81 protein-coding genes are annotated in these 83,900 nt (G+C 72.6%); 29 read left to right on the forward strand and 52 right to left on the reverse strand.

Going from position 1 to position 83,900, the window contains the following annotated elements:
- Nucleotides 1-407 precede the first annotated feature (407 nt).
- Nucleotides 408-1,658: an aspartate aminotransferase type Ic gene (locus IMZ35_RS27655; RefSeq protein ID WP_199444140.1), complete on the reverse strand. Its 1,251-nt coding sequence runs from the start codon at nucleotides 1,656-1,658 to the stop codon at nucleotides 408-410.
- Between the two features lie 94 nt (nucleotides 1,659-1,752).
- On the opposite strand from IMZ35_RS27655, the gene IMZ35_RS27660 reads away from it, so the two are divergent.
- From IMZ35_RS27660 to IMZ35_RS27675, 4 genes are all read left to right on the forward strand, one after another.
- The gene (locus IMZ35_RS27660) at nucleotides 1,753-2,868 is read left to right on the forward strand and encodes a lycopene cyclase family protein (protein WP_199444141.1); all 1,116 of its coding nucleotides are present in this window, start codon (nucleotides 1,753-1,755) and stop codon (nucleotides 2,866-2,868) included.
- A gap of 100 nt (nucleotides 2,869-2,968) precedes the next feature.
- The gene (locus IMZ35_RS27665) at nucleotides 2,969-4,111 is read left to right on the forward strand and encodes a carboxylate-amine ligase (RefSeq protein ID WP_307868903.1); all 1,143 of its coding nucleotides are present in this window, start codon (nucleotides 2,969-2,971) and stop codon (nucleotides 4,109-4,111) included.
- A 182-nt stretch (nucleotides 4,112-4,293) separates the two neighbouring features.
- Nucleotides 4,294-4,920 carry a hypothetical protein gene (locus IMZ35_RS27670; protein ID WP_199444142.1) on the forward strand — a complete coding sequence of 209 codons (627 nt, stop codon included), beginning with the start codon at nucleotides 4,294-4,296 and terminating at the stop codon, nucleotides 4,918-4,920.
- A 5-nt stretch (nucleotides 4,921-4,925) separates the two neighbouring features.
- Nucleotides 4,926-5,630, forward strand: coding sequence for a Tse2 family ADP-ribosyltransferase toxin (locus IMZ35_RS27675; protein ID WP_438816909.1), 705 nt, complete (start codon nucleotides 4,926-4,928; stop codon nucleotides 5,628-5,630).
- Nucleotides 5,631-5,698: 68 nt separating this feature from the next.
- Here the strand turns inward: IMZ35_RS27675 and IMZ35_RS27680 are convergent, their stop codons facing one another.
- Genes IMZ35_RS27680 through IMZ35_RS27715 form a run of 8 tightly spaced genes read right to left on the reverse strand, consistent with a single transcriptional unit; the run spans nucleotide 5,699 to nucleotide 12,421 of the window.
- On the reverse strand, nucleotides 5,699-6,085 hold the full coding sequence (locus IMZ35_RS27680) for a metal-sulfur cluster assembly factor (protein ID WP_199444144.1): 387 nt from the start codon (nucleotides 6,083-6,085) through the stop codon (nucleotides 5,699-5,701).
- Nucleotides 6,082-6,528 (reverse strand): Fe-S cluster assembly sulfur transfer protein SufU, encoded by a 447-nt coding sequence (gene sufU, locus IMZ35_RS27685; protein ID WP_199444145.1) that lies wholly within the window; start codon nucleotides 6,526-6,528, stop codon nucleotides 6,082-6,084. The genes IMZ35_RS27680 and sufU overlap by 4 nt, the downstream gene beginning before the upstream one ends.
- A gap of 3 nt (nucleotides 6,529-6,531) precedes the next feature.
- Nucleotides 6,532-7,812: a cysteine desulfurase gene (locus IMZ35_RS27690; RefSeq protein WP_199444146.1), complete on the reverse strand. Its 1,281-nt coding sequence runs from the start codon at nucleotides 7,810-7,812 to the stop codon at nucleotides 6,532-6,534.
- Nucleotides 7,813-7,867: 55 nt separating this feature from the next.
- Complete coding sequence (gene sufC / locus IMZ35_RS27695) at nucleotides 7,868-8,641, reverse strand: Fe-S cluster assembly ATPase SufC (RefSeq protein WP_199444147.1); 774 nt, start codon at nucleotides 8,639-8,641, stop codon at nucleotides 7,868-7,870.
- A 31-nt stretch (nucleotides 8,642-8,672) separates the two neighbouring features.
- Nucleotides 8,673-8,993: a non-heme iron oxygenase ferredoxin subunit gene (locus IMZ35_RS27700; RefSeq protein ID WP_229373498.1), complete on the reverse strand. Its 321-nt coding sequence runs from the start codon at nucleotides 8,991-8,993 to the stop codon at nucleotides 8,673-8,675.
- Between the two features lie 2 nt (nucleotides 8,994-8,995).
- A complete protein-coding gene (gene sufD, locus IMZ35_RS27705; RefSeq protein ID WP_199444149.1) occupies nucleotides 8,996-10,180 on the reverse strand; it encodes a Fe-S cluster assembly protein SufD in 1,185 nt (394 codons plus the stop codon).
- 1 nt (nucleotide 10,181) lies between these two features.
- Nucleotides 10,182-11,639 (reverse strand): Fe-S cluster assembly protein SufB, encoded by a 1,458-nt coding sequence (gene sufB / locus IMZ35_RS27710; RefSeq protein ID WP_199444150.1) that lies wholly within the window; start codon nucleotides 11,637-11,639, stop codon nucleotides 10,182-10,184.
- On the reverse strand, nucleotides 11,636-12,421 hold the full coding sequence (locus IMZ35_RS27715; protein ID WP_438816907.1) for a helix-turn-helix transcriptional regulator: 786 nt from the start codon (nucleotides 12,419-12,421) through the stop codon (nucleotides 11,636-11,638). The genes sufB and IMZ35_RS27715 overlap by 4 nt, the downstream gene beginning before the upstream one ends.
- Before the next feature lie 115 nt (nucleotides 12,422-12,536).
- On the opposite strand from IMZ35_RS27715, the gene mptB reads away from it, so the two are divergent.
- The 5 genes from mptB (at nucleotide 12,537) to IMZ35_RS27740 (ending at nucleotide 19,469) form a co-directional block, all read left to right on the forward strand.
- Nucleotides 12,537-14,162: a polyprenol phosphomannose-dependent alpha 1,6 mannosyltransferase MptB gene (gene mptB, locus IMZ35_RS27720; RefSeq protein WP_307868906.1), complete on the forward strand. Its 1,626-nt coding sequence runs from the start codon at nucleotides 12,537-12,539 to the stop codon at nucleotides 14,160-14,162.
- 106 nt (nucleotides 14,163-14,268) lie between these two features.
- On the forward strand, nucleotides 14,269-15,180 hold the full coding sequence (locus tag IMZ35_RS27725) for a DUF5753 domain-containing protein (protein WP_199444152.1): 912 nt from the start codon (nucleotides 14,269-14,271) through the stop codon (nucleotides 15,178-15,180).
- Nucleotides 15,137-15,376, forward strand: coding sequence for a DUF397 domain-containing protein (locus tag IMZ35_RS32005; protein WP_199444153.1), 240 nt, complete (start codon nucleotides 15,137-15,139; stop codon nucleotides 15,374-15,376). The genes IMZ35_RS27725 and IMZ35_RS32005 overlap by 44 nt, the downstream gene beginning before the upstream one ends.
- Nucleotides 15,373-15,609 (forward strand): DUF397 domain-containing protein, encoded by a 237-nt coding sequence (locus IMZ35_RS32010; protein WP_199444154.1) that lies wholly within the window; start codon nucleotides 15,373-15,375, stop codon nucleotides 15,607-15,609. Before IMZ35_RS32005 ends, IMZ35_RS32010 begins: the two co-directional genes overlap by 4 nt.
- Nucleotides 15,610-15,662: 53 nt before the next feature.
- Nucleotides 15,663-19,469 carry a patatin-like protein gene (locus IMZ35_RS27740; protein ID WP_199444155.1) on the forward strand — a complete coding sequence of 1,269 codons (3,807 nt, stop codon included), beginning with the start codon at nucleotides 15,663-15,665 and terminating at the stop codon, nucleotides 19,467-19,469.
- Nucleotides 19,470-19,512: 43 nt separating this feature from the next.
- Here the strand turns inward: IMZ35_RS27740 and IMZ35_RS27745 are convergent, their stop codons facing one another.
- Together IMZ35_RS27745 and IMZ35_RS27750 are read right to left on the reverse strand one after the other, a co-directional pair.
- Entirely contained in the window at nucleotides 19,513-21,603 is a 2,091-nt protein-coding gene (locus IMZ35_RS27745; protein ID WP_199444156.1) for a glycosyltransferase, read from the reverse strand.
- Complete coding sequence (locus tag IMZ35_RS27750; RefSeq protein WP_229373499.1) at nucleotides 21,600-22,502, reverse strand: DUF998 domain-containing protein; 903 nt, start codon at nucleotides 22,500-22,502, stop codon at nucleotides 21,600-21,602. Before IMZ35_RS27750 ends, IMZ35_RS27745 begins: the two co-directional genes overlap by 4 nt.
- 117 nt (nucleotides 22,503-22,619) lie before the next feature.
- Between IMZ35_RS27750 and IMZ35_RS27755 the strand changes: the two genes are divergently transcribed.
- From IMZ35_RS27755 to IMZ35_RS27765, 3 genes are read left to right on the forward strand one after another with little or no spacing between them, the layout of a single operon-like run.
- Entirely contained in the window at nucleotides 22,620-23,555 is a 936-nt protein-coding gene (locus IMZ35_RS27755; protein WP_199444157.1) for an ABC transporter ATP-binding protein, read from the forward strand.
- The gene (locus IMZ35_RS27760; protein ID WP_199444158.1) at nucleotides 23,552-24,355 is read left to right on the forward strand and encodes an ABC transporter permease; all 804 of its coding nucleotides are present in this window, start codon (nucleotides 23,552-23,554) and stop codon (nucleotides 24,353-24,355) included. The genes IMZ35_RS27755 and IMZ35_RS27760 overlap by 4 nt, the downstream gene beginning before the upstream one ends.
- Before the next feature lie 43 nt (nucleotides 24,356-24,398).
- On the forward strand, nucleotides 24,399-25,367 hold the full coding sequence (locus IMZ35_RS27765; RefSeq protein WP_199444159.1) for a COX15/CtaA family protein: 969 nt from the start codon (nucleotides 24,399-24,401) through the stop codon (nucleotides 25,365-25,367).
- Here IMZ35_RS27765 and IMZ35_RS27770 read toward each other — a convergent pair whose 3' ends face one another.
- The 4 genes from IMZ35_RS27770 to IMZ35_RS27785 form a co-directional block, all read right to left on the reverse strand.
- Complete coding sequence (locus IMZ35_RS27770) at nucleotides 25,368-25,826, reverse strand: GbsR/MarR family transcriptional regulator (protein WP_199444160.1); 459 nt, start codon at nucleotides 25,824-25,826, stop codon at nucleotides 25,368-25,370.
- A gap of 498 nt (nucleotides 25,827-26,324) precedes the next feature.
- Nucleotides 26,325-26,885, reverse strand: coding sequence for a DUF742 domain-containing protein (locus IMZ35_RS27775; protein ID WP_199444161.1), 561 nt, complete (start codon nucleotides 26,883-26,885; stop codon nucleotides 26,325-26,327).
- Nucleotides 26,886-26,893: 8 nt separating this feature from the next.
- Complete coding sequence (locus tag IMZ35_RS27780) at nucleotides 26,894-27,337, reverse strand: roadblock/LC7 domain-containing protein (RefSeq protein WP_199444162.1); 444 nt, start codon at nucleotides 27,335-27,337, stop codon at nucleotides 26,894-26,896.
- Nucleotides 27,334-30,153, reverse strand: a complete 2,820-nt coding sequence (locus IMZ35_RS27785; RefSeq protein ID WP_199444163.1) for a sensor histidine kinase — start codon at nucleotides 30,151-30,153, stop codon at nucleotides 27,334-27,336. The genes IMZ35_RS27780 and IMZ35_RS27785 overlap by 4 nt, the downstream gene beginning before the upstream one ends.
- Before the next feature lie 399 nt (nucleotides 30,154-30,552).
- On the opposite strand from IMZ35_RS27785, the gene IMZ35_RS27790 reads away from it, so the two are divergent.
- Together IMZ35_RS27790 and IMZ35_RS27795 are read left to right on the forward strand one after the other, a co-directional pair.
- Nucleotides 30,553-30,882, forward strand: a complete 330-nt coding sequence (locus tag IMZ35_RS27790; RefSeq protein WP_307868909.1) for a DUF485 domain-containing protein — start codon at nucleotides 30,553-30,555, stop codon at nucleotides 30,880-30,882.
- Between the two features lie 2 nt (nucleotides 30,883-30,884).
- On the forward strand, nucleotides 30,885-32,471 hold the full coding sequence (locus IMZ35_RS27795; RefSeq protein ID WP_438816908.1) for a monocarboxylic acid transporter: 1,587 nt from the start codon (nucleotides 30,885-30,887) through the stop codon (nucleotides 32,469-32,471).
- Between the two features lie 43 nt (nucleotides 32,472-32,514).
- Here IMZ35_RS27795 and IMZ35_RS27800 read toward each other — a convergent pair whose 3' ends face one another.
- Complete coding sequence (locus IMZ35_RS27800) at nucleotides 32,515-33,381, reverse strand: ATP-grasp domain-containing protein (protein WP_199444165.1); 867 nt, start codon at nucleotides 33,379-33,381, stop codon at nucleotides 32,515-32,517.
- Nucleotides 33,378-33,689, reverse strand: coding sequence for a hypothetical protein (locus tag IMZ35_RS27805; protein WP_199444166.1), 312 nt, complete (start codon nucleotides 33,687-33,689; stop codon nucleotides 33,378-33,380). The genes IMZ35_RS27800 and IMZ35_RS27805 overlap by 4 nt, the downstream gene beginning before the upstream one ends.
- Before the next feature lie 38 nt (nucleotides 33,690-33,727).
- Here IMZ35_RS27805 and IMZ35_RS27810 point away from each other — a divergent pair, with 38 nt between their 5' ends.
- Nucleotides 33,728-35,341 carry a DUF885 domain-containing protein gene (locus tag IMZ35_RS27810; RefSeq protein ID WP_199444167.1) on the forward strand — a complete coding sequence of 538 codons (1,614 nt, stop codon included), beginning with the start codon at nucleotides 33,728-33,730 and terminating at the stop codon, nucleotides 35,339-35,341.
- Between the two features lie 44 nt (nucleotides 35,342-35,385).
- Nucleotides 35,386-36,357 (forward strand): quinone oxidoreductase family protein, encoded by a 972-nt coding sequence (locus IMZ35_RS27815; RefSeq protein ID WP_199444168.1) that lies wholly within the window; start codon nucleotides 35,386-35,388, stop codon nucleotides 36,355-36,357.
- A 48-nt stretch (nucleotides 36,358-36,405) separates the two neighbouring features.
- Here the strand turns inward: IMZ35_RS27815 and IMZ35_RS27820 are convergent, their stop codons facing one another.
- Nucleotides 36,406-36,945 (reverse strand): FKBP-type peptidyl-prolyl cis-trans isomerase, encoded by a 540-nt coding sequence (locus tag IMZ35_RS27820; RefSeq protein WP_199444169.1) that lies wholly within the window; start codon nucleotides 36,943-36,945, stop codon nucleotides 36,406-36,408.
- 304 nt (nucleotides 36,946-37,249) lie between these two features.
- Here IMZ35_RS27820 and IMZ35_RS27825 point away from each other — a divergent pair, with 304 nt between their 5' ends.
- From IMZ35_RS27825 to IMZ35_RS27835, 3 genes are all read left to right on the forward strand, one after another.
- Nucleotides 37,250-38,134, forward strand: a complete 885-nt coding sequence (locus IMZ35_RS27825) for a hypothetical protein (protein WP_229373500.1) — start codon at nucleotides 37,250-37,252, stop codon at nucleotides 38,132-38,134.
- A gap of 4 nt (nucleotides 38,135-38,138) precedes the next feature.
- Complete coding sequence (locus IMZ35_RS27830) at nucleotides 38,139-38,786, forward strand: hypothetical protein (RefSeq protein ID WP_229373501.1); 648 nt, start codon at nucleotides 38,139-38,141, stop codon at nucleotides 38,784-38,786.
- A gap of 64 nt (nucleotides 38,787-38,850) precedes the next feature.
- The gene (locus IMZ35_RS27835) at nucleotides 38,851-39,504 is read left to right on the forward strand and encodes an HD domain-containing protein (protein ID WP_199444171.1); all 654 of its coding nucleotides are present in this window, start codon (nucleotides 38,851-38,853) and stop codon (nucleotides 39,502-39,504) included.
- A gap of 49 nt (nucleotides 39,505-39,553) precedes the next feature.
- Here the strand turns inward: IMZ35_RS27835 and IMZ35_RS27840 are convergent, their stop codons facing one another.
- On the reverse strand, nucleotides 39,554-40,477 hold the full coding sequence (locus tag IMZ35_RS27840) for a heme o synthase (RefSeq protein ID WP_199444172.1): 924 nt from the start codon (nucleotides 40,475-40,477) through the stop codon (nucleotides 39,554-39,556).
- Nucleotides 40,478-40,831: 354 nt separating this feature from the next.
- Here IMZ35_RS27840 and tkt point away from each other — a divergent pair, with 354 nt between their 5' ends.
- From tkt to IMZ35_RS27875, 7 genes are all read left to right on the forward strand, one after another.
- Nucleotides 40,832-42,928: a transketolase gene (tkt, locus tag IMZ35_RS27845; RefSeq protein ID WP_307868912.1), complete on the forward strand. Its 2,097-nt coding sequence runs from the start codon at nucleotides 40,832-40,834 to the stop codon at nucleotides 42,926-42,928.
- Nucleotides 42,929-42,941: 13 nt separating this feature from the next.
- Complete coding sequence (gene tal / locus IMZ35_RS27850; protein WP_199444174.1) at nucleotides 42,942-44,063, forward strand: transaldolase; 1,122 nt, start codon at nucleotides 42,942-42,944, stop codon at nucleotides 44,061-44,063.
- A gap of 2 nt (nucleotides 44,064-44,065) precedes the next feature.
- Nucleotides 44,066-45,679 (forward strand): phosphoglucose isomerase-related protein, encoded by a 1,614-nt coding sequence (locus IMZ35_RS27855; RefSeq protein WP_199444175.1) that lies wholly within the window; start codon nucleotides 44,066-44,068, stop codon nucleotides 45,677-45,679.
- Entirely contained in the window at nucleotides 45,679-47,241 is a 1,563-nt protein-coding gene (gene zwf / locus IMZ35_RS27860) for a glucose-6-phosphate dehydrogenase (RefSeq protein ID WP_199444176.1), read from the forward strand. The genes IMZ35_RS27855 and zwf overlap by 1 nt, the downstream gene beginning before the upstream one ends.
- Nucleotides 47,238-48,203 (forward strand): glucose-6-phosphate dehydrogenase assembly protein OpcA, encoded by a 966-nt coding sequence (opcA, locus tag IMZ35_RS27865; protein ID WP_199444177.1) that lies wholly within the window; start codon nucleotides 47,238-47,240, stop codon nucleotides 48,201-48,203. The genes zwf and opcA overlap by 4 nt, the downstream gene beginning before the upstream one ends.
- The gene (gene pgl / locus IMZ35_RS27870) at nucleotides 48,200-48,979 is read left to right on the forward strand and encodes a 6-phosphogluconolactonase (RefSeq protein ID WP_199444178.1); all 780 of its coding nucleotides are present in this window, start codon (nucleotides 48,200-48,202) and stop codon (nucleotides 48,977-48,979) included. Before opcA ends, pgl begins: the two co-directional genes overlap by 4 nt.
- A 275-nt stretch (nucleotides 48,980-49,254) precedes the next feature.
- A complete protein-coding gene (locus IMZ35_RS27875) occupies nucleotides 49,255-50,436 on the forward strand; it encodes a sensor histidine kinase (protein ID WP_307868913.1) in 1,182 nt (393 codons plus the stop codon).
- A gap of 76 nt (nucleotides 50,437-50,512) precedes the next feature.
- On the opposite strand, the gene IMZ35_RS27880 is transcribed toward IMZ35_RS27875, so the two are convergent.
- The 5 genes from IMZ35_RS27880 to gap all read right to left on the reverse strand — a co-directional run bounded on the left by IMZ35_RS27880 (nucleotide 50,513) and on the right by gap (nucleotide 54,311).
- Nucleotides 50,513-50,857, reverse strand: a complete 345-nt coding sequence (locus tag IMZ35_RS27880; protein WP_199444180.1) for an RNA polymerase-binding protein RbpA — start codon at nucleotides 50,855-50,857, stop codon at nucleotides 50,513-50,515.
- Between the two features lie 106 nt (nucleotides 50,858-50,963).
- Complete coding sequence (secG, locus tag IMZ35_RS27885; RefSeq protein WP_199444181.1) at nucleotides 50,964-51,197, reverse strand: preprotein translocase subunit SecG; 234 nt, start codon at nucleotides 51,195-51,197, stop codon at nucleotides 50,964-50,966.
- 86 nt (nucleotides 51,198-51,283) lie between these two features.
- Complete coding sequence (tpiA, locus tag IMZ35_RS27890; RefSeq protein WP_199444182.1) at nucleotides 51,284-52,072, reverse strand: triose-phosphate isomerase; 789 nt, start codon at nucleotides 52,070-52,072, stop codon at nucleotides 51,284-51,286.
- A complete protein-coding gene (locus tag IMZ35_RS27895) occupies nucleotides 52,072-53,280 on the reverse strand; it encodes a phosphoglycerate kinase (protein WP_199444183.1) in 1,209 nt (402 codons plus the stop codon). The genes tpiA and IMZ35_RS27895 overlap by 1 nt, the downstream gene beginning before the upstream one ends.
- Nucleotides 53,281-53,306: 26 nt before the next feature.
- Complete coding sequence (gap, locus tag IMZ35_RS27900) at nucleotides 53,307-54,311, reverse strand: type I glyceraldehyde-3-phosphate dehydrogenase (protein WP_199444184.1); 1,005 nt, start codon at nucleotides 54,309-54,311, stop codon at nucleotides 53,307-53,309.
- Nucleotides 54,312-54,615: 304 nt separating this feature from the next.
- Between gap and hisG the strand changes: the two genes are divergently transcribed.
- Nucleotides 54,616-55,515 carry an ATP phosphoribosyltransferase gene (gene hisG, locus IMZ35_RS27905; protein WP_307868915.1) on the forward strand — a complete coding sequence of 300 codons (900 nt, stop codon included), beginning with the start codon at nucleotides 54,616-54,618 and terminating at the stop codon, nucleotides 55,513-55,515.
- A 50-nt stretch (nucleotides 55,516-55,565) separates the two neighbouring features.
- Here hisG and whiA read toward each other — a convergent pair whose 3' ends face one another.
- From whiA to IMZ35_RS27940, 7 genes are all read right to left on the reverse strand, one after another.
- Entirely contained in the window at nucleotides 55,566-56,552 is a 987-nt protein-coding gene (gene whiA / locus IMZ35_RS27910; protein ID WP_199444186.1) for a DNA-binding protein WhiA, read from the reverse strand.
- Nucleotides 56,543-57,556, reverse strand: coding sequence for a gluconeogenesis factor YvcK family protein (locus IMZ35_RS27915; RefSeq protein ID WP_199444216.1), 1,014 nt, complete (start codon nucleotides 57,554-57,556; stop codon nucleotides 56,543-56,545). Before IMZ35_RS27915 ends, whiA begins: the two co-directional genes overlap by 10 nt.
- Nucleotides 57,557-57,564: 8 nt before the next feature.
- On the reverse strand, nucleotides 57,565-58,422 hold the full coding sequence (gene rapZ, locus IMZ35_RS27920; protein ID WP_438816910.1) for an RNase adapter RapZ: 858 nt from the start codon (nucleotides 58,420-58,422) through the stop codon (nucleotides 57,565-57,567).
- Between the two features lie 26 nt (nucleotides 58,423-58,448).
- Complete coding sequence (uvrC, locus tag IMZ35_RS27925) at nucleotides 58,449-60,461, reverse strand: excinuclease ABC subunit UvrC (protein ID WP_199444188.1); 2,013 nt, start codon at nucleotides 60,459-60,461, stop codon at nucleotides 58,449-58,451.
- Nucleotides 60,462-60,530: 69 nt separating this feature from the next.
- A complete protein-coding gene (locus IMZ35_RS27930; protein ID WP_199444189.1) occupies nucleotides 60,531-61,007 on the reverse strand; it encodes a Rieske (2Fe-2S) protein in 477 nt (158 codons plus the stop codon).
- Between the two features lie 71 nt (nucleotides 61,008-61,078).
- Nucleotides 61,079-61,501 carry a Rieske (2Fe-2S) protein gene (locus IMZ35_RS27935; RefSeq protein ID WP_307868918.1) on the reverse strand — a complete coding sequence of 141 codons (423 nt, stop codon included), beginning with the start codon at nucleotides 61,499-61,501 and terminating at the stop codon, nucleotides 61,079-61,081.
- 81 nt (nucleotides 61,502-61,582) lie between these two features.
- Nucleotides 61,583-62,125: a hypothetical protein gene (locus IMZ35_RS27940; protein ID WP_199444190.1), complete on the reverse strand. Its 543-nt coding sequence runs from the start codon at nucleotides 62,123-62,125 to the stop codon at nucleotides 61,583-61,585.
- Nucleotides 62,126-62,544: 419 nt separating this feature from the next.
- Here IMZ35_RS27940 and IMZ35_RS27945 point away from each other — a divergent pair, with 419 nt between their 5' ends.
- Both IMZ35_RS27945 and IMZ35_RS27950 read left to right on the forward strand, forming a co-directional pair.
- Nucleotides 62,545-63,978: a helix-turn-helix domain-containing protein gene (locus IMZ35_RS27945; RefSeq protein ID WP_307868919.1), complete on the forward strand. Its 1,434-nt coding sequence runs from the start codon at nucleotides 62,545-62,547 to the stop codon at nucleotides 63,976-63,978.
- Nucleotides 63,978-64,463, forward strand: coding sequence for a hypothetical protein (locus IMZ35_RS27950; RefSeq protein ID WP_199444192.1), 486 nt, complete (start codon nucleotides 63,978-63,980; stop codon nucleotides 64,461-64,463). Before IMZ35_RS27945 ends, IMZ35_RS27950 begins: the two co-directional genes overlap by 1 nt.
- A 22-nt stretch (nucleotides 64,464-64,485) precedes the next feature.
- Here the strand turns inward: IMZ35_RS27950 and IMZ35_RS27955 are convergent, their stop codons facing one another.
- The 21 genes from IMZ35_RS27955 to IMZ35_RS28055 all read right to left on the reverse strand — a co-directional run.
- On the reverse strand, nucleotides 64,486-64,968 hold the full coding sequence (locus IMZ35_RS27955; protein ID WP_199444193.1) for a PH domain-containing protein: 483 nt from the start codon (nucleotides 64,966-64,968) through the stop codon (nucleotides 64,486-64,488).
- On the reverse strand, nucleotides 64,965-65,459 hold the full coding sequence (ribH, locus tag IMZ35_RS27960; RefSeq protein ID WP_199444194.1) for a 6,7-dimethyl-8-ribityllumazine synthase: 495 nt from the start codon (nucleotides 65,457-65,459) through the stop codon (nucleotides 64,965-64,967). Before ribH ends, IMZ35_RS27955 begins: the two co-directional genes overlap by 4 nt.
- The gene (locus tag IMZ35_RS27965; protein WP_199444195.1) at nucleotides 65,456-66,784 is read right to left on the reverse strand and encodes a bifunctional 3,4-dihydroxy-2-butanone-4-phosphate synthase/GTP cyclohydrolase II; all 1,329 of its coding nucleotides are present in this window, start codon (nucleotides 66,782-66,784) and stop codon (nucleotides 65,456-65,458) included. Before IMZ35_RS27965 ends, ribH begins: the two co-directional genes overlap by 4 nt.
- Nucleotides 66,781-67,410: a riboflavin synthase gene (locus tag IMZ35_RS27970; protein WP_199444196.1), complete on the reverse strand. Its 630-nt coding sequence runs from the start codon at nucleotides 67,408-67,410 to the stop codon at nucleotides 66,781-66,783. Before IMZ35_RS27970 ends, IMZ35_RS27965 begins: the two co-directional genes overlap by 4 nt.
- An 11-nt stretch (nucleotides 67,411-67,421) precedes the next feature.
- Entirely contained in the window at nucleotides 67,422-68,444 is a 1,023-nt protein-coding gene (ribD, locus tag IMZ35_RS27975; RefSeq protein WP_199444197.1) for a bifunctional diaminohydroxyphosphoribosylaminopyrimidine deaminase/5-amino-6-(5-phosphoribosylamino)uracil reductase RibD, read from the reverse strand.
- Nucleotides 68,441-69,103, reverse strand: a complete 663-nt coding sequence (gene rpe, locus IMZ35_RS27980; RefSeq protein ID WP_199444218.1) for a ribulose-phosphate 3-epimerase — start codon at nucleotides 69,101-69,103, stop codon at nucleotides 68,441-68,443. The genes ribD and rpe overlap by 4 nt, the downstream gene beginning before the upstream one ends.
- Nucleotides 69,104-69,201: 98 nt before the next feature.
- A complete protein-coding gene (locus IMZ35_RS27985; RefSeq protein WP_199444198.1) occupies nucleotides 69,202-69,963 on the reverse strand; it encodes an SDR family NAD(P)-dependent oxidoreductase in 762 nt (253 codons plus the stop codon).
- A 66-nt stretch (nucleotides 69,964-70,029) separates the two neighbouring features.
- Entirely contained in the window at nucleotides 70,030-70,608 is a 579-nt protein-coding gene (locus IMZ35_RS27990; protein ID WP_199444199.1) for a TetR/AcrR family transcriptional regulator, read from the reverse strand.
- Between the two features lie 19 nt (nucleotides 70,609-70,627).
- Nucleotides 70,628-71,131 carry a flavoprotein gene (locus IMZ35_RS27995; protein WP_199444200.1) on the reverse strand — a complete coding sequence of 168 codons (504 nt, stop codon included), beginning with the start codon at nucleotides 71,129-71,131 and terminating at the stop codon, nucleotides 70,628-70,630.
- The gene (locus IMZ35_RS28000) at nucleotides 71,128-72,564 is read right to left on the reverse strand and encodes an RsmB/NOP family class I SAM-dependent RNA methyltransferase (protein WP_199444201.1); all 1,437 of its coding nucleotides are present in this window, start codon (nucleotides 72,562-72,564) and stop codon (nucleotides 71,128-71,130) included. The genes IMZ35_RS27995 and IMZ35_RS28000 overlap by 4 nt, the downstream gene beginning before the upstream one ends.
- Nucleotides 72,561-73,490 carry a methionyl-tRNA formyltransferase gene (locus IMZ35_RS28005; protein ID WP_199444202.1) on the reverse strand — a complete coding sequence of 310 codons (930 nt, stop codon included), beginning with the start codon at nucleotides 73,488-73,490 and terminating at the stop codon, nucleotides 72,561-72,563. The genes IMZ35_RS28000 and IMZ35_RS28005 overlap by 4 nt, the downstream gene beginning before the upstream one ends.
- Nucleotide 73,491: 1 nt before the next feature.
- Entirely contained in the window at nucleotides 73,492-74,040 is a 549-nt protein-coding gene (def, locus tag IMZ35_RS28010; RefSeq protein ID WP_199444203.1) for a peptide deformylase, read from the reverse strand.
- 49 nt (nucleotides 74,041-74,089) lie between these two features.
- A complete protein-coding gene (gene ggt / locus IMZ35_RS28015; protein ID WP_199444204.1) occupies nucleotides 74,090-75,865 on the reverse strand; it encodes a gamma-glutamyltransferase in 1,776 nt (591 codons plus the stop codon).
- A 53-nt stretch (nucleotides 75,866-75,918) separates the two neighbouring features.
- Nucleotides 75,919-77,925: a primosomal protein N' gene (locus IMZ35_RS28020; RefSeq protein ID WP_199444205.1), complete on the reverse strand. Its 2,007-nt coding sequence runs from the start codon at nucleotides 77,923-77,925 to the stop codon at nucleotides 75,919-75,921.
- A gap of 91 nt (nucleotides 77,926-78,016) precedes the next feature.
- Nucleotides 78,017-79,219: a methionine adenosyltransferase gene (gene metK, locus IMZ35_RS28025; protein WP_199444206.1), complete on the reverse strand. Its 1,203-nt coding sequence runs from the start codon at nucleotides 79,217-79,219 to the stop codon at nucleotides 78,017-78,019.
- A 78-nt stretch (nucleotides 79,220-79,297) separates the two neighbouring features.
- Nucleotides 79,298-80,533, reverse strand: coding sequence for a bifunctional phosphopantothenoylcysteine decarboxylase/phosphopantothenate--cysteine ligase CoaBC (gene coaBC / locus IMZ35_RS28030; protein WP_199444207.1), 1,236 nt, complete (start codon nucleotides 80,531-80,533; stop codon nucleotides 79,298-79,300).
- The gene (rpoZ, locus tag IMZ35_RS28035; RefSeq protein ID WP_106197044.1) at nucleotides 80,530-80,808 is read right to left on the reverse strand and encodes a DNA-directed RNA polymerase subunit omega; all 279 of its coding nucleotides are present in this window, start codon (nucleotides 80,806-80,808) and stop codon (nucleotides 80,530-80,532) included. Before rpoZ ends, coaBC begins: the two co-directional genes overlap by 4 nt.
- 91 nt (nucleotides 80,809-80,899) lie before the next feature.
- Nucleotides 80,900-81,502: a guanylate kinase gene (gene gmk, locus IMZ35_RS28040; RefSeq protein ID WP_199444208.1), complete on the reverse strand. Its 603-nt coding sequence runs from the start codon at nucleotides 81,500-81,502 to the stop codon at nucleotides 80,900-80,902.
- Entirely contained in the window at nucleotides 81,499-81,816 is a 318-nt protein-coding gene (mihF, locus tag IMZ35_RS28045; RefSeq protein ID WP_199444209.1) for an integration host factor, actinobacterial type, read from the reverse strand. Before mihF ends, gmk begins: the two co-directional genes overlap by 4 nt.
- A 432-nt stretch (nucleotides 81,817-82,248) precedes the next feature.
- Nucleotides 82,249-83,070 carry an orotidine-5'-phosphate decarboxylase gene (gene pyrF / locus IMZ35_RS28050; protein ID WP_199444210.1) on the reverse strand — a complete coding sequence of 274 codons (822 nt, stop codon included), beginning with the start codon at nucleotides 83,068-83,070 and terminating at the stop codon, nucleotides 82,249-82,251.
- Nucleotides 83,067-83,900 (reverse strand): ATP-binding protein (locus IMZ35_RS28055; RefSeq protein WP_498063214.1); only part of this gene is annotated, 834 nt, incomplete at its 5' end. The genes pyrF and IMZ35_RS28055, both read right to left, overlap by 4 nt.

Raw genomic sequence — 83,900 nt, forward strand, 5'->3', positions numbered from 1 at the left:
GAGGTTTCATACAATTTACTGGCTATTCGGCACGCTGTTGAGTTCTCAAAGAACACGCGCACACCATCATCAACCGCAGCGAAACCGCGGGCAAATCCGGGGCTGTGTCGTACGTGAAGCATCTGATCTAACAGGTCATCCACTCTACCATCCGAGATGGGAGCTTGGTTCGTGACCCCCGCCACGCTCGTTCCGTGTCGCCTTCCGGCTCTCCGGCCCGTTCCGCGCTGGCAGAGAGAAAGTTACACGGCGACCAACGGGGAAGCAAATCGGGGGGTGCGTTCACTCGCCTCGCCCCGTTTCCGCTGGTCATCGTCCCGCGAACAGGTCACCGGACCGGCACGGGCGGGCCGTTCGGACGCACGGTGTGACCGGGACCACCCCGAACGAGTGCGGCGACGCAGGCGCTAGCCCTTCGCCGCCTTCTCGGCGGCCGCGAGCAGCACGCACACCGCGAGTCCGCGGGTCGCCCGCTCGACCTCCCCGATGGCCGGGAACGTCGGCGCGAGCCTGATGTTGCGGTCCCTCGGGTCGTCTCCGTGCGGGAACGTGGCGCCGGCGGGCGTCAGCGCGATGCCCGCCAGGGCGGCCAGCTCCACGACGCGGCGGGCACAGCCGTCCGGCACGTCGAGGCTGATGAAGTAGCCGCCGGTGGGCGCGGTCCAGGTGGCCACGTCCTTCCCGCCGAGCGTCTCCTCCAGCACCGAGAGCACGAGGTCGAACTTCGGCCGGATCACGTCGCGGTGGCGGCGCATGTGCGCGCGCACGCTGTCGGCGTCGGGGAGGAAGCGCAGGTGGCGCAGCTGGTTGAGCTTGTCCGGGCCGATGGTCCGCTTCTGCAGGAACGCCTGGAACCAGGCCACGTTCGCCGGGGACGCGCCGAAGAACGACACCCCGCCACCGGCGACGGTGATCTTCGAGGTCGAGCCGTACACGAGGGGGCGGTCCGGGTGGCCCGCCTCCGCGGCGAGGGTGAGCACGTCGGCGACGCGCACCTCGTCGTCGCCGAGGTGGTGGATCGCGTAGGCGTTGTCCCAGAAGAGGCGGAAGTCGGGTGCCGCGGTGGGCATGGAGGCCAGCTCGCGGACCGTCTCGTCGGAGTAGGTGGTGCCGGTGGGGTTGCTGTACGTCGGCACGCACCACATGCCCCTGATCGCCGGGTCGGCGGCGACGAGCGACTTCACCACGTCGAGGTCGGGGCCGTCGTCGGTCAGCGGCACGGGCACCATCTCGATGCCGTAGCGCTCGCAGATGCCGAAGTGCCGGTCGTAGCCGGGCACCGGGCAGAGGAACTTGACGACCGGCTCGTCCACCCAGCGCGGGCCGTCGGTGGTGCCCGTGAGCAGTGCGTTGACGATGCTGTCGTGCATCAGCTCCAGGCTGGAGTTGCCCATCGCGAGCAGTTGCGCGGCCGGGACGCCGAGCAGTTCGCTCCACACCGCGCGCAGCTCGGGCAGACCGACGAGACCGCCGTAGTTGCGGGCGTCGGTGCCGTCGGCGGCACGGAAGTCCTCCGACTGCGCGACGTCCAGCAGCGGCTTGGACAGGTCCAGCTGGGCGGACGAGGGCTTGCCGCGGGTCAGGTCGAGGGACAGCCCCTCGGCGACGAGTGCGGCGTGGTCCTCGCGGAGCTGATCCAGCTGGTTGGTGGCGTTCATCGGCCTGCGCTCTCCCTGTTCGACTGGGCTGTGAGCCTACGACCACGTCCTGCCTCGTCGTGCGGCCCGTCGGCCGTCCCATAGCGTGGCACCGGTGGACGTGATCGTGGTGGGCGGCGGGCCGGCGGGTCGTGCCCTGGTGAGGGCCTGCGCGGACGCGGGGCTGAGCACGACGCTGGTCGACCCGCACCCGGACCGGCGGTGGACCGCGACCTACGGGGCGTGGGCGGACGAGCTGCCCGCCGGTACGCCGGTGCTGGCGACGGCGACGGACGTGCGGGCCGTGGCGCTGCGGGAGCACCGGATCGACCGGCACTACGCGGTGCTGGACAACCTGCGGCTGCACGAGCTGCCGGGGTCGGTGACGGTGGTCGCGGGCAAGGCGGTGCGCACCGCGCACGGTCCGCACGGCAGCACCGTGGCGCTGGCGGACGGCACGCGGCTGGCCGCGTCGGTGGTGGTGAACGCCGGTGGCGCTCCCCCGCGGCGGCGCTGCGCCGAGCAGACGGCGTTCGGCACGGTGGTCAGCGCGGAGGACGCGCGGGCGGTGGTGGGTCCGGGCGAGGCGGTGCTGATGGACTGGCGGCAGCCACCGCACGCCGAGCAGCGGTGGCCGACGTTCCTCTACGCGATCCCGCTGGGCGACGACCGCGTGCTGCTGGAGGAGACCTCGCTGGCCAGGCGTCCCGGACTGCCGCTGCGGGAGTTGCAGCTGCGTCTGCGCTCCAGGCTGGCGGCTCTCGGCGTGCGTCCGACGTCGGCGCACGAGCTGGTGCGCTTCCCGGTGGACGTGCCGCGACCGCGCTCGGTGGCGTTCGGCGCGGCGGCGGCGCTGGTGCACCCGGCCACCGGGTACAGCGTGGCGACGTCGCTGCGGCTCGCGCCCGAGGTGGCGGCGGCGGTCGTCGACGCGCTGCCGCGCGGCGGGGAGGCGGTGCGCGCCGCGATCCGCGACGTGGTCTGGTCGCCGTCGGCGAAGCTGGTGCACCTGTGCCGCAGGCGTGGCCTGGAGGCGCTGCTCGCGTTCCCGCCGGAGCGGGTGCCGGAGTTCTTCGACTCGTTCTTCCGGATGCCGGCGCACCTGCAACGGGCGTACCTGTCGGGACGGGACGACGTGACCGGGGTGTACGCGGCGATGGGGGCGCTGTTCCTCGACTCGTCGTGGGGGATGCGCAGGCGTCTGGTGCTGCCCGTGCCGTCGCCGCGGTGAATGACGCCATCCGCGCGTCCGAATCAACCCTGTTGCCGCCTGTGTCCCGCTGTCATCACTCATAGCATTTGCACAGTCACCGGGTGCAGTGGGAGGCGGAGTGGGTGAGGCCCAGCTCAGCGGAGACCACCTCGCTCGGGTGCGGCGTGCCGGCTCGCGGGAGCTGCTGTCGGTCGGGGTGGAGGAGGAGTTCGTCCTGGTCGACGCGCGCACCGGGAGGGTCGCCACCCGTGCCGCGGAGGTGCTGGCGGACGCGGGTGAGCGCGACAGCGACCTCCAGGCGGAGATCGTGCGCTACCAGGTGGAGTCGGCGACCGGGGTGTGCCGCACGGCGGTGGAGGTGCGGGACCAGCTCGCGCGGGCCCGCACGGACCTGATCGACCTCGCGGCGCGGCACGGCGCGCGGCTCGTCGCGACCGGGACGCCGGTGCTGGGCGACTCGCTGCCGGTGCCGCTGACGCGTCGGCCGCGCTACCACCGGATGTCCGAGGAGTACGGCGCGCTGACGGACGACCTGGCGATCTGCGGCTGTCACGTCCACGTCGGGCTGCCGGACGACGAGGCGAAGGTCCTGGTGAGCAACCACCTGCGGCCGTGGTTGCCGACGCTGCTCGCGCTGAGCGCGAACTCCCCCTACTGGGACGAGCGGGACACCGGGTACGCGAGCTGGCGGTACGTGGTGTGGGGGCGGTGGCCGTCGGCGGGTCCGCCGCCGTGGCTGAGCTCCCCCGCCGAGTACCGCGCGCTGCGGGACGTGATCGTCGCGAGCGGGGCGGCGCTGGACCCGGCGATGCTGTACTGGGACGTGCGGCTGTCCGCGGCGCACCCGACGCTGGAGCTGCGGGTGTGCGACGTGGCGGCGACGGTCGACGAGGCCGCGCTGATCGCCGCCGTGGTGCGTGCCCTCGCCGCGACCGCCCTGACCTCGCCGCTGCCGGCGCCCGCCGTGCCGCAGCACCTGCTGAAGGTGGCGCTGTGGCGCGCGGCGCGCGACGGCCTGGAGGGGCTGGGCGTGGACCCGCTGTCGGGTGCGCTGGTGCCAGCCGCCGACCTGGTGGCGTCGCTGCTGACCGCGGTGCGGCCGGCGCTGGAGGCCGCGGGCGAGCACGAGCTGGTGAGCGACGGAGTGGACCGGCTGCTGCTGGACGGGTCGGGGGCGGCGCGGCAGCGCAGGGCGTTCTCCCGGCGCGGGCGGCTGGAGGACGTCGTGGGGATGCTGGTGGCGCAGACGAACCCGCTCTGATCCGGTACCGCGCCGTCGCGGAGAAGAACGCGCTGGGCGAATCAACCGGATCGACCAAGCCTCTCCGCGACGAGCACACCATTTAGCTAAAGATCGTCGCGGCCCGTGATTTCATCACACGATCGAGGGTTGTCTGCCCTCATGCGGATGCATCTTGTGACGCTGTTTTTCATCCCGCAACCTTGTCCGGTGTCGAGAATCTTCTCGACCTCGGCGAGGTGTTCGACGTGGAGGAAGAAATGGCGCAAGGTGTGAAGACCGTGGTCAAGATCCTGGCTCCGATCGCGCTGGAGGCTCTCGCGAAAGCCGCGGAAGCGCTGCTGGCCGGAGCGGTGTACCGGGAGCGCGCGACGAGGGTCCTGAGCGCGGCGGACGACGATCCCGGCGCGGTGATCAGCACAGACACCTGGACCTACTGCGAGACGAACTTCGCCACGCAGTACGGCTACTACTACGAGGGACTGCGTTCTCAGCCGACGACCGGTGACCTCCCGGTGGCCGCGGCCGAGGACATCATCGTGTGGGACAAGACCAACGGGATCTCCGACATCACGACGTACCTCCAGACGGTGTTCAAGGACTCCCTGGGACCGCAGGATTCCATCGAACTGTCCCAGAACCTCGGCACGCTGTTCGCCGACCGGTTCAAGGAGGAATCGCTGGACTGGACTCCCTTCAGCAAGCGGTACAACTTCCACGACGGATTGATCGTCGACTGCTACATGGTCACCGCGTCGGCGCACGACGTGCACGACGAACCGGCGGGAATCGCCAGCTACTGCTTCGTCGCCTACAACCACAAGGCGTGACGACCATGACCCTCCTCTACCGCGGAATCTTGCCCAACGCCGCCGGAGACGGTCCTCTCACCGGGGACGACAGCGGCGACAAGCTCGGTGTGCGCGACGCCGACGTGACCACCTACGACGAGCAGGGCGCGCCGTGGGTGAGCCCGACGAACGCGGGCAAGCCGCAGGGGATGTCGGTCTCCCCGGACAGCGGCTGCAACCTGCCGCGGTGGCGGAGACCCGCGGGCCAGCCGTGGAACGGGACGAACAAGAAGGTGCTGGTCTGGCAGCTGGACTCGGACGACCTCGTCCCGGCTCAGTTGTCCTACGTCGCCGACCCGGGCAACACCGGGCACGGGTTCATCTCCCCCGGTGTGGCGATGTCCCTGTCGGACTACCGTGATCTGGTGCACGCCACGGCGGCGTTGTGGACCACGGTCGACGCACCGCCGCAACCGTGTCCGTCGACGGGAGGCACCGTGAGCGCGAACGACGAGAGGGCGGCCCGGATCGACGCCGTGGCCGCTGGTGCCGCGGTGGACCGCCTGGTCGAGGAGCTGCTGGCGGCCAACGCCGCCGGTCTGAGCGGGGACGCCGTCGTCGCCGAGCTGGAGGCGGGCGTCGACCGGGCGGAGGACGCCGGTCAGGAGGACGGCGCGGAGGTGCTGCGCACGCTGCTCGACCGCGTCACCGGCTTCTGCGGCCCGCACGCGCGCATCGACCTGGAGTGAGCGGGGCCGGACGCGCGGGAGCCCGCGACACCGGTGGTGTCGCGGGCTCCCGAAGGCTCATCTCGCGGTCAGACGGTGAAGCCCAGCGCTCGGAGCTGCTCCCGGCCGTCGTCGGTGATCTTCTCGGGGCCCCACGGCGGCATCCACACCCAGTTGATGCGGAAGTCGTCCACCAGGCCCCCGCCGGGACCGCCGACGAGCGCGGCGCGCGTCTGGTCCTCGATGACGTCGGTCAGCGGGCACGCCGCCGAGGTCAGGGTCATGTCGATGAGCGCGGTGTTCTTCTCGTCCACGCGGATGTCGTACACGAGCCCCAGGTCGACGACGTTGATGCCCAGCTCGGGGTCGACCACGTCGCGCATGGCCTCCTCGAGGTCGTCGAGCGAGGCCACCTCGGCCTTGGGCGCGGGGGGCTCGGGCAGGCCCTCCACGCCTCGGATCACGTCCTCGGTCATGCCGTCTTCGCTCCCTCGGTCCGTGACACGGCGTCCTTGAACGCCATCCAGCCCAGCAGCGCGCACTTCACGCGCGCCGGGTACTTCGACACGCCCGCGAAGGCGATGCCGTCCTCCAGGACGTCCTCGTCCGGCTCGACGGTGCCGCGGCTCTGCATGAGCGCCACGAACGCGTCGAGCTTCTCCATCGCCTCGCCCACCGGCTTGCCGACGACGAGGTCGGTGAGCACGGACGTGGACGCCTGGCTGATGGAGCAGCCCTGGCCGTCGTAGGAGACGTCGGTGACGGTGTCGCCGTCGACCTTGACCCGCAACGTCACCTCGTCACCGCAGGTCGGGTTGACCTGGAACGACTCGGCGTCGAACGGGTCGCGCAGACCGCGGCCGTGCGGGTTCTTGTAGTGGTCCAGGATGATCTCCTGGTACATCTGCTGAAGCTGCATCGCTCATCCCACCCCGAAGAACCGCTGCGCCTCGCGGACACCGTCCAGCAGCGCGGCGACCTCGTCGAGATCGTTGTAGAGGTAGAAGCTCGCCCGCACGCTGGCGGGGACGCCGAGCCTGCGGTGCAGCGGCCACGCGCAGTGGTGGCCGACGCGGACGGCGATGCCGAGGCTGTCGAGCACCTGACCGGAGTCGTGCGGGTGCACGCCGTCGATGACGAACGACACCGCGCCGCCGCGGTCCACGACCTCGGTGGGGCCGACGATCCGCACGCCGGGGATCTCCGCCAGGCCGCGCAGGGCGGCCTCGGTGAGCACGTGCTCGTGCGCGGCGATGCGCTCGACGCCGATCGCGTTCAGGTAGTCCACGGCCGCGCCCAGGCCGACGGCCTGCGACGTCATCGGGACACCGGCCTCGAAGCGCATCGGCGGCGGTGCGAACGTCGAGGACGCCATGTGCACCATCTCGATCATCGAGCCGCCGGTGAGGAACGGCGGCAGCGCCTCCAGCAGCTCGCGGCGGCCGTAGAGGACGCCGATGCCCGACGGGGCGAGCATCTTGTGGCCGCTGAACACGGCGAAGTCCACGCCGAGGGCGTGCAGGTCGACCGGCGCGTGCGGGACCGACTGGCACGCGTCCAGCAGCGTCAGCGCGCCGACCTTCCTGGCGGCCTCGACGAGCACGCTCACCGGGTTGACCGTGCCGAGCACGTTCGACTGGTGGGTGAACGCCACGACCCGCGTGCGCTCGGTGATCAGCTCGTCGACGTTCGACAGGTCGAGCCTGCCGTCGTCGGTGACGCCGAACCAGCGCAGCGTGGCGCCCGTGCGCAGGCACAGCTGCTGCCACGGGACGAGGTTCGCGTGGTGCTCCATCTCGGTGACGACGATCTCGTCACCGGGGCCGAGCACGAACCGCGCGGCCTCGGGGCCGGCCGTCGCCGAGTTGCCCATCGCGTAGGCGACGAGGTTGACGCCCTCGGTGGCGTTCTTGGTGAACACCAGCTCGTCGGCGGACGCGCCGACGAAGTCGGCGATGCGGGACCGCGCGCCCTCGTAGGCGTCGGTCGCCTCCTCGGCGAGCTGGTGGGCCCCCCGGTGGACGGCCGCGTTCGCGGTCTCCAGGAACAGCCGCTCGGCGTCCAGCACCTGCCTCGGGCGTTGCGAGGTGGCGCCGGAGTCGAGGTAGACCAGCCGCTTGCCGTCGCGCACCGTGCGCCCCAGGATCGGGAAGTCCGCACGGAGCGCGGCGACGTCCAGCGGCGCAGCAGTCGTGGTCGTCACTGCTCGACGCCCCCTCTCAACAGTTCTGCTCAGTTCGGGTCCACCAGGTGCAACGTCAGCCGATGCTGGCGACTTCCTGCTTCCCGGTGTACTTCACGTAACCCTCGTTCTCCAGCACGTCGGCCAGCTCGGGGCCGCCGGACTCGACGACGCGACCGGCCGAGAACACGTGCACGAAGTCGGGCTTGATGTACTTGAGGATGCGCGTGTAGTGCGTGATCAGCATGACGCCGACCTCGCTCGACTCCTTGTAGCGGTTGACGCCCTCGGAGACCACGCGCAGCGCGTCGACGTCCAGACCGGAGTCGGTCTCGTCGAGGATCGCGATCTTCGGCGCCAGCAGCGACAGCTGGAGGATCTCGTGGCGCTTCTTCTCACCGCCGGAGAAGCCCTCGTTGACGCTGCGCTCGGCGAAGGCCGGGTCGATGTCCAGGTCGGACATCGCGCCCTTGACCTCCTTGACCCAGTGGCGCAGGTTCGGGGCCTCGCCGCGGACCGCGGTGGCGGCGGTGCGCAGGAAGTTCGACATGGAGACACCGGGGACCTCGACCGGGTACTGCATGGCGAGGAAGAGACCGGCGCGAGCGCGCTCGTCCACGCTCATCTCCAGGACGTCCTCGCCGTCCAGCGTCACCGAACCGGAGGTCACGTGGTACTTCGGGTGACCGGCGACGGCGTAGGACAGCGTGGACTTGCCGGAGCCGTTGGGGCCCATGATGGCGTGCGTCTCGCCCGACCGGATGGTCAGGTCGACGCCCTTGAGGATTTCCTTGGGACCGTCCTCGGTGGTGACCGAGACGTGCAGGTCCTTGATTTCCAGCGTGGCCATGACTGCTTGGTTCTCCTGTGGTGACGGCAGGTCAGTTGGTGGTGACGGCGACGTCGACGAAGACGTCACCGTCGCGCAGTTCGACGGCGAACACGTCGACCGGCTCGGTGGCCGGTGGCGACGACGGGGCTCCCGTGCGCAGGTCGAAGCAGGAACCGTGCAACCAGCACTCGATCCCCCGCTTCGACACGTCTCCCTCGCTGAGGGAGATCTCGGCGTGCGAGCACACGTCGCGCAACGCGTGCACCTGCTCGCCGTCGCGGACGAGCACGACCGGCGTGTCCTCCTCGCCGAGCTCGACGGCCAGCGGCTTGCGGTCGTCGAGCTCGGTGAGGGAACACGCGCGGGCCATGCTCACGCCCCGACCGCCTGCAGCTCGGCCTCGATCGCGGCCTCCAGACGCTCGCGCACCTCGGGAACCGTGATCTTCAGCAGGATCTCGTGGAAGAAACCGCGCACGACCAGCCGTCGCGCCTGGTCCTGGGGGATGCCCCTGGCCTGGAGGTAGAACAGCTGCTCGTCGTCGAACCGGCCCGTGGCGCTGGCGTGGCCCGCGCCCTCGATCTCGCCGGTCTCGATCTCCAGGTTCGGCACCGAGTCGGCGCGGGCGCCGTCGGTGAGGACCAGGTTGCGGTTCAGCTCGAATGTCTCGGTGCCCTCGGCGGCCGCGCGGATCAGCACGTCGCCGATCCAGACGGTACGGGCGTCCTGGCCCTGCAGCGCGCCCTTGTAGACGACGTTGCTGCGGCAGTTCGCCACCGCGTGGTCGATGAAGGGGCGGTGCTCCAGGTGCTGACCGGCGTCGGCGAAGTACAGGCCGAGCAGCTCGGCGTCGCCGCCGCGACCGGCGTAGGTCACCGTGGGGGTGAGGCGCACGACGTCGCCGCCGAGCGTGATCACGGTGTGCCGCAGGGTCGCGTCGCGGCCCAGCTTCGCGTGGTGCGAGGACACGTGCACGGCGTCGTCGGCCCAGTCCTGGACCGCGATGACCGTGAGGTGCGCGCCGTCGCCGACGACCAGCTCGACGTTGTCGGCGTACGCGCCGGAGCCGCGGTGGTCGAGGACGACGACGCCCTCGGCGAACGGCTTCGCGTGCACCTGGACGTGGCCGTAGGCGACCTTCCCGGCGCCGGCGCCGGTGACGGTGACGACGGTGGGGTCGACCTTCGCGTCGCCGGGCAGCGTCACGAGGGTGGCGTCGGTGAAGGAGCTCCACGCCTGGGCGGCGACGCGGTCACCGGGGGTGCCCGCCACGCCGAGGCGCTCGTCCCCGCGCCGCACGGTCTCGACCACGACGTTCTCCGGCGCGGTGACCTCGACGGTGGCGGTGCCCGTGGCCCCGGCACCGGAGTGCAGGCCCGCGAGCCGCTTCAGGGGGGTGAAGCGCCAGATCTCCTCGCGGCCGCCGGGCACCTCGAAGGCGTCGACGTCGAAGGAGGCGAAGTGGTCCGCCCGCGACGACACCGGGACGACCGCCCCGGCGCCGTGCGAGTGGTCGGACAGGCCGTGCTGGCCGTGCTTGTCAGTTGACACGCTCATGTCAGCCGACGGCCCCTTCCATCTGCAGCTCGATCAGGCGGTTCAGCTCGAGGGCGTACTCCATGGGGAGCTCGCGCGCGATGGGCTCGACGAACCCGCGCACGATCATCGCCATGGCCTCGTCCTCGTTGAGGCCGCGGGACATCAGGTAGAACAGCTGGTCCTCGGAGATCTTCGAGACCGTGGCCTCGTGCCCCATCGACACGTCGTCCTCGCGGACGTCGACGTAGGGGTAGGTGTCCGACCGGCTGATCGTGTCGACCAGCAGCGCGTCGCACTTCACCGTGGACTTCGAGTGGTGCGCGCGCTTGTTGACCTGGACCAGGCCGCGGTAGGACGTGCGGCCACCGCCGCGGGCCACCGACTTCGACACGATGGTCGAGGAGGTGTGCGGCGCCATGTGGACCATCTTCGCGCCCGCGTCCTGGTGCTGGCCCTCGCCCGCGAACGCGATCGAGAGGACCTCGCCCTTGGCGTGCTCGCCCATGAGGAACACGGCCGGGTACTTCATCGTCACCTTGGAGCCGATGTTGCCGTCGACCCACTCCATGGTCGCGCCCTCTTCGGCCTTGGCGCGCTTGGTGACCAGGTTGTAGACGTTGTTCGACCAGTTCTGGATCGTCGTGTAGCGGCAGCGGCCGCCCTTCTTCACGACGATCTCCACGACGGCCGAGTGCAGCGAGTCCGAGGAGTAGATCGGCGCCGTGCAGCCCTCGACGTAGTGCACGTAGGCACCCTCGTCGACGATGATCAGCGTGCGCTCGAACTGGCCCATGTTCTCGGTGTTGATCCGGAAGTAGGCCTGGAGCGGGATCTCCACGTGCACGCCCTTGGGCACGTAGATGAACGAGCCGCCGGACCACACCGCCGAGTTCAGGGCGGAGAACTTGTTGTCACCCGAGGGGATGACGGAGCCGAAGTACTCCCGGAACAGCTCCGGGTGCTCCTTCAGGCCGGTGTCGGTGTCCATGAAGATGACACCCTGCGCCTCGAGCTCCTCGTTGATCTGGTGGTAGACCACCTCGGACTCGTACTGCGCGGCGACACCGGCGACGAGGCGCTGCTTCTCCGCCTCGGGGATGCCCAGCCGGTCGTAGGTGTTCTTGATCTCCTCGGGCAGTTCTTCCCAGGTCGTCGCCTGCTTCTCGGTCGACCGGACGAAGTACTTGATCGAGTCGAAGTCGATCCCGGTGAGGTCTGCGCCCCAGTTCGGCATCGGCTTGCGCTCGAAGAGCTTCAGGCCCTTGAGGCGGTGCTCCAGCATCCACTCGGGCTCGCTCTTCTTCGTCGAGATGTCCCGAACGACGTCCTCGTTCAGACCTCGGCGAGCGCTCGCACCGGCCACGTCGGAGTCGGACCAGCCGAACTCGTAGTTGCCGATGCTGGCCAGGGTCTCCTCCTGGCTGAGCGGCTCAGACTGCGCCGTGGTGGGCGTGCGCTGCTCGGCAGCGGCAGTCATGCGGGCTCCCCTCCATCTGGGGTCTGGTGACCGGTGGCGCCGTCGTGCTCGGCGGCTCCACCGGCGGTGATCCGTGCGGTGTTCGGGATGTGCGTCGTGCACGCGGCGTCGCCGCGCGCGATGGTCGCCAAGCGCTGCACGTGCGTGCCGAGCAGGTCGGCGAAGATCGCCGTCTCGGCCTCGCACAGCTGCGGGAACTCGGCTGCCACGTGTGCGACCGGGCAGTGGTGCTGGCAGAGCTGCTCCCCGGCCCCGACGTGACGCGCCGACGCAGCGTAACCCTCCCTGGTCAGCGCGCTGGCGAGGGCCTTGGCCCCGTCGACGGGACCGGGCTGGGACACGATCGACGCCCGGTGCCGGTCGACGAGTGCGAGCACCCGCCTCTCGGCGAAGGCTCGTACCGCCTCTTCCCCGCCCTGTTCGGCGAGGAACCGGAGCGCGGCGACCGCGAGGTCGTCGTAGGCGTGCCCGAAGCGGGCCCGTCCCGACTCGGTGAGCAGGAACAGCTTCGCCGGACGTCCGCGGCCGCGCTGGCCGCTCCGGGGGGCGTTCCTGCTCGTGGCCTCGCCGTCCGCCACCAGCGCGTCGATGTGCCGGCGGACGGCGGTGGGACTGATCCCGAGCGCCTCCGCGACCTCGACGGCCGTGACGGGTCCCCGTTCCAGCAGCAGACGGGCGACGCCGTGCCGGGTCCGTCCGTCCGCGTGCAGCGTCACCGCGGCCGGGCCCGTGGGCTCGTCCGGGGTGTGCGCGTGCGGCGCGGCGGTCCCGACGTTTTTCACAACACCAGTGTTGCTTATTTGCTCTCGGGTGGCAAAGACGCGTGCCTCACGGGTGACGTGGCTCACCCGCGACGTGCCGCCGGGGGGTGCGGGCGTCGATCGCTACGCTGCGCACGTGGAGGCGGGCGGAGTGGGAGACGGTGATCCGGGAGACGGTGGCCTGAGGACGGCGGACCGCGACGGGGCGGGCGAGGCCGGACCGCTCAACGGCTCCGAGCGGCGCCAGCTCGACGTGGTGCGCCGCTGGGGCACGATGGGCGCGCTGCTGCTCGCCGTCGGGTCGCTGGGCGCCGGCGCCGCCCCCGTGTTCAGCCCGCTGCCCGGCACGCCGGTGCTCGGCCTGTTCGCGCGGATGCCGAGCGTGGCGATGGGCATCGCCTGGAGCGGCATCTTCATGATCGTCTCGGCCTGGCTGTGGCTCGGCCGGTTCACCCGTCCGGGACGGCCGCGGCTCGCGTCGCGCAGCCAGATGGACCGCACGCTGCTCATGTGGATCACCCCGCTGGTGTTCGTCCTGCCGATGTTCAGCCGGGACGTCTACAGCTACCTCGCCCAGAGCGAGATCGCCGCGCGCGGGCAGGACCCCTACGAGCTGGGCCCGGCGAACGCGCTGGGGGTGGACCACCCGCTCACCACGAACGTGCCCAACATCTGGCGCGAGACCCCGGCCCCCTACGGCCCGCTGTTCCTCGCCGCCGGCCGGATCATCGCGACGGTCTCGGGCAACCACGTCCTCACCGGCGTGTTCCTGCACCGGCTGCTGGCGCTGATCGGCCTGGCGCTGATCGTGTGGGCGCTGCCCAGGCTCGCGCGGCGCTTCGGCGTGCCGCCGGTGGGCGCGCTGTGGCTCGGCGCGGCGAACCCGCTGGTGCTGTTCCACGTGGTCATCGGCGTGCACAACGACGGCCTCGCGATCGGCCTGATGCTCGTCGGGATCGAGCTGGCGCTGCGCAGGGTGCCGGTGGTGAGGCGGGGCTCGGTCCCGCCGCCGCTGAGCCGCGACGAGATCGTGTGGATCGCCGTCGGCACGGCGGTGATCACGCTCGGCGCGGCGGTGAAGATCCCCGCCGCGCTCGCGCTCGGCTTCCTCGGCGTGATCGTCGCGCGACGGCTCGGCGGCGGCTTCGGGCACCTGGTGAAGGTCGCCCTGGTGATGCTGGTCGTGTCCGGCACGGTGCTGGTGGTCACCTGCGTCGGCACCGGCCTGGGCTTCGGCTGGACGTCGACGCTCAACACCGCCAGCACCGTCAAGAGCTGGATGTCGCCACCGACCGCGCTGGGCTTCCTCGCCGGTGGCACCGGCATCATGCTCGGCCTGGGCAACCACACCGAGTCCACCATCGCGATCACCCGCATCATCGGGCAGGGCGTGAGCGTGGTCCTCGTGGCGACGCTGCTGTGGAAGGCGTTCCGCGGCCGCATCAAGGCGCTGAACGGCCTCGGCGCGGGCATCGGCGCGGTGCTCGTCCTCGGTCCGGTGCTGCAACCCTGGTACGTGCTGTGGGCGGCGCTGCCGCTCGCGACCGCCGTGGTCGCCAAGCGCTTCCGCACCTTCGCCGCGGCGACCAGCGCCGTCATCGCCGTCATCCTGCCGCCCACCGGGTCGGCGTTCGACGGTCGCGCCTACACCGTGCCGCAGGCCGTGACGGGCGCGGTCGTGGCGTTCGCCGTGTGCCTGTTCCTCGCGCGCAAACCGCTCCAGCCGCTGTGGCGGCCGGACGTGCTCCCGCCTCAGCGCTGACACCTCTCGTACCGCTGGCCAAAGGTTGCGCCGAGGTGATCCTTTGCGGTGGAACAGCGGGCCAGAACCGTGGTGGACGGGCGGTGGGCCGCTAGCTTCGACCGGCATGAGGGAGCCGAAACGGCGCGTCACCACCGTGCAGAGCCGCGAGCTGGGCGAGGAGCTGCGCCGTGCCCGCGAACGCGCGCGGGTGGGCGGGAGCGCGGTGTGCGAGGAGCTGGAGTGGTCGCCCGCGAAGCTCTCCAAGCTCGAAGGCGGCTGGCGCGGCACCAGCGACGTCGAACTCGCCGTGCTGCTCGGAAGGCTGGGCTCCGACAAGGCCACGCGGGACCGCGTCCTGCGGCTGGCCCGCGAGCACGACACGGGGTACCTCGTCCGGCCGCACTTCGGGAAGCTGGCGGACTCGCTGCTGTGCCTGATCATCCACGAACGCGCGGCGCGGGCGATCAGCAGCTACGAGCCGATGATCGTTCCCGGACTGCTCCAGACCGAGGACTACGCCGCCGCGATGATCGGCAAGTTCGGCGAGGCCACTCAGGAGAACGTCGATCTCAAGGTCCGCGCCCGGATCGACCGACAGGAGATCCTGGCGAGCGAACGATCTCCCGTCACGGAGTTCTTCATCCACGAGACAGCGCTGCGCACCGCCGTCGGTGGAGCGAAGGTGATGCACGACCAGATGATGCGGCTCGCCTTCATGTGCGACTGGAGGCTGCTCACACCCCGCGTCATCCCGATGGCGGCAGGCAACCACCCCTACCTCATGCACTCCTCGGTGCTGATGGAGTTCGACTCGGTCAAGCCGGTCGCGTACTCCGAGACCGACACCGCGACGGTCTTTCTGGAGGACGACCACGCGGTCGACTTCTACCAGCGCAAGCAGTCGGTGCTGGCCGATCTGGCGTTGGACGCGGGACGATCGAGGTCGGTGTTCGCCCACTGGGCGGACGTCTACGACCGGCGAGGGGATTCCGATGACCAGGACGTGGCGCACCAGCAGCTACAGCGGGGGTGGTGACCAGAACTGCGTCGAGGTGGCGTTCGGGGGGCACGTCGGCGTGCGGGACTCCAAGAACCCCGTGCCCGAACTCGCCTTCACGCTCGAAGCTTGGCGTGGGTTCCTCCGCTGCTCACCGCGCGTGCCGCTGGTGGTGTCTGATCATCTACGCGCGACCACCGGCGAACCCGCAGGACCGGCGAGAGGACTCCGATGACCAGGGCGTGGCGCACCAGCAGCTACAGCGGGACCGGCCAGGAGAACTGCGTCGAGGTGGCGTTCGGGGGTGACGTCGGCGTGCGGGACTCCAAGAACCCCGTGGCCGACCTCGCCTTCTCCGCCGAGGCTTGGCTCGGGTTCCTGAACGCTCAACTCGGGGTGCCCGAACGCTCCACTCGGGGTGCCCGAACGCTCAACTCGCGTAACTGCGCGTGGGGGTCTCGCGACTGAACGGTACGGGCTGGGAGGATCGGGGCGTTCCGGGCGGGCCACGGGAGGTCGGGATGACGGAGGACGCGGCGTCCGCGGTGCCGGTGGAGGAGATCCGGTTCGCGGTGGTCCTCAACGGCGGGGTGAGTCTCGCCGTGTGGATGGGCGGCGTGGTGCTGGAGCTGGACCGGCTCACCCGCGCCGGATCGGACTACGAGCGGCTGCTGGCGATGGTGGGGTGCAGCGCCCGCGCGGACGTCATCACGGGCACCTCGGCGGGCGGGATCAACGGGGCCGCGCTCGCGCTGTCGCAGGTGAACCGCAGAGCCGATCTGTCGCGGCTGCGCGACCTGTGGGCCGAGCAGGGCAGGATGGAGCAGCTCCTGCGCACGCCGTTCCAGGGGCAGCCGGTGTCGCTGCTCAAGGGCGACGAGTTCTTCCTGCCCCGCCTCCAGGAGGCGCTGGAGCGGCTCACCACCGACTTCGAGCCGACGCTGCCGCACGAGCGGCCGATCGACCTGCGCATCACCACGACCCTGCTGTCCGGCGTGTCGGAGACGACCCACGACGACCTGGGCCAGGCGCTGGTGCAGTCCGCGCACCAGGGCAGCTTCTCCTTCCGCCGCGACGCCTACGACTGGTCCGCGCCGCCGAACGCCGACACCCGCGACGACTTCCGCCCCGAGACGCTCCCGCTGCGGGTGCGGCAGCTCGCGCTGGCCGCGCGCTCGTCGGCGTCGTTCCCGTTCGCGTTCGAGCCGTCGTTCGTGCCGGTGAACGGCCCGGCCGTCGCCGACCGGCCGGACATGGGCGACGTCGCGTCGTGGGCCGCCGAGGACGGCTCGGACCGCTCGCGGTTCGCGGTGGACGGCGGCGTGCTGGTCAACACCCCCACGCGGGAAGCGCTGGAGGCCGTGGACCGGATGCCCGCCGACGGGCCGGTGCGGCGGGTGATGCTGCTGGTGTTCCCGCACGCGCAGCGGGACGGCGCGCACGATCCGGCGCACCGGCACGACGACATGCCCAGCACGCTCGGCGCGGGCGGTGACCTGCTGGGCGCGCTGACGAGCCAGAGCAGCCGGACCTACGTGGAGCGGGTCGAGGAGCACAACCGGGTCGCGGCGGCGCGGCGCAGCGACCGCAACGCGCTGCTGGAGCGCCTCGCGCTGAAGGCGGGCACCGGGCACGAGCGGCCGATCACCGTGACGCGGGAGCTCTACACGCTGGCGCACACGCTCCACGACCACTACGAGGACGTGCGCATCCGGCAGGCGGCCCGCGACCTGACGATGCGGCAGTTCGACTCGGAGCGCGCCCGGCCGCAGGGGGCGAGCACCGCGGTGTGGTCGTTCGAGCGGGTGCGGGCGGCGGCCGAGGCGGCGCAGCGGGCCTGGTTGAAGGACCACGGCGTGCTGCCCTACGTTCCGGCGTCTCCGCCGCCGACCGCGTTCGGCGAGGGCTGGCCGTGGGGCGTGCTGATGGCCGAGCGGCTCGCCTCCGCGGTGCTGGACGTGCTCAAGCGCCTGGTGTGGGTGGTGCCCGACGGCGGCGGCGGTCCCGAGGGGCGGATCGCGGTGCTGCGCACCGAGCTGCACCGGGCGCGGGCCGAGCTGAAGAGGTTGCGCGAGAACCTCGAACACCTGTGGACGGCCGTCGAGCCGGGGGCGATGGACCAGGCGTACTGGACGCGGCGGCTCGCCGCCTACGCCGAGAACGTGATCGGTCCGGGCGACAACACCACCGGGCGGCAGGTGCGGCAGCAGGTCGACGAGGTGGCGCGCGTCTTGGCCGAGGCGCGGACGATCCTCGTCGGCCTGACCGACGACGAGCGGCTGAAACTGGGCGGGCTGCACTGCTGGAAGGTGCTGCTGAAGGAGGACCGGGTCGACGGGGAGACCGGCACCGACGGCGAGGTGTGGCTGTCGCGGGTGCTGGCGCTGGAGATCGCCGCGACGTGCCTGGCCGACGACTCGCACGACGGCTCCGACCAGCCGGTGGAGCTGGTGCAGGTCAGCCTCCAGACGCGCAACGCGTTCGCCGTGCACAGCCTGACCGCCGACGACAAGGCGGGCGGTGCGGCGCTGAGCCGGTTCTCCGGTTTCCTGAAGCGCTCCTGGCGCGTCAACGACTGGATCTGGGGTCGCCTGGACGGCGCGACGATGCTGTGCCGGGTGCTGTTCGACCCGCGGCGGTTGCGGCGGGTGGACCTCATGGCCGGTACCGGCGGCACCGCGCGGGAGAGGGCGTGCGCGCAGGTCGCCGCGCTGGTCGACGCGCTGTTCGGCGGTGTGGTGCCGGAGATCGCCGACCTGGTGGCCGCCGCGGAGGACGAGCTGACCTCGGTGCACGAGCGCGAGCCCGGCGCGACGGACCTGCCGCCCTCGCTGCGGGCGCTGTCCGACCTGGCCGCGTGGGGCCTGCACCTGCGGATCGCCGTCGAGGAGCTGCCGCGGCTGCGGCAGGCGATCCTCGCCGACCGCGTCGACGGCGCCGACCCGCGCTCGCGCGGTGAGCTGTTCCTCCAGGAGCACGAGCGGCTCCTGCACCGGCTGGAGTCCCCGCCGGACTTCGCGCGGGAGGGGCGTGCGGCCGCCGCGCTCGGCATGGACGCGCTGCGGGCGTTCGACCGCGCCGGGATCGGCCGGGAACCGCTGGGCCAGGAGGCGGGCAGCGATCAGCTGATCCGCACGGCGGCCACCGCGGCGGCGGTGGCCGTGACGGTCGCGGACAGCAGCCGCTCCGGTCTCGCGCCGTTGAAGCCGATCACCAGGGGCGTGCGCGGCGCGACCCTGCTGCCGTACTGGGTGATCACCGGGCTCACCAGGGGCGGCAAGCTCGCGCAGTTCCTCGGCCTGGGCGGGCTGGCCGCCGGTGGCGCTCTGCTGGTGGCGGCGGTGTTCGGGCTGCTGCCGAACTGGGCCACCGCTCCGGCGGCGTCGCTGGGCAGCGCCGCGCTGCTCGCCGCGTTCGGCTACGCGGCACTGCGCTCGGGCACGCTGCTGCACGGACTGGTGCTGCTGGCGCCGGTGATCCCGCTGGCGGTGCTGGCCTTCGACCGGGTGCGGACGGCGGCGGGCGACTCGTCGACGAGCGATCAGGTGATCACCGGCGCGGTCACCGTCGGCGGGGTGCTGTCCGTGGTGGCCGCGCTGCTGGTCATCGGCAGCCTGCCGTCCCCGGTGCGCACGCCGCTGGCCGTGCTGGCGGACCTGCGGTTGCGGCGGCGGCTGTTCGCCCGGTTGCGCCGCCGGTCCACGTGGGTGGCGGTGGTGGTGCTGGCCGTGCTCGCCGGTGCGGTGTGGGCGGTGCTGGCGCTGCGCCTGCACGACGTGCGGTGGCTGCGCGACGGCCTCGCGATCCTGGTGACGGTCGGCAGCGTGCTGTTCGGGTGGCGTGCCGCGCTGCGCGGCGGCCTGTCGTTGCAGCGCTGGCGGCGCGACGAGGACGGGTGGACGACCGAGCGGGCCGAGCCGCCGGAGGCCGCGACGGCGGGGTGGGCCGTGGTCTACGGCGTGGTGTTCCTGGTGATCGGCGCGGTGCTGGTGATCGTGCGCCCGGAGCAGGCGTGGGCGCTGACCGCGATGGGCACCGCGCTGGTGTTCGGTCTGGTGCTGCTGCTGGTGACGACCTGGCTGGTGCCCAGGCGCGGCCGGTCGCGGATCTCCGACGCGCTGGTGGAGCAGGCGATCTCGCCGGTCTACCCGGACCTCGCGCAGGTCGAGGTGGTGCTGCGGCAGCGGCTGGAGGGGCACGCGATGCTCTACCGCTACCTGGTGCGTCCGGTCGGCGACGACCGGACGCGTCCGCAGGACCTGGAGCTGAGCCGGGCCGGTCGGGTCGTCGCGAAGCGCATCCGGGAGAAGCTGACCGCGGGAGGGTGAGCCCACCCCCCGCGGTCCGCCGAGTTCCGGCCGTCGGCCGGGGTCAGGCGGCCAGCGCGGTCGCGGTGGTGCTGCGGCCGAGCGCGCCCGCGTAGAGCGACTCGAAGGTGTCCAGGGTCGCCGCGATGGTGTGACCGGCGATGATGTCGCTGCTCGCCGCGCCCATCCGCGCCCGCGCCGTCTCGTCCTGCGCCAGCGCCGACAGCCGCCGGGCGAGGGCGGTGACGTCACCGGGCGGGAACAGCCAGCCGTTGCGGCCCGGCTCGACCAGGTGCGGCAGGGCCATGGCGTCCGCCGCGATCACCGGCTTGCCCGCCGCCATCGCCTCCATCGTGGCCAGGCTCTGCAACTCCGCGACACCGGGCATGACGAACAGGTCGCACCGCGTGTAGGCGTCGAGCAGCTCCTCCTCGCCGACGAACCCGCGGAACCGCACGCGGTCGGCGACTCCCAGCTCGCGGGCCAGCAGTTCCCACTCGGCGCGGCACGACCCGTCGCCGACGATCTCCGCCCGCACGCCCCGCACCATCGCCAGCGCGCGCAGCAGCTCGTCGACGCGCTTCTCCTCGTCGAGCCGGCCCACGAACAGCGCCGTCGGCAGCGCCGGCGCCGAACCGCCCGAGCTGACGCGGTGCGTGCGGTAGCGGTCGACGTCGATGCCGCACGACACCGGCACCGCCGTGCCGGGGAACCCGCTGTCGTGCAGGAGCTGCACCGCCCGCGGCGTCGGCGCGGTCACCACCCGCGCCTGCCCGTAGACCCGGTTCAGGTCGCGCCACGCCAGCCGCGCGGCCGTGCTGCGCAACCACCGCGGCACGCGCACGTGCCCGAACAGGTTCTCCGGCATGAAGTGGTTGGTGGCCACGACGGGCACGCCGTCGGCGACCGCGTGCCGCAGCGCCACCCGGCCCACCAGGAAGTGCGCCTGCACGTGCACCAGGTCGGGACGCAGCTCGTCGAACAGCCGCCGCACCTCCGCGCTCGCCGTCCACGGTGGACAGATCCGGAACGTCGGGTGGAACGGCGTGCGGTAGGACCGCAGCCGGTGCACCGTCACCCCGTCCACGACGGTCGTCCGCTCCGCGCCGGGAGCCTGCGCGCAGACCACGTGCACGTCGTGCCCGCGCCCGGCGAGCCCGGCGGCGAGACGGTGCGCGAACCGCGCGGCGCCGTTGACGTCCGGGGGGAAGGTGTCGGCGGCGACGACGATCCGCAGGGCTCCGGTGGACGGGGTGGTGCGGTTCACGGGATTCTCCGATCCGGTGGTGAACGAACTGACGACGAGTGGTGCGAGCACCGCTGAACCGGTGGCCGCGACGACCGGGGTGGTGCCGTGCTGGCGGCGGGCCAGCGCGACGACGCCGGCGACGGCCGCGGCGGCGCAGGCGAGTTCGGCGGCGGCGGTCCACCCGCTGGTGCGCGAGGCCTCGCCGAGCAGCCCCGCCCCGATGCCGACCGCCACGAGCGGGTCGACGACCGTGAGGCAGGCGACGGCCAGGTGCGGCGGTCCGGCCGCGTAGGAGTGCTGGACGAACCAGCTCCCCACCGCCAGCGCGACCACGATCCCCGCCCCGGACAGCACGAGGTGCCACCCCGCGCGGCCCTGCTGGAAGTCCTGGGACACCGCGCGCATCAGCACCGAGACGTAGCCGTAGGCCACTCCCCCCGCCGCTGCGAACGCCAGCGCCCGCGTCCGCGCGCCGCGCGCCAGCGCGGCGAGCAGCCCGCACGCCGCGACGAGCCCGGCGACGATCAGCCCCGCCAGCAGCTCCGCGTCCGGCTCCACGGGCGTCGAGGTGGCGCTGCCCGCGGCGAACAGCACGAACCCGCCCACGCCCGCCGTGGTGACCACGACCGGCAGCAGGTCGCCGGAGCGCCCTCCCAGCAGCGCCGTCACCCCGATCGCCAGCACGCCCACCGGCTGCACGACGGTCAGCGGAGCCAGCCCCAGCGCCACCGCGTGCAGCCCGGACCCGACCACGAGCAGCACCACGCCGGCGAGCCAGCCGCGGTGGCGCAGCAGGACCCCGGGGCGGGGTGTGCCCGTCGAGCGCACCGCGTGGTGCTGCATCCGCGCGGCCAGCGCGAAGCACACCGCGCCCACCGCGGCCAGCGCGACGGCGACCCACGTCACGACGCGACCTCCGCCCGGTGCAGGTGCCGCGCCAGCACGAACAGCAGGACGTACAGGACCGCGAACAAAAGCCTTTCCGCGAATCCGAGCAGAACCGCTCCGCCGAACGGAAGAACGACCGACACGTGACTCAGCAGAAATGCCGCGCCGGTGACCGCGCTGGCGATCGACACGCGTCGCAGAGTGCGATCCGCGGCGAAGTGCCGCGACACCAGGAGACCGGCGGCGGGCAGGGCCGTGAACATGACCGCCCCCGCGTAGCGGTGCACCGCGCCCGACAGCGACGTCGGCGTGCCGGTCGGGTCCGTCGGGAAGATCGTCGCGACCACCAGGCCCGCCGACCACGCCCCCAGCAGCAGCGGCAGCGGGCCCCCGAACGCCGGTCCGGAGCGGCGCAGGCCGAGCAGCAGCAGCGCCGAACCGCCCGCGAGCGACAGCGCGGTGACGGCCAGCAGACCAGCCCCGCCCGCGACGAACACGTAGTCGCTGATGGTGCGGCTGACGGGATCGACCTCCCCCAGGGAGATCAGGTGCAGCAGGACGACGGGAACCAGCGACAGGACCAGGGCCGCGACGACGAACGGCGCGAGCACCGCCCGTCCCCCCAGCTCGCCCCCTCCAGCACGTGCGCTCGACCAACGCGGACTGATCAGCGACACCGGACCCCCCACGAGCGACAGCGGGGCGACGACCGGCAGGCCGACATCCCGCGCGACGAACTCCTGATCGCTGATGCTCCGACTGACGGGATCGATCTCCTCCGAGGAAAGCAGTCGGAGGTGAACCACCGGGAACAACAACGGGACCGGGCCAGCAACAACGGGCGGCACGAGGACTGCCCGGCCATTTCCCCCGATTTCGGTCACACAAAGATCGTCCCGCCGCGCGCGTGCGCCCAACAATCGGGAACTCCCCCCGGGCGACCCTGGTACTACCCCGAGACCGGTGGTGGGGCCACCCCCACCACCCGGCCCCCACCGCTCCTGGACGGCGAACACGGCCTAGGCTTTCCGGTCGTGAGCCCCAATCCCCCGAGTCCCGCCGTCGACGTGTCGGGACTGGTCAAGCGCTACGGCGCGACGGTGGCGGTGAACGGGCTCGACCTCGTGCAGCAGCGCGGCACCGTCCTCGCACTGCTCGGCCCCAACGGCGCGGGCAAGACCAGCACCGTGGAGATCTGCGAGGGCTTCCGCTCCGCCGACGCAGGAACGGTGCGCGTCCTCGGACTCGACCCCGCCACCGACGGCGACCGGCTCCGGCCCCGCGTCGGCGTCATGCCGCAGGGCGGCGGCGCCTACCCCGGTGTGCACGCCGCCGAGATGCTCGGCGTCGTCGCCTCCTGCGCCGCCGACCCGCACGACCCCGCGTGGCTGCTCGACGTCCTCGGCCTCACCTCCGCCGCCAGGACCCCCTACAAGCGGCTCTCCGGCGGCCAGCAGCAGCGGCTGTCGCTCGCCTGCGCCCTGGTCGGCCGCCCCGAACTCGTCTTCCTCGACGAACCCACCGCCGGGATGGACCCGCAGGCCCGCCGCCTCGTCTGGGACATCGTCCGCGCGCTGCGCGCCGACGGGGTGACCGTGCTGCTCACCACCCACCTCATGGACGAGGCCGAGGCGCTCGCCGACCACGTCGTCATCGTCGACGGGGGACGCGTCGTCGCCAGCGGCACCCCCCGCGAGCTGACCGCGGGCGACCCCGACGACCAGCAGCTCCGCTTCCGCGCCCGCCCCGGCCTGGACACCCGTCTGCTCACCTCGGCCCTGCCGGAGGGACTCGTCGTGCGGGAACCCTCCCCCGGCGGTTACCTGGTGCAGGGGCTCATCGACCCGCAGGTCGTGTCGACCGTGACGTCGTGGTGCGCCCAGCAGGGCGTGCTCGCGGAGGAGATGCAGGTGGCCAAGCGCAGCCTGGAAGACGTGTTCCTCGAACTCACGGGACGGGAACTGCGATGACGACGGGAGCCCCAGTGGCAGAGGCCGCCAGGTTCGCGCCGGGCACGTTCGCCCCCGCCCCCGGCCGGGGACGCCTCGGGCGGATGCTGCTCACCCAGGCCCGCACCGAGACCCTGCTGACCCTGCGCAACGGCGAGCAGCTCCTCGTGACGCTGATCATCCCGCTCGCGCTGCTCGTCGCGCTGTGCGTGATGCACGTCGTCCCGGTGCCCGAACCCCGCGCCGGATCGGCCACCGCCCGCGTCTTCGCGCTCGCCGTCCTCTCCTCGGCGTTCACCGGCCAGGCCATCGCCCTCGGCTTCGACCGGCGCTACGGCGTGCTCAAACGGCTCGCCGCGACCGCGCTCCCCCGCTGGCTCCTCGTCGCCGGACGGCTCACCGCCGCCCTCGCCGTCGTCGCCGTGCAGATCGTCGTCCTCTCCGTCGCCGCGATCCTCCTCGGCTGGGACGTGCCCCTCTCCGGCGTCCCGTGGACGCTGCTGCTCCTGCTGCTCGGCACCCTCAGCTTCGGCGCGCTCGGCGTCCTGCTCGGCGGGTCGCTGCGCGCGGAGATCGTGCTCGCCCTCGCCAACGTCGTCTGGTTCCTGCTGGTGATGATCGGCGGCGTCGCGCTCGGCGTGGACAGCCTGCCGTCGTGGCTCGCGACCGTCGTGAACCTGCTGCCCTCCGCCGCGCTCGCCGAGGGACTGCACTCCGCCGTGGTCGACGGCACAGCACCGGGCCCCGGCCCCGTGGTCGTGCTCCTCGTGTGGGGAGCGGCCGCAGCCGCCCTGGCCACGCGCACCACGCGCCTGTCCTGACCCGGCTCGCCCCCTCTCAGCGGCGGCGACCTACCATCGACGGGTGTCCGTTCCCCCCTGGCTGTCCACCCCCGTCCTCGCCCTGCAACGCGCGCTGGCGATCGCCGTCGTGGTCGCGCAGGGCGGCATCGCGGTCACCGGCTCCATCGTGCGCGTCACCGGCTCCGGCCTGGGCTGCCCCACGTGGCCGGAGTGCTTCGAGGGCAGCCTCACGCCGGTGGAGCACCCCGAGGTGGCGTCGCTGCACCAGTGGGTCGAGTTCGGCAACCGCACGCTGACCGGTGTCGTCGGCGTCCTCGCCGGACTGTGCGTCGTCGCCGCGCTGCTGCGCCTGCCGCGCCGCCGCCGCGTCGTCGTGCTGTCCCTGGTGCAGTTCGGCGGAGTGGTCCTGCAGGCCGTGATCGGCGGCATCACCGTTCTCACCGGACTGCTCTGGTGGACCGTGTCGGTGCACTTCCTGGTGTCGATGGGCCTGGTCTGGGCGGCCGTGCTGCTGGTCGCGTCCCTGCGCGAGGGCGACGGACCCGCCACGCCGGTCGTCCCCCGCCCCCTGCTCACCCTCCAGGTCGTCCAGGCCGCCGTCCTGGGCCTGCTGCTGCTCGCCGGAACGTTCGTCACCGCCGCCGGCCCGCACGCGGGCGACGCGGACACCCCGCGCCTGGACGCCCCCGTCGACAGCCTCGCCCAGGTCCACGCCGACCTGCTGTTCCTCTTCCTCGGGATGCTCACGGCCCTGGGCTTCGCCCTGCGCGCCACGACGTCCACCCCCGAGCTGTGGCGCAGCTACTGGATCCTGGTGGCCGTCGTCCTGGCCCAGGGAGCGCTGGGCGTGGTCCAGTACTGGACGGGCGTCCCCGAGGTCCTGGTCTCCCTGCACGTCCTGGGCGCCGGAGCCGTCGTGGTGGCGACCGCCGCCCTCTGGACGTCCTCCCGAACCCGCGAGTTGAGCGTTCAGGCACCCCGAGTGGAGCGTTCGGACACCACGAGTGGAGCGCTCACGCACTCCGCCTGATCACTTGGGCGGGTTCGGCCGCCGCTCCCACAATGGCGGAAGCTCGTCGGCGAGCCACGTGTAGAGCTGGTCCACGGTCCGCAGCCGGTGCGCGCGCTGCGGGTCGCCGCTCATCAACCGCATCCCCGACTCGGTCAGCGTCCGCACGCTCACCAGCGCGTCGAGCTTGCGCTGCACCAGGTCGGCCCACCGCTTCTCGTCCACGCGGTACTGGGCGGCCTGCCGACCTCGCCGCGTCCTCTTGGTGACCAGACCGGCGTTGACCAGGAACTTCAGGTTGGTGCTGATCGAGCCGCTGCTGGCCTCCAGCTCCTGCGACAGCTCGGCGGCCGTGCGTTCCGTCGGGTCGCACACCAGCAGGTAGCCGAGGATGCGCCCGCCGATGAGCGGAATCCCCTCCTCGGCGAAGTGCGCCGCGAAGCGCTCGACCCACGCGGACAAGCTGGTCTCACGACTCACGACGACCCCTTTTGTTCGGTCAACACTGAAAGAACAGTAGCTATACGGCCAAGCACTCACAAGATTCGCCGCGGCCCGTGACGACTCGCTGACCGGGGCACTCGTCACGGACTTCTGGTCCCCCACGTCCGCGGAGGAGGAGCTGAAGGAGGCCGCGACGCTCGTCCGCGCCGCGAAGGCCACCGCGCTGCGGCACGTGATCCGGCCGACGCCGGAGGACACCAGCGAGCGCCTGCCGCCGCACGACGTCCGCACGCCCGTCGCGCAGGGCCGCGTCACGGTGCCGCGCTTCGACGTCGAGACCTGCGAGCTGTGCCGCCGCGATGGCGTGCCGATGACGTTCTCGCGGACCACCTTCTGCGGGGAGAGCGCCTCACACGTGGTCCGCGAGCTGACCCCCGCGGCTCCAGACGTTCGACGCGTGGCTGCGCGACTCGAACGCTCCACTCGCGGTGCTCGAACGCTCCACTCGGGGTGCCTGAACGCTCCACTCGGGCGCTACAGGCGGCGGAGGCCCGCCAGGACGCGCTCCATCGTGGACATGTCGGGGGTTCCGTCCTCCTGGGGCGCGTTCTCGTGGACCACGATCAGCCCCTGCGCCGCCATGTCGCCCAGGAGGACGCGCGCCACCCCCAGCGGCAGCGACAGCAGGGAGGCCACCTCGGCCACCGAGCGGGGGTGGCGGCACAGCTCCACGACCTGGTGGTGGTCCGCCTGCACCAGGGCGCCGGGCCGGTAGCCCTCCTCCCTCGCCTGCACGAGGGTCTCGATCTCCAGCTGGAGGTCCGAGGTCGTGCGGCCGCCGGTCCAGGCGTAGGCCCGGACGGCGGCGGCCGCCTCGATCTCGGCGTCGGCGTCGGCCTGCTCCCACGCCTCGGCCGCCTCCCGCTCCTGCTGGTGGGCGCGCTCCTGCTCGACCGGAGCACGGGGCTCGTCACGCGGCTTGCGGCGCGCGCTGTCGAGCGTGAACCCGTTGAGCAGGTTGGCGAAGGTCTGCTCCGACGGCGCGGGCTCGTCCCGTCTTCTCCGGCCGTGTTCCGGCGGCCCCCCTGAGCTCATCGGTCACCTCACGCCAGAGGGTGGGCCATCTTGTGCTTCGTGCCGCGCAACTCGGCCCGGAGTTCGGGTGTGAGCATCTGGCCGACCTGGTCGACGAGCACGTTCATCTCGAACGCCACCTGGCCGACGTCGCAGTTCGGCGCGGCCAGCGTCGCGAGGCACGAGCCGTCTCGGATGGACGTGAGCAGCATGATCCCGCCCTCCATCTCCACGACGGTGCGCAGCACGGCGTCGCCGTCGAAGCACCTGGCCGCGCTGTCGGTCAGGCTGCTGACTCCCGCCGCGATGGCCGCGAGCTGCTGGGCCCTGTCGTCCGGCAACTGGTCCGAGGCCGTGAGCAGGAGTCCGTCGACCGAGATCACCACAGCGTGAGCAACTCCGGGAACGCGTTCGGTGAAGTTGGTGACCAACCAGCCGAACTGATCCACCTGCCGTGACTGGGGTGCGCTCATGAGCTCTCATCTCGATCGTCATCGGACTTCTGGACGCTGGGACGGGACGTTCCGGCCTGGAAGCTGGAGAGGAAGCCCCTGGTCCGCTCGGCGCTGCGGTGCACCGAACGGGTGTTCTCTGGCACGTTCTGAGCCGGTCGTTCAGCGAGGCTCGGCATCAGGTTGGACCGGGGCGTCCGCTTCGGCAACCCCGCCGGCGACGTGATCGGCGTCTCAACCGGCGGTTCGGGCACCACCGCGGAGTCCACCTCCCTGCTGTGACGCGGTGCCACGGAGGGCAGCAGCGGAGCCGCCAGCGGCTCCCGGCGGGGCTGGATCGCGGGCTGCCGCGGCGGCGCCGGAGGAGGCGGTGCCGCAGTCACGGGCGTGGTCACGACCGTCTTCTCGGCGCTGACCGGACGCTTCTGCTGGAACCAGCTCGACGGCAGGGCCGGCGCGGCCCTCACCGGGGCCGGCTCGGGCTCGGGCTCCGGCTCGGGCTCCGACTCCAGTTCGACGTCGCCGAACCACGACGAGGTCGCCGGCAGCTCGTCGTCCGCGAAGGTCTGGCCGCGGAAGGAGGACCAGCCGTCCTCGGACTCCACCGGCTCGGACTCCACCGACGCGGTCCCCACCGGCGCGGACCCGACCGACGCGGTCCCCACCGGTTCGGACCCCACCGGCTCGGACTCCGGCTGCCACTGCGAGACGGGCTCCGGCTCCGGCCTGCGGTGGCTCACCGGCTGACGCGCGACCTGCTGGCCGTTGAGCACGTGCTCGCCGTTGATCGGACGGTCGCCGTTCTGCGGCGACCGGGGCGCGGGCGCACCGGGCTCGGGCACGCCGGGTTCGGGCACGGCGCCCGGCGCCTTGCGCACCAGGTGACCGGGGACGCGGACCGTCGTGCGCAGGCCCTCGCGGTCGTCGCCCCCGCTGCTGAGCTGCACGACGATGCCGTGCCGGTCGGCGAGGCGCCCGACGACGAACAGACCCATCTGCCGGGAGACCGGGATCTCGACGTCGAAGGTCGCGGTGAGCTTGGCGTTGGCCTGGGCGAGTTCCTCGTCGGTCATGCCGATGCCCTGGTCGACCACCTCGACCATCACGCCGCCGCCGCGCAGCTCGCGGGCGGCCACGACGACCTTCGTGTGCGGCGGGGAGAACGCGGTGGCGTTGTCCAGCAGCTCCGCGACGAGGCGCACGAGGTCGCTGGCGGCGTAGCCGACCAGCTCCACCGGCGGCGTGGACTGCACGAGGACGCGCTGGTACTGCTCGATCTCCGAGGCTCCCGCGCGCAGCACGTCGGCCAGCGGGGCCGGCCGGTTGAAGCGCCGGGCGACCTCGGTGCCGGAGAGCACCATCAGGTTCTCGTTGTTGCGCCGCATGCGGGTCGCGAGGTGGTCGAGCTTGAAGAGGCTGGCCAGCTGCTCGGGGTCCTGCTGGTTGCGCTCCAGCTCCTCCATCAGCTTCAGCTGGCGCTCCACGAGCGTCTGGCTGCGGCGGGACATGTTCACGAAGATGTTGCGCATGTTGCCGCGCATCCCGGCCTGCTCGGAGGCGGAGCGGACGGCCTGGAGGTACACCGCGTCGAACGCCCTGGCGAGTTCGCCGAACTCCTCCCTGGTCTGCACCGGGACGGGTTCGAGGTCGATCTCGGGAGTGGTGTCGGCGCGGAAGCTCTGGACCATCTCCGGCAGCCGCCGGTCGGCGACGTCGAGCGCGGCGGTGCGCAGCGTGTTCAGCGACCGCAGGAGGTAGCGGCCGACGACGAAGCCGATGAGCACAGCGGAGAGCATCGACACGAGCAGCAGCACCGAGACGAGACCGGCCTTGTCGCTGGTGTCGCCCTGCAACCGGTTCGCGGTGGCGCTGAGCTCATCGGCGAATTGCACGCGGACCGACTCGACCAGGCGGTCGGTGGCGTTGGACATCGTCAGCCACTCCTCCGCCCCCATCGGCAGGGCGGTGTCCTCGCTGCCGGGCGTCAGGGCGAACCCGACCAGGCTCTGCCGGGCCGCCACCTGGACGCCGGTCACCCCCCGCTCCCAGCGGGTGCGCTGCTCGGGCGTGGCGATGGCCTGGAAGTCGCGCAGCTCGTCCTGGAGCCGGATGTCCGACTCCTCCAGGGCGCGCAGCTCCGCGCCGAGGAGCCTGCCGCGGGCGATGCCGGACAGGATCAGCGCCTCCTGCCGCGCGATCTGCTCGCGCGCCGCGTCGGCCTGGTGCAGCGCGTTCGCCGTGCCGGACAGCTCGGGCGTGCCGATCTGGCTGACGAGCGCCTGGTCGAAGTCCTGCAGGGCGTCGACCAGGGTGCTGTAGGCGGTCACGCCGGTGGCGACGTCGGTCTCGCCGCGCGCGATCTGGTCGCGCAGCGCGGGGAGTCCGCCGAGCTGCTCGTCGACGTCCAGGTAGCGGGAGGACGAGATGTCGCCCAGCCCCCTGGTGGCCTGCCGGATGCTCCTGACCTCGCTGACGGTGCCGTCGGTCTGGCGGATGAAGCTGCGGTACTCCGACGCGTCCGGACCTCTCCCGTCGACGCGGCGCGCGGCGACGGTGCGCTCCTCCTGGAGGTCGGTGACCAGGGGGGCGACGGTCTCGCGCAGCAGCACCAGCTGCTGCGTGCCGGCGTAGGAGTTGGCGCTCTCGACGTAGCTGCGGATCTGGAGCGCACCGGCGACGACGGCCACCAGGACCGGCACCGCGAGCACCGCGGCGAGCTTGACCGGCAGCCGCCAGTTGCGCCAGTCCGAGACGGAGCTCCAGACGAACCGGGCTCTGCCCGTGCTCGTGCGGTTGCTCGCACCCGAACCAGAAGTGGCGTGCCGTGAAAAAGCCACGCTGTGCTTACCTCCTGGGACCGCGAATGAACTTCGTCGAGCACGCCACGACACCCTCGCGATTTCTCGGGGGAGGGCGTCGCTGCGAGATCGTAAGGCAGAGAACCTGCCACTACAACGACCACCGGCGAAGAGCGCGAGATGTGACGCTGCGGAGTGCGTCGGTCACCGGACAGCGTTTATCCGATCGAGACGCCAACGACGCTTGGGCGGCGCACAGGCTGCGGTTATGCTCCGCACTCGGCTCCGCACCCGAGTGGGCTGCGCGCGGCAGCGTGCCGAGTCGAAATCTCTGGAGGGTTGATGACAAAGGCCGTGCCGCTACCGGTGGACCCTCGTGGTCCACTTCCGGCCAGGCAGGGGTTCGCCACATTCGACGAACCCGCGTCCCGCTTTCTGGTGGACGCGGAGGGAAATCCCGACTTCCCCGCGATCCAGCAGACCGAGGAGTTCAAGCTGCTCCGCCGGCGGGTGGTGCGCTTCGTCTTTCCGATGACCGCGCTGTTCCTCGTGTGGTACATGACCTACGTGCTGCTGTCGGCCTACGCCAAGGATTTCATGTCGCAGCGCGTGTTCGGAGTCGTCAACGTCGGACTGGTGCTCGGTCTGCTCCAGTTCGTGTCCACGGTGCTGATCATGCTCGGGTACTCCCGCTACGCCGCACGAGCACTGGACCCGCAGGTGGACGTGGTGCGCGAGCTCGCGGGCGCGGACGAGGAGCAGCGGTAGTCGTGGAGAGCATCGGCAACCAGGGCCTCAACCTGAGCATCTTCGCGGTCTTCGTGGCGGTCACCCTGTACGTGGTGTACCGGGTGAGCAACAGGAACGTCACGCAATCCGACTACTACACGGCGGGCAGCAGCTTCACCGGGCGTCAGAACGGCATGGCCCTGTCGGGCGACTTCCTCTCGGCCGCGTCGTTCTTGGGCATCACCGGCGGTATCGCGGTGAACGGGTACGACGGTTTTCTCTACTCCATCGGATGGGTCGTCGCCTGGCTGATCGGACTGCTGCTGATCGCGGAGGGCCTGCGCAACACCGGACGATTCACGGTCGGTGACGTGCTCGCGTTCCGGATGCGGCAGCGGCCCGTGCGCGCCGCGGCGGCCAACTCGACGCTGGTGATCTCCTTCTTCTACATGGTCGCGCAGATGGCCGGAGCCGGTGGGCTCGTGGCGCTGCTGCTCGACGTGCAGACCAAGGGCGGCCAGGCGGTCGTGATCACGGTCGTCGGCGTGATCATGGTGCTCTACGTGCTGTTCGGCGGCATGAAGGGCACCACGTGGGTGCAGATCATCAAGGCCGTGCTGCTCCTGCTGTGCGTCGTGCTGATGAGCATCTTCCTGCTGGGCAAGTTCGGGTTCAGCGTCTCGGCGCTGCTCGACAGCGGCTCGCAGAACAGCCCGCTGGGCGACGCGGTGCTCGACCCCGGGGCGAAGTACGGCCTCGACGAGACGTCCAAGCTGGACTTCGTGTCGCTGGCGCTGGCCCTCGTGCTGGGCATCGCGAGCCTGCCGCACGTGTTGATGCGCTTCTACACGGTGCCCAACGCGCGTGAAGCACGTCGCTCCGTGGTGTGGGCCACCTGGCTGATGGTCGCGTTCTACCTGTGCACGCTGGTGATCGGCTTCGGCGCGATGGCGCTGGTCGGCTCGCGCACCATCGCCCGCGCGCCCGGTGGCGAGAACTCCGCAGCGCCGCTGCTGGCGTTCGAGATCGGCGGCACGGTGCTGCTCGGCGTCGTCTGCGCGGTCGCCTTCTCCACCATCCTCGCGGTGGTCGCTGGACTGACGCTGACCGCGTCGGCGTCGTTCGCGCACGACGTCTACGCCAACGTGATCAAGCGCGGGAACGCCGATCCGCGCTCGGAGGTGCGGGTCGCCCGGCAGACCGCCGTCGTCATCGGCGTCCTGTCGATCGGCGGCGGCATCGCGGCGAACGGGCAGAACGTCGCCTCGCTGGTGGCGCTCGCGCTGGCGCTGGCCGCGTCGTCCAACCTGTCGACGATCCTGTACTCGCTGTTCTGGCGGCGCTTCAACACGCAGGGCACGCTGTGGGCGATCTACGGCGGCCTGGTCTCCTGCCTGGTGCTGATCATCTTCTCGCCGGTCGTGTCGGGCTCGCGGACGTCGATCTTCCCCGACGCGGACTTCCAGTGGTTCCCGCTGAACAACCCCGGCATCGTGTCGATCCCGCTGTCGTTCCTGCTCGGGTACGTCGGCACGCTCCTCGCCCGCGAGAAGGCCGACCCGGACAAGCAGGCCGAGATGGAGGTCCGGGCGCTGACGGGCCTGGGTTCCGGCCTGGCGCAGCACTGACGGCGACCGCGCCGGGGCGGGAACCCCCCTCCCCGGCGGCGGTCTAACGGCGGAGCGCGGCGCGGACGGCCGAGGCGAAGCGGCCGGGGGCGTCCCGGCCGGTCTGCCGGAAGCCGAGCGAGGGCTCTGCCAGCTCCAGCTCCAGCACGAGGGGGTGGCCGTCGTCGCCGGCGACGAGGTCGACGCGGGCGTAGAGCAGGTCCGCGCGCGTCAGCCCCAGCCGGTGCGCGGCCGAGTCCAGCGCGTCCTCGGCGAGACGCCGCCGCCCGGCGTCCGGAGCCGCTCCCGACAGCCGTTCCAGCACGTACAGCCCGGAGGCGTCGTGCCGGGCGTCCGGGGTGAGCATCGCGCCCTTGGTGAACGCGTGGGAGTAGACGCCGCCGAGGAACACCAGCGCGGTCTCGCCGTCCGCGTCGACGCGCTGCTGGTAGGGCTGCACCAGCGCCGTGAAGCCGCGCTCGTGCAGGTGCGCCAGGTGCGCCGCCGCCGCGTCGTGCTCGTCCGCGGCGAACCGCGCGGCGTCGCGCGAACCCGCGCCCACGGCGGGCTTCACGACGAACGGGCCCGACGGCCAGGACGCCGTCTCCCCCGGCCGCACCAGCGCGGTCGGCACGACCGGCACGCCGTCGGAGGCGAGGTCCGCCAGGTAGGACTTGTCGGTGCTCCACCGCACGGCGCGCGCCGGGTTGGCGAGGGCGGGCACGGAGTCGCACCAGGCGAGGAACTCGTCACGGCGCTCGACGTAGTCCCAGGGAGCGCGCAGCACCACGAGGTCGGCCGCGTCGCACGGGTCGCGGTCCCACACGAACCACCGCGCGGTCACACCGAGGTCGGCGAGCGCGGGCAGCAGGGCGTCGTCGTCGCCGTCGCCGGTCGGCTGCGCAGCGCAGGCGGCGAGGAGGACCTTCACCGCCGGGACGCGAGGGGGCCGGCCATCCTGCGCCGGTGCTCCGGGCCGATGGTGATCAGCTCGGAGGTCTCGCGGTCCCACTCGGCGAGCTCCAGTTCGGGCACGGCGGCGACGACGGCCTCGGCGGTGCCGGGGTCGGTGACGAACACGTCGCCCATCGCCCCGTCGGCGCCCACGAGCACGATCCGGGCACCGGCACGCCCCACGTTCTCCACCACGGCCCGGCCCGACTCGCCGTGCTCGGCCACGAAGCGCGAGGCGGCCTTCACGGCCTTCGCGGGAACTCGAACTTCCTTGTCCTCAGCCACGCCGACCACCATAGGCGGAACGGGTAGCTTTCGTTGACGTGACCGATGACACGACTGCGCCTGCCCTCGTCGGCGAGTTCCTGACCTGGTACTTCGACGCGCTCCCGGCCCGTGCCGCCGCCCTCGGATCGACCGGGCACGACTCCACGCTCGGCGACTTCAGCGCCTCCGGGTTCACCCGGTTCGAGCGCGACGCGGGGAGGTGGCTGGACCGGTTCGCCGCCGTCGACGCGCACGGCCTGCCGCTGGAGGACTCGGTGGACCGGGACCTGGTGCTCGCCGTGCTGCGGGGCGAACGGGCGCGGGCGTCGTGGCCGGACTGGCGGCGCGACCCGACGACCTACACCTCGACGATCCTCACCGCCCCTCTCGTGACGTTCCTGCACCGGCTGCGTCCGGAGCCCGAACTGGTGGACTCCGTCGTCGCCCGGCTGGCGGAGGTGCCCGCGGTGCTGGCCGCCGCGAAGGAGAACCTGGACCCGGACCTCGCCGCGCCGAAGATCGTGCGGCGCGGAGCGGAGCAGGCGAGGGCCGCGCGCGGCTACCTGACCGGCGCGCTGCCGCAGGAGGTGACCGACGACGCGCTGCGCGTCCGGCTGGCCGAGGCCGGTGAGGTGGCCGCGGCGGCGTTCGACGACTTCACGGCGTTCCTCGACGGGTTCGCCGAGCGGGCTCGCGGCGACTGGCGGATGGGCGAGGAGCTGTACTCCACGCTGCTGGTCGAGCACGAGGTGCTCGGCTACGGCGCGGGCGAGCTGCACGAGCGGGGCCGTGCGGCGTACGCCGAGCTGGAGGCCGAGATGCGCTCGCTGGCCGGGACGCACGACTGGCACTCGGTGATGCGCGAGTTGCAGGCCGACCACCCGCCGACCCTGGAGGCGATGCGCGCGGAGTACGAGGCGGAGACCGCGCGGGCGCGGGAGTTCCTGGTGGAGCACGACCTGGTGAGCTTCGCCGAGGGCGAGCGCTGCCTGGTCGTGCCCTCCCCGGTGTTCCAGCGGCCCGTGCTGTCGGTCGCGTCCTACCTGCAACCGGCGCCGCTGAGCGCGGGGCGCACCGGTCACTTCTTCGTGCCCCACACCCCGGAGCACTTCACCCCGGAGCAGGTGCGGCAGCGGCTGGCCACCAACTCCCGCAGCCAGCTCGCCACGATCGCCGTGCACGAGGCGTACCCCGGCCACCACTGGCACCTGTCGTGGCTCGCCGCGCAGGACCGCGTGGTGCGCAAGGTGTTCCGCACGCCGTACTTCTCCGAGGGCTGGGCGCTCTACGCGGAGAAGCTGCTGCGCGAGGAGGGCTACTTCACCGAGCGGGCGCAGGAGCTCGCGCACGTGGAGGCCAGGCTGTTCCGGGCGGCGCGGATGATCGTGGACACCGCCCTGCACTGCGGCGACATGACGCCGGAGCAGGCCGAGGAGTTCATGTCCACGAAGACCTCCCTCACGCCGGGCACCGCGGTGGGCGAGGTCACCCGGTACTGCGCGTGGCCGACGCAGGCCCCGTCGTACCTGACGGGCGCGCTGGAGATCGACCGCATCCGCGCGGACTACCTGGCCGCCGGACGTGGCACGCTGCGCGAGTTCCACGACGTGATCGCCGGATCGGGCGCGCTGCCGCTCGGTCTGGCCCGTCGCGTCGCGCTGGGCCGCTGAGGCGTCCCGGCGGGGACGACAACGGACGGAAGGACGGAAGATCCATGCCCGATGCTGTGCTCGTGCGCTCCACCGGTGGACCGGAGGTGCTCCAGATCGCGCGGGTCGACGCGCGCGAACCGGGGCGGGGCGAGGTGCTGGTCGACGTCGCCGCCAGCGGTGTGAACTACATCGACACCTACCAGCGCCAGGGCCTCTACCCGCGCGAACTCCCGTTCGTGCCCGGTCTGGAGGGCGCAGGGCGGATCAGCGCGCTCGGCGAGGGCGTGACGGACCTCGCGGTCGGCGACCGGGTCGCCTGGTCCGGCGTGCCGGGCGGGTACGCCCAGCAGGCCGTGGTCCCGGCGGTCGAGGCGGTGCGCGTCCCCGACGGGGTGGACGACGAGACCGCCGCCGCCGCGATGCTGCAGGGGCTCACCGCGCACTACCTGGTGAACTCGACCCACCGGGTCAACGTGGGCGACACCGTGCTGGTGCACGCCGCCGCGGGTGGGGTCGGGCTGCTGCTGGTGCAGTGGGCGAGGGCCAAGGGCGCGCGGGTGATCGGCACCGTGTCCACCGCCGAGAAGGAGGCGCTGGCCCGCGAGGCGGGCGCGGACGAGGTGATCCGCTACACCGAGGTCGACTTCGCGCCCGAGGTGCGGCGGCTCACCGGTGGCCGGGGCGTCGACGTGGTGTACGACGGGGTCGGCGCCGACACGTTCGACGGCAGCCTCGCCAGCGTGCGTCCGCGCGGCATCCTCGTGCTGTTCGGCGCGGCCAGCGGCCCGGTGCCGCCGTTCGACCCGCAACGGCTCAACGCCGCGGGATCGGTGTACCTGACCAGGCCCAGCACCGCGCCGTACACCGCCACCCGCGAGGAGCTGGAGTGGCGGGCGACCGAGCTGTTCGAGGCGATGGCCGACGGCACGCTGACCGTCCGGATCGGGGGCCGCTACCCGCTGGCCGAGGCCGGCCGGGCCCACGAGGACCTCCAGGCCCGGCGCACGACCGGCAAGCTCCTCCTGCTCCCCTGACCCCCCGGCGTGGCTTCCGCGGCCTGCCGCGGAAGCCACGCGGCGGAGTCACGCCGCGGGGGTGACCTTCACCGCGTCGATCACGAACACCAGGGTCTCGTTCGGCTTGATGCCGTTGCCGCCCTTGCCGTAGCCCTTCTGCGGCGGAACCACCAGCAGCCTGCGGCCACCCTCCTTCATGCCGACCAGGCCCTCGTTCCAGCCGTCGATCACGCCCGCCTGGCCGACGTTCTCCACGTCGAAGGTCTGGCCGCGGTCGAACGAGCCGTCCTTCTCGACGCCGTCGGAGAACGTGACGAGCTGGTAGTTCACCGTGGCCGTCGAGCCGGCGACGACCTCGGCCCCGGTTCCGGGGGTCAGGTCCTCGCTCACCAGTTCCGACGACGGAGCGCACTTCGGGACGGTGATCTTCGGCTTCTCGCCGAACGCGCCCTCGACCGCGAAGTCCGCCGCGGTGCACGCGGGCAGCGCGACCGCGGCGCTGGACGAGGTCGGGGCGGGTGCCGGGGAGGACGTCTCGGACTGGCTGCACGCGGTGGCGGCGAGACCGAGGGAGAGCAGGGAGACCAGAAGCGGAGTGCTGCGCATGACACACGACCCTAGGCGTTGGCGTCTCCCCGATGGCCGCCCACCCCCGAGGTGAATTTATCGCCAATTGGTCAAACTGTCGGTTCCCTATTTCCCGCATCTCCAGTACCGTGTTACTCCGCGCACTCGGGCGAGCACCAAGTGCATTCGCCCGTTCGAGTGCGGACCAAGGAGGTGACCCGTGTCGGCGGACGCCCGTGGCATCCGCACCAACCCGATCCAGGAGCTCTTCTGGACCCGAACAGGCTTGCTCCTGCTCATTCTCGTCGTCACCGCTGGAACGTGCTTGACGATTTCCAGCGGTATGGAATCCGGAACGCTCAAGAACGTTCTCGGCTCGGTGGGGACCGGAACGCTGATCTCCGCGGTCGTGAGCTTCTGGCAGACCATCATCACCAGTGCCGCCGCGCAGCGCGCGCTCGTGGCACCGGTCGTCGAGGAGAGCCGCAGAGCACTGCGGAACCTCAGCGCCGAGTACCGGGCGCTCGACCGCGAGTTCTTCCCCAGCGACGTGTTCGAGCCCACCGCCACACCGGACCCGGCGTTCAACCAGAAGCTGATGGCCGACCTGGAACGCACCCGGCTGTACTGCTTCCGAGGCTTCTCCGGCAGGTACGCGGCCTGCCGGATGCTGCTGGCGCACTCGGAGTGCGAGGTGAGGGTCGTGCTCGCCGACCCCCGCGACGACGAGGCGATCAGCGGACGCGCCCGCTACACGTTGCGCAACGAGGGCGTCGAGAGCAACTACGGCAGCGTCCAGGCCCGGCTCAAGGACGAGATCGGAATCGGACTCGTCGGGCTGTACCTGGCACGCGCGCGGTCCCGCCTGATCGACGTCACCGTCGTTCCCGATCCGCCGCTGGAGCGTCTGGAACTGTTCGACGACAGCTGCTGGCTGTCGCTCTACAGCAACACCAGCGCCGGAGTCGTCCGGCTCCACCCGCGCACGCTCCGCTTCACCGAGGGGTCCTTCGTCTACGGCGTGGAGCGGGCCGAGTTCCTTCGCATCAGCAGTTCTCGGTACGGCCAGCACTTCACCATCCACCCGAACACGAGTACCGACGACTTCTTCGCGCTGTACGAGAAGATCACCGGCTCCCCGCTCGACGAAAAAAGATTCCACACACTGGAGAACAAATTCCACACCTTCCGCCTGGAATTCTCCCGGGCCGCTCAGTTGAGGAGCTGATGAGTTGCAGATCGAGTTCACCGGGTTGCCGACCCTGAGCGAGCTCGCCGCGAGCGTCGGACACGTCCGGAAGCCGATCGCCGAGCACTGGTCGGAGGTGGACGTGCGGTTCCGGGACTGGGCGAGCAGGCCGGCGCTGCGCGTCGAACTGCGCACGTACCTGCGGGCGCTGTCGGTCGAGCAGGCCGCGCGGGTGCGCGAGCGGTCGCGCGAGACGACCACGCACTTCGCCTGGTGCCTGCGCGACGAGCCCGGAGAGGCGTTCACCTTCTGGCTGCACGAGTACAAACCGCAGCGCGACTGGAGACCCGGCTACGCCGACTCCGTGCACAACCACCGCTACCACTTCTCCACGACCATCGTCAGCGGTTCCTACCTGCACGAGCGGTTCGGCGTCCGGCTGGGCCCCGCGGGCAGGTCGGTGCTCTCGGCGCGGCTGGAGCGCGGTGCCGAGTGCCGCGCCGGCACCGCGGGTTCGCTGCTCGCGCACGAGTTCCACCGCATCCCGCGGGCCGCGGACGGCACCCTCACGTTCCTGGTGAAGTCCCGCGCGGTGATGCCCTGGAGCCTGTCGTTCGACCCCGGCACCGCGACCAGCCACCGGCACGTGCCGGTCGAGATGCGGCTGGAGGAACTGACGAACCAGCTCTGAAGCGGAGGTAGGACTCCGGCGCACGCGCCTAGCATCGCCCCACCCGAGTTGGGAGGGGTTTCTGATGCGTGTGCAGCAGAGGACCGTGTCCAGGACCGTCGTGGACGACGTGGAGGTGCGGGTGAGGCGGATGTGCCTGCGCCTGGCGGCCGATCTCCAGTTCCACGGCTGGCACCACGTCGAGTTCGTGCGCGACAACGCCGTGCGCTTCGCCCGCCGCAACGGCTCCGACGCCGCGGTGGTGGAGACCGCGGCGCTGGTGCACGACGTGAACTACGTCGTGCGCCGCAACTCGCTGCCGGTGGACGGCCGCGAGCTGAGGATGGACGTGCTGCGCCGAGCCGGTGTCGAACCGGCGACCGCGGAGTGGATCGACGAGATCGTGGAGGAGGCGGAGATGCGGACGCGCCACCGCGACATCTCCGCGGAGGCGCAGGCGCTGTCCGACGCCGACACGCTGTTCAAGGCGCTGCCGGTGACACCGGTGATGCTCGCTCCGCGCTACCTCGCCGAGAACGGCCTGAGCCTGCGCGAGCTCGCCACGAAGATCGTCGGCGAGCAGAGCGGGCCTCACGAGCAGGGCTTCTACTTCTACGACCCGGAGGCCGCCGCCACGTACTCGCGCTGGGCGACGGCCAACCTGGAGCTGTGGCGGTGCATCGTGGAGTCGCTGGACGACCCGACGGTGGAGAACCTGCTCAGCGTCCTGCCGGCCTGAGGCCGCGGGCACCGCGCGGGGACGGCTCGCGCCGCCCCGCGCGGGGACGTCAGAAGGGCCAGCCCAGGACCGGCCGGCCGACCACGGCGTCCACGGCGAGACCGACGAACACCAGCATCAGGTAGGTGTTCGACATGTGGAAGAACTTCATCGTGTTGGTCGAGCCGCCGCCGCGGACCACGCCGTGCAGGCGGTGGGCGAACACCGCGAACCACACGCCCGACAGCGCGGCGACCGCCACGTAGATCCAGCTCGTCACCGGGAACAGCAGGAGGCTGCACACCACGGTCACCCAGGAGTAGATGACGATCTGCCTGGTCACCTGCTGGGCGGTGGCGACCACGGGCAGCATCGGCACGCCGGCCGCCGCGTAGTCCTCCTTGAACTTCATCGCCAGCGCCCACGTGTGCGGCGGGGTCCAGAAGAAGATGACGCCGAACATGACCAGCGCGGGCCAGCTCACGGTGCCGGTGACGGCCGACCAGCCGATGACGACGGGCATGCAGCCCGCCATGCCGCCCCAGATGATGTTCTGCGAGGTCCGCCGCTTGAGGAACAGCGTGTAGACGAAGATGTAGAACAGGATCGTGGCCACGGCGAACACCGCGGACATCAGGTTCGTGGTGATCCACAGGAACGCGAACGACATGATGCCCAGCACCACGCCGAAGACCAGCGCGTTGCGCGGTGGCACGGTGTTGCGGGCCAGCGGGCGGGCCGAGGTCCGCTTCATCACCGAGTCGATGTCGGCGTCGATGTAGCAGTTGAGCGCGTTGGCGCTGCCCGCGGCGAGCGTGCCGCCGGTGAGCGTGCACGCGATCAGCCACAGCGGCGGCATGCCGCGGGCGGCCAGGAGCATCGCCGGGATGGTGGTGATGAGCAGCAGTTCGATGACCCGCGGCTTCGTCAGCGCCACGTACGCGCCGACGACCTGCCGGGGCGTGCGCGCCGGCGCCTCCACAACCGCACTCATCGCTGGGGAGCTCCTCGTCGCGTCGCTGGAGAGAATCGTCCGGAGCGTGTACTCCTCACCCGAACCGGGTACTGATGGTAATCGGGAGTCCGCAGCTCAGCCTCTCGGGGTACTGCTGTGACCTGCACGGCATTCCGCGCGAGCGGTGTGCCGACACGCACAGGCCGGCCGTCGCCCTGCGGATCACGTGGCGTGCGCCACGGGACTAGGCTGACTGGTGGACGAGGGAAAAACCGCGGGTCGGACCGGACGGCAGGCGTCGCAATCCACGGGTCATCGGTATCGATCGAGATGATGCGTGCGACACCACGGACTCCGGAGGCGGCCCGCCTACGTGAGAGTGGAGCTGTGTCCGTGTCCGTCACCGACGACATCACCCGGTTGACCGAGGCCCACCTGCCCGACGACTGGACCGAGCTCGACGAGCGCGCGGTCGACACCGCGCGCGTCCTCGCCGCTGACGCGGTGCAGAAGGTCGGCAACGGTCACCCCGGTACGGCGATGAGCCTGGCGCCCGTCGCCTACACCCTGTTCCAGCGCGTCATGCGGCACGACCCGGCGGACGCCGACTGGATCGGTCGCGACCGCTTCGTGCTGTCCGCCGGTCACTCCAGCCTGACGCTCTACATCCAGCTGTTCCTGTCCGGCTACGGCCTGGAGCTCGACGACCTCAAGGCGCTGCGGACCTGGGGGTCGCGCACGCCGGGTCACCCCGAGCACCGGCACACCCCCGGCGTCGAGATCACCACCGGCCCGCTGGGCCAGGGTCTCGCCTCCGCCGTGGGCATGGCCGCCGGAGCCCGCCGCGAGCGCGGCCTGTTCGACCCGGACGCGCCCGTCGGCGAGAGCCCCTTCGACCACGACATCTTCGTCATCGCCTCCGACGGCGACATCGAGGAGGGCGTGACGGCCGAGGCGTCGTCCTTCGCCGGGCACCAGAAGCTCGGCAACCTCACGGTGATCTACGACGACAACAAGATCTCGATCGAGGACGACACCGCGATCGCCCTCAGCGAGGACACCGCCAAGCGCTACGAGGCGTACGGCTGGCACGTGCAGGTCGTCGAGGGCGGCGAGAACGTCACGGGCGTCCTGGAGGCCCTGAAGGCCGCCAAGGCGGAGACCGAGCGTCCCTCGTTCGTCCTGCTGCGCACGATCATCGGCTACCCGGCGCCCACCAAGATGAACACGGGCAAGGCGCACGGCGCCGCGCTGGGCGAGGACGAGATCGCCGAGGTCAAGAAGGTCCTGGGCTTCGACCCGGAGCGGACCTTCCAGGTCGACGAGGACGTCCTCGCACACGCCCGCGAGGTGATCGGGCGCGGCGAGCGCGCGAAGGCCGAGTGGCAGAAGAAGTTCGACGCGTGGGTGCAGGCGAACCCGGAGCGCAAGGCGCTGCTGGACCGCATGAACAACCGCGAGCTGCCCGAGGGCTGGGTGGACGCGCTGCCGAAGTGGGACGTCGACCCCAAGGGCGTCGCGACCCGCAAGGCATCCGGTGAGGTGCTCAACGCGCTCGGCCCGATCCTGCCGGAGCTGTGGGGCGGTTCGGCCGACCTGGCCGAGAGCAACAACACGACGATCAAGGGCGCCGACTCGTTCGGCCCGTCCGACACCTCCACGAAGGAGTGGAGCGCGAACCCGTACGGGCGCACGCTGCACTTCGGCGTCCGCGAGCACGCGATGGGCTCGATCCTCAACGGCATCGCGCTGCACGGCCCCACCCGCCCCTACGGCGGCACGTTCCTGGTGTTCTCCGACTACATGCGCCCGGCGGTCCGCCTGGCCGCGCTGATGAAGTCCCCGGTCACCTACGTGTGGACCCACGACTCCATCGGCCTGGGCGAGGACGGCCCGACGCACCAGCCGGTCGAGCACCTCGCCGCGCTGCGCGCCATCCCCGGCCTGTCCGTGGTCCGTCCCGGCGACGCGAACGAGACCGCGGCCGCCTGGAAGGCGCGCATGGAGCGCCTGGAGGGCCCGATCGGCCTGGCGCTGACCCGGCAGAACCTCCCCGTCCTGGAGGGCACGTCCTACGAGGGCGTCGCGAAGGGCGGCTACGTGCTGGCCGACGCCGGCAACGGCGAGCCCGAGCTGGTGCTCGTCGCCACGGGCTCCGAGCTGCAGATCGCCGTCGAGGCGCGGAAGGTCCTGGAGGCCGAGGGCGTTGCAACCCGTGTGGTCTCCATGCCGTGCGTCGAGTGGTTCGACGAGCAGGACGAGGCGTACCGCCAGCAGGTGATCCCGCCTTCGGTGAAGGCGCGGGTCGCGGTGGAGGCGGGCATCGCCCAGCCGTGGCACCGCTTCGTCGGCGACGCCGGTGAGATCATCTCCATCGAGCACTTCGGCGCTTCCGCCGATTACCAGACGCTCTTCCGCGAGTTCGGCTTCACCACCGAGAACGTCGTCGCCGCGGCGCGGCGCTCCATCGCGCGAGCAGCCCAGAAGTAAGGGAGACGTACCTGTGACCTCCAAGTCCCCGCTGGCCGCGCTGAGCGAGGCCGGTGTCTCCATCTGGTTGGACGACCTGTCCCGCGAGCGGCTGAACAGCGGCAACCTCGCCTCGCTGATCGCCGACAAGAACGTGGTGGGCGTGACCACCAACCCGACGATCTTCGCGACCGCCCTGTCCAGGGGCGAGGCCTACGACCAGCAGGTCCGCGAGCTGGCCGAGCGCGGCGCCGACGTGCACGCCGCCGTCCGCGAGATCACGACCAGCGACGTGCGCCACGCGTGCGACCTGTTCCGCGACATCCACGACCGCACCAGCGGGGTGGACGGCCGCGTCTCGATCGAGGTCGACCCCAGGCTGGCCCGCGACGGCGAGAAGACCGCCGCCGAGGCGCTCGACCTGTGGAAGACCGTCGACCGTCCCAACGTGATGGTCAAGATCCCCGGCACCGTCGAGGGTCTGCCCGCCATCACCCGCACCCTCGCCGAGGGCGTCAGCGTGAACGTGACGCTGATCTTCTCCACCGACCGCTACCGCGACGTGATGGAGGCGTTCGTCGCGGGTCTGGAGCAGGCGAAGGCCAACGGCCACGACCTGTCCACGATCCACTCGGTGGCGTCGTTCTTCGTCTCCCGCGTCGACAGCGAGATCGACAAGCGGCTGGAGGCGATCGGCACCCCGGAGGCGGCCGAGCTGCGCGGCAAGGCCGCCATCGCCAACGCCGTGCTGGCGTACGCCGCCTACGAGGAGACCTTCACCGGCCCGCGCTGGGAGGCGCTGGTCGCCGACGGTGCTCGCGCGCAGCGTCCGCTGTGGGCCTCCACCGGCGTGAAGGACCCGAACTACTCCGACACCCGCTACGTCGACCAGCTCGTCGTGGACGGCGTGGTCAACACGATGCCGGAGAAGACCCTCGACGCGGTCGCCGACCACGGCGAGATCACCGGCGACACCGTCAGCGGCAGGGCCGAGGAGGCGCAGGGCGTCTTCGACGACCTGCTCGCCGCCGGTGTGGACCTCGACGACGTGTTCGCCGCGCTGGAGCACGAGGGCGTGGAGAAGTTCGAGAAGTCCTGGGCCGAGCTGCTGGAGACGGTCAAGGGCCAGCTCGACGATGCGAAGGGCCAGAACTGACGATGAGCGACGTGATCTCTGTCGAGATCGTGCGCACGCCGAACTCCGACCAGGTCGACACCGTGGTGTCCGGCCTGGTCGGGGACCGGGCGGCCAGCAGGCTGACCGCGGGGGACGCCACCCTGTGGGGTCCCGAGGCAGAACCCGAGGCGTCGATCCGCCTCGCGTGGACGCGACTGCACGAGACGTCCCGTCCCCTGGTGGACGAGATCACCGCGCTGCGCGGTGAGCTGCACGCCGAGGGCGTCGACCGCGTGGTGCTCGCGGGCATGGGCGGTTCGTCGCTCGCGCCCGAGGTGATCACCGCGACCGCGGGCGTGCCCCTGGTCGTGCTGGACACCACCGACCCCGCCCAGGTGGCCGACGCGCTCGCGGGCGACCTCGCGCGCACGGTGATCGTGGTGTCGTCGAAGTCCGGCGGCACCGTGGAGACCGACAGCCACCGCCGGATCTTCGAGAAGGCGTTCACCGACGCGGGCATCGACGCCGCGTCGCGGATCGTCGTCGTGACCGACCCCGGCTCCCCGCTGGAGGCGGCCTCGCGCGAGGCCGGCTACCGCAGGGTGTTCCTGGCCGACCCGAACGTGGGTGGCCGCTACTCCGCGCTCACCGCCTTCGGCCTCGTGCCGTCCGGGCTGGCCGGCGCGGACCTGACCGAACTGCTCGACGACGCGGCCGCGGCCGCCGAGCTCGTGTCGGTCGACTCGCCGGACAACCCGGCGATCGTGCTGGCCGCCGTGTTCGGCGCGGCGCACGCCCGCGGCGCCGAGAAGATCGTGCTGGCCGACAGCGGTTCGGGCATCACGGGCTTCCCCGACTGGGCCGAGCAGCTCATCGCCGAGTCGACCGGCAAGAACGGCACCGGCCTGCTGCCCGTGGCGGTCGAGGGTCCGGGTGCTCCCGGGTTCGTGGACGCCCGCGGCGACGCCACCACCGCCGCCATCGGCCCGGCCACGGGCGCCTCCGCGGTGGCCGTGGAGGGCAAGCTCGGCGCGCAGTTCCAGGTGTGGGAGTACGCGACCGCGCTGGTGGGCCGCGTGCTGGGCATCAACCCGTTCGACCAGCCGGACGTGGAGGCCGCGAAGAACGCCGCCCGCTCGCTGCTCGACGCGCCGTCGGCGGAGCCGGTCACCCCGGCGTTCACCGAGGGCCCGGTCGAGGTGTACCCCAGCGGCGACTGGCTGCCCGACGGCGTCACGACCGTGGCGGGCGCGCTGGCCGCGCTCGTCGCCGCCGCGCCGGAGTTCGGCTACCTGTCGGTGCAGGCCTACCTCGACCGGCTCGACGACGCCTCCGTGGCGCTGCTGCGGCCCGAGCTGGCCAAGCGCACGCACCTGCAGACCACCTACGGCTGGGGCCCGCGGTTCCTGCACTCGACCGGCCAGTACCACAAGGGCGGTCACCAGAACGGCGTGTTCTTGCAGCTCACCGGTGCGTCGGAGAACGACCTGGAGGTGCCGGGGCGTCCCTACTCGCTGTCGACGCTCCAGCTCGCGCAGGCGCTCGGCGACGGTCAGGTGCTCGGCGAGCGGGGTCGTCCCGTGCTGCGGCTGCACCTCACCGACCGGGTGGCCGGTCTCGCCCAGCTGGTCGAGGCGATTCAGGAGGACAACTGATGCCCCTGACGTTCTCCGCCGCCGAGGACTGGCGCAACCCCCTGCGCGACCCGCGCGACAAGCGCCTGCCGCGCATCGCGGGACCGTGCGGTCTGGTGATCTTCGGTGTGACGGGTGACCTGTCGCGCAAGAAGCTCATGCCGGCGATCTACGACCTCGCCAACCGCGGGCTGCTGCCGCCGGGCTTCGGGCTCGTCGGCTTCGCCCGCCGCGACTGGGCCGACCAGGACTTCATGGAGGTGGTGTACGAGGCGGTCAAGGAGCACGCCCGCACGCCGTTCCGGCAGTCCGTGTGGGACCGGCTCGCCGAGGGCATCCGCTTCGTGCAGGGCAGCTTCGACGACGACGCGGCGTTCGACTCGCTCGCCGAGACCGTCGCCGACCTGGACCGCGAGCGCGGCACGGGCGGCAACCACGCGTTCTACCTGTCGGTGCCGCCCAGCGCGTTCCCGACCGTGGTGAACCAGCTCAAGCGGTCCGGCCTGGCGACCCCTCCCGAGGACGTCCCCGGTCAGTGGCGCCGGGTCGTCATCGAGAAGCCGTTCGGCCACGACCTCGCCTCCGCCAAGGAGCTGAACAAGGTCGTCAACGACGTCTTCCCCGAGGAGTCGGTGTTCCGCATCGACCACTACCTCGGCAAGGAGACGGTCCAGAACATCCTGGCGCTGCGGTTCGCGAACCAGCTCTACGAGCCCATCTGGAACGCGAACTACGTCGACCACGTGCAGATCACCATGGCCGAGGACATCGGCCTGGGCGGTCGTGCCGGGTACTACGACGGCATCGGCGCCGCGCGCGACGTCATCCAGAACCACCTGCTCCAGCTGCTGGCGCTGATCGCGATGGAGGAGCCCGTCTCCTTCCGTCCGGCGGACCTGCGCGCGGAGAAGGTGAAGATCCTCTCGGCGACGCGGCCCACCGAGCCGTTCGAGGAGACCAGCTCGCGCGGTCAGTACTCGGGTGGCTGGCAGGGTGGCAAGAAGGTGCCCGGCCTGCTGGAGGAGGGCGGCTTCTCGCCCGACTCGAACACCGAGACGTTCGCCGCCATCACCGCCGAGGTGAACACGCGGCGCTGGGCGGGTGTGCCGTTCTACCTGCGCACCGGCAAGCGCCTGGGCCGCCGCGTCACCGAGGTGGCGGTGATCTTCAAGCGCGCGCCGCACCTGCCGTTCGACGACACCGCGACCGAGGAGCTCGGCCAGAACGCGCTCGTCGTGCGCGTGCAGCCGGACGAGGGCGTCACCATCAGGTTCGGGTCGAAGGTGCCCGGCAACACGATGGAGGTCCGGGACGTCACGATGGACTTCGGCTACGGCCACGCGTTCACCGAGTCGTCCCCCGAGGCGTACGAGCGTCTCCTGCTGGACGTGCTGCTCGGCGAGCCCTCGCTGTTCCCGAAGAACGACGAGGTCGAGCTGTCCTGGGAGATCCTCGACCCGGTGCTGGAGCAGTGGGGCAGGGGCGACGCCCCGCCGCTGGAGAAGTACAAGGCCGGTTCTTGGGGACCCGCGTCCTCCGCGGAGATGCTCGGCCGGACCGGCCGTCACTGGAGGCGACCGTGATCATCGATCTTCCTTCCACCACCACCTCGCGCATCAACAGCAAGCTGGTGCACCTGCGCGAGGAGGGCGGCGCGGTCACCCTGGGGCGCGTGCTGAACCTGGTCATCGTGACCGAGGACGGCGAGCGCACCGAGGAGGCCGTGGACGCGGCCAACGACGCCAGCCGCGAGCACCCCTGCCGGGTGATCGTGGTGGCCAGGGGCGCCCGCCAGGCCGCTCCCCGGCTCGACGCGCAGATCCGCGTCGGCGGTGACGCCGGCGCCAGCGAGGTCATCGTGCTGCGCATCTACGGCGAGCTGGCCGAGGAGGGCGCGAGCTGCGTCATCCCGCTGCTGCTGCCCGACACCCCCGTGGTGGCGTGGTGGCCGTTCGAGGCGCCGAAGGTGCCCGCCGAGGACCCGATCGGTCAGCTCGCGCAGCGCCGGATCACCGACGCCGCGTCCGAGCAGGACCCGATCAAGGCCCTGGAGCAGCGTCGTGCGGGCTACACGCCCGGTGACACCGACCTGGCGTGGACGCGGCTCACGACGTGGCGGGCCATGCTCGCCGCGGCGCTGGACCTGCCGCCCCACGAGCGGGTCACCGCGGCCAGGGTCACCGGTGCGGCGGACTCGCCGTCCACCGACCTGCTGGCCGCGTGGTTCGCCGCGTACCTCGACATCGAGGTCAGCAGGGCGACCGCCAAGTTCAGCCAGGGCATGGTGGACGTGCACCTGAGCCGTCCGTCCGGCCCGGTCGACCTGGCGCGTCCGGACGGCAAGGTCGGCACGCTGACCCAGCAGGGGCAGCCGCCGCGCCGGGTGGCGCTGCAACGCCGCGAGGTGCGGGACTGCCTGTCCGAGGAGCTGCGCAGGCTCGACCCGGACGAGGTCTACGAGGAGGCGCTGAAGGCCCTGGGCAAGATCGTCCGGGTCGACACCGCCTCCGCCGAGGCGCAGGAGCCGGCGGAGGCCGGGTCGTGACCGAGGCCCAGGTGGTCGTGCACCACGGCGGTGACGTGCTGGCCGCGGCCACCGCCGCACGGCTCGTGACCAGGATCGTCGACGCGCAGTCCGCTCGCGGGTGGGCGTCGGTGGTGCTGACCGGTGGCCGCACCGGCACGGCCGTGCTGGAGCAGTTGCGGGCCAGCCCGGCGCGGGACGCGATCGACTGGGGCCGGGTCGACCTGTACTGGGGCGACGAGCGCTTCCTCCCCGCGGGGGACCCGGAGCGCAACGAGACCCAGGCGCGGGCCGCGCTGCTGGACCACGTGCCGGTCGACCCGGCGCGGGTGCACGCGGTGGAGCCGTCCGACGGCAGGTTCGGCGACGACCCGGAGGCCGCGGCGGACGCCTACGCCGACGTGCTCGCCGCCGCCGCGCAGCCGGAGGACCACGGCGCCGTCCCGACGTTCGACGTGCTGATGCTGGGGGTGGGCGAGGAGGGGCACGTGGCCTCGATCTTCCCGTCCTCCCCCGCGGTGTACGAGCAGGAGCGGACGGTCGTGGCGGTGCGCAACTGCCCGAAGCCGCCGCCGACCAGGGTGAGCATGACCCTGCCGGCGATCCGGCGTGCCCGCGAGGTGTGGTTGATGACCACGGGTGAGGCCAAGGCCGCCGCGGTGGCCCTGGCGCTCACCGGAGCGGGCGAGGTCTCCCTGCCCGCGGCGGGCGCACGGGGTCTCCGCCGCTCGCTGTGGCTGCTGGACCGGGCCGCCGCGGCGAAGGTGCCCACGCTGTTCGCACCTCCCACGGCGTAGTCCGTCGTTCTGCCCGTCGAGGCCGTCTCCGCACCGCGGAGGCGGCCTCGACCGCGTCGAGGCCCGCTCGAACGCTCCACCCGCGGCATGTGCTCGCGCACATTTGTGCCGCGTTCTGGTTCGGAAGCGTCCCGTGGGCGGGTTCGCGGTGTCTCGACCAGTGACGGGGCACGTGAGGTGCGCCGGTGGGAGGGGCGGCCATGTCAACCGCGACATCTGCGAAGTACGGTGACGACCGGCGAGTGGCGGGGCGAGCTGGAGGTCCGAGCGAGGTGGTGGGCGGCCCGTCGAGCCTGTCCGCCGAACGCGTCGCCGCGGCCACCGGGCGGCGGTGGGCGAGGCTCGGGCGGTTCCGGCACGTGGCGGTGGACGTCGCGGCCATCGGCATCGCCGCGCTGGACGTGTGGCTGCGGGTGCTGACCGACGTCCCCGTGCAGCCCTACAACTGGGCGGTGTCGATCACCGCCGTCGTCGCGCTCGTGCTGCGGCGGCGCTTCCCGTTCGCGGTGCTGCTGCTGACCGTCCCCGGCTTCCTGCTGGGCTGGGCGCAGCTCGCGGCCATGATCGCGCTGGGCACGGTCGCGCGCAGGCAGCTCCTGGGCGTGCGGACCCTCGTCGGCGCCGCCCTGGTGTGGTTCTGCCGGTTCTTCCTGTGGCCGGTGGAGGAGTTCACCGCCCTGCCCTGGCAGGGACACCTGCACAACGCGATCTACGGGTGCATCGTGGCCGGGATGCCCGTGGCGATCGGCCTGCTCGCCGCGGTGCGCGAGCAGCTGTCGGCGCACATCGCCGAGCTGGCGGCCAGCCGCGAGCGGGAGCAGCGGCTCCAGGCGCACGCGGTCCGGGCCGACGAGCGCGCCCGCCTCGCCCGCGAGATGCACGACGTCGTGTCGCACCAGGTGAGCCTGATCGCCCTGCAGGCCGGGGCGCTGCGGTTCTCCACGACCGAGCCCGCGGCCAAGCAGGTGGCCGGCACGATCCGCACGCTGAGCACCCGCACGCTCGACGAGCTGCGCCAGCTCGTCAGCGTGCTGCGCACGACCGCGGGCGACGACTCGCCCCAGCCAGGCGTCGGGGAGCTGCCGCAGCTCGTCGCCGCCGCCGGACTGCCGGTGTCGCTGACCGTGCGGGGTCCACTGGGCGAACTGCCGGGCGCGATCTCCGGCGCCGCGTACCGCACCGTCCAGGAGGCTCTGACGAACATCCGCAAGCACGCCCCCGGCTCGGCGGTGGCGGTGCGGGTGGCCGTGGAGGAGGAGACGCTGCGGGTCGAGGTGCAGAACGGGGCTCCGGGCAGCGCGGTCTCCGCTCCGCTGCCCGGCGGCGGGCACGGCCTGGTGGGGCTGCGGGAGCGGGCCGCGCTGCTGGACGGCGCGTTCGAGGCGGGCCGCACCGAGGACGGGGGCTTCCTGGTGCGCGTGACGATCCCGCTGCCCGCCGCGGACCGCGGGCGCTGACCACCCCGGACGCACCGGAGGCCCGGTGCTCACCCCGAGGTGAGCGCCGGGCCTCCGGTCGTGCGAGGGTCCGCAGCTACGGCACCTCGCGCTGCCTGCGCAGCTTCGTCAGCGCTTCTTCGAGAATCGCCTCGCCGTCCGCGTCGGAGCGCCGCTCCTTCACGTAGGCCAGGTGCGTCTTGTACGGCTCGTTGCGCGGAGGCGCGGGCGGGGCCTGCTCGTCCCGTCCGGCGGGAAGCCCGCACCGCGGGCAGTCCCACATCTCCGGCAGCTCCGCCTCGACCGCGAAGGACGGGCGCGATTCGTGCCCGTTCGCGCACCAGTACGACACCCGACGCCGGGGCGCGGACTCGCCGCGCTCCGATTCGCCCATCGGGCCTGCGCCGACGCGGGTACCGCGAATCGCGTTACCACCAGCCATCGACCCCTACACCCCTCAAAGTGGTTGCCCCAAGCGATCGGCCGGCGGTCGCCCGCCGTCCGGCCACTTCTGCCTGTGCCAGATCGACCGGCCAGGGCCAACTGGGTCAGTTGACCTTGACCAGCAGCCCGATCCCCACGATGGCGATGATCCAGATCGCACCGACGAACAGCGTCAGGCGGTCCAGGTTCTTCTCCACGACGCTGGAACCGGACAGACTCGACTGCATACCGCCGCCGAACAGCGAGGACAAGCCGCCTCCCCGACCGCGGTGCAGCAGCACGAGCAGCACGAGCAGCAGGCTGGAGACGATCAACAGGATCTGCAGGAACAGGATCATTTCTTCCTCGCTGTCAGGCAGTCGACGCCACAGAGTACCGGTTCGGCTGCCGAACGTGGACCACGATGTGGGTAGTAGTTGGACGATCAGGGAAGGGGACCACCGGCGGCCAGCGCGCACAGCTTCGCGAACTCGGCCGCGTCGAGACTCGCGCCTCCGACGAGAGCGCCGTCCACGTCGGGCTGCGCCACCAGCTCGGCGACGTTGCCGGACTTGACCGACCCGCCGTAGAGCACGCGCACCGCCGAGGCGACGTCCTCGCCGTACTTCTCGGCGAGCGTGGCACGGATCGCCGCGCACACCTCCTGGGCGTCGGCCGCTCCGGCCACCCGGCCGGTGCCGATCGCCCAGACCGGCTCGTAGGCCACGACCACGTCGGCCACCCGCTCCGCCGTGAGGCCCTTGAGCCCCGCGACGAGCTGAGCGGTGACGTGGGCGACGTGCTCACCGGCCTCGCGGACGGCGAGCTGCTCCCCCACGCACAGGATCGGCCTGATCCCGTGCTTCAGGGCGGTGCGGACCTTGCGGTTCACGAGGGCGTCGTCCTCGTGGTGGTGCTCCCGCCGCTCCGAGTGCCCGACGACGACCCACGTGCAGCCCAGCTTCGCGAGCATCGGGCCCGACACCTCACCGGTGTGGGCGCCCGAGTCGTGCTGGGAGACGTCCTGCGCGCCGTAGGTGATCAGGAGCTTGTCGCCGTCGGTCAGCGTCTGCACGCTGCGGATGTCGGTGAACGGCGGCAGCACGGCCACGTCCACCTTCGCGAAGTACTTCTCCGGCAGCGAGAACGCGATCTTCTGGACGAGCGCGATGGCCTCGAAGTGGTTGAGGTTCATCTTCCAGTTGCCCGCGATCAGCGGCGTGCGCGCCGCCATCAGGGGGTCTCCAGGACCGCGACGCCGGGCAGCTCCTTGCCCTCCAGGTACTCCAGCGACGCGCCGCCGCCGGTGGAGATGTGGGAGAAGCCGTCCTCCGGCAGGCCGAGCGCCCGCACGGCCGCCGCCGAGTCGCCGCCGCCGACGACGGTGAACGCGTCGCTGGCCACGAGCGCCTCCGCCACGGCACGGGTGCCGCCGGCGAACGCCTCGAACTCGAACACGCCCATCGGGCCGTTCCAGAACACGGTCGCCGCGTCGGCGAGCTTGCTCGCGAACAGCTCCCTGGTCCTCGGGCCGATGTCCAGGCCCTCCCGGTCGGCCGGGATGGCCGTCGCGTCCACGACCTCGTGCTCGGCGTCGGCCGCGAAGCCGGTGGCCGCGAGGACGTCGACCGGGAGCACCAGCTCGACGCCGCGCTCCTGCGCCTCGGCGAGGAAGCCGCGGACCTGGTCCAGCTGGTCGGCCTGGAGCAGGGAGTTGCCGACCTCGTGGCCCTGGGCCTTGAGGAAGGTGTAGGCCATGCCGCCGCCGACGAGGAGCCGGTCGACCTTGCCGAGCAGGTTGGCGATGACACCGAGCTTGTCGGAGACCTTCGCCCCGCCCAGCACGACCACGTAGGGCCGCTGGAGGTCGTCGGTGAGCTTGCGGAGCACCTCGACCTCGGCGAGCACGAGGCCGCCCGCGTAGTGCGGGAGCTTCGTCGCGACGTCGTAGACCGAGGCCTGCGCGCGGTGCACGACGCCGAAGCCGTCGGAGACGAACGCGCCGTCCTCACCGGTCAGCGCGACCAGCTCGTCGGCCAGCGCCCCGCGCTGCGCGGCGTCCTTGCTCGTCTCGCGCGCGTCGAAGCGGATGTTCTCCAGCAGCGCCACGCCGCCGTCGGCCAGCCCCTCGACCACGGACTTCGCGGAGTCGCCCACCACGTCGGAGGCGAGCGCCACCTCCGTGCCGAGCAGCTCGCCGAGCCGCGCGGCGACCGGGGCGAGGGAGAACTTCGGGTCCGGCTCGCCCTTGGGGCGGCCGAGGTGCGCCACCACGATCACGCGGGCGCCCGCCTCCGCCAGGGCGGAGAGGGTGGGCACCGACGCGCGCACGCGGCCGTCGTCGGTGATGGTGTCGCCGTCGAGGGGGACGTTGAGGTCGGCGCGCACGAGCACGCGCCGACCGGACACGCCCTCGGCGAGGAGGTCGCTGAGAGTCTTCATCGAGTCCCTGATCCTCTGGGGTGTGCTCAGAGCTTGGAGGCGACGAGCGCGACGAGGTCCGCGAGGCGGTTGGAGTAGCCCCACTCGTTGTCGTACCAGCCGACGACCTTGACCTGGTTGCCGATGACCTTGGTCAGCGGCGCGTCGTAGATGCACGACGCCGGGTCGGTGACGATGTCGGACGACACGATCGGGTCGGTGTTGTAGCGCAGGTACTTCGCCAGCGGGCCGTCGGCGGCGGCCTTGTACGCGGCGTTGACCTCGTCCAGGGTGACGTCGCGACCGACGGTCACGGTCAGGTCGGTGGCCGAGCCGGTGGGCACGGGCACACGCAGCGCGTAGCCGTCGAGCTTGCCCTTGAGCTCGGGCAGCACCAGACCGATGGCCTTCGCCGCGCCGGTGCTGGTGGGCACGATGTTCAGGGCGGCGGCGCGGGCGCGGCGCAGGTCCTTGTGCGGCGCGTCCTGGAGGTTCTGGTCCTGGGTGTACGCGTGGATCGTGGTCATGAGACCGCGCTCGATGGTGAACGCGTCGTGCAGGACCTTCGCCAGCGGCGCGAGGCAGTTGGTGGTGCAGGAGGCGTTCGAGATCACCGTCTGCGAGCCGTCGTACTGGTCGTCGTTCGCGCCCAGGACCACGGTCAGGTCCTCGCCCTTGGCCGGCGCGGAGATGATGACCTTCTTGGCGCCGCCCTCGTCGACGTGCTTGCGCGCGGCGGTGGCGTCGGTGAAGAAGCCGGTCGACTCGACGACGACGTCGACGCCGAGGTCCTTCCACGGCAGCTTGCCGGGGTCGCGCTCGGCGAGCGCCTTGATGGTCGTGCCGTCGACCTCGATGCCCTCGTCGTTCACCCTGACCTCGGCGTCGAGACGGCCGAGGACGCTGTCGTACTTGAGCAGGTGGGCCATCGTGGCGACGTCACCGAGGTCGTTGAAGGCCACGATCTCGATGTCGTGCCCGCTGGCCTGAACGGCGCGCCAGAAGTTGCGGCCGATGCGACCGAAACCGTTGACACCTACGCGAACCGTCACGGTGCGTCTCCTCGATGCTCGACTGGCAGTGGCGCCAGGGCGTACGGATGGGGCCTGTAACACAACCGTAGCCACCCTATCCCCAGACCTGCCGTGCTGGTCACGTGGACCGATCAGAATTCTTGATCGAAAAAGAAGACGGCTCCCGGCCAGCCCTCTCACCACGGTCCGACACGGACGGGTGCATCTGTTCGGGAGGCCCGAACCGGACGTCGTGGGTGGATCGGGACGCGATCCCGCCAGCTGGGAGGACAAAAGGGTCCCGTCGGTCCGAAGGGGTGAACGCAAGATCGGGAGCGGGGGCGTGCACGCGGTAGCCTTCGACCGCGCGGATTCACCTACGGAGGGCAGAACCTCGCTTCGTGTTGCAGTGCCCATGGGGTCAAAGTGGGCACCTCTCGCATCCGCGCTCCTCGCCGAAGCCGGCTTCGATCTCGGACAGCGCACCGACCCCGCTCAACGCCGAGTCGCCGATCCGGCGAACGACGTCGAGTTCTTCTTCCTGCCGAACCGGGACATCGCCTGCTACGTCGCCCAGGGGGCCGTCGACCTGGGCATCACGGCGCGCGACCTCGCCCTGGACTCCGGTGAGCCGGTCCGGACGATCCAGGCGCTCGGGTTCGGCCACACCATGCTGCGCTACGCGGGCCCGGCCGACGCGGACTGGCAGGTGCGCGACCTGGCGGGCAAGCGCATCGCCACCACCTACCCGCGACTGGTCGCCGCGCACCTCGCGCAGCGCGGGATCACCGCCGACGTGATCATGATCAACGGCAAGGTCGAGGCCGCGGTCGTGCTCGGCGTCGCCGACGTCGTGGCCGACGGCGTCGTCACCGGCGACACCCTGCGCGCCCACGGTCTCACGCCGTTCGGCCCGCCGATCTGCACCTCGCAGGCCGTGCTGGTGGAACGGGCCGGAGCCGCCGCGTCACCGGCCCGCGAGCGCTTCACGAGAGCGCTGCTGGACGTGGTGTTCGCGCAGTGCGTCTCGACGCTGCTCTGCGACTGCCACCGCGACCTGCTGGAGGTGGCTCGCGAGGTGTGCGTCGGCATCGCCGCGCCGACCGTGGAACCGCTGGCCGACCCGGACTGGGTGGCCGTGCACACGACCGTGCCGCACCACGCGGCCGGCGTCCTCATGGGACAGCTCGCGTCCGCCGGAGCTCGTTCCGTGCGGCTCGCCCAGCTCGTCCACCGCTGCTGAGCGGTCGCCGGTGGGCGCGGGAGCGATCCCCGCGCCCACCGGCGGCACCGTCAGACCTCGGCCTCCAGCATCTCCGCGGTCACGGCCGACTCGGTGTCCGGCAGACCCAGCTCCTTGGCGCGCTTGTCCGCCATCGCGAGCAGCCGCCGGATGCGACCGGCGACCGCGTCCTTCGTCATCTGCGGGTCGGACAGCTGACCCAGCTCCTCCAGGGACGCCTGCCGGTGGGCGAGACGCAGGTGACCGGCGGCCGCCAGGTGGTCCGGCGCCTCCGGGCCGAGGATCTCCAGCGCGCGGGCCACGCGGGCCGCGGCCGCCACCGCAGCGCGCGCCGAGCGGCGCAGGTTCGCGTCGTCGAAGTTGGCGAGCCGGTTGGCCGTCGCCCGCACCTCGCGGCGCATCCGGCGCTCCTCCCACGCCATCACGCTGTCGTGCGCACCGAGCCGGGTCAGCATCGCGCCGATCGCGTCGCCGTCCCTTATCACCACGCGCTCCGCGCCGCGGACCTCGCGGGACTTCGACTGGATGCCCATCCGGCGCGCAGCGCCCACCAGGGCGAGCGCGGCCTCCGGACCGGGGCAGGTGACCTCCATCGACGACGAGCGGCCGGGCTCGGTCAGCGAGCCGTGCGCGAGGAACGCCCCGCGCCACGCCGCCTCGGCGTCGCACACCCCGCCCGACACGACGGGGGCCGGCAGGCCGCGCACGGGACGTCCCCGCGGGTCGAGCAGGCCGGTCTGCCTGGCCAGTCCCTCGCCGTCCTTGACCACGCGCACCACGTAGCGGATGCCCTTGCGCAGGCCGGAGGAGGAGATGGTGAACACCTCCGACTGGTGGCCGTACAGCTCGTGGACGTCCTTGCGCAGGCGGCGGGCGGCGAAGGCCATGTCCAGCTCCGCCTCCACCACCACGCGCCCGGCCACGATGTGCAGGCCACCGGCGAAGCGCAGCAGCGACGCCACCTCCGCACGCCGGCAGCAGGTCTTGGAGACGGCCAAGCGGCTCAGTTCGTCCTTGACCGCCGAGGTCATCGCCACGGGTCGCCTCCACTGCTGCTCGAACTCGTTCGGTGTGCCGGGTCCGCCGCCGGGCGGGACGCGGCGTCCAGCTCGGCGAGCGCGTGGCGGAAGCTCTCCGCCAGCGCCGCGGGATCGTGCCGGTCGGGTGCTCCGTCGGCCGCGATCCGCGACAGGTGCGGGGCGGCGCCCAGCGCCGCCGCCGCTCTGCGCAGCCGGTCCGGCACGGGCACCGAGTCGGTGTCCGCGATGATCGCGTCCACCTCCAGGCCCGGTGCGTGCTCGCAGAGTACGTCCAGGTGCCGTTCCGGCGAGAATCCGGCGGTCTCCCCCGGCTGCGGCACGAGGTTGAGCACGACGACCTTGCGCGCCCTCGTGGTGAGCAGCGCGTCGAGCAGCTCGGGCACCATCAGGTGCGGCAGCACGCTGGTGAACCACGAGCCGGGGCCGAGCAGCACGACGTCCGCGTCGCGCACCGCCCGCACCGCCTCCGCGCACGCCAGCGGGTGCGGTCCCGCGCCCTTGAGCCTGATCCGCCGCACCAACCCCGGCGTGGTGGCGATGGCCACCTGGCCGCGGATGCGGCGCACGGCGTCGATGTCGTCGTCCAGGCCCGTCACGTCGGCCTCGATGTCCAGCGGCTCGGTCGACATCGGCAGCACGCGGCCCCGCACGCCCAGCAGCCGGCACGCCTCGTCGAGGACGGCCACGGGGTCGCCGAGCTGCTCCAGCAGCCCGGCGAGCACGAGGTTGCCCACGGCGTGCCCGGCGAGCGCGCCCGTGCCGCCGAAGCGGTGCTGGAACAGCTCGGACCACAGCCGTCCGCCGTCGTCGTTCCCGGCGAGGGCGACCATGGCCTTGCGGAGGTCGCCCGGCGGGAGCAGGCCCAGTTCGCGACGCAGCCTGCCCGACGACCCCCCGTCGTCGGCCACGGTGACGACGGCGGTGACGTCGGGGGTCATCGTGCGCAGGGCCGACAGCGTGGCGTGCAGCCCGTGACCACCGCCGAGCGCGACCGCGCGCAGCGGAGCGGTCACTCCCGCCCCAGGTCGCGGTGGACGACCTTGACGGCCATGCCGTCCTCGGCGGCGAGGCGCGAGGCCAGCTCCTCGGAGATCGCGACGCTGCGGTGCTTGCCGCCCGTGCAGCCGACGGCGAGCGTCAGGTAGCGCTTGCCCTCGCGGCGGTAACCGGCGCCGATCAGCCGCAGCAGCTCGTGGTAGCGGTCGAGGAACTCGTCCGCCCCCTCCTGGGTGAGCACGTAGTTGCGCACGTCCGGCTCCAGACCCGTCTGCTCGCGCAGCTCGGGGATCCAGAACGGGTTCGGCAGGAAGCGGACGTCCATGACGAGGTCGGAGTCCATCGGCAGGCCGTACTTGTAGCCGAAGGACAGCACCGTGACGCGGGTGCGCGCCGCGGTCTCCGAGCCGAACGAGTCCTCGATCTTCGCGCGCAGCTGGTGCACCGACAGCGCGGAGGTGTCCAGGACCAGGTCGGCCTCCTCGCGCAGCGGCGTGAGCAGGACGCGCTCGGCGGCGATGCCGTCGGCCAACCGGCCGTCGCCCTGCATCGGGTGACCGCGGCGGACCGCCTCGAAGCGGCGGATCAGCACGTCGTCGGTGGCCTCCAGGAACAGCACGCGCGGCTTGTAGCTCCGCGCGTCCAGGTCCTTGATGATGGCCGCCAGGTCCTCGGTGAACGCGCGGCTGCGCACGTCCATGACGACCGCGACCCTGGTGATCGCGCCCCTGGCCTGGGCCCCCAGCTCCACCATGGTGGAGATCAGCTCGGGTGGCAGGTTGTCCACGACGAACCAGCCGAGGTCCTCCAGGCACTTGGCGGCCGTGCTGCGGCCCGCGCCGGACAGCCCGGTCACCACCGCGACCTCGATGCCGGACTTCTCGCCGGCGGGTGCACTCACGTTGTCTCCCCTTCGCTACTGGCCGTGCCGCTGGTCAGCGACGCGAGCACGGCTTCCGCGGTGCGCCGGCCCACGCCCGGCACCACGCTGATCTCCTCGACGGTCGCTTCGCGCAGCTTGCGCACCGACCCGAAGTGCTTGAGCAGGGCGGCCCTGCGGGTCTGTCCGAGTCCCGGCACGTCGTCGAGCGCCGAGGCCGTCATCCGCTTGGACCGCTTCTGCCTGTGGTAGGCGACGGCGAACCGGTGCGCCTCGTCGCGCACCCGTTGCAGCAGGTAGAGCGCCTCGCTGGTGCGGGGCAGGATCACCGGGTCCGGGTCGTGGGGCAGCCAGACCTCCTCCAGCCGCTTCGCGAGCCCCACCACCGCGACGTCGGTGACGCCCAGCTCGGCGAGGACGTCGGCCGCCGCGCTGGCCTGCGGCCCCGCGCCGTCGACGACCAGCAGGTTCGGCGGGTAGGCGAACTTGCGCGGCCGGCCGGTCTCCAGGTCGATGCCCGGCGGTGAGCCGGCGGGCGCGGCGCCGTCGGCGGTGGCGCCGACCGGAACGGCGTCGGGCACCACCTCGGCGGCGGCGTCCTTCGCCGTCTCCCGCAGGTAGGCCTGGAAGCGGCGGCGGACGACCTCGGCGATGGAGGCGACGTCGCCCTCCTGCGCCCCCTCGCGGATCGCGAACCGCCGGTACTCGGACTTGCGGGCCAGGCCGTCCTCGAACACCACGAGCGAGGCGACCACGTCGGTGCCCTGCACGTGGCTGATGTCGGTGCACTCGATGCGCAGCGGCGCGGTGTCCAGCTCCAGCGCCTCCTGGAGCTCCTGGAGCGCGGCGGAGCGCGCGGTGAGGTCACCGGCCCTGCGCAGCTTGTGCTGGGTGAACGCCTCGGCGGCGTTGCGCGCGACGGTCTCCATCAGCGCGCGCTTGTCGCCGCGCTGCGGGACGCGCAGCTGCACGCGGGAGCCCCGCAGGTCCGACAGCCACCCCTCCAGGACCGCGGCGTCCGCCGGCAGTTCGGGGACGAGCACCTCGCGCGGCACGAGCGTGGTCTCCACGCCGGGCACGTCGGCGCTCTCGGCCTGCAGACCGTAGAACTGGGTGACGAACTGGTCGACGAGCGTCGGGGTGTCGGCGTCCTCGACCCTGTCCACGACCCAGCCGCGCTGACCGCGCACGCGTCCGCCGCGCACGTGGAAGACCTGGACGGATGCCTCCAGCTCGTCCTGCGCGAAGGCGACCACGTCGGCGTCGGTGCCGTCGCCGAGGACGACGGCCTGCTTCTCCAGCGCGCGGCGCAGCGCCCCGAGGTCGTCGCGCAGCCGGGCCGCGCGCTCGAACTCCAGCTCCTCGGCGGCGGCGTTCATCTCCCGCTCCAGGCGCTTGACCATCGCGTCGGTGCGGCCGGCGAGGAAGTCGCAGAAGTCGCCGACGATCTCCCGGTGCTCCTCGGGGCTCACCCTGCCGACGCACGGCGCGGAGCACTTGTCGATGTAGCCGAGCAGGCACGGCCGCCCCATCTGGGCGTGCCGCTTGAACACCCCCGACGAGCAGGTGCGCGCGGGGAAGACCCGCAGCAGCAGGTCCAGGGTCTCGCGGATCGCCCAGGCGTGGGCGTAGGGGCCGAAGTAGCGGACCCCCCTGCGCCGCGGGCCCCGGTAGACGTGCAGCCGGGGGAACTCCTCGTTCAGCGTGACCGCGAGCACCGGGTAGGACTTGTCGTCGCGGTAGCGGACGTTGAACCGCGGGTCGAACTCCTTGATCCAGTTGTACTCCAGCTGGAGCGCCTCGACCTCGGTGCTCACCACGGTCCACTCGACGCTCGCCGCGGTCGTCACCATCTGCCGGGTGCGCGGGTGCAGCCCGGCGAGGTCGGCGAAGTAGGAGTTGAGCCTGCTGCGCAGGCTCTTGGCCTTGCCGACGTAGACGACCCCGCGGTTGGCGTCGCGGAACTTGTAGACACCGGGGGCGTCCGGGATCGTGCCGGGTGGGGGACGGTAGGTCGACGGGTCGGCCACGGCTCAAGCCTACGTGCGAGCACCGACACCCGATCGTGGAGCCCGACCCGCCGCCCCCGTCACCAGCCGTCAGGCGAGGACGACCTGGTCCCCGTCGACGGCCACGGGCACCTCGGTGAGGGGCTTCGTCGCCGGTCCCTTCTTCACGCCGCCGCTGGTGGCGTCGAACTGGCTGCCGTGCGCCGGGCAGCTGATGGTGCCGCCGGCGGGCTCGCCGACGAGCACGCCCTGGTGGGTGCAGCTGGCGTCGAACGCCTTGACCTCGGTGTCCGACACGCGGGTGACGACGAGCTTGTCGCCGCTGGGGCCGTCGACCACGACGCCACCGCCGACGGGGACGTCGGCCAGCGCGACCAGGCCGCTGGCCGCGCCCCCGCCGGTGGGAGCGGCGGCGCTGGTGCCGCCGGCGGCCGAGGTCCTCGCCGCGCCGGTGGAGCCGGAGTCACCGCAGGCGACGAGGAGACCGCCGGGGACCGCGACGGCCGCGGCGAGGCCGCACAGGACGGACCTGCGGTTGGGCTGGGTGGTGCTCTCGGTGGAAGTCAACCGAATCCTCCGCGGAGTGGTGGTGGGGTGTCCGAGTACACCGCCAACTACGCATCTCCGCACGATCCGGTTCACCCCAGGAGCACGTCCTGCCCCGACGTCGTGACGGGGACCTCGGCGAGCCCGCCGGTCGCGGGGCCGCGCCGCACCGCGCCGGTCGCCGGGTCGAAGGTGCTGCGGTGGGTCGGGCAGGTGATCACCCCGCCCGAGGGCGGCCCGACGAGCGTGTCCGCGTGGGGGCACGTCGGGTCGAAGGCGCGGACGACGTCCTCCTCGGGGCGCACGAGCAGCAGCTGGGCGTCGCCGGGCACGTCGACGAGCACGCCGCCGCCCACGGGCACGTCGGCCAGCCCGGCGAGCCGGTCCCCCGGCTTCGCGGTCCCCGTTCCCCCGGTCCGGCGCGGCGCCGCGGAGCCGCACGCCGCGAGCGACGACGTCAGGGCTCCGAGGGCCGCCGCGCACAGCGCCGTCCTGCGGGTGATGCCGTCCGGCACCTCGCACCTCCAGCGTGATCTCGCGTCCGGCGTCCCAGTGTGACGGGCGCGGCGGACGCGAGATCGCGCGGGGAGTGCGGCTCAGCGTTCCGTCGAGGCCGATCGGGCCAGCGCCAGGACCGCGGTGAACGGCGGGAACCAGTGCCTGCTGTGCGACGGCGGGTTCGCCCAGCGCAGCGAGCCGTAGCGGGTCATCGTCGGGGGCAGCGCGATGCGGTGCGGCGAGCGGACGAACTGCACCTCCGGCGGCGCCTTGAGGTGGGTGGGCAGCAGGGCCACGAGTTCGGCCAGGAAGATCCAGTGCTCGCGGGGACCGGGTATGACGGTGACCGGTCCGGCGAGCATTCTGGCCTTGAGGTCCGCGAGCACCCTGGAGCCGATCCGGGCGGGCATCGCGAGCGCGGTCGTGGCGGGGCCCAGCGGCAGGAAGACACCCTGCTCCGTCACCGAGACCTGCCAGCCGAGCAGGCGGTAGCCGGCCACGGCCTCGCCGATCGCCCGGTCGTTGGCACGCCGCGCGGGTGACTGGGGTGTCTCCGGCCTGGTGGCCACCGGGGCCGCCGACACCGCCGACGCAGCCCTCGCGCTGGTCGCCTTCGCTGTGGTCGAGGTGGTGATGCTCATGGACGGGTGTCCTCTCCAACCGGGTGGTCCGCGTGGGTGCTTCGGTCAGGTCCTCCACCGGGACGGGGTTCCGCCCTCTCCTGGTGACGTGTGCAGCCTGGAACCGGGTGACCTCCGACACCACACCTCGGGCGGGTGGCTCTCATGCACCTCGTGCATCGAGAGCATCCGTCGCACCGCCTCGGGGGCCCAGCCGTGACCCGAACAGGGGTTCATGCAGCAAATGCATGGACTGACGATCACGGCCCAGTACACTCGTCGGCACGCTCAGTGACGGGAGCGAGGCTGTGGAATTGAACGCTGATGAGAGCGGATTAGCGAGACCCAGTTCCAAGCGCGCGTGCCCGTGCGGAGCGCTGATCGCGGCGGACAACACCGATCGGCTCTGCCACCGGTGCAGGCGCAACGCGAGAGCGGACGTGTTCGGTCCGCCCGAGGTCCCGGACGAGTTCTGGGAGCACCCCGTGATGGCCGGCGCGCTCGCCGACCGGGACATGGGAGCGGTCCTCGCCGCCTACCGCCACCACCCGCTCCACGTCAGCAGGGTCACCCAGGACCGGATGGCGTCGTGGCTGGGGATCAGTCAGGCGCAGCTGTCGCGGTACGAGACCGGGGAGAACCCGATCGACCGCATGGACAAGCTGCGCCACTTCGCGCAGGTGCTCGGCATTCCCGGCGAGCGGCTGTGGTTCGACCGAGCGGGAACCCAGAGCCAGGCGGGCCCGGAGAACGGGGCACCGCCCGACGTGTTCGGCGCACCGTGGGACGCGTCGAGCATTGCACGTTCGGTCGAAGAGACGGCGAGGAGCGACTTGGCGATCAGCAGACGGGCGGCGCTCTCCGGAGCGGCCGCGGTGGCGGTGGGACCGGCCCTGGTCGAACCACTGCAGAGGTGGCTCCATCCGTTGCAGAGCGCGGTGCGGTGGTCCTCCAGCTCGGCGATCAGCGAGGAGGAGCTGGCAGCGTTGCAGGCCGTCGCGGACGGGTTGCGCGGATGGAGCGGTCGGGGCGGCTACGGACTGGCCCGCAAGGCGGTGCTCGGACAGCTGGACGAGCTCGCGGAGCGGTTGCAGCGCGCCCCCGGCGGACCGACGACGGAGCGGGCGTTCTTCATCGGCGCCGAGCTGTCGAAGGTCGCGGCGAGCATGTCGTTCGACGCCGGGCTGCACGACGCGGCCCAGCGCTACTACGTGCTCGCGATCAGGATGGCGAAGGCGGGGCGCAACGACCCGTTCGCGGCGCTGTGCCTGGCCGCGATGGCGAGGCAGATGTTCGACCTGGGCAGGCCGGAGGACGGGCTGGACCTGGTGCAACTCGGTCAGTACGGCACGAGGCGCACCGCCAGCCCCACCCTGCGGGCGCTGCTGCTGACCAGGGAGGCGTGGGCCTACGCGAAGATGGGTCAGGTCAGGGACTTCCAGAACGCGGTGGGCATGGCGCAGGACAGCTTCGCCCAGCGCGACGCCGAGTCCGAACCGCACTGGCTGCGCAGCTTCGACGAGGCCGAGCTGGAGGGCGTCGTCGGAGCACGGGTCCGCGATCTCGCGGTCCACGACCCGAGCGTGGCGCCGATGGCCGAGAAGCACATCCGCAGGGCGCTGGAGCTGCGCTCGCCGGAGCGGGTGCGCAACCGGACCTTCGACGTCATCGGCCTGGCCAGGACGAAGATGGTGGCTGGTGACCCCGAGGAGGCGTGCGGTTTGATCGACGACGTGCTGCCGACGGCGGCGAAGCTCTCGTCCGGGCGGGTGCTGCGCAAGCTCCAGGACTTCGCGAAGGAGTCGGAGCAGCACCGCCGGGTGCCGGCCGTGCGGGACGCCAGGGACGCGATCCGCGGCCTCCGGACGGCCTGATGCGGGTGGGGATCACCGGGCACGCCAACCTGGTGGCGGAGTGCCGTGACGACGTGCGCTCCGCCCTGGGTGGCGTGCTCGCCGCCGAACTGGCCGAGCGGGGCGGGTCGCTGGTGGGCGTGACCTGCCTCGCACCGGGGGCCGACCAGCTCTTCGCCGAGGCCGTCCTCGACCTGGGCGGCGCGGTCGAGGTCGTGCTGCCCGCCGGGGACTACCGCACGAAGCTGGCCCCCGACGACGTGCTCCGCTACGACGACCTGCTGCGGCGGGCCTCCGTGGTGAGCGTGCTGCCGTTCGAGATGTCGGGGCGGCGGGCCTACGCGGCCGCGAGCGAACGCGTGCTGGCCTCGGTGGAACTGCTGCTGGCCGTGTGGGACGGCCGGCCGCCGGACGGCCGGGGAGGCACGGCCGACGTCGTCGACCACGCGCGCGCGACCGGGGTGGAGGTCCGCGTGGTGTGGCCGGAGACCGCTCGCCGCGCCTGACCCCGGCGGGCGAGCAGCCCGGTCAGGGCTGCTGGGGCGCCGTGCCGTCCTGCTCCTCCTGCGCGGCGCGGTGCAGCGCCCGCAGCGCGCGCACGGCGGTCACGGCGTGCTCGCGGTCCACCGCCTGCACCGCCATCAGCGAGACGTACTCGTCCTCCGGCAGCTCCAGCCGGGCCCACGACGCCCCGTCGGGGAAGCTGACGTGCAGCACGTCGGCCCAGTCGAAGTGGTGCGAGGTGACGACGTTGCGCACGTCGACGCCGTGCTCGTCCGCGGTCACCCTGGGCCGGGCCAGGAGCAGCACGCCGCCCGCGAGCAGGAAGCCGAGGACCACCATGGCGACCTGGTCGGACGGCCGGAAGATCACGCCGGTGGGCGTGTCCCCGAGCAGGAGGCCGACCACGGTGAACACCGCGACCAGGCCGAGCGCGCACAGCCACGCGACAAGCCGGATCTTCTTGGGCCGCACGTCGACCCGCTGCTGCTGAGCCACTGTCGCGCTCACTCGTCTCCCCGCTCGGTCTGCCGGCGCAGGCCGCGCAGCACCAGTGCGGTGTCCAGCGCCGCCGCGCACGCCTCGAATCCCTTGTCCTCGGCCGAGCCGGGCAGCCCCGACCGGTCGAGCGCCTGCTGTTCGGTGTCGCACGTGAGCACACCGTTGCCCACGGGCGTCGCCTCGTCCAGCGACACCCTGGTGAGCCCGTCGGTCACCGCGTCGCACACGTACTCGAAGTGCGGGGTGCCGCCGCGGATCACCACGCCGAGCGCCACGACGGCGTCGTGGTCCCTCGCCAGCTGCTGCGCGACGACGGGCAGTTCGATCGCCCCGGCGACGCGCACCACCGTCGGGTGGGGAATCCCCGCCGCCGTCGCCGCCACCAGCGCGCGCTCCACCAGCGTGTCGGTGATCGTGCGGTGCCAGCGTGTCGCGACGACCGCGAGACGCAGTCCGGTGGCATCGGGAACGTCCGCCCCTGGTCGACCTCGGCCGCTCATGCCCTCTCCTCGGTGATCCGCGGGACGCCGACGGGGACGACGTCCCACCCGTCGTCCTCCGCCGTGGACGCGTCGACCACGGCGCCGCCCTGGCCCAGCGCCTCGTACTGTTCGAGCTGGTTCAGCTCGTGCCCCATCCGGTCGCGCTTGGTGCGCAGGTAGTGCAGGTTCTCCGGGTTGGGCGAGATCGGCAGCGGCACGCGGTCGATCACCCGCAGCCCGTAGCCCTCCAGGCCCACCCGCTTGGCGGGGTTGTTCGTCAGCAGCCGCATCGACCGGACGCCCAGGTCGCACAGGATCTGCGCGCCGGTGCCGTAGTCGCGGGCGTCGGCGGGCACCCCCAGCGCGAGGTTCGCGTCCACGGTGTCCGCGCCCGCGTCCTGGAGCTGGTAGGCCTGCAACTTGTGCATCAGGCCGATGCCGCGTCCCTCGTGCCCGCGCATGTAGAGCACGACACCGCGGCCCTGCGCGGCGACGGCCGCCAGCGCGGCGTCGAGCTGCGGGCCGCAGTCGCAGCGCAGCGAGCCGAAGATGTCGCCGGTGAGGCACTCGGAGTGCACCCGGACCAGCACGTCCTCGCCGTCGGCGAGGTCGCCGCAGACCATGGCGACGTGCTCGATGCCGTCGAGCACGCTGTCGTAGCCGATCGCGCGGAACGTGCCGTGAGCGGTGGGGATGCGGGCCTCGGCGGCCCTGACCACCTGGGTCTCGACGCGCTTGCGGTAGGCGATGAGGTCGGCGATGGTGATCAGGACGAGGTCGTGCTCCTGAGCGAAGACCTCCAGCTCGTCGCGCCGGGCCATGTCGCCCTCGTCCTTCTGGCTGACGATCTCGCACAGCACCCCGGCCGGGGCCAGACCCGCGAGGCGGGCCAGGTCGACGGCCGCCTCGGTGTGCCCGGCGCGGCGCAGCACGCCGCCCTCCTTGGCGCGCAGCGGCACGACGTGGCCGGGGCGGTTGAAGTCGCGGGGAGTGGACGCCGGGTCGGCGAGCAGCCGGATCGTGCGGGCGCGGTCGGCGGCGGAGATGCCGGTGCTGATGCCCTCGCGCGCGTCCACGGTCACCGTGTAGGCGGTGCCGCGCGCGTCCTGGTTCGTGTGGAACATCGGCGGCAGGTCCAGCCGGTCGCAGTCCCCCTCGGTGAGCGACACGCACACGTAGCCCGAGGTGTAGCGGACCATGAACGCCAGCAGTTCCGGGGTGGCCCGCTCGGCGGCGAAGATCAGATCGCCCTCGTTCTCGCGGTCCTCGTCGTCGACCACGACGACGGCCCGCCCCTCGGCGACGGCGGCGACGGCCCGATCGATCTGCTCGAAGTCGCTCATCGGCTCTCCTCGCCCCTCTCTCCCGCTGGCCGCGCCAGGTGCGGGGTGACCAGGCGCTCCACGTACTTCGCGAGCACGTCCACCTCCAGGTTGACGAGGTCGCCCGGCTTGCGCAGTCCGAGGGTGGTGAGGTCGAGCGTCGTCGGGACGAGGCTCACGGTGAACTCGTCCGGCCCGGCCGACACGACCGTCAGCGACACGCCGTCGACCGTGATCGACCCCTTCTCCACGACGTAGCGCGCCAGCGCGGGGGGCAGCGCGACCTGCACGACCTCCCAGTGCTCGGCCCTCTCCCGGCTCAGGACCGTGCCGGTGCCGTCGACGTGGCCCTGCACGATGTGCCCGCCCAGGCGCTGGCCGACGGCGGCGGCGCGCTCCAGGTTGACCCGGTCGCCCTCCGCGACCTTCGCCAGGCTGCTGCGCACCAGCGTCTCGCGCATGACGTCGGCGGTGAACACGCCGCCGGCGACGTCGACCACCGTCAAGCAGACGCCGTTGACGGCGATCGAGTCGCCGTGCTTCGCGTCGCTCGTGACGAGCGGCCCCGCGACGGCGATCCGCGCCGCGTCGGACAGGTCGGTGACCCCGACCACCCGTCCCAGTTCTTCGACGATCCCCGTGAACACCGAAATCCTCCTCACGCGCTTCTGGGCGTCGGCACCGCGGAGATCCGCACGTCCGATCCGCACATCGTGGCCTCTTCCACCGTCAACCTCACAGCGCCGGTGACGGTCGCCACGCCCGCGTCGCCCAGCGCCGCGGGCCCGGCGCCCAGCAGGGCCGGTGCGACGTAGGCGAGCACCCGGTCGACCCGGCCCGCGCGCACGAACGCGCCCGCGAGCGTCGGACCGCCCTCCAGCAGCACGTCGACGACGCCGCGACCGGCGAGTTCGGTGAGCACCTCGTCGGGGTCGTGCGTGCGCAGGCGCACGGTCTCGGCCTCGTCGTCGAACACCGCGGCCGTCGTCGGCAGGTCTCGCAACCCCACGACGACCCGCAACGGCTGGCGGGGCAGGAGTGTTCCCGTCGAGTCCCGCGCGGTGAGCCTCGGATCGTCGGCGACGACGGTCCCGGTGCCGGCGACGATCGCGTCCACGGTGGTCCGCAGGTCGTGCACCTGCGCCCGCGACGGCGGCGAGGAGATCCACCGGCTGGTGCCGTCGGCCGCCGCTGACCTGCCGTCCAGGGACGCGGCGTACTTCCAGGTCACGTGCGGTCGGCCGGTGGCGGCGAAGTGCAGCCACGCGCGCAGCGGCCCGCGGCGCACCTGGTCGGCCAGCACGCCGGAGACCACCTCGACGCCCGCGGCGCGCAGCACGTCCCCGCCCCCGGCGGCGACCGGGTTCGGGTCGGAGACCGCGTGCACGACGCGGACGACCCCGGCGGCGAGCAGCGCGCCGGTGCAGGGCGGCGTGCGCCCGCTGTGGGCGCAGGGTTCGAGCGTGACGACGGCGGTCCCGCCGCGCGCCCGTTCGCCGGCCTCGCGCAGGGCGACGACCTCGGCGTGCGGGCCGCCCGGCGGCTGCGTCGCGCCGACGCCCGCCACCCGCCCCCGCGCGTCGAGCACGACGCAGCCGACCGGCGGGTTGGGGCTGGTGGTGCCGGCGACGAGGGCACTGGCCTCGACGGCCCGCACCATCGCCGCCTCGAAGGGGGTCATCGCAGGTGGGTGGTGTGCGCGGACGCGAGCGCGCGCAGGGCCTCCACGGCGCGACCGGGGTCCTCGGCGTCGTAGACCGCCGAGCCCGCCACGAAGCAGTCCACGCCCGCCTCCGCGGCTTGCTCGATCGTGTCGGCGTTGATGCCGCCGTCGATCTCCAGGATCAGCTTCAGGTGACCGGTGTCGACCAGGCGGCGTGCCGCGCGGACCTTGTCCAGCACCTCGACCATGAACCTCTGCCCGCCGAAGCCGGGCTCGACCGACATCACCAGCAGCGTGTCGTAGTGCTTGAGGACCTCGACGTGCGGCTCCAGCGGTGTGCCCGGCTTGATCGACAGCCCGGCCAGCGCGCCCGCCGCGCGGAGGTCCTTCGCGATGGCGACGGGGTCCTCCGCGGCCTCGGCGTGCACCGTCACGTTGTGGGCCCCGGCCTCGGCGTAGCCCACGGCCCAGCGGTCGGGGTCGTCGATCATGAGGTGGCAGTCCAGCGGGATGTCGGTCGCCGCGCGCAGCGAGGTCACGACGGGCAGCCCGAGCGTCAGGTTCGGCACGAAGTGCGCGTCCATGACGTCGACGTGCAGCCAGTCGGAGCCGGCCACGGCGGCGGCCTCGTCGGCGAGCCTCGCGAAGTCGGCGGACAGGATGCTGGGGGCGATCATCGGCTGGTGGACCACAGCGGAGAAGTCTAGGTTCCGCCGACCGCGCGCACCGCCCCTCCCCTGGTCACCCGGACGGAGGTCGTGGAGTACGTCGCGGGTCAGGCGGTGGCACCGCCGTCGAGCACGAGGTCGTGGCCGACGGTGAACGAGGAGCTGTCCGACGCGAGCCACAGCACGGCGTCCGCCACCTCTTCGGTGGTCCCGATCCTGCCCAGCGGCACGTGGAGGGCCAGGCGCTCGTCGCGCTCGGCGTCGGTCTCGCCCGGCGCGCGCGACATCGAGGTGCCGGTGGCGCCGGGGCTGACGGAGTTGATCCGGACGCCGTCGCCGATGTGGTCGCGCGCCGCCGCACGGGTCAGGACGCTGACCGCCGCCTTGGAGGAGGCGTAGGCGGCCAGGCCGGGGCGCCGGCCGTGGAACCCGATGTTGGAGGCGACGTTGACGACGACGCCACCGCCGTGCTCGCGCATGTGGGCGATCTCGTACTTCATCGACAGCCAGGTGCCGGTGAGGTTGGTGCCGATCACCGACGCCCACACCTCCTCGTCGAGGTCGGCGACCGGACCCGGTCTGCCCAGGACGCCCGCGTTGTTGACCGCGACGTGCAGACCGCCGTACCGGCTCACCGCCGCGTCGACCGCGGCCGACACCTCGGCGGCGACGGACACGTCGGCGACCACGAAGCTCCCCGTCCCACCACCGGCCTCGATCTGCTCGACGGTCGCGGCGAGGCCGTCCTCACCGCGACCGGCCACGACCACCGCCGCGCCCGCACGGGCGAAGGCCAGTGCGACGGCCCGCCCGATGCCGGAACCGCCACCGGTGACCAGGACGACCTTGCCGGCGAACTCCGCGTTCATGACACTCCTCTTTGTGGTCCGATCGTTCTCATACGATGACAACAGAAGACTCCGCCCGGACGACGTCTAGTCGAGCAGCCGGAGCGCCTGCCGCGCGGCGTCCAGGAGACGGTCGGGCTCCGACGGCCCCTTGCCCAGCACGCGCAGCCCCTGCAGGACCGCGAGGAGCGTCCTGGCCAGCGCGCGCGGATCGCGGTCGGCCGGCAGCTCGCCCTGGGCCCTCGCGCGGGTCAGCGCGAGGGTCAGCGCGACCTCCAGCGTGTCCCAGCTCCGCCCGACCCGCTTGGCCACGGACTCGTCGCCGGGCAGCTCCACCGCCGCGTTGACGACCAGGCAGCCCCGGACGTCCTGGTCGGCGATGACGTCTCGGGTGTGGCGCAGCACCAGGTCGCGCACCGCGTCCAGCGGGGAACCCGGACGGGACAGCTCGTCCACGACCCGCGCGTCGGTGGTGCGCACGTAGTGGTCCAGCGCCCGGACGTACAGGTCGTGCTTGGCGCCGAAGGTCGCGTAGAGGCTCGCCTTGGCGATGCCCAGGTGCTGGACCAGGTCGCTGACCGACGTCGCCTCGTACCCCTGGCGCCAGAACAGGTCCACGGCCGCTCTCAGCGCCGTGTCGACGTCGAACTCCTTGGTCCGGGACACGGGGTGGACAGTAGAGATTTCAGAACGAACGGTCAAGATGGTCGAGCACGGCCTCCGGGCCGGACGCCTCCACGAGGTGCACGCCGGCGGAGCGCAGGGTCGCCAGGTGCCCGGCCCAGGCCGGGTGACGCCGCTGCGCCTCCCCGGCCCGGGGCTGCACGACCACCGGCACGTCCGGCATCCCCAGCGCCTCGCAGACGACCGTCAGCGCCTGGTTGTCCGCGAGCCCGAGGGCGAGCTTGGCCACGGAGTTGGCCGTGGCGGGCGCGAACACGAACACGTCCGGCACCGGGTGCGGCTTGGGCTCCGAGGGCAGCCTGGACGTCCAGCGCACCGGCAGGTCGGTGCACGCCCGCAGCGCGTCCAGCTCACCGGCGGCCTCCAGCCAGCGCGCCGCCGCGGGCGTCAGGGTGATCGCGAGCCGCCACCCGCGGGCGGCGGCGGGCTCGGCGAGCCCGCCGCGAAACCACCGCTCGACGCCGCCCGCGCCGGACGCGACCAGCCCGAGGACTCCCCCGCTCACACCGGGCGGCGCAGCAGCGCGCAGAACATCGCGTCGGTGCCGTGCAGGTGCGGCCACAGCTGCACGTGCGGTCCGTCACCGAGGTCCGGCACGCCGGGGAACAGCCCCCTGGTGTCCAGGCGCTCGGCACCGGTGCGCCGCGCCACGTCGCCGACGACGCCGATCGTCTCCGACAGGTGCGGCGAGCACACGACGTAGGCCACGACGCCGCCCGGACGCACCAGGCTCAGCGCCGAGGTGAGCAGCTCGCGCTGCAGGCGGGTCAGTCCGGCCACGTCCGACGGCTGCCGCCGCCAGCGCGCCTCCGGCCTGCGGCGCAGCGCGCCCAGACCGGTGCACGGCGCGTCGACCAGCACCCGGTCGAAGCCACCACCGGGGAGACCGGAGTCCCGGCCGTCGGCGACGTGCACCGTGACCGGCAGGCCCTTCGTGGCGTTGCGGACCAGGTCGGCGCGGTGCGGTGTCTTCTCCACGGCGTCGAGCGCGCCGCCCTCGATGGCGACGAGCGCGCCGAGCAGCGCGGCCTTGCCGCCGGGGCCGGCGCACAGGTCGAGCCAGCGCTCGTCGCTGCCCTCCAGCGGCGCGTTCGCCAGCGCCAGCGCGCACAGCTGGCTGCCCTCGTCCTGCACGGCGGCCAGCCGTTCCCGCAGCGGCTCCAGGTCGCCGGGGTCGCCGGTGCCCGCCTCCAGGTGCACCCCGTACGGCGAGTACGGGGCGACGTCGCCGCCGGTCATCGCGGCCAGCTCCTCGGCCGACACCTCACCGGGCCTGGCCACGAGGTGCACGGCCGGCCGCGCGTCGTCGGCGGTCAGCGCCCGGCGCAGCGGCTCGTCCCTGCTGCCCAGCGCCTCGGCGAACGCCTGCGCGATCCAGCGCGGGTGCGAGGTCGCCAGCGCGGAGTAGCCGATCGGGTCCACGTCGGGGTCCGGCGCGAGCTCGTCGACCCACGCCTGCTCGTCCTGCTCGGTCACCCGGCGCAGCACGGCGTTGACGAAACCGGCGGCCCCCGACCCGCGCTCGGCGCGGATCAGGTCCACCGTGGACGCGACGGCGGCGTGCGCGGGAATCCTGGTGCGCAGCAGCTGGTAAGCGCCCAGCCGGAGCGCGTCGAGCACCACGCCCTCCACGTCGGACAGCGGCCGGTCGGAGCAGGCGCCGAGCACGGCGTCGAGCAGGCCGACCGCGCGCGAGGTGCCGTAGCCCAGCTCGGTGGCCAGGGCGGCGTCCCGGCCGGTGATGCGGCGTTCCCGCAGCAGCTTCGGCAGCACGAGGTTCGCGTAGGAGTCGCGCTCCCTGACCGCGCGCAGCACGTCCAGGGCCGCGCGGCGGGCCGGGTCGTCGGCGGGAGGACGTTCCGGGCCGGTGCGGCGGCGCGGCGGGTGGGGCCTGCTCGGCCGCGAGGGCCGGGACGGGCGGGACGGCTGTCCGGTCACGAGATCTTCTCCCCAGCTCCGATGCGCGCGCCGCGAGCCCAGTCGACGGCGGCCATCCTCTTCTTGCCCTGTGCCTGCACCTCGCCGAGCGCCACCGGGACGGTGGCCGTGCCCACGAGGACCTGCTTGCGCCCCACCAGCACCTCGCCCGGTGGCAGGCGCTCCGCGTCCGGCGCCGGGACGACCGGCCCGAGCTTGAGCCGCTCGTCCCGGAACACCGCCCACGCGCCGGGCTCCGGCGTCGCGGAGCGCACCAGGCGGTCCACGACGTGGGCCGGCGCGGCGAAGTCGGCGCGGGTGTCCTCCACCGCGACCTTCGGCGCGTAGCTCACCCCGTCGCCCGGCTGCTCGACGGCGCGCAGGGTGCCGTCCTCGATGCCGTCGATCGTCGACTCCAGCAACCGCGCCCCGGAGATCGACAGCCGTTCCAGCAGCTCGCCGGACGTGTCGCGGTCGCGGACCTGCTCGGTCACGACGCCGAACACCGGACCGGCGTCGAGCGCCTTCACGATGCGGAACGTGGACGCGCCGGTGATGTCGTCGCCGTTGCGGACGGCGGCCTGCACGGGTGCCGCGCCGCGCCAGGCGGGCAGCAGCGAGAAGTGCAGGTTCACCCAGCCGTGGACCGGGATCGCGAGCGCCGACTCGGGCAGCAGCGCGCCGTAGGCGACGACCGGGCACGCGTCGGGCGCGATCTCGGTCAGGCGTGCCAGGAACTCGGGGTCGCCCGCCTTCGCGGGGGTGAGCACCTCGATGCCGAGCGAGTCGGCGAGCGCGCCCACCGGGGAGCGCTCGACCCGGCGACCGCGTCCCGCGGGGGCGTCGGGACGGGTGACGACGGCCGCGACCTCGTGCCGCGGGGAGTCGAGCAGGGCGCGCAGCGAGGGCAGCGCCACCTCTGGCGTGCCCGCGAAGACCAGTCGCATGTCAGTTCGCCTCGCCGAACAGCGGGTGGGGGCTCTGCTTGAGGACGGGGACCGCGCCGTCGAACCAGTCGGCCTCGCGGATCTCCCGCATGGCCCGCTTGCGGGTCTCCACGTCCAGCCGGTCGACGAACACCACGCCGTCGAGGTGGTCGGTCTCGTGCTGGACGCAGCGCGCCAGCAGGTCGCTGCCCTCGACCTCGACCGGCTCGCCGTGCATGTTCCAGCCCTTGGCGACCACGTGCAGGTGGCGGCGGCAGTCCCAGCGCAGGCCCGGAATCGACAGGCAGCCCTCCGGGCCGTCCTGGTACTCGTCGCCGACGACCTCGAAGGTCGGGTTGACGAGGTGACCCGCGAAGCCGTCGCAGTGGTAGGTGAACACCCGCAGGCCCACCCCCAGCTGCGGGGCCGCGATGCCCGCGCCACCGGCCTCCTGCATGGTGTCCCACAGGTCGCGGACCAGGTGGCGCAGTTCGGCGTCGAAGTCGGTGACCTCCGCGGCTCGCGTGCGCAGCACCGGGTCGCCGAACAGCCGGATGGGTTGGACCGTCACTCGCTCTCCTAGCACTGGGAAGACCTCCAGTCTAGGACCCCGCGAACGGTCAACTCGTGGGGTGGACCACCCTGGCGGCTCCGCCGCCGCGGCGGGTGGGTTCGGCCACCGCGGTCCAGCGGCCGTCCCGCTGGCGGTGCACGCCCGTCGCGGCGCCGAGTTCGGCGGTCGAGGTGAAGGTGTGGCCCAGGGATCGGAGGGCCTCGGCCTGCGGAGCGGTCAGGAAGGCCGCCTCGGCCTGGGTGTTCGCGGCGTTGCGCTGGGAGGCGCGCGGCGCGGCCACGGCCTCGGCCAGCGACAGGTCGCGGTCCAGCACACCGGTGAGCACCTGGAGCACGGTGGTGATGATGCTGGCCCCGCCCGGTGAGCCGACGGCGAGCACGGCCGCACCGCGGTCCAGCACGATCGTCGGCGCCATCGAGGAGCGCGGACGCTTGCCGGGGCCGGGCAGGTTCGGGTCCGGCACGCCCGGCGTCACGGGCGTGAACGAGAAGTCCGTCAGCTCGTTGTTGAGCAGGAAGCCCCGGCCCGGCACGACGATGCCGCTGCCGCCCTCCTGCTCGATGGTCAGCGTGTAGGCGACGACGTTGCCCCAGCGGTCCGCCGTCGTCAGGTGCGTCGTGTGCTCCCCCTCGTACGGCGTGGGCGCGGCGGCCCCGCCCGCGGCGCACGGCGCGGGACGGCGCGGGTCGCCCGGCGCGACCACGCCCGGCAGCGCGCGCTCCGCGGAGATCAGGCACGCGCGGCTGTCGGCGAAGCGCTGCGACAGCAGCTCGCGCACGGGCACGTCGGCGAACGCGGGATCGCCGACCCACCGGTTGCGGTCCGCGAACGACAACCGGCTCGCCTCCAGGAACCGGTGCAGGTACTGCGTCTGGTCCAGCCGCGCCACGTCGGCGGACTCCAGGACGTTCAGCGCCTCCCCCACGGTCGTGCCGCCCGACGACGGCGGCGCCACCCCGTACACGTCCAGGCCGCGGTAGCTCGTGCGGCTCGGCTCGCGCTCGGGCGCCGTGTAGGCGGCGAGGTCCGCGGTGGTCAGGTCCCCCGGCCGCACCACCCGCGTGGCCGCCGGGTCCACCGGCGGCGTCCGCACGGTCCGCACGACGTCGCGCCCGACGTCCCCGCGGTACAGCGCGTTCACGCCCCGGCGCCCCAGCTCGCGGTAGGTGTCGGCGAGGTCGGGGTTGCGGAAGCGGCTGCCGGGGACGGGCGGCCTCCCGTCCGGCAGGAACAGCGCGCGGCTGGCGGGGAAGTCGGCGAAGCGGGCGGCGTTGCCGGTCACCTGCTGGGCGAACGTCGCGTCCACGGTGACACCGCGCCGGGCGAGCTGCTCGGCCGGGGCGATCGCCTGTCGCAGCGACAGGGTGCCCCACCGGTCCAGCGCGCGCTGCCACGTCATCGGCGTGCCCGGCACGCCCACCGACAGCCCGCTGGTGACCACCTGGTCGAACGGGATCGTGGCGCCGTTCTCCACGAACAGCGTCTCCGTGGCCGACGCCGGAGCGGTCTCCCGTCCGTCCAGAGTGGACACGCGACCGGTGCGCGCGTCGTGGTGCACGAGGAATCCGCCGCCGCCGATCCCCGCCGAGAACGGGTCGGTCACGCCCAGCGCGGCGGCCGTCGCGACCGCCGCGTCGACGGCGTTGCCACCGCGGCGCAGCACGTCGACGCCGATCTGCGAGGCGTCCGGGTCGACGCTGGAGACCGCGCCTCCCCAGCCGGTGACCTCGGGGACGCGCGGAGGCGGGGCGGTGGCGGACGCCGCCGTCGGCGTCGCCAGCACGGAGGCGATCACGAGCGCGCTCACAGAGATCCGCAGCATCCACTCCTTCTACACCGCGCACCCGCTCCCGCGCCTCCGGCAGACGTGTGGCGTCAGAGCACTTCGAGGGGGTCGAGCTTCACCCGGACCGGATCGGGGTCCTTGCGAGCGCTGCGCACGCCCTGGGCCTCGGCGAGCCGCGCGGCCAGCTCGCGCCCCCCGGCGCGGTGGACCCGCACCAGCGCGCGCTCCCGCTCGCCCTCGCCGTCCGGGTCGCCCAGCGGGACCGGGCCGAGGATCTCGCCGCCCGGCGGCAGCCGCAGCTCGTCCAGCAGCGCGGCGACCGCCTCGGGCGTGCCGTCGACGGTGGCCATCCGCACCGCGGGCGGGAAGCCCAGTTCGGTGCGGGCGGCCAGTTCCTGCCGCGCGTGCCACACCGGGTCCCAGCGCACCAGCGCCTGCACGGGCGCGAGCGACGAGTCGGCGACGACCACCACCCGCCCGTTCGCGGGCCGCACCAGGGCGGCGGCGGCCATCCAGCAGCGCAGCGCCTCCTCGGCCGCGCGCAGGTCGGCGCGGCTGAGCAGCGCCCACCCGTCGAGCAGCAGCACGGCGCCGTACCCGCCCTCGGCTGGCGGTTCGGCGCCGGGCGTGGACACCACGAGCGCCGGCCTGCCCGGCACCGAGGCCAGCACCTCGTCACCGCCGGAGGTGCGCACCGGCACGCCGGGGAAGGCGCGGCCCAGCTCCTCCGCCGTGCGGCGAGCGCCGACCACGACCGCGCGCAGCTTGCGCGAGCCGCAGGCGGGGCAGCGGAACGCCGCCTCGGTGGCACCGCACCACCGGCAGTGCGGGGGACGCGGCACGCCGTCGTCCGCGCCGCCGGGCAGCGCCAGCGGCCCGGCGCAGCGGCGGCACCGGGCGTGCTGGCGGCACTGCCCGCAGGCGAGCACCGGCACGTACCCGCGGCGGGGCACCTGGATCAGCACGGGGGCGTCCTCGGCGAGCGACGCGCGGACGGCCTCGAACGCGATCGACGGCAGCCGGGCCGACCGCGCGGCGGGGTCGCGCGCCTCCTGCCAGTCGCCGTCGCCGATGGACACGACCCGCGGCGCCGTGGCGCGCAGCACCTCGCGCCCGGCGACGACGTCGTGCGCCCAGCCGCTGTCCACGAGCAGCTGCGCCTCCGCGGTGCGGGTGAACCCGCCGACGAGCAGCGCGGCGCCGGACAGGTGGGCGCGCTGCACCAGCACGTCCCGCACGTTCGGGTAGGGCGAGCGGGGTTCGGTGTGCGAGCTGTCGCCGTCGTCCCAGACGACGAGCAGACCGGGGTCGCGCACCGGCGCGAACGACGCCGCCCTGGTGCCGACGACCACCCGCGCCACGCCGCGCAGCACCGACAGCCAGCGCTCGTAGCGCTCGGCCGGACCGAGCCCCGCGGACAGCGCGACGACGCCGTCCCCCCCGAGCAGCGCCGCGCAGGCGTCGCGCACCCTGGTGACGTCGCGGTGGTCCGGGACGACGATCAGCACACCGCGCCCGGTGGAGGCGACCACGGCGGAGACCTCGGCGAGCCGGGCCGGCCAGTCCTCGGCGGGCAGCGCCTGCCACACCGCGTGAGCGGGACGCTCGGCCTTCACCGCGTCGAGGAAGGCGGTGCCGCGCGCGTAGCGGGACCACCCGGTCTCCGCCGGGGCGTCGGGCAGCGGCGCCGGTTCGGGCGAGGGCCGCGCCTCGGCGCGCGCGTGCCGGGGCGGGATCATCAGCCGCAGCACGTCGGTGAGCATCCCGGCGTAGCGGTCGGCGACGACGCGCGCCAGCTCGTGCAGCTCGGGCGGCAGGACACGCTCGGAGGACACGACCTTCTCCACGAAGGCCAGCTCCTTGCCGTAGTCGGTGCTCTCCGCCCGTTCCAGCAGGAGCCCGTCGACGAGCTTGCCGCGGAAGCGCACCCTGACCCGGCAGCCCGGCACGGCGGCGGTGTCCAGCTCGCTCGGCACGTGGTAGTCGAAGGGCCGGTCCAGGTGCGGCGGCAGCGCGACGTCGACCGCGATCCGCGCGACGGGCAGCGTCTGCGCCGGGGTGCGTTCCCCGCGCCTCGTGGTGGAGCCGCTCGTCATGTCCGCTGGTCTACCAGAGCGCACCGACACCCGTGCCGCTGCGGGGAAGGCGCGGGGCGCGCTCCCCCGGCAGCGGCACGGGTGATCGGGATCAGGCTCCGGCGACCGACCTCAGCGCGTCGGCGCGGTCGGTGCGCTCCCACGGCAGGTCGAGGTCCGTGCGGCCGAAGTGGCCGTAGGCCGCCGTCGGCGCGTAGATCGGGCGCAGCAGGTCCAGGTCGCGGATGATCGCGGCCGGACGCAGGTCGAACACCTCGGTGATCGCGGCCTGGATCTTCGACGGGTCCACCGTCTCGGTGCCGAAGGTCTCCACGAACAGGCCCACCGGCGCGGCCTTGCCGATCGCGTACGCCACCTGGACCTCGATGCGCGAGGCCAGCCCGGCCGCGACGGCGTTCTTGGCCACCCAGCGCATCGCGTAGGCCGCCGAGCGGTCCACCTTCGACGGGTCCTTGCCGGAGAACGCGCCACCGCCGTGCCGCGCCATGCCGCCGTAGGTGTCCACGATGATCTTGCGGCCGGTCAGGCCCGCGTCGCCCATCGGACCGCCGATGACGAACCGGCCGGTCGGGTTCACCAGCAGGCGCACGTCGGCCACGTCCAGGCCGAGATCGGCGATCTCCGGTCCGACGACCTGCTCGCGCACGTCCACGCCGAGCATCTTCTCCAGGTCGATGCCCTCGGCGTGCTGCGTGGACACCACGACCGTGTCCAGGCGCACCGGCTGGTCACCGGCGTACTCGATGGTGACCTGCGTCTTGCCGTCCGGGCGCAGGTACGGCAGCGAACCGTCCTTGCGCACAGCCGTGAGCCGCCGCGACAGGCGGTGCGCCAGCGCGATCGGCAGCGGCATCAGCTCCGGCGTGTCGGTGCAGGCGTAGCCGAACATCAGGCCCTGGTCGCCCGCGCCCTGGCGGTCGATCTCGTCGGCCGCGGTGTCGGTGCGCTCCTCGTAGGCGGTGTCCACGCCCTGCGCGATGTCGGGCGACTGCGATCCGATCGCCACGTTCACGCCGCAGGAGTGACCGTCGAACCCCTTGGCCGACGAGTCGTAGCCGATGCCCAGGATCACGTCGCGCACGATCTGCGGGATGTCCGCGTACGCCTCGGTGGTGACCTCGCCGGCGACGTGCACCTGACCGGTGGTCACCAGGGTCTCCACCGCGACCCGCGAGCGCGAGTCCTTGCTCAGCAGGGCGTCCAGGATGGAGTCGCTGATCGCGTCGCAGATCTTGTCGGGGTGTCCCTCGGTCACCGACTCGCTGGTGAACAGCCTGCTGTTCTGCTGGCTCACGGTGCTCCCTCGGAACGGTGGCGTTACGGCAACGAGGACGAGCTTACTGAGGATGTGCGGTCACTTCCCACGAACTGCTCACAATTTGCCGATGGCGTCCCACACAGCGGTCGCGAGTTGCGCCTTGCTGCCGTGGGGCACCGCGACCTCCCCGCCGTCGGCCGACAGCAGCCACCCCGCGTTGTCCTCGACCTCGAAGGCCCGTCCGTCGCCGACGGCGTTGACCACCAGCAGGTCGCAGCCCTTGCGCTTCAGCTTGGCCCTGCCGTGCTCCAGCACGCCGGTCTCCGCGTCACCGGTCTCCGCGGCGAAGCCGACGATCAGCTGGCCGTCGCGCCGCCGCGCCACCAGCTCGGCGAGCACGTCGGGATTGCGGGTGAGCGCCACCGGGTCCGGGTCGCGGTCACCCTTCTTGATCTTGTGTTCGGCCGTGGCCACCGGCCGGAAGTCGGCCACCGCGGCGGACATCACCACGACGCGGGCGTGCTCTGCGGCGGCGTGCACGGCGTCGCGCAGCTCCAGGGCCGTGCCGACGCGCACCAGGTCCACCCCGGCCGGGGTGGGCAGGTCGGCGGTGTGGGCGGCGACGAGCGTGACGTGAGCGCCGCGCTGCGCGGCGACCCCGGCCAGCGCCCAGCCCTGACGGCCGGAGGAGCGGTTGCCCAGGAAGCGCACGGGGTCCAGCGGCTCGCGGGTGCCCCCCGCGGAGATCACGACCGGCACGCCCTCCAGGTCGCGCGGCAGCGCGGCGCGGTCCGCCAGCAGCAGCCGGGCCAGGCCGACGATCTCCGACGGTTCGGGCAGCCGCCCTTTGCCGGTGTCCGCGCCGGTGAGCCTGCCGCTCGCGGGCTCGGCCACGACGACGCCGCGCCGGCGCAGCAGCGCCACGTTGTCCCGGGTGGCGGGGTGCTCCCACATCTCGGTGTGCATCGCCGGGACGAGCAGCACCGGGCAGCGCGCGGTCAGCAGCGTGTTGGTGAGCAGGTCGTCGGCGAGGCCGTGGGCGGCCTTCGCGATGAGGTTCGCGGTGGCGGGCGCGACGACGACCAGGTCGGCGCTCTGCCCCAGCCGCACGTGCGGCACCTCGGGCACGTCGGAGAACACGTCGGTGTGCACCGGCTGACCGGACAGCGCCTCGAACGTGGCTGCGCCGACGAACTTCAGCGCACCGTCCGTGGGGACCACGCGCACCTCGTGCCCGGACTCGGTCAGCCTCCGCAGCACCTCGCACGCCTTGTACGCCGCGATGCCCCCGCCGACTCCGAGGACGACTCGGGGTCGGGCGGGGGCACCGGTGTCGTGCTGCTGGGTCACTCGCCCTCGGTGTGCTCGAGGAGACCGGCGTGGATCTCGCGGAGCGCGATCGACAGCGGCTTCTCGCGGGGACCCGGCTCGACGAGCGGGCCGACGTACTCCAGCAGGCCCTCACCGAGCTGCGCGTAGTAGTCGTTGATCTGACGGGCGCGCTTGGCCGCGTAGATCACCAGGGCGTACTTGGACGATACCTGCTCCAGCAGGTCGTCGATCGGCGGGTTGGTGATGCCCTCCGGAGAGCCGGTCAGCTGGCCCAGCTCGGTGTGGGTGGTCACTCGGCAACGCTCCTGCGGTAGGTGTGTCTGGCGGGGTCGTTCCGTGCCGCTCGGCGACGTGGGGCGCGACCGCGTCCGCGGAGGAACGCGCTCACCGGCCGCCGGGCACCGGACCGACCACCAAGGTTAGCAAGTCGGCGGCGGCACTGCGCACGTCGGCGTTCACGACGACCTCGTCGAACTCCTCCTCGGCCGCCAGTTCCTCCCTGGCGATCTCCAGCCGGGCGGCCACGACGGCGGGGTCCTCGGTCCCCCGCCCGGTGAGCCGGCCGACCAGGTCCTCCCACGACGGCGGCGCCAGCATGACGAGCTGGGCCTCCGGCATGGCGAGCCTGACCTGCCTGGCTCCCTGCAACTCGATCTCCAGCAGGGCCGGGCGGCCCGCGGCGAGCGCGGCCTCGACGGGAGCGGCCGGGGTGCCGTAGCGGTTGCCCGCGAACTCCGCGTGCTCCAGCAGCGCGCCGTCCTCGACCATCCGCTGGAACGTTCGCCGGTCGACGAAGTGGTAGTGCACGCCGTCGACCTCGCCGGGCCGCGGCTCCCTGGTGGTCACCGAGACGCTGAAGTACACGTCGGGCTGCTGGGCGCGCAGCTCGGCCAGCACGCTGGACTTGCCGACCCCGGACGGGCCGGACAGAACGGTGAGACGGGGCCGGGCGCGAACGCCCGACCCCGCCGTGGTGCCACTGCTCACTCGCTGCTGAACTCGGTCAGCAGGGCCTTGCGCTGCCGGTCGCCCAGCCCGCGCAGCCGACGGCTCGGAGCGATCTCAAGACGCTCCATGATCTGCTGCGCACGAACCTTGCCGACGCCCGGAAGGGCCTCGAGCAGCGCGGACACCTTCATCTTGCCCAGGACCTCGTCGCTCTCGGCGGCCTTCAGCACGTCCGTCAGGGTCGTGCCGCCACGCTTGAGGCGCTCCTTGAGCTCAGCCCGAGCGCGACGAGCGGCAGCAGCCTTCTCCAGCGCTGCGGCCCGCTGCTCCTCGGTAAGCTGGGGAAGGGCCACGATTTCCTCCGTGGTGTGGGGTTTCTTCTGGATCGGTGCCGCGACCGTACCGACCGCGATTGCCTGGGTACAACGTGGGTCCGAGAAGTCCGCGGGACAGGAAATCCTCTCCTGACCTCGGGTTCGTCCCCACCCAGTCGAGTGGATGTTCCAGCGGCCGGTGGTGCGTGGCGGGTGGTAGTAGTACCAACCGCCGCCGAGGACCTGATCACCGCCACCGGTGACGCGGCGACCACACTGCGTGTGGTATGCCGCCGGTGACGCTCTCGCCCCTCGGTGACCGGGACCGTACCAGTCGTCGTTTGCCCTGGTGAGCAAGACCACACGCACATCACGTCGGCGGCACCGGTCGCGGAGCTCGGGAGAGCTCCGCGACCGGTGCCGCCGGGTCGAACTTCCGCCGCGCGTCCCCGTGCGGAACGGGGACGCGGGTCAGACCACCGCCAACTCGTCCCGCACGCGCAGCGCGGCGTCCCGCACGGCCGCGGCGTCCGGTCCGTGCCGCAGCACGTCGCGCGACGACGCGGGCAGGACGTGCCGCGCGCTGGCGCCGAAGACGGACCGCAGTTCGGCCGCTCCCGCTCCCTGCGCGCCGAACCCCGGTGCCAGGACGGGTCCGTTGAGCTCGGTGAGGTCCAGTCCCGTCTCCCCCACCGTCGCGCCCACGACGAGCCCGACACCGCCCAGCGGGACGGCGCCCCGGTTGGCCCCCGCAGCGCCGTCCACGATCGACTGGGCCACGCTGCGGCCCTGCGGGGTCACCGCGCGCTGCACGGCGGGCCCCTCGGGGTTGGAGGTGAGGGCGAGCACGAACACGCCGCGCCCGCTCGCCTCCGCCGCGTCCAGCGCGGGCCGCAGCGACTCGAAGCCGAGGTACGGCGACAGGGTCACCGCGTCGGCCGCGAGGGGCGACCCCTCGGTGAGGTACGCGGCGGCGTAGGCGGCCATCGTGGAGCCGATGTCGCCGCGCTTGACGTCGAGCAGCACGAGCGTGCCGGTCCCGCGCAGCTCGGCGATCACCCGCTCCAGCACGGCGACGCCGCCCGAGCCGTACGCCTCGAAGAACGCCGACTGGGGCTTCACCAGCGCCACCTGACCGGCCAGCGCCTCCACGCAGGTCAGCGCGAAGGTCTCCAGTCCCGAGGTGTTCCGGGGCAGACCCCAGGCGTCGAGCAGGCCGGGGTGCGGGTCGATGCCCACGCACAGCGGACCGAGGTCCGCCGTGGCGGCGGTCAGCCGCTGCCCGAAGCTCACCTGTCCCCACCCCGCAGCGCCGCCTGGAGCGCCTGCAGCGGCGTGACCCCGAGGTCTCCGCGGATCAGGGCCTCGATGCCGTGCACGGCGGCGGCGGCACCCTGGATGGTCGTCACGCACGGGATGTCGCGCGCCACGGCGGCCGTGCGGATCTCGTAGCCGTCGATCCTGGGGCCGCTGTTGCCGTACGGCGTGTTGATGATCATGTCGACACCACCGGCCAGGATGGTGTCCACGATCGTGCCCTCGCCCTCGAAGTGCTTGCGCACGACCGTGCAGGGCACGCCGTTGCGGCGCAGCACCTCGGCGGTGCCGGACGTGGCGAGCACCTCGAAGCCCAGGTCGGCGAGCCGCTTGATCGGGAAGATCATGGCGCGCTTGTCCCGGTTGGCGACCGACACGAACACCTTGCCCGAGGTGGGCAGGGAGCCGTAGGACGCCGTCTGCGACTTGGCGAAGGCCGTGCCGAACGAGGAGTCGATGCCCATCACCTCACCGGTGGACTTCATCTCGGGGCTGAGCAGGGAGTCGACGCCCTTGCCCTCCTTGGTGCGGAAGCGGTGGAAGGGCAGCACGGCCTCCTTCACCGCGACCGGGGCGTGCTCGGGCAGCTCCGCGCCGTCGCCGGTGGCGGGCAGCAGGCCCTCGGCGCGCAGCTCGGCGATGCTCGCGCCGAGCATGACCCGCGCCGCCGCCTTCGCCAGGGACACCGCGGTCGCCTTCGACACGAACGGCACGGTGCGCGAGGCGCGCGGGTTGGCCTCCAGGACGTAGAGCACGTCGTCCTTGAGCGCGTACTGCACGTTGAGCAGCCCGCGCACGCCGATGCC

The sequence above is a fragment of the Umezawaea beigongshangensis genome, assembly GCF_016464305.1.
Taxonomy (GTDB): domain Bacteria; phylum Actinomycetota; class Actinomycetes; order Mycobacteriales; family Pseudonocardiaceae; genus Umezawaea_A; species Umezawaea_A beigongshangensis.

Bases quoted from the DNA above. Each gene is read 5' to 3' on its own strand.
- IMZ35_RS27775 (WP_199444161.1), bottom strand. From the start codon at position 26,885: ATGAGCTCAGGGGGGCCGCCGGAACACGGCCGGAGAAGACGGGACGAG.
- IMZ35_RS28020 (WP_199444205.1), bottom strand. From the start codon at position 77,925: ATGACGAGCGGCTCCACCACGAGGCGCGGGGAACGCACCCCGGCGCAG.
- sufC (WP_199444147.1), bottom strand. From the start codon at position 8,641: ATGGCCACGCTGGAAATCAAGGACCTGCACGTCTCGGTCACCACCGAG.
- rpe (WP_199444218.1), bottom strand. From the start codon at position 69,103: ATGATCGCCCCCAGCATCCTGTCCGCCGACTTCGCGAGGCTCGCCGAC.
- sufB (WP_199444150.1), bottom strand. From the start codon at position 11,639: ATGACTGCCGCTGCCGAGCAGCGCACGCCCACCACGGCGCAGTCTGAG.
- IMZ35_RS27895 (WP_199444183.1), bottom strand. From the start codon at position 53,280: ATGAAGACTCTCAGCGACCTCCTCGCCGAGGGCGTGTCCGGTCGGCGC.
- IMZ35_RS27840 (WP_199444172.1), bottom strand. From the start codon at position 40,477: ATGAGTGCGGTTGTGGAGGCGCCGGCGCGCACGCCCCGGCAGGTCGTC.
- zwf (WP_199444176.1), top strand. From the start codon at position 45,679: ATGCCCCTGACGTTCTCCGCCGCCGAGGACTGGCGCAACCCCCTGCGC.
- ribH (WP_199444194.1), bottom strand. From the start codon at position 65,459: ATGAGCGGCCGAGGTCGACCAGGGGCGGACGTTCCCGATGCCACCGGA.
- IMZ35_RS27825 (WP_229373500.1), top strand. From the start codon at position 37,250: ATGGAATCCGGAACGCTCAAGAACGTTCTCGGCTCGGTGGGGACCGGA.
- IMZ35_RS32005 (WP_199444153.1), top strand. From the start codon at position 15,137: ATGACCAGGACGTGGCGCACCAGCAGCTACAGCGGGGGTGGTGACCAG.
- IMZ35_RS27680 (WP_199444144.1), bottom strand. From the start codon at position 6,085: ATGACCGAGGACGTGATCCGAGGCGTGGAGGGCCTGCCCGAGCCCCCC.
- IMZ35_RS27940 (WP_199444190.1), bottom strand. From the start codon at position 62,125: ATGAGCATCACCACCTCGACCACAGCGAAGGCGACCAGCGCGAGGGCT.
- IMZ35_RS27725 (WP_199444152.1), top strand. From the start codon at position 14,269: ATGAGGGAGCCGAAACGGCGCGTCACCACCGTGCAGAGCCGCGAGCTG.
- IMZ35_RS27815 (WP_199444168.1), top strand. From the start codon at position 35,386: ATGCCCGATGCTGTGCTCGTGCGCTCCACCGGTGGACCGGAGGTGCTC.
- IMZ35_RS27760 (WP_199444158.1), top strand. From the start codon at position 23,552: ATGACGACGGGAGCCCCAGTGGCAGAGGCCGCCAGGTTCGCGCCGGGC.
- IMZ35_RS27700 (WP_229373498.1), bottom strand. From the start codon at position 8,993: ATGGCCCGCGCGTGTTCCCTCACCGAGCTCGACGACCGCAAGCCGCTG.
- IMZ35_RS27965 (WP_199444195.1), bottom strand. From the start codon at position 66,784: ATGAGCGACTTCGAGCAGATCGATCGGGCCGTCGCCGCCGTCGCCGAG.
- IMZ35_RS27950 (WP_199444192.1), top strand. From the start codon at position 63,978: ATGCGGGTGGGGATCACCGGGCACGCCAACCTGGTGGCGGAGTGCCGT.
- IMZ35_RS27855 (WP_199444175.1), top strand. From the start codon at position 44,066: ATGAGCGACGTGATCTCTGTCGAGATCGTGCGCACGCCGAACTCCGAC.
- IMZ35_RS27880 (WP_199444180.1), bottom strand. From the start codon at position 50,857: ATGGCTGGTGGTAACGCGATTCGCGGTACCCGCGTCGGCGCAGGCCCG.
- IMZ35_RS27655 (WP_199444140.1), bottom strand. From the start codon at position 1,658: ATGAACGCCACCAACCAGCTGGATCAGCTCCGCGAGGACCACGCCGCA.
- IMZ35_RS28005 (WP_199444202.1), bottom strand. From the start codon at position 73,490: ATGCGACTGGTCTTCGCGGGCACGCCAGAGGTGGCGCTGCCCTCGCTG.
- IMZ35_RS27675 (WP_438816909.1), top strand. From the start codon at position 4,926: ATGACCCTCCTCTACCGCGGAATCTTGCCCAACGCCGCCGGAGACGGT.
- tpiA (WP_199444182.1), bottom strand. From the start codon at position 52,072: ATGGCGGCGCGCACGCCGCTGATCGCGGGCAACTGGAAGATGAACCTC.
- IMZ35_RS27780 (WP_199444162.1), bottom strand. From the start codon at position 27,337: ATGAGCGCACCCCAGTCACGGCAGGTGGATCAGTTCGGCTGGTTGGTC.
- sufD (WP_199444149.1), bottom strand. From the start codon at position 10,180: ATGAGCGTGTCAACTGACAAGCACGGCCAGCACGGCCTGTCCGACCAC.
- secG (WP_199444181.1), bottom strand. From the start codon at position 51,197: ATGATCCTGTTCCTGCAGATCCTGTTGATCGTCTCCAGCCTGCTGCTC.
- IMZ35_RS27740 (WP_199444155.1), top strand. From the start codon at position 15,663: ATGACGGAGGACGCGGCGTCCGCGGTGCCGGTGGAGGAGATCCGGTTC.
- IMZ35_RS27820 (WP_199444169.1), bottom strand. From the start codon at position 36,945: ATGCGCAGCACTCCGCTTCTGGTCTCCCTGCTCTCCCTCGGTCTCGCC.
- IMZ35_RS27985 (WP_199444198.1), bottom strand. From the start codon at position 69,963: ATGAACGCGGAGTTCGCCGGCAAGGTCGTCCTGGTCACCGGTGGCGGT.
- ribD (WP_199444197.1), bottom strand. From the start codon at position 68,444: ATGACCCCCTTCGAGGCGGCGATGGTGCGGGCCGTCGAGGCCAGTGCC.
- ggt (WP_199444204.1), bottom strand. From the start codon at position 75,865: ATGCTGCGGATCTCTGTGAGCGCGCTCGTGATCGCCTCCGTGCTGGCG.
- IMZ35_RS32010 (WP_199444154.1), top strand. From the start codon at position 15,373: ATGACCAGGGCGTGGCGCACCAGCAGCTACAGCGGGACCGGCCAGGAG.
- sufU (WP_199444145.1), bottom strand. From the start codon at position 6,528: ATGCAGCTTCAGCAGATGTACCAGGAGATCATCCTGGACCACTACAAG.
- IMZ35_RS27835 (WP_199444171.1), top strand. From the start codon at position 38,851: ATGCGTGTGCAGCAGAGGACCGTGTCCAGGACCGTCGTGGACGACGTG.